This is a genomic window from Paenibacillus sp. sptzw28 (assembly GCF_019550795.1).
Classification (GTDB): domain Bacteria; phylum Bacillota; class Bacilli; order Paenibacillales; family Paenibacillaceae; genus Paenibacillus_Z.
This window is the reverse complement of the sequence record NZ_CP080545.1, coordinates 2,873,015-2,988,357: the sequence shown is the minus strand read 5'-3', so window position 1 is coordinate 2,988,357 and position 115,343 is coordinate 2,873,015. Positions and strand designations below refer to the sequence as shown.

Here is a 115,343-nt window from a genome sequence, read left to right as displayed (position 1 = left end):
AACCGTTGGCATGGAGCTTCAAGAAACGTTCTGGAGCAAATGCTACGGCAGCCTGACAGATAAATTCGGCATCGAATGGCAGTTTAATTATGACAACGGAGAAATGGGCATATAAATTTTTTGAATCATAAGTAAATAAGGTATGGGATCTTTTCTTCTGTAGAAAAGATTCCATACCTTTTTTTGTATCGAAAATGGTGAGACACTTCTGCCATTTGTCCGTATCGGCCCTATTTTTGTCAGAACACACCCTGATTCTGCTCTTTTTCTTTGTTCTATACTGTAATTAATCTTTGGCGGGAGGATGAAGCGTGAATGGTAGATCCGAATAAGGCAATGAGTGGCGAATCGAAAGAAGCAGCCCAAGAAATAACGGACTGGCAAGCATCCTGGATTTGGGGAGCCGGTGAGGAAAGCCCGAGAAACGAGTGGCGGTGCTTTCGGAAAGTATTTTCTCTGCCCGCAAAAATGAGCGAACGGGCTGCGGTCAAAATAACGGGCGACTCCCGCTATGTCTTATATGTCAACGGCCATCATGTAGGGCGCGGTCCCGTGCGCTCGTGGCCGTTCGAGCTTGCATACGATGAATATGAAATCGGTCACTTGCTGAGGCGCGGAGCCGAGAATGTCATCGCCGTTCTGGTCATGCATTTCGGCGTCTCGACGTTTCAATATTTGCGCGGACGTGGCGGCCTGATCGCACAGATCGAGTCGGGCGACAGCCGGGAACCACTGCTGGCCACCGATGAAACGTGGAAAACAATGATACACGCCGGTCACGATACCTACTCCTCCCGGATGTCGTGCCAGCTGCCCTTTACTGAAATTACCGACTCACGCGCCTGGAATGAATCGTGGCATCTGCTTGAATACGATGAGAGCGGCTGGGAATCTGCCGTTGTAATTGGGCCGGCGGGTATGGAGCCATGGGTGCGTTTAGTGGAAAAGACGATACCTCATTTGACCGAGGAACCGGTATACCCCGTCCGGGTCGAAAGCCTGCATAGCGTGAAGCCGGTACCGTGGGCGGCTGTGATCGACCTGCGCAATCTATTTGCTCCGGAAAGCGCCGATCACGCGAATAATGTTCAATTTTCCGGTCTCGTAGCGACCGTTATCCGTGTGGCAAAGGCGACAAAATTCATTATCGGAAACGTCGATAGCGGACGCATTATGAGCCTCTACGGGGTCAATGGCGTGTGGCATGGCATCGAGGCTTTTACCGGCAAGTCTCCGGAACGGTTTCTTGAGGTCAATCTTCGTCAAGGCGATAATTTGATCATGTTGGACGTAAACGGGCAAAGCCACGGTCATGGCTTCCATATCGGATTCGATTGCGAAGAACCGTTCGAAGTGCTCGCCCCTCCCCTTCCCGGTAAACCTTCGTCTCAAGCTGTCGTTACATCCGGCAATAATGAGACCCCGGTACCGCTCACTAGTCCTAATAAGGTGTCTCCACACTTTATTGCGATCGGTCCCTTCGATACAGTTGAAGTGATCGACCATCGGGATACCCGCCCATTGCTGCGCGATCATCCTGACTTTGAGCGCGCCAAGCGGTCGTCGGCTGCCGGCGAACTCGCCGAATTGGCGGACTGGATTAAGCCGGTCCCGGCACAGATGGTTAATCTGAGCGATGTATTCACCGCCTGCGTGTGGAAGAAGTCGCGCCGGGCTCAGCCGGTTCCGCATACGCTGCAGAACGCCGTCATCGCGGGAGCTAATGCCGCTTTTCTGCCGATGGTTCCGGACATGGATACAGAGCTTGTGATCGACTTCGGAAGGGAGCTCTCCGGCTATATCGCTTTTGATATTGATGCATCAGCAGGAACAGTCGTCGACCTGTACGGCTTCGAGTTTATGCATGACGGGTGGATTCAGCATACGTATACGTTGGATAATACGCTCCGCTATATTTGCCGCGAAGGCAGACAAACGTACACATCCAACGTGCGCAGAGGACTTCGCTTCTTGATGGTTACAGTGCGCGGTTCAACCGCGCCGGTAAAGCTGTATGAAGTGAAAATGCTGCAGAGCAATTATCCGGTCGCAGACGTCGGGAGGTTCCACTGCTCTGACCCGCTGCTGAATGACATCTGGCAGATCAGCCGCAATACGACGATTCTGTGCATGGAGGATACGTTCGTCGATTGTCCTGCTTTCGAGCAGGCGTTTTGGGTCGGCGACGCACGCAATGAAGCGTTGATTAACTACTACTTATTCGGCGCCAGTGATATCGTCGAGCGCTGTCTTAGGCTGGTGCCGGGCTCGTCGTTCCAAACTCCCTTGTACGCCGATCAGGTGCCGAGCGGGTGGAACAGCGTCATTCCGAACTGGACGTTCTTCTGGGTTACCGCCTGCCTGGAATATCATCGCTTCAGCGGAGACCGCGCTTTTGCGGAAGACATGTGGCCTCATGTCCGGTTTACGCTGGACCATTTCTTGCAAAGACTGGATGATAAAGGACTGCTGCGGATGAAAGGCTGGAATTTCCTCGATTGGGCAGCATTCGAGCAGCCGATGGACGGAGTTGTCACGCCGCAGAATATGTTCCTCGTTAAAGGTCTGCGCGACGCGGCCCGGCTTGCGGAAGCCGCAGGGGAACGGGAAGCGGCTCAGCGGTACCTCGAAAGTGCCCGCCAGCTGCGCGCTGCTATCGACGAACAGCTGTGGGACGACAACCGTCAGGCGTATCTCGATTGTATCCACGCTGACGGCAGCCCATCGGTGACGATCAGCATGCAGACTCAGGTGGTGGCTTTCCTGTGCGGCATTGCGGAGGGAGAGCGGGCACGGGTGTTGGAACAGTATATCGCTGTGCCGCCTGCCTCGTTCGTGCAGATCGGTACTCCCTTCATGTCCTTCTTCTATCATGAAGCGCTCGCTGAATTGAACCGCATTGAGCTGCTGCTTGAAGATATACGCACCCAATACGGTGTCATGGTCGAATACGAAGCGTCTAGCTGCTGGGAGAAATACCCTTCGAGCGGAGCCCGCAGCAATCCGAAGCTGCTGACCCGCAGCCACTGTCACGCATGGTCCGCAGGACCCGCCTATTTCCTCAGCGCGTATGTGCTTGGGGTGCGCGGGGTAACGCCCGGCTGGTCGAAGGTTGTCGTTGCGCCTCAGCCGGCAGGTTTGGCCTGGGCCAAAGGCGCCGTCCCCTTACCGGACGGCGGCCGTATCGACGTCTCGTGGCGGGTTAACGAATCCGGACGCCGGTTAACCGTGAGGATTACGGCGCCGCATGACCTGGAAATCGAAACCTTAACCCCTGAAGGTTATGAGATGAAGGTTGAACGTATCGACATCGGATGATATCTCGAAATTCAGAATTAAAAACGCATCCGCCGACATACTCGTGTCGGCGGATACGGTATCGTAAAATCGCCAATAAACATCCTCTAAATGCATCGGTGGGGACCCATCCACAAATAACTGGCGATAAACGTTACCATAAATGTAGAGCCGCCGTAATTATTTCTTAGATCAATGATCAACCCGTCTGTATCCGCCAAAAAGCTCATCGCATGAGCTGCCGTTTCACCTGCATGCTTCGGATAAACGAATTCATTAATAACGAGATATCCTATATTGCCTGGTAATCTCTCTACCCTTTCGAAGCCGTAGTTATTCAGCTTTTGGCGCAATTTGATGCTTTCATCATCAATCGGATCGGGAAGTTGAACAGGTAACGGAGTTTCACTGAAGCCAAAAACCAAGTGTTTGTCATTACTGCTTTCTTGCATATAATCGTTAATCATCTGCGATAAGGCTGCGCCGCTCTCCGCCTTGAAAAATTCACCTTCAGAAAGCGTTTCAAGCAGAACCGTCTTCATGATTTCAGCAGTGTCTGGGAAAACATAATAATCAAGCAGCAGGGCTGCCAGAGATTCGACCGTATTTTTAATAAACACATCATCCAGTTTAACAGTCACCTCGTATTTTCCTTTCCGCCGCAGCAGTTTATGAAGTTCTAATTCTCGTTAGTTTCTCCTTTTACACCCTCCTAAAAGTGCCAGTATCTACCTTGTTGTTGATTATATAATACAGACATATCTAAAATCTATAACAGAATAATAAAATAGGCTTACATACTGAAATTATATTGATCCCGTTTAACAAAACAGCGCCAAAACTTTTGTATAACAGATAGGATACAGAATGATAGAATTCATTCTGTTCCCCAGTCATCGTTTGTATACATCTTGACGCAGGTGAGCTATCTCGCCGATCTGGAGCTGCTCAATGAGCTACTTTTTCGTGCGGTCAAGCCGATCCAGTTTCCATAAACTGCTTCCCGAAGCGCATTCTGTTGTAAATCCAATGATTGCTCTTCAGTGGATACCTGTGCATATCCGATTTTCGCCATGTCCATAAACTTTCCTTAGTCTAGAAAACGTTTCTATTTAACATTTTTTGTACTTTGAATAATGGACGTGTTTTTATACCTGTTCAAGCTCTTTTCCCTTGTTTTCGTTGTCATGCTAACGTCCATTAAACGATCGTTATCTAGACAGTCCTCAGATTAGATCATTGCAGAATATAAACAAACCCAACACCATGTTAATGATTTGGTGTTACATAAATGTTCAGGATGACATAATGCTTATATACAGTTTACATAACCATTTAACCGTCGAATAATTGTTATGATTGGCGGAAACATTTTACTATACCAAGTGAAACTAGAATGATAAGGTCGACACCATCCTCATTAAAAGGTAAATTATTCTTATAATATATGCTATAGTTCTTTTAGTTCTTTACATAAGAATAACTTACGGATGGTGATCTGAATGGCCTCCGCCTGTACAGCGGCTCCGAAGGGCCCGCCTTCATCTTTTGTTCAGCATTGCTTTGGCTTTCTTACGCGCCATGCATTCGTGGCGCACAGTCGTCTGCATACCGGGTAAGTTCCCCAATGCAGCTCCCGTGCCTTTCCCACATAATGTCAAAGTAGTTCAGGTAGATATTCGCCAGAAGTGGCGAAATGACGCCGCCCTGCGGTGTGCCCAGATCCGAGCGCCTTACCGTTCCTTCTTCCATGACTCCGGCACTCAACCACTTTCGCACCAGTTTTAGAATTCTCCTGTCACTGATGCGCATGTCCACCAGCTTCATGAGCTCCTCCTGATTGATGTTGTCGAAGTACCCTTGGATGTCGACGTCGACAACATGAGTTTACGTCTACGTAAATGTTTACGTTTACGTAGACGTAAACTCAAACTGGAAATAAGCCTTATTTTCCGCAAAGAGATTTGTTGTAATGAAGATAAGTTGTCCGTAAACTGTTCAGTTTCATGAATATGAAAAGGAAGGTGCTACTGAATGGGAAAAGTAATCTGTTTTGGAATATCGAAAGGAGGATGTTGAGGGTAACCCCGAGCTGGCCGCAGCGATCGAAGGCTATAAACCTTTTGTTAAGGAGTTGAAAGAACGTGTCAAAACCAGCTGATATCTTAAACAGAATGAAAAACAATAAGAAGAATGGCGCTCAAACGTTTATTGAAACGATGAATGAACAAATTACTGAACATCAATTGGAATCTAAACAAGAACATGAACCGATTACGGAAAATAAAACTGTTCATGAGGTTGAACATAATTCTGAACCTGAATCTGAATCTATTCATGAACAAATAAATGAACAGTTTTCTGAGCAATCTCATGAACATAGTGCTGAAAATGTTGTTGAATATAAAAATATTCTTGAAAAGTATTCGGTTAAGAAAACCAAAGAAGAGTTGTTCACGCGGAGACGTATCTCATCCGAAATGACTTGATCGAGAGATTCGACAAAGCTGCAAATACTCGTCGAAAAGGTTTCAAAACGGAAGTCATGAATGAATTGTTGGAGAGCTTTCTAAATGAAAATGGCTTGTAACTTAATACAATCCGCGACGCGAGCGGAACCGAATGATTCGAGAAGTTATGGGCAGAACTCACAGGTCGGGCGACCGATAGTCGCCCAATCCGGATCTTTTTATTACTCGTGAAGGAGTAGTTGCATACCGCTTGTCGAACTCTATCCAAAATTGTTATTTTTACTCTATTAGGTCACCGTCACAGTAGAAAATAGCTTTTAGAGAGGTGTTAGTTTTTGGCCAAGGGATTCTTTTTCTTTAATAGATTAAGAAAAAAAAATGAACAAGAACAACAAGATGAACAATCTGAGCGTATTTTATTCGAAATGTTTTATCATCGGATATATAGTACAGCCTATTTTATCACGCAGGATCGAGATTTAGCTCAAGATATTGTTCAAGAAACGTTTATAAAAGCATTTAAGCACATGCACACCCTTGAAGATGGAAAGAAAATAGGGGCCTGGTTGAGTTCCATTGCATCAAGACTAGCCCTAGATTATCTTAGAAAAATAAAAAGATGGAATGACGTAGCTACCGAAGATCTCATTATAGATGAGGAGATAAATAAGAAACAAAATCAAACCTCTTCTATAGAAACCATCATGGAAGAAAGATTTTTAAAGACCGTATTACGACAGGAAATCAATGCGTTGGGACCTGACTACAGACAGGTTATCATTTTAAAGTATGAATATGATATGAAGGATGAGGAAATTGCAAAAGCTTTAGAGATAAGTGTTGGTACTGTTAAATCTCGTCTTCATCGTGCAAAACAAAAATTGAAGGATTCATTAGAAAAACAACCTGACATTTGGGAAGGTGGTGCCTAATGAGAGGAGAAAAGTACGATTTTGATCATTTAATACGTAATGCGATTCATGATGAAATAAAAGATAGTCCTCTACCCGATCTATCTACGTCAGATGCATGGCAACAATTAAATCAAAGTTTATATAGAAGTAAAAAGTTGGGAAATAAAACTGATTTCCCAAAAAAAATTATGTATGCAGCTTGTTTACTCTTTTTGTTTGTAGCTCTGGTAACAGAGATTCCACAAAACGGATATGCCTTTGGTAAAATAACAGAGATTTTTCACAAAATAAAAGGATCAACAGTGCAATTGTTTATTAAAGTAGGAAATCCAGAGATAAAAGACAAAGATGCACCTTCAAATGATTTTTCGATTGTTCAAGGATCGGAGGTTACATCTGAACAGATGAGTTTAGAAGAAGCACAAAAAGATACTGCTTTTTCGATCATTGTTCCAGAAGGCATTTCTTCCGAATTTGTTTTAAAACACGTTACCGTAGTGAAAAAACAAAATGAAAAAAAGAGTAAAGAAATTTACTTGAATTATGAAGGGCAGGATCAGAGAGTATTTACTGTTACGGAAAAGGAGATAGATAATCAATTTGGTTCAGGGGAAATAGCTGATCAAGATGATACAAAAATAGAAGAAATAAATTTAAATGGCCAAACAGCAACCTTATTCTTGTTCAAGGACGGAAAAACACGTTTAATTTGGACGATACCGAGTCATTATTTCTCAATCGAAGGACAAATTACAAAAGAAGAGATTATCCAAATTGCTAAATCCATGTAAATGTTAAAGGGGTGCTTAAAAAGCACCCCTTTAACATTAGTTTTAACTTTAATTAACGTAAATGTAAGACGAGTAACTATGATTTTGTTCAACCGTTCCCCCTTCACTTACCCAGTGATACGAGTGAGTTCGATAATAATAACCGCTTACGACATTTACATCCATGGACCCAGAGACAACTGATGAATTGTTGTTTTTAAATTCCCCAACATAGAGTACGTCCACCCACTGGCCTTTGGAAGCGTCCCACCTTTGAAGATAGAGGTCAACTGCAATGCTATCGACGGGAAAATAAGCTTTTGTGTTGCCACTAACCGTTACTCTAGTTCCTGAAACAAAGCTAATAAAACTTTCTCCACTCATCAAATATTGAGTTGATTCAATACTACTAGCATCCATCGGTGAACTTGTACCATATGTTGGATTATTAGCTGATGTTCCTTCTGTTGGTGCAGGAGGAAGTTGATTCTCTGAGGCAGCCAAACTTACTCCTGAAAATAAAACTGTTCCCATTAAGGAGATGACGAGAAATAAGTGCCCTACTTTTTTGATTAGTTGCATAATGATCAAACCCAACCCTTCTCAAATGATTTTCCATGAAGAAAGACGTACGGGTAATCAAAAACGTTCCCGAGATATCTATATAAATTTGAACTTACAATCGGTACCACATCGACAGTGATGAAAAAAGCCAATTTTATTTTTAAAATGTTGGAACGATTTTTTCAAATCTAGCGTCCAAGTAGTAGAGTCTAAATACCAATGGTTGAACTGCTGGCCAGCATTCAATATATACTATTAAAAAGCGAAGAGGAGGACTTTAACGTGATAAGATTCAGATTCAAACCCGCTGCAGCGATCGCGCTGGCGGTCAGTATTTCCCTCATGACAGTTGGGCTGGCCTACGCTGCGTCAAACAATGCCATTAGCGGCACCGTCTACGCAGGCTGCTCGGGCAATGGGCCTTGGTACGTGTCTTCGATTGCACGGACGAAGGCTGGAACCGGCGAGATCAAGGCACAGTTCTCCGCGATCAACGACGGAGGACTGACGTTCAAGCTACAAGATGCGTCCAACGTTCAGATCGGAAACGTTCAGAGTTGGGGTAAGAATGAAACAGGTATCTGGCGCGTCTTCTCGAGCTCGGTTTCGAGCGGCAAGGTCTTCTACAACGCGTTCCGGGACACGACCTACGCGTGCCCAGACAACCAGACGAACTACAACTTCACAGGCACTGAGTACTACTAAGCCGTTAGGTAAATCGAGAGATCAGCCGGGCGTCGCCGACGCCCGGCTGATCTCGTAGTATTGGATCCGTGAAAGGGGGATGCAAACATTTTAAAGAGTTCACGTCTTTTCCTAGTTTGGTCATGTGTCCTGATCGTCGCGATCCCGATCGCGTACTTCGCGATGAAGTACGACGGTAGTCTCACCAATTTTTTGACACCAAAGCAGACCAACGATAGGCCCGCCAATTTTTTGACACCAAAGCAGATCATGGTTGAGTATCGGACGGAGGCGGCGTCGCTGACGCTTGCTCCGGGATGGAAGTGGCCGGACTCTCCCGTCTCATCGCATGCTCCGGACGGACGCGATTTCATGTATCAAAAGGGTTGGGGAAAGCAGGCGGCGGATTTATACTGGTTCTGCTCGTGGGCAAGCCGGGCCGTTAATCCACAGCTGCCAGAAGCCGGGCGACAACAGGCGCTCGAACACGTGCTCTCGATTCGAACCAAGTACTTCTACACGACTGCGCTCGCCGCCGATTCGAAACCGGGCTTCGATCAAATGCTCCGAAATGCTGCAGATGGCAAGATGGACGATCTGAGGGGGTACTATGAATCCAACTTTCCGAAAGCAGGTTCCTGAGATGACCGCCATACTTCATTCAAGCGCTCACCGGTGGGTCTATGTCTCCCTCACCGGGGCGATCTTGGGCATCTTGGCACAGTTCCTCAGACAAGTTCCAGGAGCTCTCATGTATCTAGGGGCTTCAACCGCTCCGTGGGTCATGGTCGGCTTCTTATTTGCCGTCTCTGCGTCGCGCGGAGTCCCTACACCACGCAAGGCAATTCTCGTCGCGACCGGGACCATAGCCGCCTACCTCCTTGCGTGGCTCGTGTCGTACCACCTTCTGTTCGTGCTACGCGAGTCCGTGAGCCTGGCTGCTGGATGGCGCCAAGCCGCACCTTGGATCGTTGCCGCTGTACCCGCGAGCCCGATCCTTGGTACAATAGCTGCTCTGTCGCACAAACGCGGGATCCTCGGGGACGTGTGCCTCGCCGTACCGATCGCTTGGTCACTACCGGAATCCCTCAAGAGTCTGACAGAAGGATGGTTGGTTGGTACCGCTGTTATAACCCCTGTAGCTTTATTTGCCGCAATGTTGATTCATATGGCAATAAACGAACGCCGGGTGCGTGCGATCACGCTGCTAGCGACTGTTGTGACGCTAGGAGCATTGGGTATTGCCCTGTTTCCGGTCGTCTGGTATCTGTTTTTGGGCCGTTTTTAAAACTCTTTGATTTTGGGTGCGCTACAACAATGAGTGAAAATACAGGAGATTGCGAGAACGAGCACGGCCATTTCGCATCCAAAATACAGAAGCCGGAACTCCTTAGCGTACGGAAATTCCGGCTATTTTCCTCTTTTAACGTACGTTTTCGTTTTGTTGGCGGGACCCCCTGTAATGAATTTCTTAGCGTAAGATTTTTTCCGTTTTTTGATGCCCCCCTTTCACCCCTACAGACGTGACTGCAATGAGATTTTTTGCCGTAACAGCCCGTTACTTATGCAAAAGGAAAAAGGGAACGTGGCGTACATATGTATCTAAGTCCTTATTTTGTGCAGAAGTGTGAAAGATCCGCCACCGCGGATCTTTCTGCTGTTTATTCAACTGCATAAAGTCAATGTCGAGTGATGTACTTCCACTCCGCTATAATCCCGTCATAGTCTCGTCCTAACCGATCCAGCGCATCGATATAAATAAGGTCCCCCTGCCGGATCATCATCCGCATAGCTTGATAGCGCGGCCGCTGAAAATTCCTACCGCTCTGTTTATCAACAAAGATGTAACGTTCATCAATGCCTAACTCCCGAAACTTAACGAGCTGCCGTTCCGGATTTTGATCTTTGGCTGATACCCGGGCGTAACCCATTTCCACCTCACTCACTCTCCCCTGCCGTGCCAAAATACCACCAAAAAACATGGCATATGTCTAAAATAATTTTTGTGCATTTTGACACAGAAAAACAAGATAGATTTGATTATGCCTAAAGGTATGCTTTATGACACTCCATCCTTTGAGAGGCCACCTCACGAAACGAAAAAAACCGTACGTGCTGAGCAACGCGTTGCATGAAAAAAACCGGACTCCTTTACTCAACAAGGGAATCCGGTTATCGTAATAGCTAGCGAAGCATCGCCGCCGCTGCTTCATCAATTCAATATTTTTTTGATATCGGCCATTAACCTCTCTCGCCCTGGTTCCGGATTCTCGTTAAAGTGCTGCAAAAGCTGTTGGAGGATCATATGATAGGCCTTCTCATAAGCTTCGTCACTGCTACTCTCGATATCCGGTAAAACTCCTATGCCATCCCAGCTAGCTTTGGTTATCGGGTTTTTCGGACATCCATTGGGGATAAAGGCCTGAAAATGGTCATTTATGCGATGGACGCTGCCTCCATTTGCTTTTCCGCCCGTCTTTTCGCCAACAATCTTAACTCTTTTGATGGCTTGTAAGATGTAGGCGAATTGTTCAGCGCCGGACCCCGTTATTCGACTGGTCAGAATATAAACAGGCTTACTCGCGCCGAATCTTCGCCCTGGCACAAAGGGCAAACTCCAAAATGATTATGCGCTTGTTTACGGCGGCCGGGTCATTCTACCGTAAAGGTCTATCTGCTGGTTCATTGGCTGGTCTTCATGGTTGGCTTATTTAGTGCCGCGCCATTTGGCCAACCAATTGTTCAGCCTGGACTTGATGCAGTTGTCTTTCGGTCTAATGTTGTTTACCTTAGCGGTGGCAGTACCGGAATTCCCGGCATCATCCGTAAACTCGAATGTAAAGCTGCCGTTGGAGTAGAACGTGTAGCTTAGCGATCCTCCATTATTAGTAACCGTCACGTTCTCACTTGGCGTTATGGTGGCAACGACACTCCTACCGGTCGGTTTTGTACGGCTGTATGCGACAGTAGCGGTTGGCGGGGTCATATCAATGCGGATGACCGCGGTCTTCTGCAGCTCCACATTCCCTGCGTTATCGGTTGACCGGTAGGTCAAGACGTGCTCTCCGTCAGTACCGATGCTGAATGGAGTGGTATAGTTCAGCCAGCTGGCGCCATTGTCCAGACTATAAACTGTCGATGCCGGGCCGCTCTGGCTGTCTGACGCATCAAAAGCGATCGTCGGCGCCGAAATGTACCAGCCGTTGTTACCGTCCGGCGGATCGGGAATCAGCAGGAGGCTCGTGACCGGCGGCTCCTTGTCGGTTCCAACCAATACAACGATCGGATAGTCCCTTATGATCATCTCGGGAAGCACAATGGTCCCTGCTTCCTCCGTATAATGTACAGTCTGCTTCGTTCCGGTGAGCATATCGACCGCTTCTATTTGCACCGCGTAAGTGTTGTTTAACCGGATCTCAACCGTTTTCCCCGTATTGGCATCGCTCATCGGCACCGCACACCAATAAGGAATGTATAGATCCCCTGCGGAATTTTCGAAAGCGCCGTAAGTTAATTTGGGGACGTCCCCGCTTATTACGAGGTTATTTCCCGGATCTAACCTTGTCAGAGAGTAATCGAAGTAACCGGATATATTTCTAAGGGCAAACCACGCAGGCTTGCGTTGTCCGTTCAAGTCGATAAGTCCCCATTCGGTTATTCCGGTTTTAACCGCATCGAGCGACCACCAATTGGTTGTGCCGACTCCGATCATATAATGGTACAAGTAGAGCCTCGCAAGAAATTTGGCTTGCGACAGCAAAGTGACATCATACGCCCCATCCCCGGTATTGACCGAGGTTTCCGTTATCCACAGCTTCAAATCAGGATTATGGCTGTTCAGCAGCTGTTTATAAGCCTCGACTTCGCCCGCATAATCGGCATACGGCTGTTCATTCGGAAAATGGCGCACTCCCTCCTGTATGAAAGTTCCTACTGCCTCGGGAGTCACCTCGGCCCTGACCCGCTCCTTATAAACGTGCACTGCCATAATATCCACGACATCCGCCAAGCCTTCGGCAAAAATATCCTCTGTCCACCCGAAATCGAATAATGCGGTTTCGATTTCAATGGGCGTTCCGGGATCCGCCGATTTGATTTGCGCAGCTGCCGCTTTAACCAGGCGAGAATATACTGCAGGGAACGTCTCGATTCCATACCTTCTCCGGTCTCCAAAATTCTGCTCGTTCGCAATCGCCCACACATTCACTTTTCCTTTAAGCCGTGCCGCGGTCCAGCCGCAGAATTCCGCATACTGCGTAATATAATACGTCTCGTCTTCCTTCAGTTCGTCAATGGAAGGCATCTGCTGAAAGCGGAAAATAAGCTGGATGCCGTTGTCGCGGATATATTGCACATTATCTAGAAGGGACTCCGGCAGCTCTGTTAATTTCCCTTCTCTATACTTGCCATAGAATATACCGTCTGCTACCAGAAGCCATTTCGCCCCGGCACCGAACATATTGTCATAGAAGGTAGTATAGTCAAAGACATCGCCGCCCAGAGGATTCGCGGCTTTCGCTTCTCCGCCATTACCGTAATAAGCATAGTTGATGCTGTTATCCAGGTAGATTTCCATTTCCTGCAGCTGAAAATAGTAGGCGCCGCCCTCGCTTTTCAGTTTTGTTGCATTCACCCGAACATACAGAGCCTCGGTTACAGGAAACTGGAAGATCTGAGGAGTGCCGTCATCAACAGGCCCATAGCCTGATTCGCTGACGACAGTCGACCAGACCTCGCCATCCAAACTTGTTTGAATTTGAAAATCGATCGGAAACCCCAGGCCCAGCCTTATTCTCGGTTTAAGCACGACTTTGTTGACCGGGCGAACCGCATTCATTTCAACCTGAACCCATTCATTGGCATCCGCTGTAGTATGCAGCATTGATGAGAAGGCTGTATTCATCAGTTCATTATTAAAATCACCGTCGATCAGCCAGAAGCTCCCCCACTCGGGGCTCTTGACGTCCGGAGTGTTGAAGAAGAAATTGTTACTCTTGGTTAATGCCAGTCCGTTTAAGCTGTCCGTAATGTCGGCAGATCTGCGGACGGCGATCGGAGTTAACTCATTTTCATTATTTAGCTGACTGGGCTGGGGCGCATCCATTCGGGGAGCCGGCAAAGATACCGTTGTCAATACCGGGACCGCCGGCGGTGAGTAATCCCCGCCGTTTCCAATACCTCCTGCAATGTCGTCGTCATTGCTGCTGGCGTTGAAAATAAGCTGTATGTCGTCAAAATAGATCGCGCCCTGCTTGTTTGCGGCAGCATTTTTGGCGAAAAGGATCTGGAAGAAGTAAATCGGGCGTTCTTGCACATGATTTCCATCGCCGCCATAATGACCCGTTGGCTTATCGATGGCAAATTGCAAGTATTTCCATCCGCTCCAATCGATTTTCACAACATTTTTCCCATACGAATATACTTCCTTGCCGGAATCCTTCAGATTCAGTTCCAGCGAATAACCGCTGGCATCTCCATATACCCATACTCCGATCTTGTCCGGATCTCCCGGAAGGCGTAATCCGGTATTCCAATTCGCAGCTATGAATCCGGTAAGCTCTTGCGCAGGTTGATTGAAATCATAACTGATCTTCAAAGACCTCGTACCTGTGTTGGCTTGTTCGGATGTGATCGTTAAAGACGATTTACCGGCCCCTTGCGGAAGCAAAATCCACTTAGTCAATTCATCCGGATCCTCGAAAGACTGGTATATCACCTTCTGATCGTTTGCGCCGGTAACCTGAACGGCATTTACCTTCGCAGAGGCTTCAAAGTGCTCGAAAGATACATTAATTATCGCCGCTCCATCCCCAACCGCCGTCACCTTTCCGGAAGCATCCACTGTCGCAACCGCTGGATCCGAGGATGAATAAGATGCTTGCGCGGTAATGTCGAGTGGCGGCGACCCGTCCGTATATTGGACCGTCACTTGAGTATCGAACGTTTCCCCTGCAGCCAGCCAGTACCGGTTAGCGTTTAATTTGATGCCGGACATACCTGCTGTAACATCGTTATATATCAATTCAATATCGTCAAAATAGATCGCGCTTTGCTTATTCTCCATCGTGGAGGCCTTGGTTACAAATATTTGAAAAAAATTCATCGGCTTATCCTGCACGCCGTCTCCGCCATATTTACCGGAAGGACTTGCAATGACAAACCGCACAAATTTCCATCCTGTCCAGTTGATAGTTACCGCGTTTCTACCATATTGGTATACTTCATTGCTTGCATCTTTCAAATCGAGCTCCAAAGAATAGCCGCTGTTGTCGCCATACACCCAAATACCGATCGTATCGGGATTTCCGGGAAAACGTATGCCTGTACTCCAGTTGGCTGCAGTAAATCCGGCCAGTTCAGCGCTGCCTGATTGGCTGAAATTATAATCCAGTTTCAAGGACTTCGTGCCGCCGTGAGACTGCTCCGGAGAAATCGACAATGATGATTTGCCGACTCCTTGGGAAAGCAGTATCCATTTACTGGTGTTCAGCTCCTCAAAGGATTGAAAAACAACGGTCTGATTCTCTTCTCCTGTAATCTGCGCTACGTTAACTTTGGCTGACGCATGATAATTTCCGGAGGAAACATTAATTGTTGCTTCTCCCTCGGCCAATGCCTGAACAATACCTGATGAATCCACTGACGCGACTGTTGGATTCGAGGATGAATAAGTTGCTTGTGCTGTAATATCAGTCTGCGGAGTCCCATCATTGTAGGTGCCGGTCACTTTGGTAGCAAACGATTCTCCCGCAGCCAACCAATAATGGCTTGAATTCAACTTGATTCCGGTGAGCATAGTCCCATCCCTCCTTTTAAGTTAATGATCACTTAAGAATCTATCTATCATATTTGTATTCCCGCTCCTCTATAGTTGTGAGTGTTTGAGTATCTCAAATCGGGTATTGGCGTAATAAAATAAAAGACGCATTCGCCCATACTTATCGTATGGTGCAAATGCGCCTTATTATTCCAATGCTACCGGACAACCACTGTAATCTGCCCAATCATTCTACCATAAGAGGCAATAACAACACAGGTTCCTTTTTTGAGGGCCGTAATTTTGCCTTTCGAAACGGAAACCACATTCGGGTTGCTGGAATACCAAGCTGCCGCTTTCGTCACGTCCTCTGTGGTGTTATCCGAATAGGTTGCGGTCACTGTTGCTTGCCGGTTACCTCCCGGGCTAAGCGTAACATTTTTGAAGGAAGGTTCGATGGATTTAAGGGTCCGGTTAGCCACCGTTACGTTGAATTGCGTCTGCCTTCCCTCATAGCCGACAGTAACTACAGCCTTCCCCTCTATTTTGCCGGCAGTAATCGTCTGTCCTGTAATTCGCACAATGCTGGAATTGCTGCTGGTATATGTAGTCGAGAGATTATTCGTAATTTCTCTTTTCTGCCCGTCATCATAAACGGCAATGACATTTATGTTTATTGCTTTGCCCGGCTGAACGATCAAGTTGTCCGCTCCCCAAACGGTCAACCCTGTAACTGCCGGCGGTTTCTTTGTTATGGTTATGGAAATCGCCGCACTATTGGAGTCGCCTTTGCCATCGTTCACTTTATATGTGAACGAATCATCTCCGGTCTCACCGTCCCGGGGGACGTATGTGAAAGCTCCTGTTTCGGATGAAATATCCACGGTCCCTTTGCCCGGGGAATCGACGAGCTTATACTGAAGAGGGTCATTATCCGCATCGGACGCCTTGAGAGTTCCGTTCACCGGTTGTTTTTCCATTGTCGTTACCGTCTGATCTGTCGCATTCGGAAGTTGATTCGGGGGTACCGGCTTATTTGCAGCTTTGAAAATAACCGATTTGGCCCATTCTGTCATGCCGGCCGAGTCGATCGAACGGTAACCGACAATATATTCGCCAGGCTCGAAGTGGACTCCGTCAGCAGGAGCTTCCTTCCATTCCGCGCTCTGATCGACAATCCGGTACTCCGTCCTGACGATTGAACGGCCGCTTCCTGCGGAAGCCCGGAACTCAAGACGATCAGGTTCTGCATCGTCGGTTGAGACGACTGTCGCCGGAGGGGTATCAGCCACCACCGGCCCAAGGTCGATCAGCTGTAAATCGTCGACCATATAATCGCTTGCATAATCCGACCAGAGCCATAAGGCGATTCGGGTGACACCTGCGGATGGAATAAATTCCAGTTCATTGGTTACGAATTCGCCGCCGGTATTCGGGATTACGAGCAAGGTGCCCGTTCCGGAATGGGAGGACTGCTTCGAAGCGTTGAAGTTCATGAACTTGACTTTTCCGCTATCCACCCTTATTTTTGCCCGAAACAGATAACGGTTCTTGTCCGATACAGTGAACCATGCCTGATTAATTCCCCCGCCATTTTGCGGTACCGTCACTTTCTGTACATTGGACTCGCCGATTTTCACTTGTGAGGTTGCCACCTGATCGCTTTTCGCCCAGTAATCGGCAAGCCCGTCCTTATTATAATCCGTTTCGAATCCGCCATTCTGGATGAGATTGACCGAAGGCGCCGGAGTATCACTGGAAGGTAGAAATACATTCCGGTTGAAATACGCTTTCAGAATCAGCTCCCGGTCGGTCGGCTCCGTCGCTTTCGCCGATTCGCGGTTCGCATCGCTGGTCATGACGTCGTTATATTCAACATCCCAGCCATGCCACTCCTTATAAGCATGATAACTCCAGCTCCAGCCATGCTGTTCGAAGATTTCGACTAAATCCCGTATGTACTCGGCTGCTCCCGGAGCCCATCGGATCGTACTGAATTCTCCCACATAAATCGGGACATGGTATTTGTTCTGAAAATCAATGACCGGCTGCAGCTCTTTGATCAGCCAGTTTTTATTTTCAGCGGAGCCTGAATATACGGTTTTATCGGGCCAGTCAGTAGTAACCGGAGCCTTGTTGAAGGTCGATAGTCCTTGATGCGTGTAGTTGTGGGGGCCGTACATATGAAAACTGTAAATGACCTTAGGATCTTTAATAAGTGTGAATGTAGGCTGCTTCTGCCATTTTTGGTTCTCAAGGAACCCTTTTGGGAGCGCTCCCGGGCTTGCCTCATAAATGATCGACGTTTGCGTATCGTAAACCCGTATGGCGTCGACAATTTTCTGCGCCCAAACCGGCCATTTCACCGCTCCTTCAGGCAGCTCCTGGGGATTATAAGGTTCGTTCAGCAGATCGTATCCCCAAATGTTGTCCCGATAAGGCTCGAACCGCTGGGCGATTTCCTTCCAACTGTCTATCAGGACTTGTAGGTTGGCTTCATTGTTCCAGAAGGCTTCAGAATTGGTTTTTAAACCAGGATCGGGAAGCGGAGGCTCGTGGAGATCAATAACAACGTACATCCCCTGTCTGACTGCTTCCTGCAGGGCGGCTTCCATCTTGCCGAGCTGTCTTTGCCAGCCAACGGAGATGCTGACACCTCCTCTGGCCGCCTCCGTTACAGGCGTCAATTGCAGCCGGAACACATTGGCCCCGAATACGTCCTTCGCCCTTTTCAGATCGCTGTAGGCGCTCGTGTTAAATCCTCTCACAACTGGAGGGTTGAATTCAGCATTCGCTTCAATCCTGCTGCCAATCGGCAAACTAAGCGTCGATAGGATGAACGAAACGATTAGCGGCACTGCAAACCAACTGGAAAGTTTCTTCTTTCGACTAATCATCTCGCCAACACATCCCCCAAAGTTATAGTATCTGTTCTGACCACTAATGAATCGTTCTTGAACAGCACAAGCGTATTGTACAACATAATTTGACAATCGCGTATGCGACTATTTATCGAATTTTAGCGAATATTGCGTAAATGAGTCTAATATTGGGTAATTGAATTGTTTTTGCAAATAAAAAAGCATTCACCCCATATAGTCGGGCAAATGCTCTTAGTTATTTTTATATTCGCACTTGTTATTGCATTGACGATGTAAAAAGAATCGATTTCGCTCGTTCGACAATGCCGGCCGAGTCGACCGAACGGTAGGCTACGATATATTGGCCGGGAGCAAAGAAGAGCCCCTCCTTCGGCACTTTGGACCAACCGGCGCTTTGTCCGACAATTCGGAATTCCGTTCTGACGATTGAACGGTCACCTTGGGGTGAAGCCTGGAATAGAAGATGATACGATTCCGGTATCGACACAGTCGTCAGCGGAGGCGTTTCTGTCTTAACCGGCCCAAGACTGAACAATTCCGCGTCTTTAACCATGAACTGGCTTGCGGAGTCTGCCCAGAACCAGATAGTCACCCTTGTAACGCCAACGGGTGGAACAAACTGGTACTCCTTGCCTACGTATCGCCCCCCGGTACTCGGAACGACAGCCATTGTACCGGTTCCAACTTTGGAAGATATATCTGTGCCGTCAAAGCGCATGAACTTGACTTTTCCGCTGTCTACGCGGGTTTTGGCCCTGAAGAGATAGCGATTATTGCTGGATACCGGAATCCATGCCTGGTATAAACCTCCTCCCTCTTGCGGTACCGTTACCTTCTGTACAGTGGAATCCCCAATCTTCTCGACTGAAGCAGCCGCTTGTGGGGCTTTTCTCCAATAATCGGCAACCCCATCCATATTCGAATCCAGCTGAAATTTTCCGTTCTGTACGAGATTGTATGGTGAGGAAGGAATTTTGAAAGGAGTAAGGAATCGGTTGCGGGCGAAATAGGCTTTGAGAATCAATTCCCGGTCAGTCGGATCCTTCGCTTTCTCCGACCAACGGTTGGCATCGCTGGTCATGGTCTCATTGTATTCGACATCCCAGCCTTGCCATTCGCCATAACCATGATAAGTGTAGCTCCAGCCGTGCTCCTCAAAAATAGAAATTAAATCCCGTATATAATCGGCCGCTCCCGGGGCCCAGCGGATAGCGCTGAATTCCCCCACATAGATCGGGACATTATATTTCTTCTGAAATTCGATGACCGGCTGCAGTTCTTTGACAAGCCAGCTTTTATCGAACTTTCCCGGGTACGCAGTTTTGTCGGGCCAATCCGTCGTCTCGGGTGAATTGTTGAAGGTGGATAATCCCTGATGCGTGTAATTATGAGGGGTGTACATATGAAAACTGTAAATGACTTTATCATCGTTAAGCAGTTGGAAAGTAGGCTCACGCTGCCATAGTTGGTTCTCGGTATAGGCTTTCGGGAGCCCCCCTGGACTTGCCTGGTAAATAATCGGCGTCTGCGTATCGTAAACCCTTATAGCATTCACGATTTGTTGTGCCCAGTCGGGCCATCTCTCCGCTCCTTGGGGCAGTTCCTGAGGGTTGGTGGGCTCGTTTAACAGATCATAACCCCAAATGTTGTACCGGTAAGGCGCGAACCGCTGGGCGATTTCCTTCCAGCTGTCGATCAGGATCTGCAAGTTGGCCTCATTGTTCCAGAAGCCAACCGTAGTCGGTGTCTGACTCGGATCGGCAATCGGAGGCTCATGCAGATCGATAATAACGTACATCCCACGTCTGGCGGCATCCTTCAGCGCAAACTCCATTTTGTCGAGCTGCTTTTGCCAGGCCGCCGCGATAGAGATGCCGCTTCTCGTCGCCTCCGTCACGGGTTTCAACTGAAGCCGGACCACATTTGCTCCGAAAACGTCCTTCATTCTTTTGAGCTCCGTGAAGGCGCTCGTATTGAATCCTCTCACAGTGGGCGGGTTAAACCCCGCGCTCGCTTCAAGCCGGCTTCCAATTGGAACACAAAGCGACGAAAGTATGATCGATACAGTCAGTAACACTTTCAATAAACTAAGCTTTTGATGCAGTTTGGTCATACTCCCTCTCCAATCTCTTTTTTTGTTCATTTACGGACTCGATGCGATTCCTTAAATGACATTTTAGTAATTGTACTATACAATTCGTATCAAAAAATGCGTCTAATTATCGAATATTTCAATAATAAATTAAAGAACGCATTCACCCATACGTATGTATGGAGAGAATGCGCTCTTCTCATAATGGAGTGATTAACAGTATTTCCACTGCTTTCTGCCTAGCTTATGACCTGCCGTGACCGGGCTGATTACCTAGTCAGCTCTTTGTTTTACTTCTTAACCATCTGGAAAACAACCATGGACTCGACGCCGGTATTCTGCACCTTTTCCATATAAGCGCTTCCGTAGGTCATGGAGAAAGTGTAGGAGCCGGGCAGAAGTTCCTTGCTCACCTGGCCTCCTACAGTATTCCCGATCGTCCTCCAGCCTCCCGCATAATACTTGGCTGTGCCTCCGTCCAGCGGATTGCCCTTACTGTCTTTAAGCTGTACCTCTACCCTGACAGTCTGGAAGACCACTACGGGACTTGTGCCGGTGTTCTGTACCTTCTCCTTATACGTGCCTTCATAAGTCATGGCGAAAGTATAAGAGCCCGGCAGCAATTCCTTGCCTACCTCACCGCCGGTTGCATCGCCGAACGTCCGCCAGCTTCCCGCATAATATTTCACGGTACCGCCGCTGAGCGGGGCGCCTTTCTTGTCTTTAAGCTGAACCTTTACGTTAACCGTCTGGAAGACGACTGTCGGGTCGGCAGCGGTGTTCTGTACCATCTCCTTATAAGTGCCTTCGTAAGTCATGGCGAAAGTATAAGAGCCCGGCAGCAGCTCCTTGCTCACCTGACCGCCGGACGTGTTTCCGATCGTCCGCCAGCTTCCAGCGTAATATTTGACGGTACCTGTATCCAGAGGATTGCTCAGGCTGTCTTTGAGCTGCAATTTCACCTGGACCGTCTGGAACTCGACGGTTGCATTGGAACCGGTATTCTGCACCGTCTCTTTATACGTGCCCTCGTACGTCATCGCGAACGTATAGCTTTTTTCGGGCAACCGCTTGCTTACTGTTCCGGCAGCGTCTGTTATTCCGAATTCCTTCCAGCCGCCGTCATAGTATTTTACCGTACCGCCGCTGAGAGGGTTCCCGCTGCTGTCGGTCAACCGAACCGTAATCTGTGATGTTTTCACGGTAAAACTGACGCTTTGCGCCGCTTCCGCATTGCCGGCTTTATCCGTTGACTTGTATATCATTGTGTACTGCCCCTGTTTGCTGAACGTAACCGGCGTCTGATAAGGCTGCCATGATGCCCCGTTATCGAGACTATACTCGGTCTTTTGTACGCCTGACAGACTATCGGCTGCCGACAATGTCACCGTGACCGGATTCGTATAGCCGTCCGGTCCATCAGGTTCAGCGGGTGACAGCGACGCCTTCGTGGTCGGCGCCAGCGCATCAACGAGCAGCGCTTTGCCCCACTCCGTGTTGCCGGAAGTGTCCACGGACCGATATCCGACGATATGATTTCCGGGTGGGCTTAACGTTAATCCGCCTTGAGGAACTGTCGTCCATACATTGCTCTGGCTTACAATCCGGTATTCGGTTTTGGCTACTGTCGCACCGTCATAAGCGGTGGCTGAGAACTCAAGGTGGCCCGGACCTGCGACATTCACAACCGTTTGCGGCGGGTTGACCGGAACCGCCTTGCCCAGATCGATCAATTCCACATCGTCAACAAGGAATTCGCTTGCCATATCGGCATAAAACCAGACGGCTGTCCTGCCCACGGTTGGGGACGGAACAAATTCAATCTCCTTGGTGACGAACACGCCTCCCGTATTGGTGAGTGTAGCGACATTGCCGGTTCCCACATAAGTGCCGGTGATTGTCGTATCATAGTGCAGGAACTGGATTTTCCCGCTAATAACCCGGATTTTTGCCCTTAAGAGATAGCGATTCTGGTCGGAAACCCCGAACCAAGCCTGATCGATGCCTCTTCCGTTCGAAGGTGTCACCACTCTCTGCGCTTTGGAACCGTTCATTGTCACAAGAGAAGCGACCGTGGAAGCATTTTTACCCCAATGATCGGCAAGGCCGTCGAAATTGGTATCCTTCTCGAAGCCGCCGTTCTGAACCAGGTTGAGTGGCGGCGAGGGTTCTCCATTAGGCGTAAGAAACTCATTCCGGTCGAAATAGGACTTGAGTATGAGCTCCCGATCCGTCGGTTCCGTCGCTTTCGCCGACTCGCGGTTCGCATCGCTGGTCATGACCTCGTTGTATTCGGGATCCCAGCCGTGCCATTCTCTATAAGCGTGATAGGTCCAGCTCCAGCCGTACTCCTCGAAGATTTCGATCAAATCCCGGGTATACTCGGCCGTTCCCGGTGCCCACCGGGTGGCGCTGAATTCTCCGACATAGATGGGGACATTATATTTCTTCTGAAAATCAATGACCGGCTGCAGACCTACACTTTGGTTGGTCCCTTTAATCAGCATTTCTTTATCCCAGTAAACATCGTTAATCATGCCCGGATACGCGATTTTGTCAGGCCAATCCGTAGAGACCGGCGCCTTGTTAACGGTGGATAACCCTTGGTGCGAGAAACTGAACGGGTTATACATATGAACGCTGTAAATGACTTTGGGATCGTCAATGAGCTGGAAATCCCCCTGCCATTTCACCGGATAGCCGGGTCCCGCATCGATCCATTGGTTCTCGATGAAGGCTCTCGTCAGGTCCCCCGGACTAGGCTCGTAAATAATAGCCGTCTCCGTGTCGTAGACACGAATAGCGTCTACGATCCGCTGCGCCCAGTTAGGCCAGTTCGCTGCGCCGAGCGGCAGTTCCGATTGGTTGAAGGGCTCATTGAACAAATCGTAGCCCCAAATGTTCGCCCGATAAGGCGCGAACCGCTGCGCCATCTCCGTCCAGCTGTCGATCATCACCTGTAAATTCGCCTCATTGCTCCAGAAAGCATCTGAAGTTACTTTCAGACTCGGATCGGTAAGCGGCGGTTCATGCAAATCGACAATAACGTACATCCCTTGCCTGGCGGCTTCCTGCAGGGCGTATTCCATTTTGTCGAGCTGTCTTTGCCAGGATACCGCCACGGATACGCCGCTTTTGACCGACTCCGAACGGGGCGTCAGCTGGAGCCGGAACGCATTGGCTCCGTATACTTCCTTCGCTCTTTTCAGATCACTGAAAGCACTCGTATTGAACCCCCTGATAATGGTCGGGTTAAACCCGGAGCTTGGCGTTTCCGCTCTGGCCTGCTTTTCATTTGGCAAAGCAAGCGACGAGAGCGCAAGCGCTATAATTAATACAAATGTCAACAAACCGTAATATTTGTTCCGAATGTTTCGGATCATCATCCTTTTCTCATCTCCCAATGCGTGGATTTGGATTATCGGCCGGTTCATGACTTGTCTGTCCAAGTAACTCGGATTGTTAGTCCGCCGCGGGACTGCCCGGAGGAGATCGGCACTGATAAGCTGCCGGCCCTTTACGGCTGCAATAAAATGCAGCTTTATAATTGCCGGGCCATTTAATCAGACGCGCCATTCCCGGTAAAAACGGTAATGAGAAAGAAGATCCAGCTTGGAAAAAAGCGCATTTATCCATACGTCCGGTATGGTTTAAATGCGCTTCAGTCGTGTAGTAGTTCGGCATTAGATCAGTCGATCTATATCTGAAACACGATTATTGGATTATCGGCCGTATTACCAACTATTTCTTTATACGTACTCCCATAAGTCATTCCGAATGTGTAAGACCCGGGAAGCAGCTCCTTGGTTACCTCGCCTCCTGCCGTGTTTCCGATTGTCCTCCAGAAGCCGGCATAGTATCTGGCAGTGCCGGTGTCGAGCGGATTGCCCTGACTGTCTTTAAGCTGTACTTTCACGTTAACCGTCTGAAAAACCACAGTCGAATCGATACCGGTATTTTGCGCCTTTTGCAAATAAGTCCCCTCATAAGTCATCCCGAAGGTGTAAGAACCGGGCAACAGCTCCTTGCTCACTTGACCGCCGGTCGTGTTCCCGATCGTCCGCCAGCTTCCCGCGTAATATTTGACCGTACCGGCGGCGAGTGGATTGCCTTGGCTGTCCTTAAGCTGCACCTTCACATTAACCGTCTGGAAGACTACCCTCGCGTCCGTGCCTGTGTTCTGCACCTTTTCCGAATACGTACCCTCATAGGTCATTCCGAATGTGTAAGAACCGGGCAGCAGTTCCTTGCTTGCCTGACCTCCCCTTGTAATCCCGATCGTGCGCCAGCCGCCTGCATAATATTTGACCGTGCCGGTATCGAGCGGGTTGCCCTGGCTGTCTCTGAGCTGCACGTTAACATTGACCGTCTGGAAGTCGACAGTTCCGTCGGTTCCGGTGTTTTGCACCTTCTGCTTTGTCGTACCCTCATACGTCATTGCGAACGAATAGCTTTTATCAGGCAGCGATTTGCTCACCGTCCCGGAAGCATCGGTAATCCCGAACTCCTTCCAGCCGCCGTCGTAATATTTGATCGTACCTCCGCTAAGGGGATTCCCTCCGCTGTCACTCAGCCGCACGGTAACCATCGTTGTTTTGAGATTAAAACGAATGGTTTTCGCCGCTTCCATATTGCCTGCCTTATCCGTGGAGCGGTATCCCATCGTATATTGCCCCTCCTCCCCTACGGTGACGGGCGCAAGATACGGGTGCCAGTTCACTCCGTTATCAAGACTGTACTCGGTTTTATCTACGCCCGATTGGCTGTCGGTCGCCGTCAATGTAACCGTAACCGGATTCACATAGTAGCCGTCCGGTCCATCAGGCTCAGCAGGCGATATTGAGGCTGTTGTAGTCGGTACCATCGTGTCTACGGCGAGCGATTTACCCCACTCCGTATTGCCTGAGGTGTCTACGGAACGATATCCCACGATGTAGTCTCCGGGAACCGGTATCGTTAATCCTCCGCTTGGTACCGTAGTCCACCCGCCGCTCTGGCCGACAATCCGGTATTCGGTTCTCGCTACCGATGCTCCGTCGTAAGCAGTCGCGGTAAATTGAACATGCCCGGGAGCTGCGACATTGGCTGTCGTTTGCGGCGGGTTAACCGGAGTCGCCCTGCCCAGATCAATCAGTTCCACATCGTCGACCATGAATTCGCTCGCCATGTCCGCGTAGAACCAGACGGCGGTTCGGCCTACGCCTGCGGTCGGTACGAATGTGAGCTCCTTCGTCACAAACACCCCACCGGTATTAGTGAGTGTGGCCACATTGCCCGTCCCCACATAAGTGCCGGTGCTCGTCGTATCATAATGCAGGAACTGGATTTTCCCGCTGATTACCCGGATTTTAGCCCTGAGCAAATATTTGTTCTGATCCGATACCGAAAACCATGCCTGATCAATGCCCCTTCCCGCTGCCGGCACTTTCACCCTTTGGGCGTTAGAACCGCCGGTATTCACCAGGAAAGCTTCCACATCCGGACCTTTGCCCCAGTGATCGGCGAGTCCGTCAAAATTTGTATCCTTCTCGAAGCCGCCGTTTTGAACGAGATTGGCCGCAGGGGAAGGCATGCCATTAGGCTGAAGAAATTCATTACGGTCGAAATATGCCTTCAGAATCAGCTCGCGATCGGTCGGCTCTGTTGCTTTCGCCGACTCGCGGTTAACATCGCTGGTCATGGTCTCGTTGTATTCCGGATCCCAGCCGTGCCACTCTCTATAAGCATGATAAGTCCAGCTCCAGCCGTACTGCTCGAAGATATCGATCAGCTCTTTCGTGTACTGTGCCGCTCCCGGGGCCCAGCGGATCGCGCTGAATTCTCCGACATAGATGGGGACATCGTATTTCTTCTGAAAATCAATGACCGGCTGCAGACCTGTACTAAGATTGGTCCCTTGCAGCAGCATGTTTTTATCCCAATAAACTCCGTCAATCATGCCCGGATATGCATATTTGTCAGGCCAATCCGTCGTAACCGGGGCCTGGTTGAAGGTCGATAAACCCTGATGCGAGTAACTGAACGGATTATACACATGAACACTGTAAATGACTTTATCATCGTCAATGAGCTGAAAATCTCCCTGCCATTTAACGGGATAGCCCGGTCCCGCATCTATCCATTCATTCTCGACAAAAGCCCTCGTCAGGTCCCCTGGGCTGGGCTCGTAAATAATCGCGGTCTCCGTATCGTATACCCGGATGGCGTCGACAATTTGCTGTGCCCAATTAGGCCAGTTCGCCGCGCCCAGCGGCAGTTCAGATTGGTTAAACGGCTCATTGAACAGGTCGTAACCCCAAATGTTAGCCCGGTAAGGCGCAAACCGCTGCGTCATCTCCGTCCAACTGTCGATTAGAATTTGCAAATTCGCGTTGTTGTTCCAGAAAGCATCCGAATTTACTTTCAGACCTGGATCCGCAAGCGGAGGTTCATGCAAATCGACAATAACGTACATCCCCTGCCTTCCGGCTTCCTGGAGAGCAGATTCCATTTTGTCGAGCTGCCTTTGCCATGCGATGGCGATGGAGACACCGCTTCTGGCCGCTTCCGTCCGGGGCGTCAGCTGCAGTCGGAACGCATTGGCCCCATATACGTCCTTCGCCCTTTTCAGATCGCCGAAAGCGCTTGTATTGAAACCCCTGATAACGGGAGGATTGAAGCCTGCACCGTCAGCCCCCGCTTTACCCTGGTTTCCGATTGGTATAACGAGCGAAGATAATGCAAGCGATATCACTATCAATACAGACAACAGACCGGAATATTTGTGCCAAATGTTTCGGACTATCATTCTTATCTCAACCCCCAATGTGAATGATTTAGTATTATCGGATCAGGACTCAAGTTGTCCGTTCGTAAACAGCATATCCATCTAATACTGAAAAGGATTTGGTTTACTGTCCGATAAGCTTGCCCATTATCATTAATCACAAAGTTTTTCGTGACTGCGCCTTTCAACTGTTTAGAGTAATTCTTCATAGCCCTGCTCCTTCAGTCAGTTTTTCATGATGTAAACGCTATCAATTCAATCCATCCGCATATTTCAGCTTTGGTTGTTTCTTTTTAAAGGCGTAAGTTGAATCTGGTTATATTCTACATTAAAACATTATTGTTATTTTTTTACATTAAATAGCACACGTTGATTCCGACCGGACCATGTCTGTCGTTTGAATTGGACAGACTTATCCCGTGTTTTGTTTGCTTTTCTTTAAAAACAGCTTTTGCCTGCTTCCTGTAACCCGCTGCTGTGATACAACTGCTTCACTGGGTCCCGAGACGGATAGCAGCCCTGTCGTATTGGAACTTGATCAGTAGGAGCGGATCCGCGGAAATCGCCTTGCGGAACCTGACGGTGTAGACTTCCTGTCCGAAGCCATTAAACACGAGGGGCTGAAAATTCTTCTCGGCTTACCGGCTTGCCTTCCGGCGAGGTGACCGGCTCATTCGTGATGTCCGACTTCCATTCGTTATTTTCAGTGAAAAGACACCTTGCTTAGATGGTTTAATGGCGGATTTTGACTCATCCATTAACCATCTAAGCATCGGTGCAGTGTTGTTTTTATATAATTTATCCGAACCAGCTTTTGGAGCGTAGCCTACTTTTGAAGCGGGGTGAAATCGGGCTTAACGTACTTGCTTAAATCCACTTTGCCCGCCTTGACATTGGCATCGACGATTTCGTTGAATACACCCGACAGGTCCTTCAGCTGCTTATCGATATCGGCTTCCTTGCCGCTTAAGAAGGCCTGATTCATGACATCAAACAGCACTGAACCCTTGTTCACATCCAGATTCCCAACCTTCGGAGGCGGGTTCATCACGGAGAAATCGAGCTTTGGTTCACGCGGATAATCGGTGGCTGGCGGCGTGATGAGGAACCCGGTGACTCCTTTGCGGTCCGTAGGCTGGATCGCTTTATCCTGAGCCGCAATATTTGTAAATGTACCGAGACCTTTCTTCGCAAGCTCGACGAACATTTCATCGGAAATCAGAAACTCCCATACCTTCTTGGCTTCTTCCAAATGCTTGGTGTTTTTATTGATGTTATATCCGTTGCCCGTTTCGTAAGGGTTTCCGCCAAGGACTTTTCCTTCCCATGTCGGGAATTCAGCTACACCCCAATCGATTTTGGCCGGGAACTGATCGTTGAACACGCCGATGTCCCATGTTGCCGCGGATAGCATCCCGACATTGCCCTCGGAGAATTGAGCCCGGATCATATCGTTGTCATACGTACCTATTCCCGGGAAAATACTGCCGTCCTTGTTCACATCGACCCACCATTTGATAAATTTGGAGAAGATGCTGAAATCATATTTGCCTGTTACTGCATTCCATCCGCCGCGGCCGAGGCTTTCACCAGACCGTGCAGCAGGCAGGATAACATAGTAATTCCAGAAAACGGTCTGCTTGAGCGGCAAGCCCAAGCCGAATTTCTTGCCTTCGCCTTTTTCCGTAATGATCTTGGCATAATCACGCATTTCCTGCCAAGTTGTAGGCGGTTTCTCCGGATCAAGGCCTGACGCCTTAAACAAGTCCTTATTATAAACAAGCTTGAAATTCGTTATGTTCTCGGAAACGGCTGTAAGCTCGCCATTCTTGGCCCATGGAGCGACGAAGAAAGCGGATGGATCGAATCTTTCTTTGATCTCTGGCGTAATCAAGCTTGTCAAATCCAGATTGAAATCGGCATCAGCCATTGAACTCGGGAAATTATAGGCCAGATCCGGAAGCTTCCCGGCGTTGAGCGCAAGCTTTAACTGATCGTTATAATTGTCGGTGAAAATTTTGTAAGCGATTTCAATATTGTCGGTATTGGTTTCATTGTACTTTTTGATCATCGCTTCCCGGACATCCTTATCGTGGCGGGTATTGGACCACACCTCGATGACGACCTTTTCCTTCGGAGTATTCTCCTCTTTACTGACATCTTTGTTTGCGTTGGTATTGCCTTGTGTGCCCGGTTGGTTTTTCGTATCGGATCCGGTCGAGCAGCCGACCGAAAAGGCGATTAAGAGGGCACTCAAAACCGCTAATCCGCTTTTCCTAAACCGCATACATTCACCCCTTCAATATGTGCCTTTTGCACTACGTCCCTATTATAAAGGGGTTCGCTTGTCCGGCTAAACCCCTCAAATTCAAGATTTACTGATTAACTGAGGGAAATTGTGTTCCCGGTCCATAGTATGGAAGTTTTATATCAAAGCTGGTCCCTGAGTCTGTTTTCCTTACCGACAGCCCGTAACTATCGCCAAAATACAGCTGTATACGTTCATGCACGTTTCGTATCCCGAAGGAGGCCGGATCAGGATTCCGCTTCTCGAGTATGCGGATAACCCTTTCCAGATCAAGCGCTTGACCGTCGTCGAATACCGACAGAACGAACGTGTCCGCACTGGTTCGCTTTCCCCTAATTTCAATTCGGGTGCCGCCTGAATGACGGTTCATTGCATGCATGATCGAATTTTCCACAAGCGGCTGCAGCGAGATTTTCGTAATCTGCTGGTCCATTAATCCATCATCCACGGATACTGAAATGGTAAATTGTCCTTCATAACGAATGTTCTGCAGGGCGATATAGCTGTTCAAATGCATTAGCTCATCCCGGACGGATACGATATCGGCCTGATTCAGCCCCGATCTCAGAAAGTAGCTCAGATTTCGTATCATATCGGTTAGATCCCGGTCCCTGTGTTCGAACGCCTTCCATTGGATCGTATCGAGGCTGTTATACAGAAAATGCGGATTGATTTGGTACTGCAGCAGCCTCAGTTGATATTCCCTCTTCTGAATCTGTTCGTGCCTGATTTCCATCAGCAGCTCGCGAATCCCGTCATACAGCTCCCGAATTTCGTCCCTGCGCGCAATTTGGGGGATGTAGATGTCCGCCCCCTCGTTCTTCTTTCTCATGACGAGCGAGGCTAACCTCTGAATCGGCCGTGAAAAGTTACGCGCCAACCCTGCCGCAAGCAAGGAAGTAAGAGCGATCTGGGAAAGGATTATTCCGATGGTCCACTGATTCACTTTGTTCAACGGAGAAAGGATTTGCTTTCGCGGAATTTCTCCGATTAACATCCACTCGTCGCCGATCTTCCTCATAAAGTAGGAATTATCGGAATTGGAAGTATCATGGTAAGGGAAGCTTTCGCTTTGCCTGATTGCAGCGATAAGCCCGGGTTTGATTAACGTACCGGCTGAAGCGCCGTTAGCCGGAATGATGGTGCGGCTTTCCTTGTCGGTGGCCAAGTATTGAACCTGCCCCACCTTCAGCGGTTCGGCCATAATTTTGACGAAAGTGTTATAGGGGATCTGAATCTCAAGACAGCCGTACAGTTCATGCCTCACAACATCGCCAAAGGGCGCGAGCCAGTTGAATGTCCGGCCGCTGGAATCCTCCCGGATGACGAAGACTCGTTTGAACTCCCCGCCGCTAGGCTCCAGCGCCCTCAATAGCGCCCAGTCGCTGCGCACGGGAAGACCGTATTTAGTTAAGTAATGGGGCCGGTTCACGATGACCGACACCCGAAATCCGGAATTGATATATTGGACTTTCGTCACATACTGCTGCAATTGATTCGCGGCTTCAACCTGCTTGACGATAGGGATATCCGATGTTTCGAAAGTGGAAACAAAATCTTCATCCCGCACAAAAAGTCTTTCTGCGGTTTCGAACTCCCGGTAAATTTGTTCGATTTCCGTAGCCGTACGGGACAGGATGATATCCGAGCTTTGTTCCAGCTGCTTGGTGAATATATTGGAGGTTAAGACGATGTTGGCAGCGCCGACCACAATTAAAGGAATAAGCATAAAAAAAAAGATGAACAAAAAAATCTTCTGATGAAGACTCCTGAACTGTAATCCGGGTCTTATCATACCAAAGCCCCCCGGTATTCCGAGGGGGTCATCCCATACTGCTTTTTGAACAACTTCACAAAATGCTCCACTTTCCCGTAACCTACCTGATAGGATACTTCATATACCTTGACGGTAGGATCCTTGAGCAAACGAATCGCCTCGGCCATCCTAACCTGCAGCAGATAACTGCGGAATGTGACACCTGTTTGACTTTTAAAAAATTCACTCAAATACACCGGCGACATGCACAATTCCTCTGCAATCGTTGCCAGATGTATATCCTGGTTATAGTTTTTCTCGATGAATTGTATCGCCTTCTTGATCAGCTGGTGCGGACGTTTTCCATGGCGGCGCTTAATCATCCGGTGGATTTCCTGTCGGAAAAATTGCAGCAATTCCTTGTTCTTATATTGGCTGGCGATCCGCATGCGCAGTCCGTCCGCATCCGGTCTCGCCGTCCCCGCGCTGCCGGTATCGTTATGCTGCAGGTGCTCCCGCAGGGTAAATAACCACTCGAAACACCATCGCTGTGCGGATTCGAGATCCCAGTTGAGAAATGACGTCCCTAATTCATTCAGCCAATTAACAATCGAATCCGTCTCTCCCTCCGCGATCCAGGTGATCAGCTGATGCATTGGCTTGCTCCACTGACCGTATGCCAGTTCTTTCTGCGAAGGATGAATGCATCTTATAGGCTCGTTCGGATCTTCCCCCATATATTCCATTGTTTTCTCCGTTTCCCAGAAAAGCCTCCCCAAATCGAGCACATTCTCTCCGGTCTCGGATATCATGACATGAACCCAGTGCTTCGTGTATTGGGCAATAGTATCGCGCAGCTTACCGGAGAAGCTCATAAGCCATTCATCGGAAGCCCCTTCACCGACAGCAAGAAGCCATCTCCCGACGGAGAGGCGGACAGGACACATTGCCCGGAACCCGGAGATGACCTCGTACATGACATTCTGTACAGCAAATTGCGCGGTTTTGAAACTTTCAAGATCCTTCTGAAATCCTGCCTTCTCCATTGAAACAAGAAGCAAACGCAAATTACCCTCCAGCAGCCATTCCAATCCGACGTTGACGCAATCCTCCTCCCAGCCGTAACCCGGATGATTGCCCAAAATCAGCTCCTGGATATATTGCGAGCGGATCGATTCCAAATAAGTTTGGGTACGTTTATCCCGCTCCTTCTTCTGCCTTGACAAATCCAGCCTATCGACCAGCTTCATGAGCACCTCCAGCAGTTCATCCGGCTGGGTCGGCTTGAGCAGGTAATCGGTAACACCGAGCTGCAGTGCTTTTTTGGCAAATTCAAACTCTCCGTAAGCGCTCAGGATGATGTAATGAGCCTTCGGATGACGCAATCTCGCCTTGCCGATCATTTCAATGCCGGTCATATCCGGCATTCGTATATCGCTTATGACGATATCAGGCTCCTCCCGCTCCATAATTTGCAGCGCCTCTTCGCCGTCCTCCGCCAGACCGGTTACTTTGAGTCCGTATTCGTGCCAAGGTATCATCTCTTTGAGCCGTTCCCGGATAAAGTTCTCGTCATCAACGATCAATACTTTATACATAAGCCCTCCTCCACTTGCTGCAGGTTATCCTTTGACGGCTCCCTGGGAAAGCCCCTCTACGATCTGCCGGTTCATGATTATAAATACGAGCAGCACCGGTATAATGGAGATGGATGATCCCGCCATAAGCAGGTTCCACGCGGCGGCTCCATTCCCCATATTGCGCAGCTCGACAACTCCGACCGTAAGCGTTTTCATGTCGGGATTACCGGCGCTCATAATTAAAGGATACACGTAGTTGTTCCACTCCGCCACGAATTCCAGCAAGAAAAAGGTTGAGGTGATGGGAAGCATAAGCGGCAGAGTGATTTGGTAAAAACGTTTGAAATAACCGGCCCCGTCCATTATCGCCGCTTCATCGATTTCTTTCCCGAGGGATTTGATAAACCCTTCATATAGAAATAAGCTGGCTCCGAGACCGTACATAGCGGCAATCGGCATTGTATAGATGCTGGACGCAAGTCCCCAATCTACCGCAAGCTGGAATCTCGGATATAAGGTCATCGGTCCGAGGCTGATGAACATAACGCCAATCACGAGTATTGCAAGCAGCCGTTTCCCGGGAAAATCGGTTCTGGCATATACGTATCCCGACATAGCGCCCATAAATACGACCAGTACTGAAGTAACAGTAGCAAAGATTACGGAATTGTAGAAGTATAGCGAGAAGTCCAGTTCCTCCCAAACTTCCTTATAATTGGCGAACGTCCACACTTTCGGAAGCAAACTGCCGCCCGATATGAGCTCCTGATTGGATTTCATGGAGCTGAAGATTACATATAGGATCGGCATGATCGTGACCAAGCCGGTTAATGTCAAGAACGTATATTTTACCGCAGCAAGAAACGATTTCAATGGAAATGTCCTCCCTTTTAATGATAATCCATACGTCTTGTCATTTTAAAGTAGGCAACGGATAAAATGAGCAAAAATATTGCGGTCACAACCGCAACAGTGGCCCCGTAACCATAATTGCTGCCGCTTTCACCGCCAAAAAACTGATGGAAAATGAACAGAAACGTGACTTCCGTCGCATTATTGGGGCCGCCGTTGGTCAGGATCAGATAGGGTCCGATCGATTTCAGCGATCCGAGTATCGACAGGAACAGAATAATTTGCAGGATGCGTCCCATCATAGGCACCGAAATATAGCGTATTTTTTTCCACCCTGAGGCTCCGTCGATATCCGCGCTTTCATAGACCTCCTTGGGAATGCTGCTTAATCCAACCAGAAAGAACAGCATGTTTATACCGAAATTTTGCCATGCGTCCAGCAGCATCCCGCTAAGAAACGCCATCCATCCGCTCGACAGGAAGTCAATCGGGCGATCGATCAGGCCGAGCGCTTGAAGCAGTTGATTGATTCCACCGTTATAAGGATTGAGCAGAATATACACAACCATGGCAATCGTCGTACCCGGGAGTATAAACGGCATAACGAATACCGCACGAAAAAAATTCCTCCCCCTTAAGCGGGTGTGAAGCAGCAACGCCAGAACAAAAGCAAGCGGGAGTTCAAGCAAAATTTTCATTGCGAACAATGCCTGCTTCCACAAGCTCTGCCAATAAAGCTGGTCGTTCAGCAGCCGCTGGAAATTGATCAGTCCGGTAAACCGCTCCTGATTGAATCCGTCATAGAAGTAGAACACATACTTCAAGGCCCACATGATCGGATAGAGCGAGAAAACGGCGAAACAGCATACGGGGATGAGCAGCATGAGATAAGCGGCTCCGTATTTGGCGAAAAAACGTTTGAGGAGATTGTTACTTCCTTGCCGGGTGATTGCCGTTTCTGATTTTGTCAGGCTCGCCTGTTGTTTCATCGTAGTGTACTCCTTTACAAGCATATTCTAATTTCCACAATCAACCATAATATTAATATAATTTCCGACTTCTAAGCTTATCGTAATGAAGCATCCCCATTATATCACCCCCGTTCACCGGGAGTCCCCCCCTCAAAATCAATAAATACTGAAGGTTATTCGGTGTAAGCACTGAATAAGGCTCAGCTTATGTAGCCCTTGCGGGAGCTGATTATCTATCATCACGAAATACGGATTCGACTCAGTATTTATGAAGTTTAGGGGGATGCGCAAAAGATATGCATGCTTTATAATGAGCTGAAATTTAAGCTTAGGGGGAACGCCATGAGTATTCAAGTCCTGAATGAAAACGACTACTACCGCTGCGTTTATGGTGGTTGGCTGGGGAAAAATATCGGAGGCGCACTCGGAGCCCGTGACGAAGGCAACAAAGAACTTCTCAACCTCTCCTTCTATCCGGTTATTCCCGACGGGCCGATGGAAAACGACGATCTGGATCTGCAGCTCGTTTGGCTCCATGCTCTTGAACAATACGGGCCAATGCTGACCGCCAAGGAGCTCGGACAGGAATGGGTAGAGCACGTTTTCTTCCCTTTCGACGAATACGGCTATGCGCTCGCCAATTTAAGGAGAGGTCTTCAAGCCCCCGTATCCGGTTCATTTAACAACCCCTTCACCCACTGCATGGGTTCCCCCATCCGTTCCGAGATCTGGGCGATGGTTACTCCGGGGTGCCCGCATCTTGCCGTCCGGTACGCATACGAGGACGCGATCGTCGATCATGCCGGCGGAGAAGGCGTATACGGTGAGATGTTCTTCGCAGCAATAGAAAGCGCGATTTTCTTCGAGAAGGATCGCGATCGCTTAATATCTATCGGTCTCGGGTACATTCCCGATAATTGCAGAACGGCTCGTGCGGTCCGAGACCTGCTCGCATGGCATAGTCAAGGCATTGATTGGATGACTGCGAGGGAGATGATAATCAAGCATCATGGGAACGACAACTTTACCGACGCCCCGCAAAACATAGCTTTCACTATTCTCGGCTGGCTTTATGGCGATGATTTCGAGGATGCGATCCTGAAGGCTGTCAATTGCGGTTATGATACGGACTGCACTGCAGCCACGCTCGGCGCTATTCTCGGAATGATACTGGGCCTTACGAACCTGCCGCTAAAATGGACGGATCCGCTCGGGGACGGGATCGTGGTCAGTAAGCCCGTTAAAGGCTTCGATATACCGCGGAATTTGCATGAATTAACCGCTCGTACTATCCGCATGGGAAGAAAAGTATTGGCCGCCTGGGATGCGGATATAATCATCCATTGTGAGCTGCCGACCAATCTGGATGGAACTGCCCGAACGGCTGATGAGGAAATCCGCGATATATGGACGCGCAGCGTAAACGGGAACCGCTGGCTGCTTCCGGAAAATTCGGCCGAGGCGCTCGGCCTGGAGCTGACATTGAGCTATGGAGCCGGGGGACCCGCTATTGGCGTGTCGCATCAGAAACAACTTTCTTTTACGTTGACCAATCACTCCCCGGAAAGATGGGAGGCGCGTCTTTCTTTAGACGTACCAGGGCGCTGGAAATGCGAAGAGGCGCTTACGGCTGCGCTTGAGCCGGGGGAATCGTTTCCCTTTACCTTTCGCGTCACTTCTTCCGGCGATCTCATGCCGTCGTATGAGTGCAGCCTTCGAATCTCCCGATTGCACGATGTCCAGCAGTGGGCGGAGATAAAAGTACCATTTACGCTCATAGCGGCATCTCATTGGCTGCTGGAAGGGCCTGAGTCCCTTCAGGGAGAAGCTGCCGTTTCCGGCAATCGAATCGATTGGCATTCGACGCTCGGTACGGATCAGACAGGTTTATACCGGGCCGTCACCCGAATGGTTGTTCCAGAAGTCCGCGATATCAGACTGATCGTCGCCGCGAATTGCCGGGCTACCGTCAATCTGAACGGAAAGCAGCTCTTGTCTTTCGACGAAAATGCCGAGTTCATGCCCGCGTTTCACCGGGCTCCGGTTGAACAATACACTGAACTTAGTATGGAGTCCGGCAGCTACGAGCTGGAGGTTATCGCGGCCAAGAGCGCACACCCGCTGGAGGTTTATGTACTGCCGGTTTCTACCGGACAGACGAAACAGCCCGGCCCGTATTATTATTTTACCGACATTTTGTTTGGTCCTCCTCTATAGTGAGCGGACCCGTGGTAGAAAGGAAGAGACCGATGAAATCCGTAATAATGGAAGAACTTGAACGGAGAGAAAGGTTCGATTTTCCAAGCCGTGTGAATCATGCTTTTGTGAAGGACGCGATTGCATTCATACTCGGCAGAATCGACGCTAATTTAGATGTGTTTACATCCCGGTTTCCTGCGCCCGCTAGCCATCGGCTCGTATATTCCGCGACAGAGAACACCGATTGGACCACCGGATTCTGGACCGGGATGCTGTGGCTTGCCTATGAGGTGACCCGCGACGATAAATATCTGCGGGCGGCAGAAATTCAAGTTGACAGCTTCAAGCAGCGAATCGACAGCCGCTTTCATACGAATACGCATGATTTGGGGTTCCTCTACACTCTATCGTGTGTAGCTTCCTATAAACTGACCGCAAACCGGGAAGCGGCCGACTCCGCCTTAAAGGCAGCGGACCAACTTATGGAGCGTTACCACCCCCGTGCCGGCATTATCCAGGCTTGGGGCGACTTGAACGATCCGAATGAAAGAGGCAGAATGATTATTGATTGCTGCATGAATTTGCCCTTGCTGTATTGGGCATCGGGAGAGACGGGAAACTCCCGCTACAGTTCTGCCGCATCCGAACACGTCAGTAAAGCGGCCTCGCTAATCGTAAGGGAGGATGCTTCTACCTATCACACTTTTTTCATGGATATCGATACCGGGCTGCCGAAGCACGGAGAAACGCACCAGGGCTACGCAGACGATTCTTGCTGGTCACGAGGGCAGGCTTGGGGCTTATATGGTTTTGCTCTCAGTTATATTTATACAGGTGAACAGGAACTGCTGGAATTGGCCAAGAAGCTGACAAACTTTTTTCTGAACCGTCTCCCCGAAGACTTGGTCTGTTACTGGGATTTGATCTTTACCCGGGGTGACCAGGAAAGGGACAGTTCCGCCGCCGCAATTGCAGCTTGCGGCATGCTTGAGCTCGCCAGGCATCTGCCGCTGACGGATCAATCCAAACGAATCTATGAGAATGCGGCAGCATGCATTATTGAATCGCTGACCGATAACTATTCTACCGTCCTTAATTCCAGCTCCAATGGAATCCTGAAGCATGCCGTTTATAATAAGCCCCGGGGGATGGGAATCGACGAATGCACAATCTGGGGAGACTACTTTTATTTTGAAGCCTTAGTCAGGCTGCTCAAGGACTGGAGATCGTATTGGTAACATCAAAGCGAGGCCGTCTCAAAACGGTAGAATCAAATCGGTTTAACCCAACGTAACGCTTCTTTATACAAGTAAAATGGCTATGCTGGTACTTAAAACAGCGCAGCCATTTTTCTTTTTTGGTCCTCCGCCACCCCGAGTTCGGGCAAGCCTCTCTTTTGTTTGGGTTTTAGGGTGGTTCCAACATTTTAACAAGGAATGGCTTCTTTTTGTGTTCTATTTTGAGAATGAGGTTAAACCAAAACGGAGCAGGTCGAATGATTCTGGAGAAGCGTCAGCGGTCGCCTTTGTTCGAGGATTCCCAAGTTAGCTCATCCATTCAAGGAATCCCCGAACAACATCGATCGTAAAAACATTCGACCCGCGCAGTTCCCTGTGTTTAACCCAAATTAAAAACGAGGGGCCGTCTCATCGTTATCTTTGATGACTTATGGGACAGCCCCGTTTTTTTATGCTGCCCCCCGGTTTTTATTACGTTTTGTTTCAGTTTAAATAGAGAGGGTAACAAAAAGAAACGGCTTTTTGCTTTGATATATTTCAAGAGTCGATGCTGAAAGAATGGCATTTTATCATATGTTGGGGAGATGTGAACTTCATTATGCCAAGTTTGCAAATAAATCATCAATCCTTATTTGAATGCCTTTTTACCAATTCATTCAATGGGATTGCACTGATCAAGTCTGACGGGAATTGGATTAAGGCGAATGAGGCTTTGAATCGAATTTGCGGTTATTCAAGCGAGGAGCTGACTAAGCTCACCATTTATGACCTGATACACCCGGAGGACCGGTTTGATAAGGTTCAACATCTTCTGCAGCGGCAGCATTCGGCAGTCGAGGTTCGTCTTATTCATAAAAATACAAACATCATATGGTCTTCAATTATAATCTCAATAGTCGAGGAGGAGGCAGTTGACGAGGAATCGTATTTTATTATTCAAGTGACTGATATTTCCGGAACGAAAGAGGCTGAAAAGAAATTCAATAGAATAGAGCAGCTGTATAGCCTTATTTCCGAACATTCACAGGATGTTCTCTTTACGACTGCAACCGATGGCAGCATTCTTGATTCCTCCCCTTCCTTCCGGAAGCTATTGGGTTATTGGCCAGAAAATATAACCGGCATGCAGGAAAGTTCATTTTACCATGCCGAAGATTTACATAGGCTGCAGGAAAACAAAGGAACAAGAGAGTATGCTCAGCAATTCAGACTGCGGCACAAAAATGGAAAATACTTATGGTTTGATATAAAAAGAATGAAGCTGAACGATGAAATGTATTTGAATATGGGAAGCAATATTTCCCAGCACAAGAAGAACGAGAATATCATCTCGGAAGCCCACCGTACCGCCTTGATCGGAAGTTGGGAATGGGACATCCTTCACAAGGAGGCGATCTTCTCCGACTATTTGTATGAAATCGCAAATATACCCAGAGATAATGAAGGGTTTAATCATATCACGGGTTTGGTCCCCCTCGAAATTAAGCAGCAGTTTCTAAAGGAAATCGAAAAAGCGCTTAAAACTAACGATTTGAATTTTGAGTACCGTATCATACACACGGATGGCACATACAAATACCTGCACATTCGCGGAGTTGTTTCCCGCGCGGTAACAGGTGATCCTCTTAAGATTCAAGGAACTGTTCAGGATATTACGGAACGCAAAAATATCGAGTTAAAGCTGCAGGAAACAGTCGAACGATACACGTCACTCAAAAAATATAACCACGATGCCGTAATTTCGTTAGATTTGGATGGATGCGTTATTAATGCAAACAAGATGGCCCAGGTATTAACAGGATATTCGATCCAGGAAATGCAGGGTGCAAGCTTCTCCCGTTTTGTCCCGAATAGTAATGTCAAAGAGCTTTTAATAACTTCTTTAAAAGATGCCTCGGTAGAAAAAAGCATCGATAGGATTATTAATAAGGACGGTCATGCGGTTGAAGTATTGACGACCATCGCCCCTATATTTATCAATAACGGAAACGTCGGCTATTATATTATTGCAAAGGATATAACAGATCAGAAAAGGCTGATCATTGATAAGGAAGCTGCAGAATCGAGAAACAAAGCTAAAAGTGAATTTCTGGCGATGATGAGTCATGAGATTCGCACTCCAATGAACGGCGTGATCGGTATGACGGATCTTCTCATGGAGACTACGTCCCTGAACGCGCAGCAAAGAGAATATCTGGAAATTATTCGTAAAAGCGGAGAAACGCTCCTTCGCATCATTAACGATATTCTGGACTTTTCCAAAATTGATTCGGGACAAACGGAGCTGGTCGAGGAAACGATCGATATCAGAAACTGCATCTTTGAAGCGGTCGACCTCCTCATGCCCAAAGCGCATGAAAAAAAGCTTGAAATTTCATTCTCCTTGGGCCAAGAGGTGCCGCCACGCCTTCTTGGCGACGAAAAAAGGCTGAAGCAGGTACTGATTAATTTGGTGGGAAATGCAATAAAATTCACAAATTCAGGCGGTGTTTCAGTCTCTGTCAAAAAACTGTCGCAGAACGGTCATTCGGTAAAATTAATCTTTAAGGTAAAAGACACGGGTATCGGCATACCCCGTGAAAAGAGCGACCAACTTTTTCAGCCGTTTTTTCAGCTGGATAACTTTATGACACGAACATCGGAAGGAACGGGCCTTGGTCTTGCGATCAGCAAGAAGCTTGTGAACCTGATGGACGGAGATATATGGATTGAGCACTCGGACGATCCAGGAGCTACCTTTCTATTCAGCGTTTCTCTGAAATTAGTAAAGAAACCTGCCAGTGCTGCCGTTCAGCTGAATTATGAGGAGATGAAGCCTCTACGGCCACTCAATATTTTAATCGCCGAAGATAACAAAATCAACCAGCTGGTCCTGATCAAAATGCTTGATAACCAGGGGCACCGCCTCACTATCGCGGAGAATGGCAGCAGAGCGATTGAAGAGGCTTTGTCGGAATCCTATGATATTATATTTATGGATGTGCACATGCCTCTTATCAATGGATTCGAAGCGACATCAATTATTAAAAACGCGCTCACACCTGAAAAATGTCCCGTCATTGTCGCCGTTACGTCAAATGCACTCAAGGGTGACCGAGAGAAATGCCTCGCTGCCGGGATGGACGAATATATAAGCAAACCGATCAACAATAAGACGGTTAGTAATATGATTCGAAAGTTTTTTGCTTAATGCCACGCCATTATAAGGAGGAGAATTTATATATGGTAGTTTGCTTGTAGGTCTGTCCCGGACTGAGTTCCGTACTTGGGAAATTCGGGTGATTCGGCGAATCCGGAAAGTGCTGCGTCTCCAGAGCGAGACCGGCATATTGATTGTAAACCTTCCCGTCTTTCCCGATATCTCCATCGATCCTTTGTCCGGTATAGAATTGAACGCCAGGCTCAGATGTATAAACCTCCATTAAACGGCCGGATTGCGGTTCATAAACTCCTGCGGCGAACACTATGGGACGCCCGTCTTGTTCCAGTACATAGTTGAAATCGTAGCCGTTCGATGCAAATTGCATTTGCGGATGGTTCGAATGGATCCTTGACCCGACAGATACCGGTTTACGAAAGTCAAGCGGCGTTCCTGCGACACTTTGCAATTGACCCGTCGGTATAACGTCAGCATTCACAGTCGTAAACCGCTCGGCATTAATGGTCACAATGTGTCCGAGGATATTACCGTTCCCTGCTCCCGCCAGATTGTAATAGTTATGCTGGGTCAGGTTTACTACTGTTTTCTTATCGGTTACGGCGGTATAGTCGATCCTGAGCTCATTGTTGTTAGTCAGCGTATAGATCACTTTTACCGCCAGATTCCCCGGAAACCCCTCTTCGCCGTCTTTACTTGGATAACTAAGAGCAAGACCGACCTCTCCATCCTTGTATACTTCCTCGGCTTCCCAAACTCTCTTGTCAAATCCCCTTATACCGCCGTGCAGCATGTTGGTTACGTTATTTACCGGAAGTTGATAGGTTACTCCGTCAAGGGTGAACCGGCCACCTGCAATTCGATTCGCATAGCGGCCTATTATCGCACCATAGTAATACTTGTTGCCAGTTCTCACGTACTGGTCCAGTGTGGGATAGCCCAGCACGACATCTTCTAGGATTCCGTTGCGATCGGGGACTTTCAGGCTGACCATTATACCGCCGTAATTCGTAATGGCGGCTTGCATACCGTTGATATTACTCAAGATATATAGAAATACACTCTGACCATCAGGGGTTTGGCCGAAATATTGTTTGACGATTTTAGAGGGCATTTGCTCTATCGGAGCCGTATTGCCGTACACCGGTTCCGCCCCATGCGGTGAAGCGGCCCAACGTATCGCATTCGATATAACCCGTAATACCTCCTTGTTATAATATGTTGGATATTCCTGATCTCCCGGCCGAAAGTAAAAGATTTTCCCAAGTCCTCTTTGGTAGCCGCATCCGCTGCGGAATACTTCCCCTCCCTGGAACCAGCTAATAAACACTAGCTCTTCCGGAGCCGGGATATCAAAGAACTCTCCGTACATCTCCTCCTTCTCCAGCTCGATGTATTCGCCGATTCCTTCGGTTATCGGATGGGACGGGTCTACGACCCACAATCTTTCGCGCTCGAAATCCGATCTCCACTTCAGATCGCAAGTAGTACCCATCAATTTCCGGAATATTTTCGATCGGTGTCCGGAATGCAGGACGATCAGCCCCATTCCCTGCAGAACCCTGGCTTGAATTCTATCTACAACCGCATCGCTTACCTGTTCGTGAGCCAAATGCCCCCACCAGATCAATACATCCGTACGGTTCAGGACCTCTTCCGAGAGTCCATGCTCCGGCTGTTCCAATGTAGCGGTTTGGATACGAAATCCGCTGGCTCCGATTCCAGCCGCAATCGCTTCATGAATGCCCCATGGATAAATGGCGGCAATCTTAGGTTCCGTTCTTTCATGTATAAATTCATTCCAGATGGTCACATTTATCGTTTTCATCTGCATAACGCCCCGTTTCCAACTGATTTCCATGCGCGCGATCACCATCTTCTTTTTAAGGATATATATGTTTCTCCCTTATGAAAAACCACTTAGGCAATATTTTATCGTATAGAATATGCGTCACTCACATAAATATGGGAAGCGTACTTTTTTTCAAACCCAAGTAAGGAAGTGAAATTTTTGAAGGTCTATGTCGCCGGGAATGGAGATACTCTCTTTAATATTTCAAATAAATATCAAATCGGACTGGATCAATTGATGGCGGTAAACCCGCAAATCTCCAGCCCCTATTTGATGATCTCTGGCCTTCGGGTTAATATACCTTCTGAATCAAGGCCAACCGCGGCCGCGGAGCACAGAGTCGTTGCTCCTTTCTGTCCGCCTGTGCCCCAGGAGCAATTTCTTCACAGCTGGATGCCGGTTACATCCGCCGAACAAATGGCTGAGAATGAATACGACGTCCTCATTGTCGGATCGGGCGCGGGTGGCGGAGCAGCGCTTTGGAGGTTATGCGAACAGTGGGGGAACAATGAAAAACGGATCGGAATCGTGGAGCGGGGTGAGCTTTACGTCCCCACTCATGTCGCCAATATAGCTACCATAGACGGTGAAAGCTTCCGTCTGTTTGCACCGCCTGAAATAACCGATCTGATCGGGAACAGACTTCCCGAATATTCGGGCGCGAAGCTGATTTATGCTTTAGGCGGAAGGACGATACTTTGGGGAGCCATCACTCCGCGTATGGTAGATTTTGAAATCGCGCAATGGCCGGTTTCGATTAGTGAAATGGATCTTTATTACAATATCGCCGAAGAAATCATGAATGTGACTACAGACTATGCGAGAGACTCGTCGATTACGTCAATCCTTCTGAAGCGACTTAGAGAAAATGGATTTTACAACGCGGACTATATTCCGACTGCCACCAACCTTGCCCAGACACGATACGGCAAGCTGAATTCCAATGTCTTTTACAGCACAATACTGTTATTCGCAAGAGCTTTAAGCATGCGTACCTTTGATCTGGCCGTTAACACTTATGCGGCGGAGGTAATTACGGAGGACGGTAAAGCGGCAGGCGTCCGGGTAATGACCCGGGATAAGAAATCCCACATCATAAGGGCCAAGAACGTGGTACTGGCGGCAAGCGCATTACAAACCCCGCGCATCCTGCTTAACTCTAATATTCCGGGGAAAGCGATCGGCAGGTACCTCATGAACCATTCCTATTTGGTCGCTACGGCAAGCGTAAATACGACGAATTTCCCTGAGCCATTGGGAGTATTGGGGATTATGATACCGGAGACTCAAGACCGCCCCTATCAGCTGCAGCTTCAAGGACCGGAGCAATATTTTGATTACCACTACGAGAAAAAGCCGATTAAGAATGAATGGAGGATCAGCTTTTTCGGCGCTTCCGGAAAGGTTGAACCGCGTTACGAAAACAGGGTCTTTGTTGAACCTGACAGACGGGATGAATACGGGGTCCCCGAATTGCAAGTGAATTTCTCATACAGTGCACGGGATGAAGCGGTTTTGGAGCAAATGTCGGCGGGATTGGTGCGCGCTTCCTCGGCGATGCAATTAAACTTCGCCACAATGAACGGCGTTCCCGCCATATGTCTGATGCCGCCTGGTACGGATAACCACGAAGCCGGAACATGCCGTATGGGGAATGATCCGGAGACCTCGGCAACGAATCCTTACGGACAAATTCACGGCGTTCCGGGTCTTTATATAGCCGATGCCAGCATTCTGCCCTCAATGGGAGCTTCCAATCCAACCTTGACAATCACAGCTATGGCGATCCGAACGGCAGATAACATAGTCAGACAGATGCTCGAATAATAAGCAGATGCCTCACTCAATACATTACTCGTAACCTCGGCTTCAGAAATGAGGTGATTTCTTTGCTTGAGCGAGTGAATTCCGGAATCGGCGAACTCGTGGACCGTTTATTAAATATCCAGTCTCGCGATGGGAGCTGGCGACTTGGATTTATCGAGAGCGGAATGATGTCCGACGCTGCAACCATAATGCTCATTACAACGCTTGGCCTGAGCAAAGGGAAATTAATCTCGTCCCTAGCAGAGCGTATTCTCGCCGGTCAACGCGATGATGGAGCATGGCGGGTCTATCCGGATGAGCCGTACGCCAATATATCGGCGAGCTTGGAATGCTACTTCGCACTGTTACATGCAGGCATTCATGCATCGGAGCCGTTTATGGCAGAAGCGAGAAGCGCCATCGAAGAGCTTGGCGGGCTATCCCGTATCGACAGCCTGATGACCAAATTTTTGCTTGCCGTCATCGGACAATATCCATGGCCGAAATGGTTTCCGGTCCCCCTTTCCATAATGATGCTTCCCCGCTCATCACCTCTGCATTTCTATCAATTTTCCGGTTATGCCCGCGTCCACATGGCGCCGATGCTGCTGCTCGGACACCGGAAGCCGGTATTCAAGCCGCCGTCGGTATCACCGCTACCAGGGCTTCGCATGCTTCAGCTGCCCGCAGGCAGCGAATTATTCGACTGGGACAAACATTTTAGTGTTCGTAAGCACCCGGATGATTACAACTGGTTCAAGCAGATGAAACAGTCGCTCAACTCCGTGAATATTCAGCGGCAGGCCGCGCGGCGGGCAGAACAATATATGCTCAGCCGGCTTGAAGCGGACGGTACGCTGTACAGTTACTCGAGCTCCACGATACTGATGGTGCATGCCCTGCGGTCGATCGGTTACCGGCGTGACCATCCGGTAATCGCGAGAGCCATTCAAGGTCTTGAATCCTTTCTCTGGCCCGATCACGGCCGGCTTACCATGCAGAATGCAACATCCACCGTGTGGGACACGGCGTTGATCAGTCATTCGCTTCAGCAGGCCGGATTATCCCCCTTACATCCGTCGATTAAGCACGCCGGCCGCTTCCTGCTCTCGCGGCAGCATACGAAGACCGCCGATTGGCAATTGAACGTGAAACATCCGATTCCCGGTGGTTGGGGCTTCTCCAACATTAATACGATAAATCCTGATGTCGATGATACGACAGCTTCATTGCGGGCTATTAATAAACTGGGGGCCGCCGCGGACTATAGGAAGGCGAGCAACCTCGGCTTGCAATGGTTATTGGCTATGCAAAATAAAGACGGAGGCTGGGCCGCATTTGAGCGCAATATTGATAACCCGCTCATCTCCTGGCTGCCGCTGGACGGGGCCGCAGACGCGGCTACAGATCCTTCCTCTGCGGATTTAACGGGACGGACTCTCGAATATTTGGGCCGGACAGCCGGACTCTCGAATGAACACCGATTTATTCGGAATGCCGTGAACTGGCTCTACAAGCATCAGGAATCGGACGGCTCCTGGTACGGCAGATGGGGCGTTTGCTACATCTATGGAACGTGGGCGGCATTGACGGGACTGGCCGCAGTCGGCGAGCCGCCCGATCATCCGAAAATTCGCAAGGCGGCGGACTGGCTGCTTGCTGTCCAGAATAGCGACGGAGGCTTCGGCGAATCATGCGGAAGCGACCGCGTAAAGCGTTTTATTCCCCTATCGTCTTCAACATTATCACAGACAGCCTGGGCATTAGACGCGCTAACAGCGGTGAACGACGAGCCGCTCGAACCGGTGAAGCGTTCAGCTGACTTTATTTTGCGCAGCCTCCGCTCGGACGGACTTGCCTCCTCCTATCCGACCGGCGCAGGCTTGCCGGGACATTTCTATACGCGGTATGAGAGCTATCCGCTAGTATGGCCGCTGCTTGCCCTCTCCAATTATCGTCTTAAATACAATGCTAAAGCATAGTTCCATCATCTTTGCCGAGGCGAGACTCAAGTTCTTTTTGAATGAGCAGTTGATTGTTCTTATGGAACTTTCTCATATTTCTGGGAAAGCGGCAATTTGCGATAAGCCCGTCTATCCGTATTTGATCACCGGCTAATATATAGCTGCGCATTGCGCGAATATATTCCAAAGAATCCGATTGCCTCCGCTTCATTTCGGCTCTCTGGTCCGTAGAATCGCCATGCCCGGTAATCAACAGCCGGATATCGTGCCGAGCTATGATGTCGTCCAACTTCAATATGCTCCTCTCATACAAAGCGCTGTCGAAATAAATGTACGGGAACTCCACATTCGAGAAATAGTCACCTGCAATAAGCAGTCCAAGCGGCTCAATAACCGTAAACATCCCGTCGTCATTATGACCCGGCGCCGGGTAAAACACCAAGCGGGTACTGCCGAGAACAAATGCATCTCCATCTTTCGCCGCGCATACATCGACAACGGGAAAAGCAATTTCGTAGCCGCGAATAATGTAATACTCGTCGTCAAACGCTTTGATCTGTTCCACAACCGCCACTTTCCCTTCTTCGCTTTTGGTTTTTAAAGCTTCGCTGGCGTTCGCGATGGCCTCCGGAAAAGCCTTGTAACCGATAATATGATCATAGTCGGAATGCGTGAACAGGATGTACAGCGGGCGTCCGTTCAAAATCGTATATGTATAATTCCGAATTTCCTCCACCTCGTGCGGCAGCCATGCCGGATCGACGACCACGACCAAATCTTCCGTTTGAATGACAGCCGATACCGTCATATAAAGATTACTTTGAAATAATGTCACAGAGTTATTTTGCAGGGTAATCATTCTTTCAGCCTCCATTCTCACTTCTGATTAAAGAGTAGATGCTTTAATTATAAAGCAAACTGTCTCTAAGTAATTAACGGGTAATGAGCTGCAGCCCCGCCCCCATGCAGTTTCATGCCCGTTTCTGACCGTTATTCATAGTTCTCTAGTCTGTCCGGCATTGCGGGACAGAAAGAAAAAATCTAAAAACCGGCCTCTTCTGATGTATAAAAGATCCAAACTAGCCCTAGAATAGTGCAAGGAAAGAAGAACCAGCTGTCGCGGGTCCGAGCTTTGGCGCGCTATCTTCGCCATGCCGGTTCTTGTCGAGTCAGACCGCGTAGTTTGTTTCTTCCCTGGAACCGCAGCGAAAGTAAATGTAATACCGGTACTTTGCTGCGGTTTAAACTGTTCTCAGACAAAACTTTTAGGAGGCAAACATGCTTAACCAAAACAATCTTTCCCAGCAAGTAGCTCAGTGTGAGCAAATCATCCAGCAGATGATGAGCCAAACCCAGCAAGCATCTCAGATGTATCAGCAAATGGCACAGCAGGAGCACCAAAATGCGCTGCAGCTTGAAGAACTTGCTAAACGCGAGCAGCAAGCTGTTCAAAACATTCAATCCGCTCTTCACGGACATCAAATCGCTATGCATCAAATGCAGCAAATTTTGCAAATTTGCAGACAACTGGAACAATCGGTTCATGCAGAACAAGCGAATTTCAACGCATACAATCAAAACCAGTTTCTCACGCAGCAGCAGCGGAACCTTCAACAACAATAGAACCGTGTTATAAGACAACCGGCTTCGCCGCTCTGAAGAGAGGCGAAGCCGGTTTTATTCTCTGCGGTTATTCTACTCTCGGCTTTGTCGGGTCACACCCGGGCATTGGCACGAGTCCGGAGGCAGCCAGCTTAATCAGATAATAGCACTCTTCTCGCGCCATATGATCGGGAATCAGCGGCGTAATCCGGTCCAGCATCTCGGCATTAAGATCCATTTCGAGCAGCTCCGCAAGGAACTTCCGGAAAAGCTTCATTTCCAGATTGATTTGTTTATGAAAAAACCGGAACGCCGGAAAATCCGCTAATTGGGTTCTCATATACCCCGCCATCTCCACCGCTTTCAAATAAAGCGCCTGGAACTGCTTTTCAAATTGCTCGTTTGCCTTGATCAGCGGCTGTTCCACCCGATCCAGCCCGAGTATAATCGCACCCGCGTGACCGGAAGCATCAAGCAGCCAGAGCAGGTCATGATGCAGAGGATTGAAGACGGGCACCGGCTGTCCTGCAAGAAGCGCCTCCAACACTCTGCAGTACTCCTCAAGCTCATCTACCATATGATTGATGAAAGTAGGCGTCAGCCCCACCGTAACCGTTCCAAGCAGCATTCTTCTGAGCAAATCCAGCTTGAAGGTCCTAAGCTCAGTTGTTAATTGATAGGCTTGTCGGTTAAGCGTATCAAGATTGCCCCCCGCGTCGGCCATTCGCGCAACTGAGAGGAGCTGGTCGAATTGGCGAATGAAATGCTCTGCAACCCGGATATCCCCCTGCTCCTTCGGTGGCAGCGAATCATTGATAAACCGGGCGTGATCACCCAAAATTTGCAGCCAAAATCGATGCTCAAACAGGGCATCCTGCAATGGTTCTCTTGTCATCATCGGAATACACACCTCTCCGTTGTCACCTGGATAGTAGCAATTTATGTGCTCTCGCCCAATTAGGTGCATCCGACTGTACGTTCACTGGACCGAATTTTATCAGAACAAAAAAAAGACGTCCCGCGAAGGGGACGCCGTCAAGTAGCCAGTGCGATAAAAAGATGTTAACGAAGTTTCCAGTACAAATCATTGAGACGCAGCTCATTGCGGAAAGCCAGCGTACTCGTCGAGTTGTCGATAATCACACACTCGATGCCTGTCATTTCCGCCCAGTCAACCAATTGCTCAGCCGTTACGACATACGAGAATACAGTATGGTGCGCGCCTCCGGCATGAATCCACGCCTCTGCGGAATCCTTAAGGGACGGCTGCGGCTTCCACAATACGCGCGCCACCGGCAGCTTAGGCATTTCGCGCTGCGGTTGAACGGCATCGACGATGTTAATGATGAGGCGGAACCTTTTGCCAAGATCAATCAAAGAAGCATTTACCGCTTGCCCGCTGCGTCCGTCGAAAATCATGCGCGCCGGGTCCGCTTTGCCTCCGATCCCGAGCGGATGCACCTCCAGGCGTGGACGGTTAGCTGCAATCGTCGGACAAATTTCAAGCATGTGAGCGCCGAGAATCATCTCGTTACCAGGCTCGAAATGGTACGTATAATCTTCCATAAACGACGTACCTTGGTTGTTTGCAATCATTTTCATCATACGGGTTAGTGCGGAGGTCTTCCAATCGCCTTCCCCGCCGAAGCCGTAGCCGGCTTCCATGAGCCGTTGAACCGCCAGACCCGGCAGCTGCTTCATGCCGTGAAGGTCTTCGAACGTCGTGGTGAACGCGGAGAATCCCCCTTCTTCCAGGAAGGCTTTCATGCCAAGCTCGATCCGGGCTTGTTCCCGTATCGCTTCCCAAAGCGCAGGCGTATTGCGAGTCGTGGATGAAATGTCGTACAACGACTGGTATTCGTCTGTCAGCGCATTCACCTGCGCTTCCGAAATATCCGAGATTCTGGCAACGAGATCGCCCACGCCGTAGCCATTTATCGACCAGCCAAATTTGATCTGCGCTTCGACTTTGTCGCCTTCCGTAACAGCGACCTGACGCATATTATCACCGAAGCGGGCGATTTTAAGCGAACGGCCTTCCGTGAACGCAGCAGCGGTCCGCATCCAGCCGGCAATACGGCTCCGCGCTTCCGGATCTTCCCAATAACCTACGACAACCTTGCGGGCGATGCCCATGCGCGCTCCGATGAACCCGTACTCCCTGTCGCCGTGCGCCGACTGGTTCGTGTTCATGAAGTCCATGTCGATGGAATCCCACGGAATGTCGCGATTAAATTGCGTGTGCAGATGAAGCAGCGGTTTGCGAAGCTCGGAGAGCCCTGCAATCCACATCTTCGCCGGCGAGAACGTATGCATCCACGTGATGATGCCTGCGCAGCGCTCGTCGGTGTTCGCTTCCGAGCAAAGCTTGTAAATCTCCTCCGGGGTAGTCAGAACCGGCTTGAACACGACTTCGAACGGAATCGACTCATCGCGGTCAAGCCCTTCGGTGATAATGCGGGAATGTTCTGCAACTTCCAGCAGTGTTTCCGGGCCGTACAAATGCTGGCTGCCGGTAACGAACCAAAATTGATAAGGTTTGACGGTAAGCATAATATCCTCCTTTATACTGCAACCGTTAGCTGCGGGTTATTAACGCAGCTCGGTTGTCAGTGAAAATTGCAACCGTTAGCTGCGGGTTATTAACGCAGCTCGGTTGTCAGTGAAAATTGCAACCGTTAGCTGCGGAATTACCAAGCAGCTCGGTTGCCAGTAATAATTGCAATCGTTCATTCGATAACCCGAATGACGATTGTAATGCCCTTCACAACTTGTACGAACAAATTCGGAGAGGAAATATGTCGATTAATCCGCATAATATCAATAAATTGTTAATTACGCAAAATCTCAACCTTTCTCGGCCCTCAACTTGTACGTACAACTTAAACTGAGTCTATTGTACGCTTTCACCGTTTCTTTTTCAATAGGTAATTCTGCATTCACTCCAAAATGTAAAGCTTTTCTCATTTTCTTTACATTGTCCAATGGTATCCTTAAAATGGAAATGTAAGTGGTTGCCGAAACTTATTAAAAATACATAAAATTACGTGTTTTGCCCTGCTTTGTTGGAGTTTTTTCCAATCGTGCACTTGACAATGATACACTTTGTATCATAAATTACTAGTAGTAGAGTATTACGGTACCCGTTCGTACTAGGACTAGTTCTTCGGTACGAGCGTAAGGAGCAGAACAATGACTATGACTATGGGAGACCGATTGAGAGAACTTCGACTAAAGAAAAATATTTCTCAGGAAGAAGTAGCCAGGCAGATTGGAATTACCCGTTCCGCTTACAGTCATTATGAAATCAACAACCGCCAACCGGTATACGAAACTTTGAAGAAGCTTGCCGTTTTATTCAATGTCTCGCTCGATTATATTATTGGCGGCGAACCGGTCAAACACGATCCTCCGGTATCACCGGAAGCGATTGAAATTATCCGAATTCTAAACAGCATGGACCAGGATAAGCGGAAGCAATCGATCGATCGAATGATGGCTGTCATCAGACAAGCTGAGTAGACAAGAACGTATCAGGCAAGGGAAGCAGGAAGCGCAATCCATAGAACAGTGCCGGTACCCGGTACGCTATCCGCACCGATAATGCCGCCGTGAGCCTCGACAATCTCTTTGGCAATTGCCAAGCCGAGTCCGCTGCCCCCATCTGCGGAGTTTCTGGAAATCTCTATCTTATAAAAGCGGTCGAAAATGTACGGCAGATGTTCGGCTCCAACGCCGATGCCCGTATCGGACACACTTGCAACGACTCGTCCGTCCCCGTGAATATAAGTGAAAGAAAGCGCTATCTTGCCTCCCGCTTCAGTATGTTTAATTGCATTGTAGATAAGGTTGGCCATAACTTGATCCATTCTCGGCAAATCGAGATTAAGCAAAATGCGGTCGGGCTCCACTTGTTTCCCGTGAACGTCGGTACCGGTGCTATATTCGCAAGCAAAGACATGACCTCCACTGCGGACATCGATTTCATACTGATCGCGCAGCTGCTCCATCCACGTTGACAGCTTGACCTCCGACAAATCAAACCGCAGCTGACCCGCTTCCAGCTTTGCAAGCTCAAACAAATCTCCTATAAGCCGGTTAAGCCCGACTACCTTGCCGAGCATCATCCGGATGTATTTCTGCTGCTGTTCCCCCGATTTTACCACTCCGTCTTGTATCGCTTCCAAATATCCCTGTAAAAGGGTAATCGGCGTTCGCAAATCGTGGGATATATTGGTCATCAGATGACGTCTGGACCTCTCCAATCTGCCGAGCTCCCTGTTTCTCTGCTCCAATGTTTCATTCGTCCGGCGAAGCGCCTCCGTCCGTTCTTCGATTCGTTCCTCCAAATGCACGTTCAATTCGCGCAGTTCGCTCGACACCTGCTCCACCCTGCGCAGAGCGCTTGAGAATCTTGTGGAAATAATAAACGACTGCATGAGAATAAAGAAGAAGAGCCCAACCGGAACGAGCTGCATATAGACGAACCATTCGTTATAAAACAGCATGTCGTTAAGAATCGTCGCTACAAAGACCGCCAGACCGATCAGAACAAATGCCGAGCCTTCCCGCTTTCTAAGACGGGCAATAATGAGTACCGCTAAGGAGTAGAGACTGACGGTAAGAACAAAGAGCTGAAACAGCGGCAGCGTTCTCGTAAAGACGATAACCGGGCTGACAATAACGAATAAAGTCAGTGCCACACCGATGCCGACGACGCCCTTCATGAACTTCCTTGAAGCATCGAGCGGAAACAGCCGGTAGATATATAAGTAGCCGCTCACTGCGCTTAAGGAAAAAGAAATATATTCTATCTTCATCCCCATTTCCCAGCCGACTGGAAACAACTGCACCAAATAAGAATCTCCGGTTACGGTTGCCCGCAATGCGACAAACAAACAAAGCAGCCCAAAATGTATCGTAAACCGTTCCTGCTTGCGCAAAGCATATAACCCGATATGATAAATGCCTATTATGAACAAACTACCGAATAAGACCATATCCTGAGCAGATGCTTGCGTTTGCGACCGAATAAGACGGCTGTTCTCGCCAAGTTTCAAATCAACCCAGATGCCGCCTTTACGATGCTGAAAATTGGACACCTGCACGACGATATCAAGCCGGTCTGTATTTCCGTCAAACGCAACGATCTGCGGAAATTGCTCGGCGCGGGACGTTTCGCGGTTTGTGCCTACCATCCCTTCGGCCGCAAGCGGCTTTCCGTTAACCCAGAGCTTGTACGCGCTAAAAATATTCGGCACGCGAAGCCCCAGAATTTGCTCGGTCGGCTTGATCAAGACGGACAGACGGTACGTTCCATAGCCTTGACCGTCTGCAATGCCGTAACTGCGCGGGTAGCTGTTCCACGACTTGGGGACGGTTACAAACCGGGCGTCCTTGGCTGCCGCGGCTTCATCCGGCGGCAACAGCCGCCGCTCATAGAACGCCCACTGGCCGGTTAACGGCAGGTCGCCGTCCTTCTCAAAGGACCAATTGCGCAGATCCAGCTCGCCTTGGACGGCTGAAGGATTGGCATATTCCGACTCCGCACTGCAGCCGGCAGCGATGAAAGCTATGAAAAGTGTTGCGATGAATAAAAACAAAAAGCGGCGAAGAATGGCGGACCCCTCCTGCAAAAACGCGGATTGCCCATAGGTCCCTCCATTGGATATAATAAGTCGAGGTAAAGGAGGGCGCGCAATGAACGGGAATAAAATTTTGGTGGTTGATGATGAAACGGAAATCACCGAACTTATTACGTTATATATGGAGCAGGATGGCTTTGTCGTTCATTCGACGGATAACGGAGAAGATGCTATCATGCTTGCTCATGAGCTGAACCCGGATTTAATCATCCTTGACATCTCGCTGAAAGGCCTGGACGGGTTTGAAGTGTGCACGCGCATTCGGACCGTTTCCAGCGTTCCCATTTTGTTCATAAGCTGTAAAAGCGACGATACCGATATTATACACGGTCTTACGGTCGGCGGCGACGATTATATGACCAAGCCCTTCAGTCCGAGCCAGCTTGTCGCCCGTGTCAAAGCCCATCTTCGCAGACAGTCGGTGTTCGAGCAGAGGAGGACGGAGCGGGAGCTCGAGGAGGTCATGAATTTCGACGGACTCGTTATTGATTTGCCGGCCAGAACCGTCCACGTGATGGATAAAGAAGTATTTCTGTCCGCCAAAGAATTCGACCTGCTTGTGCAACTTGCCAGATCTCCGAACCGCGCTTTTGCATTGGACGATCTGTATACGATTGTATGGGGCCATGACAGTATGGGTGATACTCGTACTCTGATGGTTCATATCAGCAACCTGCGCAAGAAAATCGAGCCCGATCCGGCTAATCCGATATTTATCGTAACTGTCCGCGGGGTAGGCTACAAATTCAACATTAAGGAAGGAAGCTCAAGCACATATGTACAAGGCTGATCAATGGAAAGATTACGAACTGCTGGACACAGGCGGAGGCGAGAAGCTGGAGCGCTGGGGCTCGTACGTGCTGAGACGCCCGGACCCGCAAATCATATGGCCGATTGCAGACGAGACGGGACGCTGGAAAACGGCTGACGGTCATTATCACCGGAGCTCCTCCGGCGGCGGCGAATGGGATTTCCGCACGAAAATGCCCGACAGGTGGACGATCTCTTACGGCGATTTGAAATTTCACATCAAGCCGACCAGCTTCAAGCATACCGGACTTTTTCCCGAGCAGGCGGTCAACTGGAGCTGGATGATGGACAAGATCCGCAGCGCGAAGCGGCCGATCCGGGTCTTGAATCTTTTTGCCTATACAGGCGGAGCTACGATAGCGGCCGCTTCTGCCGGAGCGGAGGTGTGCCATGTGGACGCCGCCAAGGGAATGGTCCAGTGGGCCAAAGAAAACGCTCAGCTGTCAGGACTCGAGAACAGCCGGGTCCGCTACATAACCGACGATGTGTTCAAATTCGTACAGCGCGAGCAGCGGCGAGGGCGCCAGTATGACGCCATCATCATGGATCCGCCTTCGTACGGGCGCGGTCCAAACGGCGAGATGTGGAAGCTTGAGGAGAACCTGTACCCTTTCCTGGAATCCTGTACGACCATTTTGTCACCGGATCCGTTATTCGTGCTTGTTAATTCGTACACGACAGGCTTATCCCCGTCGGTACTGCACAACCTGCTTCACATGACAATGGGACGCAAGAGCGGCGGGACGATTCATTGCGGTGAAATCGGACTGCCCATAACCGCTTCCGGCTTGACTCTGCCATGTGGAATACTGGGCCGCTGGGAGGCCGAGTAGCATGTTTCGCGATCATCAGCCGGCGGCTTCCCGGAAGCTGCCGATTTTGTATGAGGATAATCATTTGCTTGCCGTGGTCAAGCCGCCGGGCATTTTATCTCAAGCGGACGACACCGGCGAACCCGATATGGTTAACCTGCTCAAGGAAGATCTGAAAGAACGCTATGCCAAGCCCGGCAATGTCTATGTAGGGCTTGTTCACCGCCTGGACCGTCCCGTCGGCGGAGCCATGCTTTTCGCGAAGACCTCCAAAGCGGCTTCACGGCTATCCGATGCGGTCCGCCGCCGTTCGTTCGAGAAAATCTACGTAGCTGTAGCCCACGGCTCTCCTGCGGCTCCTTCCGGCCGTCTAAGGCATTATCTACGCAAGGATGCGAGCCGCAATCTGGTATCGGTCCATAACGCTCCGTCTCACGAAACCAAAGAAGCGCTGCTCGATTATGCTGTAGTCGCCAAACGGCCGGACTGCTCGCTCATTGCCGTGAGACTTCTCACCGGGAGGCCTCATCAAATACGGGCGCAAATGGCGGCGATCGGCTGCCCCCTGCTCCAGGACCGTAAATACGGCGCGCCAGCACAGGATGGCGAGCAAGACATCGCGCTTTGGTCTGCATTAATTGGTGTCACCCATCCCGTAACGAAGGAATGGATGACATTTCGCTCCATCCCGCCGAGAACGGAACCGTGGACCCGTTTCGACGAATCCGATTTTATAGGTATCCGTGATCTATTACCTGCAGAAGGATCAAACGGGTGAGCGTTATGCGATTGATATCGACATTACTGATCGCCATTATACTGCTGACAGGTTGTCTGAATGGGCCGTCCCTCGACAAACCAATAGCCGGCGCAGGTACAGGAAATGAACAAATTAGCAGTGAACCGCAGGCTGAAGCGAAGCCGGAAGACACCTCATTCCACACAGATGGTGAACAGCCGGGTTATGTTCAGCCGCCGGAAAATAAACGGAATGACGCCGATTATCCCGAGGCTGACGGGGACACCGAAGCGGTGTGGATGGCGGTCGGCGACATCATGATGCATATGCCGCAGCTTCCGGCCGCTTACGATAAACAACGGAAGCGTTATAACTTTAATCCGTTCTTCGAACAAGTGAAACCCATTCTTGAAGAAGGCGACTGGACACTTGCCAACCTGGAGACGCCTATAGCCGGCAAATCGCTCGGATATTCGGGATTTCCGCGATTCAATGCTCCGTCCGAGCTTGCTGAAGCGCTTAAGTACGCAGGCTTCAATATAATTACAACCGCCAATAATCACGCGCTTGACCGCGGTGCCGAAGGCTTAAGACTGACCTTGAACAATCTGCTCGCGCAGGGGTTTACCGTGAAAGGAACGGCCCGTTCCAAGGCTGAGGCCGATAAGCTGACAATAGTCAAGCATAAGGGCATTCGAATGGGCTTGCTTGCATATACGTACGGCACCAACGGTATTGCACTGCCGAAGAATAAACCGTATGCGGTTTCTATTATCGAAGAAGCGACGATTATTCGGGATATCGGCCGTCTCCGCGAGGCAGGCGCCGATTTTATCACGGTGGCCCTCCATTTCGGGACGGAATATCAAGCCCAGCCAAACGATAGGCAGAAAGCGCTCGCCCGTAAGCTGATAGCTGCAGGCGCGGATATTATTGCAGGGTCCCACCCTCATGTCGTTCAGCCCTACGAAACGGTAGAGACGACTGCCGGGGATGGTTCTCCAAGACGGGGGCTGATTATCTATTCCATGGGTAACTTCCTCTCCAATCAGCGGGGCGACATGAAGGATTTCGGAGTAATATACAAGGTTCGCATCCATAAAGATAAGTCAGGAATGACAACGATCGGCGATGTCCAGCCGATTCCGACGTGGGTATACCGCAGCGGCCTCAAAGGCTCTTATCGCTATATGATCCTTCCGCTGGAGCGAGCGGTCGATTCACGGCAAATCAAGGAGCTTACCGATGCGGATTATGAATCGTTAATCCGCAGCTTGGATGTAATGGTTCAAAGGATTACGTCAATGGCTGCTGCATCGAATACTAAAAAATGATTATCCATAAATAAAAAACCGCCCTTATGCATAAGCATAAGGGCGGCGCCATTTACGAGTTAGCGACCTTGCCAAGTAAATAGACCAGCAATTGTTGATTGTGCGAAGAAATGCGATCCAATGCTTCCCCGATATAAGCATCCCGTAACGCGATTCCACGTTTCGCTTCCGCTTCTCCTTTCTCCGTGACGGTTACCCATACGATCCGTCTATCGTTCTCATCACGGTTGCGTTCAACTAAGCCGCCGCGCTCCATCCTGTCAAGCAGAGTCGTAATTGCAGCCGGCGTTGTCGTGAGAAATGCCAGCAAGTCCGACGGTTTCATCGGCTGAAGCTGTATAAGCAGTTCCAAAACCACCAGTTGACCTTCCGTCAAACCCGGGGCCAGAGCATCCTCCAGGTGCATTTTCCAATCCTTCGTCAGCTTCATCCACAATCGGGCAAATTCGGCAGTTACGATAACGATCACCCGCTTTCTTTCCAGTTTTCTACTTATCCATATTATAGCATTGCGATTTGTCGAATAAAAGATTAATGCAGTTAATATTTTGAGTCATTAATCGATTGAATAGAGAACCATTTGACAGAGTTAGACATACAATACCGATATGGGCTGTTGAACATGCTCGAAAATGAGAACGGGAGCGTGACAATAATGGACGACCGTAAGCTCGAACTGGTGCAAAAGCTGAAAGATTCGGGAATTATAAAAGACCCACAGTGGCTGGACCGGCTGGATGAACCGGCGCCATTGTGGGTCGTGCTCGACATTATGGTAAAGCTCATGGAGCGCGTCGATCCGCCCCATCAGCCTTTTGATTAGACGGTTTCTACACATCCGCCTTTGGGAAGAAGGTAGTAAGGACATCCTTTTTGTCGACGGGTGCGAGGAGTTTTCCGATTGATTTCCGGTCCTCGATCGGCGCTTTCTCGGTTGAAGCCGTGAGCTGCGCGCCTGAGGAAGTCAAAAGCAGAAGCTCGCGTTCTTCTTTGCAAAGCAGCGCGCCGATAAGCCGCTCACCGTTGGAGCGTACCCGCTTGCCTTCTTTGAATTCAAAGGTAGCAACGCCCTTGCCGCCCCGGCCTTGTACCGGATAGTCCAGCAGAAGCGACCGTTTGCCGTAGCCGAGCTCAGTCAGGACAAGCACTTCACCCTCATCGCCCGACACCCATTCGGCAGCCACGATTTCATCCTCTTCCTTAAGCTGAATGCCGCGTACACCCGCAGCAACGCGTCCCATTGCGTTGACCTCGCTCTCCATGAAACGAATACTCATGCCGAGCTTGCTCACAAGCAGCAAATCCTGACCTCCGTCACTGAGGGATACGCGAAGCACATCGTCACCTTCCCCGAGCTTGACGGCCGCTATAGCGGTTGAACGCGTCGAGCGGTACTCCTTCAGCTCCGTACGCTTTACCTGCCCCCGCTTGGTAACAAACACAAGCGAGCGGTCCGCTTCTTCAAAGTCTTTCACCGGAATGACGCTTACGATCGAATCGTCCTTCGGCAGCGGTACGACATTCACAACCGCCGTGCCGGTATCTTTCCATTTAAATTCCGGGATCAGATGCACCGGCAGCTGATAGTATTGGCCTTTACGCGTGAACAGCAGGAGCTGGTCTATGGTACTAACGTCAAGCAATGTACGGACGACGTCGCCTTCCTTCACTCCTGCGCTGCCAAGCTCGCCACCGGACCTTGTAAATGACAGCTTGGAGGTTCGTTTGATATAACCGTTCTGGCTGAGTGTGACAAGCACATCCTCGGCCGGTACGATAACCTCCAAGTTCACTTTGAGCTCCTCTACTTCACCCTGAATATCGGAACGTCGGTCAATGCCGTATTTCTCGCGAATCTCAAGCAGTTCGTCCTTGATCACGCCGATCAGCTTCTTCTCGGATGCGAGAATGGAACGAAAATAGGCGATCCTTTTCTGAATCTCCTTCAGTTCCTTTTCGAGTGAGGTAATTTCAAGATTGGTCAACCGGTAAAGCTGGAGCGTCAGTATCGCATCGGCTTGACGTTCGGTGAAACCGAACTTCTCAACGAGGTTGTTCTGTGCATCCTGCCGGTTTTTTGACGCTTTAATCGCAGCAATGATCTCATCGAGCAAATTAAGCGCTTTTACGAGACCTTCCAGAACGTGGGCACGGTCTTCCGCTTTCTCAAGCTCATACCTGGTGCGGTGTGTAACGACTTCTCTCTGGTGAGCGATGTACGCCGTCATCATGTCCTTCAAGCCGAGCTGCTTGGGCGTTTTATTCACAATGGCGACCATATTGAAGTTATAGGTCACCTGGAGGTCCGTTTTCTTCAGCAAATAAGCGAGAATTCCCTGAGCGTCGGCGTCCTTCTTCAGCTCAACGACGATGCGAAGCCCGTTGCGGCCGCTTTCGTCGCGGACTTCTGCGATACCTTCAACCTTTTTCTCGATCCGGATGTTTTCCATTGCCGTAACAAGGCGTGACTTTACGACCTGGTATGGTATTTCCGTAATTACGATTTGCTCGCGTCCGCCCTTCATGTCTTCGATAGACGTTTTTGAACGGACATGGATCCGGCCTTTTCCGGTTTCGTACGCTTCCCGAATGCCTTCCTCGCCCATTATAAGTCCGCCGGTCGGGAAATCAGGTCCTTTTACGATAGCCATTAATTGCTCGAGCGCAAGCTGCGGGTTCTCCATTACCGCAACACAGGCGTCGATCACTTCGCGCAGGTTGTGCGGAGGAATTTCGGTAGCGAACCCGGAGGAAATACCGCTGACCCCATTAACAAGCAGATTCGGATAGCGGGAAGGCAGTACGACCGGTTCTTTCGTCGTATTATCGAAATTGTCTTTGAATAAGACCGTCCGTTTCTCAATATCCCGAAGGAGCTCCATCGCGATAGCGGACAGCCGGGCTTCCGTGTAACGCATCGCCGCCGCCGGATCATCGTCAAGGGAACCCCAGTTGCCATGGCCGTCAACGAGCGTATGCCCCATCTTCCAAGGCTGAGCCATACGGACCATACCTTCGTATATCGAGGAGTCGCCGTGCGGGTGATAGTTACCCATAACGTCGCCCACTGTTTTGGCCGACTTGCGGTAGGGCTTGTCAGGCGTGTTCCCTGCATCATACATCGCGTATAAAATACGCCTCTGGACAGGCTTCAGTCCGTCGCGCACATCAGGAATGGCACGGTCTTGAATGATGTATTTGGAATAGCGTCCGAAGCGGTCGCCTACGACCTCCTCCAGAAACGCCGGCAAAAACTGTTCTAAGATGCTCATGGCGCTATTTTCTCCTATTCCTCATATTCGGTAAAATCTACGTTCTCGACGATCCATCGTTTTCGCGGATCGACTTTATCGCCCATCAGCGTCGATACGCGGCGTTCGGCTTTTGCTGCATCTTCGATTTGAACCTGAAGCAGCGTCCGCGATTCCGGATTCATCGTCGTCTCCCACAGCTGGTCGGGGTTCATTTCGCCAAGCCCCTTATATCGCTGCAGCTCGAACTGTTTGCCGAACTCTTTCAAATAGTTTTGCAGCTGCTCGTCGGTCCATGCATAACGGACCGTATTCAGCTTGCCGGTTTTACGGGAAATCTTATACAGAGGCGGTTGGGCGATAAAGACACGGCCCGAATCAATAAGCGGCTTCATATAGCGGTAGAAGAACGTTAGAAGCAGCACTTGAATGTGAGCGCCGTCCGTATCGGCATCCGTCATGATAATGATTTTGTTATAGTTGCACGATTCCGCGTCAAACTCGGGTCCGATACCGGAGCCGATCGCAGCGATAATCGCCTTGTATTCGTCGTTCTTGAGAATATCGATCAGCTTGGCTTTCTCCGGGTTCATCGGTTTTCCCTTTAGCGGGAGAATTGCTTGGTGTTTCGAGTCCCGGCCCTGTTTCGCGGAACCGCCGGCGGAATCACCTTCGACAATAAACAGCTCATTGCGCGTGAAATCCTTCGATTGAGCCGGAGTAAGCTTGCCGCCAAGATTGGAGCTTTCGCTCTTTTTCTTGCCGCTGCGGATTTCCTCGCGCGCCTTGCGCGCCGCTTCGCGGGCTCTTGACGCTTGGATCGATTTCTTAAGAAGCATCTGCGCAACCTGCGGATTTTCTTCGAGGAACACCTGCATTTTATCCGATACGATAGCGTCTACCGCACTTCTGGCCGATGCACTGCCGAGCTGGTCCTTCGTCTGTCCGACGAATTCCACCTCCGACATCTTGATGTTGATGACAGCCATCATGCCTTCCCGCAGGTCGTTGCCTTCAAGGTTCTTGTCCTTTTCCTTGATAAGCGAATTTTTACGCGCATAATCGTTCATGACCCGTGTATAAGCGGTTTTAAATCCCGTCTCATGAGTACCGCCGCCGCGCGTCGGGATGGAGTTGACGAATGAAGCCATCGTCTCCGTATAGCCGTCGTTATACTGCAGCGCCACTTCAACTTCAATATCATCTCGTTCCGCCGCAAAATGAATCACGTCGTGAAGTACGGTCTTGTCTTCGTTCAGGTACTGCACGAATTGTCGCGCGCCGCCTTCATAATGAAAAACATCCTGCTTGCCGCTTCGCTCGTCTTTGACGGTCACTTTGAGGCCCGAGTTCAGAAATGCGATTTCCTGCAGACGTTCGGACAAAGTGTCGTAATTGATGGACGTGTTTCCATGGAAAACGCGCGCATCCGGCTTGAACGTAACCTTGGTGCCGGTCCGGTTCGTGTTTCCTATTATTTCAAGCCCTTTGACCGGCTCACCGACATGCTCTTTGCCGTCTTTATCGATCCAATACTCGAAACGCTGTTTATGTATTTTTCCATCCCGAGATATTTCGACCTCAAGCCATTCCGAAAGCGCGTTCGTAACGGATGCACCCACACCGTGAAGGCCGCCGGACTTCTTATAGCCCCCGCCGCCGAACTTTCCGCCGGCATGCAGAATCGTGAAGACGACCTGCGGCGTCGGGATTCCGGTCTTGTGCATTCCCGTCGGAATACCCCGGCCATTGTCGCGAACCATAATGGAGCCGTCTGAGTGAATAACGACCTCGATCGCGGAACAAAATTTGGCCAAATGCTCATCAACCGCATTATCGACGATTTCCCAAACGAGATGGTGCAATCCCGAGCTCGTGGTGCTCCCGATATACATCCCGGGCCGTTTGCGGACAGCGGTTAACCCCTCCAGCACTTGTATGTCGTCGGCCTCATAATTGCGATTAGCAGCCGAAGAAGTTTCGCCCGCAAACAGATCCAACTGCTCAGTCATACTTGTCCCCCTAAAAGTTTTCTGCGAATACAACCCTGATATACTTCTTCGCGAGCAGAAAACTTACTTCGTAAGCGTAGGCTAAGTTTTCTGCGAATACAACCCTGATATACTTCTTCGCGAGCAGAAAACTTACTTCGTAAGCGTAGGCTAAGTTTTCTGCGAATACAACCTGACATACTTCTTCGCGAGCAGAAAACTTACTTCGTAAGCGTAGGCTAAGTTTTCTGCGAATACAACCCTGATATACTTCTTCGCGAGCAGAAAACTTACTTCGTAAGCGTAGGCTAAGTTTTCTGCGAATAGCGCGTTAATATTCTTTCATGCGAGAAATCTCGCATCGTAAGCATAAACCAAATATTTACGGAAGCGCAAGTTATATCATTATTACTCAAAGAAGATCTCTCCGTAAAGATCATCACTTAAGCCGGATTTTCCTGCTTAGAGTCGGCCCACCGGCACGTAACCGCTGCTATAAGCCGGTTTTAACCGTTTATCACATATCCTCCGTCTGCGGAACGGCTTACAATCCCGAAGCAGACATGTGAAGCGAGCGCTCACGGCATCATAATTCCTACAGATCGGAGGCCGAGCCATAGATCGGCGAACGCGGCCTCCGCTGCCAAATTATTTTCATATCAAGACAACGCTTCAAGCTATTCTAATTCAAGATGTCCTGTTTCGTAAAGACGCCGAACGAAACGATCAGACCGCCAATCGCCCAAGCCGCCAATGTTATGAGTGAAAATGAGAGCGTCATCCCGTTGATCGGGGGCGGCGAACCGGACAAATAATTGGTCAAATCGAGGTTCACGGCAAACAAGTATTTTGCGCTTTCCCAAGACGAGGACATACTGGAGAGAATCGTTCCGGCGATAACCGCCGCCATCATGGTCACAATGCTTGCCGCCGAGCTTCTGATGAGAACCGATACCATAAGCGCCAATATGGCCACTGTCATGGAGGAGACCCAGATAAGACCGGATTGCATCAGAATGTATAGCCATTGAGGAACCGCGTGTACGTAAGCGTCGTCGACCGTCGAGCCGTGAATGACGAAACCGGTGAATACCGGCATATCCCAACCAGTATATCCAAAAAAAGCGCCAGAAATGAGATAACTGAGGATGCCGCTCGTCACGACGATTAGTGAAACGTAGAGCGTCAGCGCCACCAGCTTGCTGAATAAGATTTTCCACCTGCGGACGGGTCTGGTCAACAGCATCTTGATGGTACCGGTCGAGCGTTCTCCCGAAACAAGATCGGATGCGATCGCAAGCACGAGCAGCGGGTAAAACAATGAAACGGAATTTTCCATAAAGCCGCGTGTGAAGGTAACGCCGTCAGGCGAATTGGGATTAACGTCATGATCGAGATAATACTGAAGCTGCTGAACCGCAATTTTACGGTATCGTTTCCAATCTTCCGGGATTCTCTCGCTGGAAAGCGCATTCTGGTAATCGTTAATTTGCTGAACCAGCTGATTCCGCCAATCTTTAAAGTTTTTCTTGTTGTTTTCGGCGATTTTCACCTGAGCGTAAGTAAATATCGGGATAAGTACGAGCAGTACGAGAATGACAACGTAAAAGCGTTTTTTTTTCCAAATTTTCAGCGTCTCATTCTGAATAAGCGGCAGCATTCTATCCAATTCTCTCCCCCTCCGTCATTTGCAGAAATAACTCCTCAAGGGTAGGGGCAATTCGCTGTACGGACATGACCCCAATGCCGGCGCGCACCGCTTTCTCAACTACAAACGGTATCCGATCGACGCGCATCGTGGTGATAATCGCATGCTTCAAGCCTGCAATGATGCCTTCGTCGATCCGGTGCTCGTCGTCGCCGATAAACTGCAGCTCCTGTTCGGACGCCAGCAGCCGCCTGCCCGCTTCCGGTTGGTCAAACTGCCACACCACGTAAGTGCCGGCTTGCTCGACAAGCTCATCCACCGTTCCCACCGCAAGGACGCGGCCCTGACTGATAATCGCGACGCGGTCGCACATGAGCTGAATTTCGCTGAGCAAATGACTCGAAATAAACAGGCTCATCCCTTGGCCGGCGAGCATACGGATAAACTCTCTCAATTCCTTGATCCCCTTCGGGTCAAGCCCGTTCGTCGGCTCGTCCAGAATGAGCAGCTTCGGACGCCCGAGCAGCGCTTGCGCTATTCCAAGCCGCTGCCGCATGCCGAGTGAATAAGTCTTTACTTTATCTTGTATCCGCTGATCAAGACCTACGACCTCCACAACCTCTTGAATGCGGGCCGCGTCGATCCCCGGCTGCATACGCGCAAAATGCTCAAGGTTCTCCCAGCCCGTCATGAAAGTATAGACCTCCGGGTTCTCGACAATACAGCCGATATGGCGAAGCGCTTCCTCGGGATCCCTGTGAACATTGTGCCCGCAGATAAAGATTTCGCCCGCTGTCGGTTTGATAAGATCGACCAGCATCCGGATAGTCGTTGTTTTACCGGAACCGTTCGGTCCGAGAAACCCGAATATTTCGCCTGCCCGCACATCGAAAGAAACATCATGGATAATCATTTTTCCACCGATTTTCTTTTTAACGCCTTTGACGGACAAGACGGTCTCAAATTGATCCGCAGTTGACACTTTAACCGCCGTTTCATGTCGTTGATCGGACTTTTTAACAGAACTGGTTGAGCGCATCGGGCTGAAGCCTCCTATTCCAAAGACTGGACGATCCGTATGGCGATTTGGGTGTAGCCGTCATGATTCGGATGAAAATGATCGGAAGAAATATAACGGGACAAGGTGCGCTCGAACAGGTCGTACGTCGGAACCATTGTCATATTGGGATAAGAATGTATATGTGCGTAGGCCTTCTCGTTCCATTCCTGGACCTCCAGGCTGCCTTCCCTTAAATCCTTCACATCGAAGAATGGGTTATACAATCCCGTATATATAACTTGGGCATTTGGGTTGATCTCATTTATTTGCTGCAGCACAAGCTTTAATCGTTCAATTCCTAAGGGAAGCTCCGCCTTGAGCTTGGCCAGATTCAGCTCGCCGGACGATTCACTGGCAGACTCCCCTGAAGCGATTTGGAACAAATCGTTACCGCCGATCGTAAGCAAAATCAAGTTAGCCTGCGATAACGAGTAACGATACCCTTTATCATTCTTTAACAGCTGAACCAACTGGTCCGCACGGAGCCCATTGAGAGCCAGATTATTGATTAGTTTTACAGGTACAGGATACTTTTCCTTCAGCATAGCGACAACCTGCTTGACATATCCGTCACCTGTCGCATCGCCCGTCCCTTTCGTCAAGGAATCTCCAATAGCGGTAATGCGGATTTCCTTGCTCCCGGCAAGGCTGTTCGTCTCAGCCGGTGCCGGAGTCACGGGTTCGCCTGTGTACGCTTCCCCTCTAGGCCAGAGCATATCCTTGACCGAGTATCCGAATCCGACCATTAACAGAAGCGTACAGGCAAGTGCGATAATGCTGATAATTCTCCATAGTCCGCTTGACTGAAAGCCTCTCATTCGTGTCTCTCCTCTCCCTCCGCTAAGAATATAATGCTGCCTGATTAAAACTTTGTAATCTTTTGTCTAAAAGCAAGTCCTTATGTTCTAAAATAATGCTTTCGTAATTAATTTGCAAATTGCCGCGATAGCGGCGAAACGGGTAAAAACCCGGGCTGCCGGCTTACGGTTCCCCCTGATTCCAGGCTTCATCCGCAACCTCCGGCTTGCACGGGTTTACTCCGCGTTATTGTCGGTTGGTTTGACAGTGCTATCACCACTAATCTTAACATCCCGGCAGAGTGTGTACCAATCTCTAAAGAGCGTCCGGTTGAATATTTATAAATAAACGGACACTCAAAGCGCTTAGAAAGGGGGTGAGTCTATGAGCCATAATAAGAACCCTCATTGTCGGTGTGAAAGCTGACGGTGCGGTCCTAATTGTCAAAGCGATGACCGCGCTTTCCCTTACCCGACCTCATATCCTGTTCCATATGTCCCTTATTACAGGGATCCGTTATACTACCCTGTTTACCCACAAGCAAATTATAGTTAGAACAAAAAACAACCCTCCCGGGATAGGTATTACTAAACCTATTTCTAGGAGGGATTTACCTGAATCAACAGCCGTTTCTTAACGCGCCCATTTGGACGCAGTTAATGAACAGCGGATTCGTTCCGGATCGTGAAGCTCTTATCGCTGCTTTAGAGGAAATGCGGGTATGGACAATACTTATGACTGAACATGCCAAATTTATACGTCTTGGTCTGGATCCGAATCCGCAGCAGGAAGAACTGTTCAGGATGGCCGATCAATTTGCTATTGAACTCGATAAGCTCTACAGTCGTACCATAGCGACGCCTCCGACAGCTCCCGACGAAACCCTATATAACCTGAGAGAAGAAACAATTGTCCTGGTGACCAAGCTGATTATATTCAAGAATGAACTTTTCAATGCTCTCGAAGCTTGTATGGGACTCGGCATTCTACCCGCTATTCTTGTAGATCATGTCCGCCGGGAAGCCGACCGTTTTGTGGGTACATTGGAACATTCGAAAAGCAATCAGCAAACCCGCACACGAGAACGCTTAGGGCTAATGGACGGAGAACGCTTTGCGCAAACCGTTCCACGTTTGCTGTATCATCGTCTGCCTCCGGAACAACTCTTTACCGTAGCCATCGAAGAAAGCATGTTCTTCTCCCGCATCCACTCCGAACATGCCGAACACCTCTCGATGAGTTTTCGGCCTGAAGTTCAAGAGAGCTACCGGGAAACAGCCATTCGTTTTAAAAATGATTACCAAAACCTTATGCTCCAAACCAAAGAAGTAGAAAATACCGGTACTCGGCTGCGCCCGCTGCTTGAAGAAAATAAAAGACTCTCCTTTGCATTTCGGGATTATTTGACCAGACTATTAGACGAAATCTCCCTGGCTAGTTGTATTCGATCGTCAGCGATTCTGCCGCTTGCCTCGCGACGTCTCGCGCTTGTTCTATGCTGTCCGATGTGCTGAGAGCAACCGCCATTCGCCGCCCGGGCTTCGTAACCGGCTTTCCAAATACACGCACCTGCGTGTTCGGGAGCGCCAATGCCTGGTCGATGCCTCCGATACGGAACGACTCCGAGTCACGGTCGGCTTTAAGAGTGTGGGAAGCGCCTGGGGTAAGCAGACGAATCGTCGGAATCGGAAAACCGAGAATCGCGCGCGCATGAAGCGCAAACTCCGATAAATCCTGGGTCGCCATCGTAACCATGCCGGTATCGTGCGGCCTCGGCGAAACTTCGCTGAATAAAACGCCGCCCTTTGTCAGGAACAGCTCGACGCCGTAAAGGCCATAGCCGCCAAGCTCGTCGGTCACCGCATGGGCAATCGCCTCAGCTTCCGCTATCTGCTTGTCCGACATGGCGTGCGGCTGCCACGACTCGATATAATCCCCGTCCTTCTGAACATGTCCGATCGGAGCGCAGAAGGACGTGCCTGAGACTGAACGGACGGTCAGAAGAGTGATTTCCGATTCAAAATGAATGAAGCCCTCGACAATGACACGCTGCTTCTTGGCGCGCCCTCCATCCATCGCATACTGCCAGCACGATTCGATCTCCGCTTCGCTGCGGCAAACGCTTTGCCCTTTGCCCGAGGAGCTCATTATCGGTTTAATGACGCACGGGGTCCCGAGCTCCGATACCGCAGCCTGCAGCTCCTCCAGCGAATCGGCAAACCGGTACGGCGCTGTCGGCACTCCGAGCGTTTCGGCAGCAAGCCGGCGAATCCCTTCGCGATCCATCGTAAGCAGAGCGGCACGGGCAGTCGGGATCACGTTAAATCCTTCTTTCTCCAGATCGACAAGCGCGCTAGTTGCAATGGCCTCGATTTCCGGTACGATAAGATCCGGCTTCTCCAGAACAATAACATCGCGAAGTGCGGCCGCATCCAGCATGTCAATAACATGGGAGCGGTGCGCCACCTGCATCGCAGGAGCATTCTCATAGCGATCCACGGCGATTGTTTCAACTCCGAGCCGCTGCGCCTCAAGGATTACTTCCTTGCCGAGCTCCCCTGAGCCGAGCAGCATCATTTTGCGTGCGTTTGAGGAAAGCGGTGATCCATACGACATATAAGAAAAAAACCTCCTGGAAGTAAACGATGTCCGGCCGGATTGCCTCAAAGAAGCATGCCTGCCGGTCATAGTTATCGTTTTCTTCCATTGTGGAGGTTCAAGTTCGAAAAATCAAGAACTATGCCGATAAAAATCGGTACTGTGCTTCTATCAGCCCGTTATACGTGCCGCCATGACGAATCAGTTCATCATGAGTACCCTGTTCGACGATAACACCATGATCCAGCACCACGATACGGTCCGCATTCCTGATGGTTGAGAGACGATGTGCTACGATAAACGATGTCCGGCCGGCAAGAAGCTTCTTGAGCGCTTCCTGGATTTTCAGCTCTGTCTCCGTATCGATGCTTGCAGTCGCCTCGTCGAGAATGAGAACCCTCGGATCCGCGAGAAGCGCGCGGGCGAACGAGAGAAGCTGCCTCTGACCCATTGAAAGGATGTTGCCTCGCTCCTGCACCTGCGTATCATATCCGTCAGGCAGGTTCATGATGAAATCATGCGCGTCAACCGCCGTTGCTGCTTTCACTACTTCATCGTCTGTCGCATCGAGGCGGCCGAACCGGATATTATCCCGGATGCTGCCCGAGAAAATAAACGTATCCTGAAGGACGATTCCGACTTGCGAGCGGAGGCTCTCGATGCTTACATTCCGGATATCGATACCGTCGATAAGGACAGCCCCCTCGACCGGATCATAGAACCGGCACAGCAGGTTCATGATCGTGCTTTTACCGGAGCCGGTATGACCGACAAGCGCTATTGTCTGGCCCGCTTGAACGTCAAGGCTGATGCCCCGCAGTGCCGGCCGCCCTTTCTCGTATTCGAACACGATATTGTCGAATTTAACGTCTCCCCGGATGGCCGGGAGCCTGCCCGCTTCGTGAAGCTCGGCAACAGTTGGCTTCTCGTCGATAAATTCGAATATCCGCTCGGATGACGCCATGGCAATGAGCAGCTGTGCGTACATTTGCCCAAGCCTGTTGATCGGGTCCCAGAAGTTGCCGACGTAGTTGGCAAAACCGACAAGTACGCCGACAGTAATAACTTCTTGTTGAATGAGGTGAGATCCGTACCAGAACAGAATCAGGGTACCGACCGCAGACGTTACTTCGATTATCGGTCCGAACGCCTGGTTCATAGCCGATGCCTTGTTCCAGGCGTTGATGTTGATATTATTGATGTGGTTGAAGAAGCTGAAATTTGCCTTCTCCTGGGTATAAGACTGAGTGACTCGCATCCCTTGAATCGATTCGTTCAAGTGTGAGTTGATGCGGGATTGCTTCATCCGCACATCCTGCCAGGCGAAGCGGATCTTTCTGCGGAGCGCGCCCGAAACGATGAACATGAGTGGGACTGTAATCATAACTGCGAGCCCAAGCTTGAAGTTCCATAAGAGCAGAATGATGATTATACCTACAAGCTGGACGCAGTCCATCAGCAGGTTTACGACACCGTTCGTGAACAAATCCTGCAGCGCATTGACGTCATTCGTAACGCGGACCAATACGGAGCCTGCAGGCCGCTTGTCGAAGAAACGGAACGAAAGCTTCTGAATATGCCGGAACAAATCGTGACGCAGATCGTAAATGACCCGCTGCCCGATGACATTCGTGAATTTAATCCGGTACGTGTTGGATGCCCACTGAATAATATAAAGAATCAACATAAAAGCGGCGTACATATAAAGCTTGGATAAATTCGTTTCGCCGTTTTGCGGAGCGATCGCTTCGTCGATCGCCATCATAACGAGAGTCGGAATGGCAAGTCTGGTTGCCGTTCCAAGAACCATCATGACGATGACGATTGGGAGTATCTGTTTCCGGTATGGCTTCATATAGGTGAAAAGTCTTCTGATTTGCGACCAGTTAAACGGTTTTTCGATCGCGTCGTCGTCTTTATAAATAAATCGTTCGCGGTTATCGCCGCGAGCCGTCTGTTGATCACTCACTGGGCGACCCCACTTTCCGCCGTCATCGGCTTCGTGCCGGATGCTGCCGGCCGATCGGCATATTGAATATTGTATGTGTCCTGGTATGGACCCGGGATCCGGACCAATTCTTCATGCTTGCCGCGCTGGACGATGTGCCCCTTATCCAGCACGATAATCTCATCGGCGTGCCGCAGGGATGAAATCCGGTGGGCAATTATGAACGTCGTCCTGCCGGCCATAACCTCCTTGAAGCCTGCCTGGATCTCATGCTCGGTTTCCATATCGACCGCGCTCGTCGCATCGTCGAGAATAAGTACCCGCGGGTTTATGATCAAGGCGCGCGCGATCGCAATCCGCTGTTTCTGTCCGCCCGAGAGCCCCATTCCTCGTTCCCCGACAATCGTATCGTAGCCTTCGGGAAGCTCCATGATGAAATCATGGGCCTTCGCCAGCTTTGCCGCCTGAATGATTTGCTCCATTGTCACGTCTTTCGCCCCGTAGGCAAAGTTATCCTTAATAGAGCAGGAGAACAGGAATGTCTCCTGAAAGACGGTAGCGATCTGCGAGCGCAGCGATTGGAGCGGCATTTGTTTGATATCTATGCCGTCTATCGTAATGACGCCCTTCTTAATATTGTAAGCCCGCATTAACAGCTGGATGATGGTCGATTTACCGGAGCCGGTGCCGCCCAGCAGGCCGATTACCGTTCCCGGAGGCGCATCGATGTTCAGATCCGTTACAGCCGGAGGTTTATCGGGATAGTTGAACGTTACATCCTCGAAACGGACGTGGCCTTCAATGAGACTGTGTGCAGCCGCATGCGGCTCGTCGGAATTTTTGACGTGCACATATTGGCTGAGGAGCTCGATCAGACGTTCGCCGGAAGCTTTGGACTGCGTGTAGTTATTGATCTGGAAACCGATGCTCCACATCGGACCGATGATATACCAGACCATGCTGAAGAATGCAACAAGCGAGCCTAGCGATAACGTTCCATTAATGACGAGCCTTCCGCCTACTACAAGCAGAATAACGGCGCATATGTTGGCAAGCAGCTCCATAACCGGGAAATATTTTGCCCAGAGGTTAGAGGCGCCCACCTGGTTTGATTTATATTCCTCGCTGCGCGCGGAGAATTTGTCGATCTCGTAAGGCTCTCGGGCGAACGATTTCACCGTTCTTACGCCTGTAATATTCTCCTGTACCGCCGTTGTCAGATTGCTCATTGCCTGCCGCATTTCACGAAAGGCCGGATGAATCCGCTTCTCGAAACGGAATGCCGTGAACACCAGAAGCGGCATCGTTATGAGAGTTACAAGCGTCAGCTGCCAATGAATGGATAACATCATCGAAGCTCCGAATATAATCATCAGCACCATATTCAAAATTTGAGCGAAGCCGAAGCCGATAAAGTTGCGGACCGCCTCAAGATCTGCAGTCAAGCGAGACATCAGGTCTCCTGTCTTGGCCGTATCGTAGTACTGAAACGATAACGTTTGCAGCTTCTCGTAGCATGCGTTCCGCAGCCGGTACGCGACCCGGTTTCCAAGTCTTCCGCCAAAATAGCCGTGCAGGAACTGCAGGCAGCCTTTCAATGTGACGACACCTACAACCGTGAGCGATATCGCAGGCACGAGCTCAAAGTTGCGAGGTTTAATTACATCGTCAATCAGGATCCGCAGCAGGTTGGGGTACACAAGCCCCAGCGCGGTTGCGCATATCAGACAAGCTATCGATGTAAATAACGTTTTTCTTTCGACCCAATAATACTCTTTGAGTTGCCTGAAGACATCCAATGGGTTTCCCTCTCCTTGTTTCCCGCCTTATTATGAGCATTTTTTAATGAGCATGAATGAATATTAACAGCATCATTCCCAGTCGGCAAACAGGGCAGAACCGCATATAGATGGTAAAATCCGCTTTCTCTTCCATCCTGGCGAATAGTTGGGGTGTATTCTCCGATATGGTCTTAAATCATGAGAATAAGCACATAATGCTCCATTTTTGCATATTTGATTTTTGTTTTTGCATGATTGTTTTCAAAAAAAAATAGAAGCTATTACAGACGGCTTTCGCGGGCCGCTGCAATAGCTTCTTTTTTGTGCATGAGATTCAAATAGCTTTCAACGTGCTGTACAACTGTTGAAGCTCTGCAAGCCCTGTGCTGCCGCTCAGGGAGGACAGTTTGCCTGCGGCGAAGGAATCGATGTCTTTGCGCAGGGCAGCTGCCGATGCGCGCATCGCCTCTTCCCAGTAGCGGCTGTATTCGGCGCTCCAAGCGGACTCAGCGGCGGAGATCCAGCTGCTCAGCGGTTCCGCCAGCTCCGATTCGAGCGCGCCGCGCAGCGCCGCCTTCCCTTCGCCCTCGAAGAAATGGCGCGGAGACTTGAATCGGCTCCACAGCCACTTGGACTCTATTGCCCGGGCCTGCCAATTCGGCTGCTCCTCAGGCGTCCGAAGCTCAAGCGGCTTGTATGGGGAGGGAGCAAAGCCTTGAAGCACATTTGCCGCCTCTGCCGCTGCATCGCTGAATTTCTTCGCTGCCAGCCGGTTCAGTGCATGCTCTAGGCGCAGCGACGTTGCCTGCAGCTCTTGCGCCAGCTCAATCTGCAGCAGGCGCTGAAGCTCCAACCAAGATGTCCAGAGCGCCTTGCGAAGGTCACGTCCATCGTCCTGAATCGATGCGGGATTAAAGGCGAAATTAAAGTGATCGCCGAACCGGAGCTGCACCCGCTGCTGAACATAGAAGAGCAGCTCCCGGATTTCCTGCTCCAGCTGCGGATTCGAGCCGGCCTGCCGGTGTTCGAGCTCCTCGGCCAGTATGCTTGCTGCGGCCGCATCAGCAGAGAGTTGCTGCTGAGCGCGCTCGCGCGAAGCGGCATCGCCGGAAGCGGCCTGCACCCATTCCGCGATCGTGAGACGCGCTCTATCGAGCTCCTGTTCGGCAGAAGCAACGGCAAGATTGCCAAGATCGCCCCTGGTAAAGGCGAGAAACGATTGCTCGAACGCTTGAATGCCGGAACCCACGAGTTGTTCATGATCGCTGGCCAGCTTGGCGTCCAGTGCCTGCAGACTGGATACCGGAAACATGCGCGGAAACCGGATGCCGTGCTGCTGCAGATTGCGCTCGACGTGCGCCATCACGCCTTCTAGCTCTTCCCCGTCTGCGGCCAGGTCGGCGGCGTTGACCAGAAAAAACATCTTATCCAGCTCGAACTGGTCTTTCACGCGGCCGAGCTGCAGCAGAAACTGGCGGTCGGCCTGCGAGAAAGCGTGGTTATAATACGTCACGAAGAGAATGGCGTCCGCATTCTTGATATAATTGAAAGCTACGCCTGTGTGGCGGGCATTCACCGAATCGGCTCCCGGCGTGTCGACGAGAACGATGCCCTGCTCCGTAAGAGGGTTGCTGTGGTACAGCTCAATCTCGCTGACGAAGCATGAGCGCGATTCTTCCGCGACGTACCGGCGATAGTCCCCTCCGTCTACAATTAACTGCCTGCCAAGAAGCGGCTCCTGCTCCTGCCACCCCTTGGCGGCCGCTTTCAAGAAGCTGTAATGGGGCCTTCCGCCTGCATGAATGGCGTCCGGCGACAGCTTGCCGATCTTCTGCAGCAGCTCTTCCGCCGATAGCGATGCTGCTTCTTCGCCGAGCAGCGAGAGCGAGTAGCGCAGATCTTCCAGCACCGCCTCGCGCGTCTTCAATATGACGCTCGCGGTGCCATGTTCGTATTCAGCGGTTGGCGGCACGATCCGGTTGACTGCCGCCGTCGTCGGGTTAGGCGATACAGGCAGCACAGGTTCGCCGAGCAGTGCGTTCGCAAGAGATGATTTGCCAGCGCTGAATGCGCCGAACAGCGCGATTGTAAATCGGCTGCTCTGCAGCCTGTCGGCTTTATCGAGCATTGCCTGGACCGCCGATGCAAGGGCATCGTGCGGCGACAGCAGGGCGGCAGCCCGGCGCAGCCGATCGGAAGCCCTCCGCTGCGGCGCAAGCGCGCCGGCATCAGCTGCCGCTTCCTCCACCTCTCCCACGAGCGGTGAAGCGGTGGCAGCATCCGTATACACAAATCCGGGAGCTTGCGCTTCCTCTTGGTTCGAACGAGCCTCACGGTCTCCGTCATTCCCGTACAGCCCTGTTGGCGCATCCGGGTTGTTCTCCGGCACCGACAAGCTTGAGCTGTCTAAATCCGCCTCGAAAGTCTCTCTGCCGCGGGGCGCGCTCGGCTTCGGCAGTGCCATGCGCGAAGGCGCCGGGGGCAGCAGTGCTTCAAGCCGAGTCAAATGCGCGGCTGCTCCTGCTGCGAGCGCGGCTAGCTGTGCAAGCGCTCCCGCCTGCACTGCAAGCTCATTCAGCCGGGCGCGCAGCGGAGCGGCGGCAGCTTCTCCGGCCAACGCCATTCGATCCGCGATCGTATCGATCATCGCCATCGCCCGTCTGCGGTATTCCGATTTAATATCCGCGGCAAGCTCACGGCAGTAATTCATCGTATATTCGCTGCCCGCAACGGCGCCGGCTTTCACATGGTCCAAGAGCCATTGCGGCTCGATCGTCCCTTGGACGGTCGTCGCTAAATGCTGCTCCATTTGCTCTCCGCGCCAGCCGGCGGCATCCGCCGCTTTACGGAGAAGATCGCTCAGGTGCCATTCGATCCCGGCCTTTACCTGAGCGTCAAAGTCATCGCGGAACGCGTGAAGACGGCGTTCCTGCTCGGCTGCAGTCTTAGAGCCGGCAAACAGCAGACCGGTCTTGAAGCCGGGCTTGCGGCTTTCCAGAAAAGACTGAGCCAGCTCGCGTGTGGGTGCCGGCGTTACGTTCGCATTATCAAGAAGGCTTTGCATCTCCAGCCGAAGACGCGTCCGAAGCCCGGCGGACTCGGCCTCAATTGCAGACAGCTCACTTTCGAACGCGGCGATTTCCGAGCGCACTCTTTCCGATTGGCCTTCACCGCCCGTTGCGGCCAGAAGCCGTTCGCGTTCAGGCTCCGCGTTCTCTTCCATATATTCTCCATGCATCCGTATCAAATGCCGGGCGGAAGCATCAACACTGCACAGTGAAAGCGGCACCCGAGCCTCCGACAATTCGATAAGGAGATCTTCAAGCTCCTCCCACTGCGAGTGCGGATGATCAGGCTCGCGCAGCGACAAATAGATGGTTCCGCCCGGCTCAAGATGCCAGCCCGCAAACGCATCGTCAACGCTCTGCTTATAGGCTTCAAAGCTAAGCTCACGGTCGCGGTGCTTATCAATCTGGTTCACGATAAGATACAGCGGCTTGCCCCAATCCTTCAGCTGCTTCGCAAACGTAAAGTTGATCTCCGATTGTACATGGTTATAGTCCATAACGTAAAAAACGACGTCCGCCAAATGGAGCGCCGATTCGGTCGCCATCCGGTGCGCGTCGTCCGTTGAATCGATACCTGGAGTATCGAGCAGCAGCGTATGGTCGCCGAGCCGCGGTATCGGGTACGACAAAGAAACGGACTGAACCGTTTCCCCATCCACGCAATAGTCGTTCACCCGATCGACCGGCACTATTATTGTTTCTTCGTGTCCCCGCACAAGTCTAGTGATCGTCGCCTTCGGTTTACCGTTAGCGATTGTGACCACATTCGCGCTGGTCGGTATCGGACTTGAAGGCAGCAGTTCAGTGCCGCACAGCCGATTGACCAGCGTCGATTTACCTGCGGAGAAGTGGCCGCAGAATGCGACCGTAAGCCGCCCTGCAGATAGCTTGCTGCGCAGCTCACTCAGCCGCTCCGCATTGCGCCGGTCCCCCGCATCCGCCATAAGCGGCGCTACTTCTTTAAGAGCGGTATCAAGCGGATGTGCTGAAGTTGCAATCGTATGGTTCATTTCTCTCTCTCCCTATTCCAAGCCGTGCAAAAACCGGTAGAAAGCGCCGAATCCTTAACTCGAAATTTAAGCGCTTTGAGCGGATGGCATACAAATCTCAAACACTTCGCCGTGCTGAAGGATCGTAACGTTACGCTCCTTCTCTTTCATTACGACCACTTCCGGCTTTACGCGCATGCGTTCAATGTATTGATCGGGCACTTCTCCCGCATCGCTGACGGTAACTCCTTCAATGATCAGTTCTTCATTGTCCGCCGGAGGAGCATCCATAATCTGCTCGTAAATATCTGAGAACAATGCGAAATCCTTCGTATAAACCGAAATGCATTTCATCGTTGAAATCATCCTTTTCATCTAAATTATATTCATTTAGCCTTAGCCTTTCGGTTTACGGCAGGTTTCATACGTTGTTTTCCTTCTTTGCAAATTTCCAGCAGCGGACATACGTGGCACTGCGGGTTTTGGGCTTTACAGTGATACCTTCCAAAAAAAATAAGCCGATGGTGAGTATCCGTCCACTGATCGCGCGGAACAAGCTTCATCAGCTTCTTCTCAACTTCCAACACGCTATCATCGGGCTTTGCAGCACCAAGCCGTTTTGAGACTCGTTCTACATGAGTGTCTACAGCGATCGCTGGAACGCCAAAAGCATTTGAAACGACTACATTCGCCGTTTTCCGGCCGACACCCGGCAGCTTCGTCAGTTCCTCGTGCTTTTCCGGCACTTCGCCGCCATATTCATCAATGAGAATGCGGCACAGCTTCTGAATGTTGGCCGCCTTGTTGCGGAATAAGCCGATCCGGCGAATATCCTGCTCAAGCTCACTTTGCGGGACCGCCAAATAATCGGCAGGCGACTGATATTTTTGGAACAAATCGGCCGTGACTTTATTCACAGTTTCATCGGTACACTGAGCCGAAAGCAATACGGCTATCGTCAGTTCAAACGGATTGCGGTGATTGAGCTCACAGTGAGCGTCCGGGAACATTTCACCAATGACCCGCAGAATGTAAGCCATTTTGTCCTTCGCGTTCAATGCTCTCTCTCCCCTGTTTGGGCTACTCGAATCAAAGTGTAGCGAAAAATGTCACAATAAGCAACCGTCAAATGCCTTATGCAAGCGGTTTTTCATTAACTTTTTATCATCATTTCATTAACTTTTCATCTTTTACGCAAAAAACCGCCCCGGCATAAGCCGGAGCAGTGAAAACAAACGAACGTCTAAGGCTGCTTTGCAATTTCCACCAGTACGCCCTGCGAGAGGTAGAGTACAATGCTGTCTCCATCTTTCAAATGTGTAATAGGTATTGCCGTATTGCCTTGAGACACTATTGTTTTGGCTGTTACCTGATACGTATAGTTTGAATCCGACAAGCTGGAACGCTTTACTGAAAGAACGTTAGCGGAACTGTCGAACTTCCAGAACGTCTTGGTTATGCCGCTGTTGACCGTAATAAGAATCTGCTCTTTCGCATCCTTGCGCACTTCAACGCGGTCGCCAGCCTGCAGAACCGATGCCGAAGACCCGCTCGCGCCATTCTTGACAACGGTGTAGGTGCTGCCCAAAGGAACTTCGATCGATGCTCCGTTGTAGTCCGTCAAGACGACTTTATCTGCGGCTACGGAAGTGATCCGCCCGTTTGTTACCGCGATTGTCTTGAAGGAAACAGCAGTCGTGCCCATAAACGTGAGATTGCCCACTTGTCCGGCCGTCAAGCCGGATAGAGCGATCTTGTCGCCGCGTTCATTGAACAGATCCCAGGTGCCCGCAGCCCACTCCGTTGTTACCTGATCCGGGCTTTTCAACTTTACCTTCTTGGCGGTGAGGTCCACCGATACAATCTCGAGCTGTTTGGCCGTTTGGACCTGTATAGCAACTGCCTTGTCCTGGTTCGCGTTCAATAGTGCCGTAACCGTATCGCCTGTTTTTACGTCCGAAAGCGTGGCTGGAGATTTACCGTAGATTTCAACGCCAGGCGCATCCATTGCGATGGTAAACGGTGAACCGTTCGATAGCATCAACGTTATTTGGTTGGTTGATGAATTGATTGATACTACAGTACCGGTATATTTGTATACGAATTGTAAAATAACCGCTTTGTCGTCCGTATAGCCGATCGTAACCTTCCGGTTCTTCGTCAGCATGGCGCCAGCCGCGTTCAATGTCATTGCTGTCCCGTTATAATCGATTTTGGTCTTATCGGACAGGTAAACAGGAATCAACTTCCCTGCGGTGCTTTTAACGACCAAGGCTTTTAAATCCGGATCATAGCTGACGATTACTGCCCCGTTCACCATTTCAACCTTACGGTCAAGCACTTTAACGGCAGTAACCTGGTCGTTCTGGTTCAAGGTGAGCTCGAGATTATCGCCCTTCACGAGATCGGACATGCTTGCTCCGGTGAGACCCTCTATCGTGACAACAACGGAATCCGCCACGAATTTGGCTTCAAGCTGAGTCCCGCCTTGGCGCACATACTGGATTGTCTTACTATCGTCGCTCGCCGAATAGAATTCGCCTTGAACCGTCTTTGAAGTAGTTTGCTGAACTGAAATTTTGGTAACGATACTATCCTTCACTTCATAGGTAACGGTATCGCCAGCGCGAACCTGAGAGATGCCGCCCTGCAGAATGGTCCCCTGCCAAACTACGTCCGCCTGCGGAGACACGCTGTATGTTTCCTCCGCATTCGAAACCGAATTCACTACAGTAAGCACCGGCGGTGTTTGCTGTATCGCTTTGACAACGCCTTGGCCGGATTTGTTAACGGGCGCCGACTGCACCGTAATGGACAGAACCAGAGGCTTGTCCCGGTAGGTGTCGCGCGTAATCTCTACCTTGCTGTCCTTGATCAATGAAGTAACCGGGATGACTGCGCCGGATGCGTCTTTAATGACGGCTGTGCTGTCATATACGACTGACACCGGCTCGTCCCCCACCCAAAGCCACAATTTATTATCGGCTGCGATCACTCGGTCAAAGGTACCCGCGATTTTCTCAATATGCTGTTCGCCGTCCAATTGCTCGATATAAAGCGCCTTATCGCCGTCAGCGATAACCATTACCTTCGTGTATGGGTTTAACTGGTCAAGGGATGATGTTTTCTCCGAGTCGAACCGGTAAATATTCGTCTCCGGTGTTAATTGGTAATTCGTTTCACCTTGCGGCCCGTATACACGGATCGAAGAACTGTCTGAGCCGGAAAGTATCCCGGTTTGTTGTCCCGCATATGCGACAGGAAATAACCTCTCCGCCCGGCTGAGCATAGTTGCCAGTGCGGCTCGGGTAATAGCGCCGTTCGGTTCGAACTTGTCCGCCGTGACGCCGTTAACGAGCTTTAGCGAGACCGCTGCATTGACATAACCGGCAAAGCCTGCGCTTACGCTCTTGCCGTCAGAGAAGGACACCGGAGAGGAAGCAAGGTTGTCCGCAATGCTCTGCTGCCCGATCGATTTAATGATAAGCTTCGTAATCCATTCGCGGGTAGCTATCCGGGAGCCCCATGCATCTGCCGGGCTAGCCTCAGCCTGCTTGAATTCATCTGTCCTGTCGAGGAGTCCTTGCTCGAAAGCAAGCACAATGTATGGCTTAAAGTACTCGTTCATTTTGAATGTCGGCGGGAAAACAACCGCTGGATCCTGCTTAATTTCATTCTCCTTGCCTATGAAACGGACGGCCATCGTTACTGCTTCCTGCTGCGTAACATTGTCGCTTGGGTGAAACGCGCCTGCAGTCCCCTTGACGATGCCCTGTAGCGCCAGCTTGGAAATATGCTTAGCCGCCCAATGGCCGGAAGGAACGTCACTGAACTTCGTGATGGCGGACGTTTCCGCTAATACAGGGCTTGCTGCTATCAAGTAACTGGAAAGCAATGAAAACATAACGATCGAAGAGACCACTTTTCGCCATTTATTTCGCTGCGGCATTCAGGATTTCCCCCTTATTGTCTCATAATCGGATGGTCTAGCGATTCATGTCCCATCAAGCTGTCGGCCTTCTCGCCATCAACGAGGAGGTCGATCGATTTGATATCGTCAAACTGGAACATCGTTTTCTGGATGGATTCCAGCGCATACTCTTCGCCGGGCGCTCCGAAACGTGCATTTTCGGGTATATGTATATCGAAGGTAACTGCTCCGCCCTCTTCTTTGACGCTTAAGAGCTGGACGTTTTTCCACAACGACATCGTTCCGTTTACTCCGTCCTTCTGAAGCTGCTTGAATGCTTCTTCCGCTTTTTGCTTCGTGTTGTTATATTGGATTTGCGCTTTTTGCTCGTGAAGTCCGGTAAGTTCCTTGTCCGAATAGTAGACGTTGATTTGTTCCGTTTTAACTGCAGGCGCAGTCGTAGTCTGCTGTTCACCTGTTACGGCGGTTGCCGGCTGCTTGTCTGTCGAACCGGAGCCTTGCTTCATTTCAGTCTGCGCTCCGCAGGCACTAACGGTAAATACAATCGAAACGGCAAGCATGACGAGCAATAAACGGATGGTCGCTTGATGTTTCATCGTCATCCCCCTAGCTTATTTTCAGGTATTCTTTAATGCCTGCTACGATTTCGGCTGCGATCCGGTTCTGGCGAGCATCATCAAAGAGGGCCGCGGTATCGCTCTTGTTGGATAAATAGCCGGCTTCCATCAGCACCGCAGGCATGGTTGTTTTCTTGATGACGGCGAAGTTCGCCTGCCGTACCTTGCGGTCGGCGAATCCGGTTCCGGCAACGAGATGCTTTTGCATAACATTGGCGAAGGCGCGGCTGTCATCGCGGCTGTAATAGGTTTCTGCACCGTTCACGCTAGAGCTGTCCGTCCGGTTTGCATGAAATGAAATAAACAAATCCGCTTTCAAATCATTGGCGATTTTAGCCCGTTCGTTCAGTTCCACGAATGTATCGTCGGACCTTGTCAAATACGGTTTAATTTTCGTTTCTTTGTCCAGCAGCGCTTTCACTTTGAGTACAATCGCAAGATTATATTCCTTCTCGTAACGTCCGTTTACCGCTTGCGCGCCTGGGTCTTTCCCGCCATGGCCTGCATCGAGGACGACCTTATATACGCCTTGCACCGGTCCTTGAGGCACTGCCGGAGCAGCCGGTGCTGTCGGTTGAAGGACCTCGATTCGGATAAGCTTGTCCTCGCGGACGATGTTAATTGGCGTTGGCGCCGTCAAATCAAGCACGACTCGAACGGTAGAAGGCTTGTCATTGTAGAGCGAATACCTGATCCCGACCAGTGATGGATGCGTATCCGTCAAAATCTGGCCGGTTGAGCCGCTAATAAATCCTGGAGTGAAGTCGGATGCGAATTTGGTGTCCGGTAAATCAATCGCGATCTTCTGCTTTACGGTTCCTTCACCGGCTATCGTTTCTTGAACCAAATGGCCGATTTCTCCATCATACGCTAAGGAAACAGTGCCAAGTCCATCATACTCTATCGATTTCAATGTTCCTTTTACTTCCGCGGGCGCTGAACCGTTTGCACCGGTGCCATCGGCAGATCCTCCCGGTACCGTATTTCCTCCCGTTCCGTTTCCGCCCGTGCCTGTTCCGGTACCTTGTTCCGTGCCGGAATTCCCATTCGTGCCTCCCCCATTGTCGGTACCAGGGAGTACAACCGGGGGCTTCTCGGCCTTCTCATTAAGATAGACAGACTTTGTCTGCTTGTCCCAAAAAACATCAAGACCAAACTGTTCACTTACAAAACGAAGAGGGACGAGAGTGACGCCGCTCGAGATGATTGCAGGCGATTCGAGCTTTATCTCCCGATCGTTGACGATCGCGGTTGAGCTTCCGATCGTCAGTACCATGCTTGTTTCCCCATTGGAAATGTTCACATTGGGTGGAGACCAATCGACGTCAAAGCCGAGCCCTTCCGTCACCGTCCGTACCGGCACAAGCGTAGACTGGCCTACGAGCTGGGCCTGTGCGGTCGTTTGCAGCTGCTTTCCGTTCAAATAAAGTTTCGGCGCGGTAGCGGCTGCAGCTCCTACAAGAGCAGGGAACACCGTAATCATTAACGACAACAGCAATACAGCGGTTACAAACTTCTTCATCTTTCACCTCGATGACTGATTTTTCGCCTCCGAGCAGATCGAACATGCCGATGCCTACAGACGATATTTAGACGCAAGCTGTCAGAAAAAGTTGCGTATTCAGGAAAAATGTTACTCTAAAAATGTTCCGGTATTCTCCGCTTCCTTGCACCCAGGCAAAAGCGTAAAGTGGCTGAACAGGGTTCTGTACCCCTGTTCAGCCACTTTTCATTTAATGCACGAGTTTTCACTTGTATGATCCATTCCTCAACGCAGTTCCGGTTTACTTAATCAGAATGCGGTACGAGCTGCTTCATATGCCGAGATTTTATCTTCGTGCTGCAGGGTAAGACCGATATCGTCAAGCCCCTGCAGAAGAAATTGGCGGCGGTGCTCATCAAGCTCGAAGGCGATTTCAAGGCCGGCATTATCGGTGATCTTGTTGTTTTCGAGGTCCACCGTCAGCTCGTAGCCTTCCTGTTTGTTCGTCCGCTGGAACAAGTCTTCAACCTGTTCTTCGCTCAGACGGATCGGCAGAATGCCGTTTTTGAAGCAGTTATTGTAGAAGATATCGGCGAACGATGGTGCGATTACGACCTTGAAGCCGTAATCGAGTATCGCCCATGGCGCATGCTCGCGGGAGGACCCGCAGCCGAAGTTGGCCCGGGAAATCAGAACCGAAGCGCCTTTATAGCGCGGCTGATTAAGGCTGAATTCGGGAATAACCTCACCCTTCTCGTCCCAGCGCCATTCGAAGAACAGAAACTGGCCGAAGCCGCTCCGTTCGATGCGTTTGAGAAACTGTTTCGGAATAATAGCGTCCGTGTCCACGTTTACACGGTCTACCGGGGCAACAAGACCCGTCAGCTTTTTGAATGCTTCCATATATCGTAACTCCTCTCGAATCTTTCAGTTCTCGAATGATAAGTCCGGTTTGGACATACGTACTTAGTTCAACACTTCGGACTTGATTTTCCAGTCGCGAACGTCTGTGAATTTGCCCATGATGGCAGCTGCCGCCGCCATAGCCGGCGAAACAAGGTGCGTGCGTCCGCCGCGGCCCTGACGGCCTTCGAAGTTCCGGTTGGAGGTCGATGCGCAGCGCTGGCCCGGCTGAAGCACGTCGGGGTTCATCGCCAGACACATCGAGCAGCCCGCGTCGCGCCATTCGAATCCGGCTTCCGTGAAGATTTTGTCAAGCCCTTCCTTCTCGGCCTGAATCTTCACGCGTCCCGAACCCGGTACGACGATCGCCGTTACCCGTTCGCTTACTTTGTAGCCCTTGGCTATTTCGGCCGCGGCGCGAAGGTCTTCGATACGTCCGTTGGTGCAGGAACCGATAAAGACATAATCTATCGGAATTTCACTCATTGGAGTACCGGGCGTGAGGCCCATATATTCGAGAGCGGCTTCAGCCGCTTTTCGTTCGTTCTCGGTAGGAAGCTCAGACGGAACCGGTACATTGGAAGTAATGTCGGTACCCATGCCAGGGCTTGTTCCCCATGTAACTTGGGGGATAAGCGAATCCACGTCGAAATGGACTACCTTATCGTACGTTGCGCCTTCATCGGTAGCCAGCTCTTTCCATACTGCTACCGCACGGTCGTAAGCTTCGCCTTGTGGAGCGTATTCCCGTCCGCGCAGGTAGTTGAACGTAGTTTCATCCGGTGCGATGAGACCTGCGCGAGCGCCTGCTTCAATCGACATGTTGCAGACCGTCATCCGTTCTTCCATCGACAGTGAGCGGATCGCTTCGCCTGTGAATTCCAATACGTAGCCGGTCGCAAAGTCGGTGCCGTATTTCGCAATAACGCCTAGGATCATATCTTTCGCCGTTACGCCCGGCTTGCGGCTGCCACTGAAGCGGATTTCCATCGTTTTCGCCTTCGATTGCTGCAGGCATTGCGTTGCCAGGACGTGTTCAACCTCGGAAGTGCCGATGCCGAACGCCAGAGCGCCGAAAGCGCCGTGTGTGGATGTGTGGCTGTCGCCGCAAACGATCGTTTTGCCAGGATGCGTCAGACCAAGCTCAGGTCCCATAACGTGCACGACGCCTTGGTCGATGCTGTCCAGGTCAAACAGGGTCACGCCGAAATCCTTACAGTTCTGTGTCAGGGTGTCGATTTGCTGCTTCGAAATCGGATCCGTAATATTGAAGCGGTCTTTCGTAGGGACGTTATGGTCCATGGTCGCAAACGTCAGGTCCGGACGGCGCACCTTGCGGCCGGTTAACCGAAGTCCTTCGAACGCTTGCGGAGAAGTCACTTCATGCACCAGCTGCAAATCGATATACAAAATGCTCGGTTTGCCGGCCTCGGAGTGAATGACGTGGTTGTCCCAGATCTTTTCAAACATTGTTCTTTTAGCCATTAATATCACCTCATAATTTCAATAATTCCTTAATATTTATCGATGTTACCATCATAGCATTTCTTTCTTCATTGATCCAAGATATAATATCTATAAAAGCAATAGGTAGGGCCTATAACAACCAATTGAGGAAAATTATCGTAGAAAAAGGAGTTTACCGCCTTGGAATTTCGCCAGCTGCAGTACGTCATACAGATCGCCAAAGAAAAAAACTTTTCCCGCGCGGCGGAAAAGCTTCATATCGCCCAGCCATCGCTCAGCCAGCAGCTCTCGAAACTTGAGAAGGAAATCGGGGTTCTGCTGTTTCGCCGCACCACCAATTCCGTCGAGCTTACTCATGCAGGCTCGGTGTTCGTCAATAAGGCGCAAAATATCCTAGACAGCATCGAGCAGCTCAAGCAGGAGCTCGACGATTTAGCGCATATGCGCAAAGGTAAGCTGGTCGTCGGCAGCCTGCCAATAACGGGCTCGCATGTGCTGCCGTTGGTGCTGCCGGTATTCGGCAAGCGTTACCCTGAAATCGAGGTTGTGCTCGTCGAGGACAGCTCCTCCCGGCTTGAGCAGTTGACCGCGAGCGGCCAGACCGACCTCAGCCTCCTGTCGCTCCCGCTGCAGGAGCCATCCCTTGCTTATGAACCGATAATTGACGAAGAAATTTGTCTGGCGGTCCCCCAGGAACATCCGCTTGCCCTCAGAGGGAACCAGGTACAAATCGCCGAGCTTGCAAGCGAGCCGTTCGTTATATTGAAGAAAGGCCAAGGTTTCCGCCAAATCGCGATTGAATTATGTGAAAAAGCGGGCTTTCAGCCGCGGATCGTGTTCGAAAGCGGAAATATCGAGACCGTGCAATCGCTTGTCGCGGCCGGCATGGGAATCGCCTTTGTGCCGAAGATGGTGACTCGGGCCCAGTGGAATGAGTTTGCTCCCGTTTATTTGCAGTTCGCGGCGCCAACCCCTTCCAGGACGCTGGTCGTCGCAAGCCGCAAAGGCCGTTATCTGTCGAAAGCGGCGGAAGCTTTTATAGATACGATGAAGTCCACCGTGGAAAGCCATTTCAACGGATAACAGCGCAAGTGACGGCTGGTTAATACAAGCTTGGACGGCGGTCTTCAAATACCGGAATCTTCGCGCGCACCGCATCGACGATGGATAGATCGATTTCAGCCCGGAGGATTGTTTCCTCCTCTCCCGCTTCGGCGATAATTTCTCCCCAAGGGTCGATAACAAGGGAATGCCCGAAGAATGAGCTTTCGCCGCTCGTGCCGCAGCGGTTGCAGGCAATAACGAACATCTGATTTTCGATCGCGCGCGCCATAAGCAGAGTCCGCCAGTGATGAAGCCGCGGATTCGGCCACTGCGCAGGGACAAACAGGAGCTTCGCCCCTTCCAGAGCCAGCTTGCGGGAGAGCTCCGGAAATCTGATGTCATAGCAGATCATCATCCCCGCATCAGCCCCGGAGACTTTTAAGCGCCCGATTTTATCCCCTGCCTGCAAATGCTTTTCTTCATCCATAAGACGGAACAGATGAATTTTCGAGTAATCCGCTTCTACATTCCCCTGCTCGTTAAAAACGTAAATCGTATTATAAACGCCGCTCTGGCGCTGTTCCGCAATCGACCCTGCAATCAGCTGAACCCCGTGTTTGCGGCTGAACGCTGAGATGAACTCCTTGGTTCGCTTGCCGTCCGCATCTGCGAGTGCGTTGATTTGCTCCAGCGCATACCCGGTATTCCACATCTCCGGAAGCATAATCAGGCCGGGCTTCTCCTTGCCACGTACCGCCTCTTCAAGCTTCTCTTCCAGCCTGCCGAAGTTCGCCTCGGGATCACCGGCTTCAACATGCATCTGCACCAGCGCGATCCTCAGTTTATCTGTCATCCTAAATCCTCCTCCAAGCATTCCACCGAAATGAAGCTTTTCCCTTATGATAACGTCTCATGGTTCACTGTCAAGATGGGTACCGTAACAGGGTAACCATTTTGCATGAATTGAAGGAGAATGAAAATGAGAGCGAAAATAATCGCCATACTGATGATTGCGTTCTGCTTGCTTCTTCCCGCAGCCGCCGGCGCGCAGGCGCATGACGAAGGAGCCGGGCTGCAGAGGCCTGTTCAAGTGTTTGACGTTACTGCGGGCAAGGTGGTCAAGAGCGTTGCCAACACTAAGGAATATCAAGCTTTTGCCAAAAAGTGGCTGGGCTCCGTTACCGGTCTTGCTCCACAGCTTACTACGGATGACAAATGCGGTTACGTGTTTCGAATTCCTCTGGATCAGCCCGCTACCGTCAGAACCGCCGGACTTAACGTGCAGACTTCAGATGTTTTCCTGTTTTATTGCCCGGACAAACCGCAGCTGCTCCTGATTTTTGATGAAAACAGAAGGCCTTATTTGCTGCAGTTTACTGCAGACATTAAACCATTTCTGAGGACGATCGGCATCTCCTGATGCCGGTTAGCGGCCGCCGGTTGTGTGCAGTTCTGTTCTCCATGCGATGCTCGACACCTATTCAAACAATATGCTACATTATTGCATAGGTTAATAAGCAATCAAGTGGAGTGATGGAATTGGAACATACGAACCCTATACAAATAAGTCCTGCCGATAGAATGGCCGGTTTGCCTGCACAATTTTTTGCCGGACTGGTAAGTAAAGCGAACGCTCAAGCCGCCAAAGGCCGCGACGTCATAAATCTGGGGCAGGGGAATCCCGATCGGCCGACCCCGCCTCATATTGTTGCCGCCCTCCAAGAGGCGGCTCTTAACCCGTTGTATCATCGGTATTCCCCATTCAGGGGTTACCCGTTTCTGAAAAAAGCGATTGTACAGCGCTACAAGGAGGATTACGGTGTCAACCTTGATCCCGAAACCGAAGTAGCGATACTGTTCGGGGGTAAAACCGGACTTATCGAAATCAGTCAATGCCTGCTTAATCCAGGCGATGTCTGCCTCGTACCGGATCCCGGCTATCCGGACTACTGGTCCGGGGTGGCGCTCGCCGGCGGCCGGATGGAATATATGCCGCTTACTGCGGACAACCGGTTTCTGCCTGACTACGACGCTGTTCCGATTGAGGCAGCGGACAAAGCGAAGCTGATGTTCATTAATTATCCCAACAATCCGACCGGAGCCGTTGCCGATGCCGACTTCTATTCGCGCACTGTGGAATTCTCCGCTCGTCACGGAATTGTCGTGGCCAGCGATTTCGCTTACGGGGCTCTCGGCTTCGACGGCGCTAAGCCGATCAGCTTCCTGCAGACACCTGGCGCCAACGAAGTCGGCATTGAGTTTTATACACTGTCGAAAACATACAACATGGCCGGTTGGCGCGTCGGCTTCGCTCTTGGCAATCCTGAAATTATTTCTCTTATCAATTTAATGCAGGACCATTATTACTGCAGCTTGTTCGGCGGCATACAGGCAGCAGCGGCAGCAGCGCTTACGGGACCGCAGGCATGCGTGGCAGAGCTCACCAGCGTGTATGAGAGCAGGCGCAATGCGCTGTTCGGCGCCCTGGCCGGCATTGGCTGGCAGGCGGATAAACCCGGCGGCTCCTTCTTCTGCTGGCTTCCCGTCCCGAAAGGCTTCAGCTCGGCCGAATTTGCCGACATCCTTCTGGAGCGTGCCGACGTCGTTGTCGCCCCAGGCATTGGATTCGGCGAATTTGGAGAGCATTATGTCCGGCTTGGCCTGCTGGCGCCGGAGGCTCGGCTCGAGGAAGCCATTAACCGGATCGGCGGGCTTGGGCTGTTCGGATAGCTTTTCCCATCGCCTTCTGCGAGCGAATGCGGCGATCGGTTTCTTTACACGATGCACCTCTGCATGATATGCTTGAAGCAATTAAACACCAACGTTTTGACGGGGAACAAGTACGCATTGCCCAAGTCGCGACCAGAGAGTAAATTCATCCGCTGTGAGAATTTACCGCGACCGCTGCGGAATCCCGCCCCTGAACGGCCGGCGATGAGCCGGACAGCGCCTGCTGTTATCAGGCTTATGAGCCGAACGGCGTCTCTTTCCTACTGTAATGAGGGCCGTTAACAAAGGTGGTACCGCGGAAGTTATACTTTCGTCCTTTCTATATACTAGAGGACGGAAGTTTTTTTATTTTTTACCTGGGAAAGGGAATCGTGAAATGATGAAAGAACGAATAGTGGTGAAAATCGGCAGCAGCTCGCTTACCTCCGATGAAGGCGGACTTAATCGCGACAGAATCGCCTTCTTCTCGCGCGAGCTCGCTTCGCTCCATGAAAACGGTTATGAAGTAATGCTTGTAACCTCCGGTGCGGTAGCTGCAGGCTTTCGAAGAATAGGATATGAATCGCGGCCAAAACTTACTCATGAGAAACAAGCTGCAGCGGCTGTCGGTCAGGCGCTGCTTATGCAGGCTTATCAGGAGGCTTTTGCCAGATACGGTGCTAACGGCGGCATCTGTGCAGCTCAAATTCTGCTTACGCGCGCCGATTTTTCGAACCGTAAAAGGATTCAAAATGCGCTTATGACCATTAATGAGCTTCTAAGGCTGCGAACTGTACCGATTATCAATGAGAACGATACGGTCGCGACGGATGAATTAAGCTTGAAATTCGGCGATAACGATACCCTTTCGGCTCTGGTTGCCAATATGGTCAAAGCCAAGCGGCTGCTTATCCTGACTGATACGGACGGTTTATACACGGGAGACCCGCGTATAAATCCAGAAGCGGTGAAAATCGACCGCGTCGAACAAATTTCCGCGGAGCTTATGCAGCTCGCTGGCGGCTCCGGCTCATCCGTCGGAACGGGAGGCATGCGTTCAAAGATCGAAGCGGCCCGCATTGCGATGCGCGGCGGAATCCCGGCCTTCGTCGGGCGAGTTGCGGAACCCGGAGATATGCAGCTCGCAGTGCGGGGAGAAGGAAAAGGCACCTATTTCGATACCCGTTTCAACAATCTGCCGATGAAGAAGCAGTGGGTCGGCTTCCACTCGCTTCCTCAAGGACGAATTATAGTGGATGACGGCGCGGAAGCCGCTCTCCTGCAGGGCGGCAAAAGCCTGCTTCCAGCCGGTATCCGAACGATAGTCGGCGACTTCCACCCCGGTGATGTCGTGGAAGTGGCGAATTTACAGCACCAGACCATCGGACGCGGTGTCGTAAATTACGCCGCATGGCAAATTCAAGCGGTGGCCGGGCTCAGCACCGAAGAAGTCAAACGGCGCGTTGAAGTAAGCCGCATCGAAGTGATCCACCGGGACGAATGGGTCACATTGTAAATATACTTTCCAGGCGGTTTTAATACTGGCGAGGAAGTATATACAAGGCAGTATGCCGCAGACAACATCGCAGAAAACTAAGCGTATGCTTTCGAAGCGAGTTTTCTGCTCGCGAAGACGTTTATCAAGGGAGTATCGCAGAAAACTAAGCGTATGCTTTCGAAGCGAGTTTTCTGCTCGCGAAGACGTTTATCAAGGGAGTATCGCAGAAAACTAAGCGTATGCTTTCGGAGCGAGTTTTCTGCTCGCGAAGACGTTTATCAAGGGAGTATCGCAGAAAACTAAGCGTATGCTTTCGAAGCGAGTTTTCTGCTCGCGAAGACGTTTATCAAGGGAGTATCGCAGAAAACTAAGCGTATGCTTTCGAAGCGAGTTTTCTGCTCGCGAAGACGTTTATCAAGGGAGTATCGCAGAAAACTAAGCGTATGCTTTCGAAGCGAGTTTTCTGCTCGTGAAGACGTTTATCAAGGGAGTATCGCAGAAAACTTTTAGGAGGGCAAAAAAATGAGTGAAGTACGAGAGAAAGCGGCGCTGGCCAAGGAAGCGGCGGCGGCTATGATCAGGCTCACAACGGAACAAAAGAACAGCGCCCTGCTGCTCATGGCGGACGCGCTGGTGCGGGAGCAATCATCGATCATTTTATCCAATGAGGTTGATATCAAACGCGGCCGCGACAACGGGACCAGCGAATCGCTGCTTGACCGGCTCTCATTGAACGAGACCCGCATATCCGGTATAGCGGACGGACTGCGCCAAGTGGCGGAGTTACCCGACCCGGTCGGGCTTACGCTGGAGTCCTTTGACCGTCCGAACGGTATGCGCGTTGAGAAAATATCGGTTCCGCTCGGCGTTATCGGAATGATATATGAAGCGAGGCCTAACGTCACGGTCGATGCTGCAGGCTTATGTCTCAAGACCGGCAATACCGTTGTCCTTCGCGGCGGTTCGGCCGCACTCGAAACGAACCGGCGCATCGTCGAGGTGCTGCGCGGTGCGCTTGAACATACCGATTTGCCCATAGATGCGCTTCAGCTTATCGAAGACCCCAGCCGCTCCTCAGTGGACGAAATGCTCAGGCTGAACGGCTTGCTTGATGTCGTCATACCGCGAGGGGGCGCATCTCTTATACGCAACGTTGTGGAGAACGCGACCGTTCCGGTTATTGAAACCGGAGCCGGCATTTGCCATACGTTTATTGATGACAGCGCCGCGCCAAACATGGCCTCGGATATTGCTTTCAATGCGAAGGTGCAGCGCCCGTCGGTCTGCAATTCCATGGAAACGCTGCTTGTCCACGAGTCTTTCGCAGCCTCCGGTCATCTCAAAACGATCGCGGAACGCATGTTGGCTGCAAACGTGGAAATTCGGGGCTGCGGCCGCACGCTTGAACTTCTTCCCGAAGCCAAAGCTGCTGTACAAAGCGATTATTCAACTGAATATAACGACTATATCTTGAATATTCGTATCGTTGAGAGTCTTGACGAAGCCCTTGCCCATATCCGGCAGTACGGTACAATGCACTCCGAGTGTATCGTAACTGAGAACTCGGGGAATGCAGCGAGATTTCTGCAGGAAGTCGACGCGGCGGCAGTTTACCATAATGCGTCGACACGCTTCACCGACGGCTTCGAATTCGGCTTCGGGGCCGAAATCGGGATCAGCACGCAAAAGCTGCATGCGCGGGGTCCAATGGGCCTGCCTGCCCTCACTTCAACGAAATACCGCATTTACGGGAGCGGTCAAATTAGAGGTTAGTACGCAGCACGGAACAACATAATAGGAGGTTTTATTCAAAAATGACGCTACTTTCTTCTTCCGGCGTAATACCGGAAATCGCCTCGCTTCGCCTCTGCTTCTACGGAGCGGGTTCTATGGCCGAAGCGATTGTGCGCGGCCTTCTCGACCGCGGGCTTACTTCACCGGAGCGAATCAGCATAATGAACCGGAAGAATGCGGTGCGGCTTCACGATTTGTCCGCCCGGTACGGAGTTCAAGCCGCAGCCGACGACGAAAGAAAGACGGCAATGCTGCGCGAAGCGGATATTGTGTTTCTGATGATGAAGCCAAAGGATGCGGCTGCAGCGCTCAAGCAGCTTCGCGGCGTTCTGACGTCTAACCAGCTTATTGTATCCGTTATAGCAGGCCTGTCGATCCGCACGATCGAAGCGCTGCTCGGCCAGCCGATGAATATTGTCCGGACAATGCCCAATACTTCAAGCACGATCGGCCTGGGCGCGACGGGCATCAGCTTCTCCCCAACCGTATCGAATGGACAGAGGCTGCTTGCCGAAACCATGTTTCAATCCATCGGCTTGACTGCTGTCGTCGATGAACCGCTGCTGGATGCCGTGACCGGCGTTTCTGGCAGCGGACCTGCGTATGTATATTATTTGATGGAAGCGATGATTGAGGCCGGCCGCTCTCTTGGACTGACCGAAGAGGCAGCCCTGGACTTGACGGTGCAGACAGTACTTGGTGCCGCCCATATGGTGAAGGCGACCAACGAAAATCCCGCAGATTTGCGGCGCAAGGTAACCTCCCCGAACGGTACGACTCAAGCGGCGATTCATACGCTTGATGCCCACAGCTTCTCGCAAGGGGTTGTCCGCGCAATTGGACGCGCCGCGGAGCGCGCAGGCGAGATGGGGGCTGAAATTGAAAGGAGTGCGAATTCATGACAGGCTCAGCATGTATCGCCACTTACCGGTGCTACGACGACAAAGCCGATTTTCATAAAAAAGCGCAAGGCATAGCCGTAGGGTTAACCGTCGGGAGCTGGACGGACCTGCCGGAAGCCCGGAAAGCGGAGATGGAAAAGCATCTCGGACGGGTCGTCTCCGTAACGGTGCACGAGCCGGAAAACGCAGCGCCCGGCGAACGCTATGCGGATCTGCAAATCGCCTATCCGGATGTCAACTTCAGCCGCGATATCCCCGCCCTGCTCGTAACCGTCTTCGGCAAATTGTCGATGGACGGACGAATCAAGCTGCTTGACATCGATTTCTCGTCTTCGTTTGCTTCGGCGTTTCCCGGTCCGAAATTCGGTATCGCCGGCGTGCGCAAGCAACTGGGAATCGAGCGTCGGCCGCTGCTTATGAGTATCTTCAAATCTGTAATCGGTCACGATCTCGCGAACCTGCGCGAACAGTTTTATCGGCAGGCTCTAGGCGGGGTTGACCTGGTTAAGGACGACGAGATATTGTTCGAGAACCCGCTGACTCCGCTGGAGAGACGGGTTGAGATCTGTATGGAAGCCGCGCGGCTGGCGGAAGCCGAAACAGGTCAGAAGCTTCTCTACGCTGTAAATTTGTCCGGCCCTACCTCCCAGCTTGCACACAATGCGAAGAAGGCCATCAACGCCGGCGCAAACGCGCTGCTGTTCAATGTGCTCGCTTACGGCTACGATGTGCTGCACGAGCTGAGCAGCGACCCGGATATCTCTGTACCGATCGCGGCTCATCCGGCAATGGCGGGAGCATTTTATCCGTCACCGCATTACGGCATCGCCGCACCTTTACTGCTCGGCAAGCTGATGCGTCTCTCCGGAGCTGACCTTGTTCTCTTCCCGTCGCCTTACGGCTCCGTCGTCATGCCCAAGGAAGAGAATCTGGCGGTACAGGCAGCCCTGATAGATCCGGCGCTTCCGGTACATACAAGCTTTCCGGTGCCGTCCGCCGGCATACACCCCGGGCTTGTTCCGCTTATTATCCGTGACTTCGGTCAGGATGTGGTTGTGAATGCCGGAGGCGGGATTCACGGTCACCCTCTTGGAACCGCAGCCGGCGGCCAAGCCTTCCGCCAAGCGATCGAAGCAGCCCTCGCAGGCATTTCACTGCCTGATGCAGCTGCACAGCCGGGCAGCGAAGCGCTCAAAGCGGCCCTTGACAGCTGGGGGTATAAGGAATGAGTGAAGCACAACCGCATAGTGGGACAGCAGGTACGAAACGGCGCGTCATTTTTTGCGATTTTGACGGCACTATTACGGAGAACGACAATATCGTCGCAATCATTCGCCACTTCGATCCGCCGGGCTGGGAAACGATTGTGGACGATATCGTAAGCCAGCGCAAGGCGATCAGGGAAGGTGTCGGGGAGCTGTTCCGGCTTCTTCCGACTTCGAGGAAAACGGAAGTGATCGATTATGCGATCGGGAACGCCCGTATCCGAAGCGGCTTTGCAGAGCTGCTCGACTACGCCCGGGCGAACGACATCGATTTCTATGTAACAAGCGGTGGGATCGACTTTTTCGTCTATCCACTACTTGCGCCTTTCAGCATTCCGGAGAGCCATATATACTGCAACGGCAGCGATTTCACCGGCGAGCGAATTGAAATCAAGTGGCCGCATCCCTGCGACGACAATTGCAGTAACGATTGCGGGATGTGCAAGACGACCATCATCCGGCGCTTCCCCGCTGAAGCTTATACGCGAATTCTGATCGGGGACAGTGTGACAGATTTCGAAGGCGCGAAGCTCGCCGATCTTGTGTTCGCCCGATCTCATTTGATCCGCAAATGCGAAGAGCTCGGACTTCCCTATTACGAATACGAGACGTTTCATGACGTCCTAACGATCTTGAAGCAAGAGGAGGAATCGATTCCGTCATGAGGTTTGCAGGCATCGCTTTAGAAGATAAACAACGTGTCCTGGCCGAGCTTAGCGAGGTCAAGAGCCTCTTTGCCTCCCGCGGGTGGTTTCCGGGTACCAGCGGAAATCTGTCGATACGGGTCGGCGAATTTGAGCCGGATAATTTCGATTTTGCAATTACGGCAAGCGGCAAAGATAAATCATTATCGACGCCGGAGGACTTCCTGTTCGTCAATCAGGGAGGCCAACCAAGCGAACCGACCAAGCTGAAGCCTTCCGCCGAGACGCTGATTCACTGTGAGATCTATCGGATGACAGGCTGCGGCGCTATATTTCATGTCCATACTGTGTTTAATAATGTTGTCTCGGAGCTGTTCTGGAATCGCAAATCGATTCCGGTTGAAGGCGTCGAGCTTATTAAGGCATTCAACATATGGGACGAAGAGGCGCATATCGATATTCCGGTGGTTTCCAACTACGCCCATATTCCAAGTATCGTCCCTGAAGTAACCCAAAGGCTTGATCCGCGTATTCCCGGCATTGTGCTCCGCAAGCACGGCATTTACGCCTGGGGGGCAAATGCATTTGAGGCCAAACGTCATCTGGAAGCGTTCGAGTTTTTGTTCGAATATGTTTATCGCTCAGAGCTGCTCAAACAGCGCTCAGGCGTTTAGGAATCATCCTTGAAATAGTGAACGGTTGACATTGACGTAACGTTAACGTTTACGATTATTAGCACAAGGAGATGACTCTATTGCCGCTATTCATTCATGAAGCTGCGAAATGGCTTGGGACGACACCCCGGGCCATTCGTTTTTACGAGGAGAAAGGATTGCTGGCGCCGTCCAAATCGCCTGATAACGGCTATCGCTTTTATAACGCGGATGATCTGAAGCAGCTTCGCTTCATTATTGCGCTGCGGGAGCTCGGGCTGCCGATTTCCGCAGTTCGCGATTTAATCGGTGAAGCAGATGCATTCTTGGGTTCAGATTCGAATCATGCGACGACGGGCAGCGGCAACCGGGTGCTGGGCAAGCTCGATGAGGCGCGGCAATCGATTTACCGCGATTGGACGAGATTGTCGCAAGCATTGAAAGCACTTGATACGGTAATGGCAGGCTGGTTCGAGAAACAACAGCCCACGCTGGACGAATTAGAGGAAGCGGCGGGACATGTCCGCGAATCGGCAGCGCTTCTTGAATCGTGGCGCGACCGCTGGGACTATGACCTTCTCGCCTCCAACTACCGCGAGCAAGCCGTCCTTCATGCGCTTTATCCAGTCGTCAGCGAACGGTTGTATGAAATCGTGCATGAGACCATTCTGGAGTGGATCGATCCGCAAACCGGTGAACGGGGTCTGGACCTCGGAGCTGGAACCGGACGCTTGACCGCAAAGCTGGCGGGCTCGGGTGCGGCTTTGGCTGCCGTTGAACAATCAGCGGAAATGCTGTGCATGCTGCGCGGACAGCTTTCCCATGTCGAAGCCAAGCAGGGCAATCTTCTGGCCCTCCCCTTCCAGGAAGCCGTATTTCATTTCGCTTCATGCGCATTCGCTTTCCACTGCCTCGATGAGCGTCAGCAGCAGCTGGCGATCAAGGAAATCGACCGTATTTTGCTGCCGGAAGGCAGAATATGTCTGGCGGGAGCGGTATTTTCCGAGGAAGCAAACGAAGAAGATACAGGGTTTTCTGTCGCCGCACCAGGGTATCCAATTGATACCCGTAAGCTGGTTGCATTTCTTGAATCACAAGGCTATGAGGCTTTTGTCCCTGAGCTTGCTCCCTCCCTTTGGATTGTTTTCGCCCGTAAAAAGTCCGCCTAGAAAGCCGTCTATGCGGCAAAACCCGCTTCTACTTCTTATCCGCAATTCCTTCGGCCGCCAAGACGGCCAGTTCAATCTTGTTTATACCGAGACAATACTCGTTTGTTATTTCAAACACCGGTGGAAGTGGAAGATCCCGGAAAAAGTGCTGCACGTCATCCGCCCAATCAACCCAATCACCGGGTTCGGCGGGCTCGAACAGAACATCCGACCATGCTTCGGCAAGCTTTGGACTGTAGAGGGGCCTGGCCCCCCCTATCAAGCTGCAGCCCCTAAGCCTCTGCTTGTAGCTCTTGCGCCGACGATTATCGCCGGGCTTGCGCTCAGCCGTGAACAGATGCGGAGCGTAATCGGCTCGCGAGCCTGAATGCTGAACGGCGCGCACGAATGCCAGCACACCTTCATAAACCTCAGGCACACCGTACAATAGCGCATATAACCGCTTCCCAAACTCGATGCGCTCCTCCAGGCTGCTGAAATCCTCCAAAACGAGCCCCGCCAGCTTCATCTCTCCGGTAACCGTGGCACTGTAAGGCATAAATACCGCATTGGTCTGGAGTATTGCCTGAAGCTGAAATTCGGGCTGATCCAGCACATTCCGTTTATAATGGGAGTTTCGCACAATACGGGCTTCGATGAAATGCTGCTCGTTCACGATCAGAGCGGTCGTGAGCAGAGGTGATTCCTTCTTCCGCCAGAATTGAGCCCATACCTGAACCATAAACCGTGAAACGCCAAACTGCGGCAGCAGATGCGAGTAGTCCCGCCCCGCTTTTTTTCCCGCTTCATAGAGCAGAAGCTGCGGGTAAGCATCGGAGAAAATAAGTGCATTCGCTCTTTCCAGCAGCTCAAAGTTAGCTTCAATCTGCTTCGGAGATAATATGCGCGGCAGCAGCTCCCCCTGCAGATCGGTCATATTCCAGCCGCCATTTCGGGAGATGACATGGGCAAAGAGCGCCCAATGCAGCTCAGGACAGCGAAAATAAACGGCACGGTACGCCTCGGTCCGTGTCACATTATTGCGATTTGCATGCTCGGTTTCAATTTTGATTCGATAAAACAGGTTGCGTTGCGTTTCATCGCCAATCACCTTCTCATCTGTAAGTCCGCCCCCTGCTGTTACTTGCTCCTTCAGCCTGGGCCATGCTTCAAATATGCAGTGAACCGATTCCGCTTTCAGCTGCGGAGCATGGGCGGTACGGGCAAACCGTGCCGAAGCCGTCCGGGCTTCTCTTTTCGCAGAAATCAGTTGAATGGTCTGCGCCGGAAGCTTGAAGAGTTTGATTACGCCCGCAACCAGCTTGTCGACAAAATGCTGTCTCCCGTTTCCCGATTGGTTCAAATCCATTTGCACCCTCCTTCCAATACCATTATTAACCAGTATAGTCAAGGTGCAGTTTCATTAGCCGTCACTGCACGATTGGCGTAAGCGGAGATAATCGTTATTCGTATTTTATGATTGCCAGACAATGGAATGTGTCGTAAGATAGGAAAATCTTTATTTTTCCAATTGATGTTATCGTTCATGCCGAGGGGGACCGAAATGGAGAAAAGGAAACAGAAAGCAGATTCCAACGGAAGGGACAGCAGCCCGCCAAGCGGCAATTCCTCCTGGGCTTCCTACCGTTGGGTTCTGTCTTTTTTGAAGCCCTATAAGGGTAAGATATCGCTGTTGTTTTTGACCGGGGCAGTCGCAGTAGCCGGCGAAACCGCCGCACCCAAGATGATTCAATTCATCATCGATGAGATTATGCCAAACCGCAATATGCATTTATTTATGCTAATGCTGATCGTTCTCCTAGGTATGAATATCATCATGATGGCAGCTAAAATGGCGCGAAACCTCCTGCAGCGGATACTGGGGGAGAGCGCTTCGCGAGACGTACAGCATGCGATCTTCACTCATTTGCGCCGGCTTGGCTTCGCTTATTATGAACGGCATCCGGCTGGCGAAAGTTTATCTATGATGAATACCGAGCTCCTCAGCGTGATGCAAATTTACCGAATGTATTTGCCCGGCGTCATTGACAACCTGCTGTTCGTTTCCGTTTCCGTCGCCTTCATGATCGGCATCAGTCCGCAGTTAACGCTCGTCATGATTCCCTGCTTCGCGCTTTATTACTTATTCGGACCTTATTTCGAACGAAAGGCATCCCGTTACGGGAAACAAAACGCGCAGCGTCGAATGGTCTATCAGCAGCGGGTTTACGAGAGCATCTCCGGTCTGCGCGAGTTTCGCGCCTTCGGCTCCCAGGACTGGGATATGGAGAGAACAATCGGATCACATCGCGAATGGTCGAAAATCTATCTGCTTGCCGGCACGTTCGGCTTCGCCCGCGGGAGCTTCCGCCGCATTACGTTCTATGCAGGGGCAATCGGTACGTTCGTTCTTGGCTATTATATACTTCAGTGGGGCTTGATCAGCATCGGAGGCTTCGTCGCCTTCACTTTGTTGTACTTGAACGCCATGTTCCGCCTGACGGTACTGGTTACTCAGCTGACGGAACAGCGAATGCTCGTTTATCAAATTCAGCCGATTTACAATTTCATCCGGGAGCCTATACTCATTGACGAGCCTGCAGACCCGGTCACGCTGCCCTCAGTGAACGGATCGCTGTCATTTCGGAACGTCCACTTCGGGTATCCCGACCTTCCTCCTGTCATCCGCGGTTTTACACTTGATATACAGGCAGGCGAGCGCGTCGCGTTCATCGGCACAAGCGGAGGCGGCAAATCGACGATGTTTAAACTCATCGGCCGGTTCTATGACCCGACGGACGGCGAGATACGGCTCGATGGCGTTCCAATCCGGAATTTATCACTGTCGCAGCTTCGGGAATCGGTCGGCTATGTGTTTCAGGAGACCTACTTGTTCGGTGCAAGCGTTAAAGAAAACATCAGGTTCGGCAAACCGGACGCAACCGATGAAGAAATTATCGAAGCCGCCAAGGCCGCCTACGCTCATGACTTTATTGTTCAGCTGCCGGGCGGCTACGACACACTTGTGGGCGAGCGCGGTCTTAAGCTTTCCGGCGGCCAAAAGCAGCGCGTTGCCATCGCCCGAATGTTCATTAAACAGCCCGCTATCGTCCTGCTTGATGAAGCCACCTCCTCCCTTGACAATGTCAGTGAAGGTGAAGTACAGAAAGCGCTTGACACCACACTGCTGGGAAGAACGACGATCGCAATCGCCCACCGGCTGTCCACGGTGAAGCATTTCGATCGAATTGTCGTTATTCATGAAGGTCAAGTCGCGGAAACGGGTAGTTACGATGAGCTTTTCTCAAGAAAAGGGCTTCTCTATGATCTTGTCATGGGTGAAACGGCCGGCCGGGAAAAAGAGGTGCTGAATGAAATATATTAAATTTCTCGCTTTTTGGACGTGGCGAATACGTAAGCTCTATTTCCTGGTCTTGCTGCTCCTGCTCTTGGAATCTGTATCGAACTACGCGGTCATCTACTTGCAGAAAGTTATTATCGACGACATTTTCGTGGCCGGCCGGTACGAGAAGCTTGTGCTTGTCGCCTGCTTATTCGGAGCCGCAGGCCTTGTTTACTCACTTATGTTTACGGCAACCAGCCACGTGCTCATCCGAAACGAGTTTACGGTCAGCCGTGAGCTGTTGACCGCAATGCTGGAGCGGATGCGCCGGGTTCCCCTATCCGTATTTAACAGGGAACGGACAGCCAAGCTCGTCTATACGATGACGACGGATTTGTTTAATACGGCAAGCGTAATCGGCTGGCAAATACCGCGCGGCCTGCAGACCCTGGTAAACCTTGTTATTCTGCTGACTCTGGTCGGATATGCAAGCTCTGTCATCATGTGGGTCGTGCTCGGTATGTCCATAGCTTATTTTGCCGTCTGGTACAGGTTTGCGCCTAAACTTAAGGCTGCGTCAAAGGAAGTACAGGAGCGCCGCTCCAATCTTCTCGTACATATTGAGGAAGGAATATCGGCCACGCGGGAGGTCATCGCCTTCCATCGTTTAAAGTGGGAAGGCGCTATTTACAACAAGCTGTTCAAACGCTACTTCGACCAAGTCGTTTCCGAAGGCAAATTAGCTAACAAGCAAATCGCATTCAGCGACCCCATCAGGTGGGGTATCGGACTATTCGTGCTTGCTTTTGGGGGCTGGCAGCTAATTCAGAATCGGATGTCGGTTGGGACCTTCGTGGTCGTCTTTCAATTCTCCATCCAGCTCGCGGACTCGTTTAGCAACCTTTTCCAATTCATAATGGGGTTATCCGGACAATCAGCTTATGTGGACCGTGTACAGCGTATCCTCGAAATGGAACAAACGAAGGATGGAACAAAGCAGCTGCCGCAACCGGTAAGTTCCATCAGATTCCATGATACTTCATTCCGTTATGACGCCGACCTGCCGTATGTGCTGAACAACTTATCAACAGAGCTTCCGGCCAGAGGCAAAATCGCATTCGTCGGTTCTAGCGGGGGCGGCAAATCAACGGTTGCCCAGCTTCTCAAACGGTTCTACGACCCGTCGGCGGGTCATGTGACGGTCAATGGCATTCCGCTTTATGAACTGTCGCAATCGGAATGGTCCAGAAAGGCCGCCATCGTTTTTCAAGACCCTTACCTGTTCTCCGACAGCATCCGCAGCAACCTGCTGCTCGGCCGTGATTTGACTGAGGAAACGATGATCCAGTCATGCCGCATCGCACAAATTCATGAATTTATAATGAGTCTTCCGGATGGATACGACACTGAAGTCGGTGAACGCGGCATTAAACTCTCAGGCGGTCAGCGGCAGCGGCTTGCTATAGCAAGAGCGATTATGGGTAATCCCGAGGTGTTAATCTTGGACGAAGCGACATCCGCGCTTGATCTGGAAACGGAGCGTCAGCTGTTCCAGACGCTCGACGAGCTGCGCGCCGGACAGACGACCGTCGTCATCGCCCACCGGTTGTCCACCGTTGAGAATGCAGACATCATATACGTTATGCGTCAGGGAGCCGTAGCGGAAACAGGTACGCATCGCGAGCTCCTGGAGAATGGTATGGCGTACCGTGAGCTGCTGCTGGCACAGAATTAGTACAAACATGCGAGATAAAGTACAATGCATGAACATCGTCCGGCTGGCTCTTCAACGTCAATATTGGCGGAGAAAGGCCGGTCTTTTTTCTTTTTCAGAGAGTAACCATCGTAGTATAATGGGCAAATAAGGAGAGGAGCCGTGATATTCCATGTGCGGACGATACACGATAACCGTTTCACTCGAGGAGTTAATGCTGCGGTATTGGATCGGCGATACTGCCGTCCCATTCCATAGGCCCAAATATAACGTCGCTCCGGGTCAAATGGTGCTCGCCGTTGTAGGCGACGGAACGCGCAACCGCCTCGGTGAACTCAAATGGGGGCTTGTTCCCTCATGGGCGGATGATCCGAAGATCGGCAATAAAATGCTTAACGCGCGCTCTGAGACCGTTTGGGACAAGCCTGCCTTCAAGCAGTTGATTCGCCGCAAGCGCTGTATAATCCCTGCCGACGGCTTCTATGAATGGCAGAAAAACAGTTCAGGCTCGAAACAGCCGATGCGAATTGTTATGCGCAGCCGGAGCCTGTTCAGCATGGCGGGGCTTTATGATACATGGGTCGCACCCGATGGCCGGAAAGTGAGTACCTGCACCATTCTTACGACGGCGCCTAACGAGCTGATGGCGCCGATTCACGACCGGATGCCGGTTATTTTAGAGAGGGAAGACGAGGCGCTCTGGCTTGATCGCGCTTTTAACGATCAGCGGCGGCTTAATCAGCTGCTGCGGCCTTTCCCGGCGGAAGAGCTTGAAGCATACCCGGTATCTGCAGCGGTCGGAAGTGTTGCCAACGATGAGCCTTCCTGTATCGAACCGATTAAGGCTGCAGGTACGGATAACCTTTAGCAAAGCGTGCCTTAAGATCCCCCGAGATAACGGCGAAACAAAAGAAGTACGTCTAATCGAAAAAAAACCGCCGGCTCGTGAGAGTCAGCGGAACATTGCCCATAATTTGATTAAATGAATCGTATTATTCGGATCGATCTTCTGGCCGATTACAAAGGCTGTCAGCTGCTCTTCCTGGACCTCCGTCAGCTGCTCCTGCAGTATTCCGGCCGATGTCCTGATAAGCCTCCGCACTTTAAGCCGGTCCTGCAAATCATATTTAGTCACACCATGCAGAGCCTGCTTGACCCGTTCTTTAACAACGGGATTTTTCATCTTGACCTTCACGCGTTCGACCAATTCCGGCCGAATGCCGTAATTCGTATAGTTCATATGCGGCTATAGCACCTCCGTTCGACTGACGATAAGCCGTTCGTTGTACTATATGCCGGGTTGGGGATGAAAAAAACTAGTCCAGCAAATCGCCTTGAAAAAGTTGCTCCTTCTTAAGCAGCTCACGCAGCCGGGCATATGCCGCAGCGGTCCAAAAATCCGCTCTTCCGGTAAGCTCTGCCGCATCGTCGCGAGCCTCTTCCAATATGGCGAAATCCGCCGCCATATCCGCAAGCTTAAAGTCGGGAACACCGCTTTGCTTGGTACCGAAGAAATCGCCGGGACCGCGTAAATCAAGGTCCCGCCTTGCCACCTCGAAGCCGTCGTCCGTTTCCGTCATCACCTTCATCCGCTCGCGTCCGGCTTCCGACTTCGGATCCGCGATCAGCACGCAGTAAGATTGATGGCCGCCCCGACCGACCCTGCCGCGAAGCTGATGCAGCTGGGATAAACCGAACCGCTCCGCATCCATTACGATCATAAGCGTCGCATTAGGCACATCTACGCCTACTTCGACGACAGTGGTCGCTACGAGCACATGAACCTCGTTCTCGCTGAATGCGCGCATGACCTCGTCTTTCTCGGATGCTGACAAACGCCCGTGGAGAAGCCCGACCCGAAGGCCGGGAAAAGCCTGCTGCAGCTGTACATGCATATCGATCGCATTCTGCACGTCAAGCTTGTCCGACTCTTCAATCAGCGGACAAATGAAATACGATTGACGGCCCGCATCGACCTCGCGGCTGATGAAGCCGAGTACCCGTTCCATCATCCCGTGCTTGACCCAATAGGTCTGAATCGGCTTACGACCCTGCGGCCTTTCTCGAAGCGTCGACACATCCATATCACCGAACGCCGTAATTGCAAGGGTTCGCGGTATCGGCGTGGCAGTCATCGTCAGTACATCCGGATTCAGCCCTTTCCGCCGCAGCACGCTCCGCTGGTTAACACCGAACCTGTGCTGTTCATCCGTCACGACAAGGCCAAGACTGCGGAAATTCACGCCTTCCTGGATAATGGCATGAGTACCGACGACAATGTCGGTCAGCCCCATCTGAAGACCTGCGACCGCGTCGCGTTTCTTCCTCTCGGTCATGCTGCCCGTCAGCAGGCCGACCTCTATCCCTGTCCCGTCGAACAGCTTTTGCAGCGAACGGATATGCTGCTCGGCCAATATTTCGGTCGGCACCATCAGAGCGCCCTGATGACCGGCCTTAACCGCAGCGTACAGTGCAATGGCAGCTACGACCGTCTTTCCAGACCCGACGTCGCCCTGCAGCAGCCTGTTCATGCAAGAGGGCTGGCGCATATCGGTCAATATCTCGTTGACTACCTTCTTCTGCGAATCGGTTAATTCAAAGGGGAGCGTATGCGCGAACGTCCGGATCGAATCAGCATCGACGACATGAGCCACACCGTCCATACGCTTCCTGTTCAGCGACCTGTAAGCCTGAAGCTTCAGCTGGAAGAGAAACAGCTCCTCGAACACCAGCCTGCGGCGGGCTTCCTGCCCTTCCGCCGTATCGTCAGGCTGATGGATTCGCACTACCGCTTCTCGGCGCGGCATGAGACGGTGCTTATCCACGAGTTCGGAAGGCAGCGCTTCCTCTATCATTGCGCCGTATTGAAGCAGCGCCTGTTTGATGGTTTTCCGCATCCATGGCTGCGTAATGCTGCCCCCGACCGAATACACCGGCTGCAGCGTCCCTGACCTGGCCGTACCCTTATCGGGAAATTCGGATTCGGACACGGTGAGCTGCAATCTCCGCTGCTCCCACTTGCCCGTCAATACAATCTCACGGCCGGGAATAAGCTGATCCTGCAGAAAATGTCGGTTGAACCAGACTGCCGTCACCAGTACGCCGTCAATGGCCACTTTGCAGGTCAGCCGGGTTTTAGCCCGGCCGTAACGCTGCAGCGACGGGTTCCCCATGATTTTCCCCTCAACCGTCGCCTTCTCTCCGTCCTTTGTCTCCGACAAACCCCGGATCCGGTAATCCTCGTAACGAAATGGAAAATAGTCCAGCAGATCGGCGACCGTATGAATGCCAAAGGCGTGAAGCTCTTGTTCCTTCTGAGCGCTCACGCCTTTCGTCTGCCGGACCGGTATTTGTTCAAGCTTCATCATGATACCCTCACACCCGGTTAATAAATAGCGCTGCCGTGCCGGGACCGACATGCGTCCCGATAACTGGCCCGATCTCAGTCTGATTGACATTGCGGACGTCCAGCTGCGATTGTGCAAGCGAAGCCAGCTCAAGCGCAATATCGCTGTTATACGTCCAGCCTACCGTTATTTCGACAGGATCGCTGCCGAAATCCTTCTTGAATAAATCAATGATTCGCTGCATTGCTTTGCGCTGACCGCGGACCTTATCAATCGCGGTCACTTCGCCATCCGAATCCAACGACAGAATGGGCTTGATGTTCAGAATGGAACCGAATAAAGCGGCCGCTTTGCCAATCCTTCCGCCCTTCTGCAAATACTCGAGCGTATCCACCAGGAAATACAGCTTCCTGTCACTGTTCAGCCGGTCGATTTCGGCCAGAATGCTCTCTTTCGATTCCCCGGCCGCCGCCATCTCCGCCGCCTTGACGGCAAGCATTCCGAAGCCGTAAGAAGCTGATTTCGTATCGATAACGGTGACGTCTCCGTTGCCTTCAAGCAGCGAAGAACCGAGAACCGCGGACTGATAAGTGCCGCTTACGGCAGATGACAGATGAAGGGAAATGATCGAAACGTCCGGTTGTTGTTTTAGAATTCGATCGTAAGCTTCCATGAACTCGATCGGTGAAGGCTGTGAAGTTGTCGGCAGAACGGAAGAGGCCGTCAGCTTCTCGAAAAACTGCTGCGTGCTGATCGTAACGGTATCGAGGAACGACTCCTCGCCGAATATTACCTTAAGCGGCACAATTTCAATGCCGAGCTGCTTGCGAACATGAACCGGGATATCCGAAGTGCTGTCTGTAATTATTTTAACCGTCCTCACCAGAGCGCCCCCCTATTCTACTGCAAAAAGGTATGGATACATCGGCTGCCCGCCTGCGTGCACTTCAAGCTCGGCGTCAGGGTATGTCTCTTTGACCCATTCCGAGAGAGCTGACGTCTCCGCTTCATCAGCCTGTTCGCCTGTCAGAACCGTCACCAGCTCGCCGCCTTCCTGCATCATATGCACAAGCAGCTCGCGGCAGGTCTGCTGCACGTTCGCGGACGCGGTTACGATCGACTTCTCCATAATTCCGATATAATCGCCTTCACGAATTTCGATACCGTCTATTGCCGTGTTACGAACCGCATGCGTAACTTGTCCGGATCTTACCTGCAAGGCCGCTTCTCCCATCGCTTCGCCATTCGCCTCTGCGGACTGTTCATCACGGAAGGCAAGAACAGCGGCAAGACCTTGAAGAATGGTTTTCGTCGGAATGACGGTCACGTTTCGTCCGCATAATTCGGCCGCTTGCTGCGCCGCCAAAATAATATTGCCGTTGTTCGGAAGCAAGTAAATATGCTCGGCAGGCAAAGATTCTATCGCTTTGATGAAATCTTCCGTTGACGGGTTCATCGTTTGTCCGCCGGAGAGAACGATATCCACATTATTGTCCAGAAAAATCGACCCGATTCCTTCGCCCATTGCTACCGCAATAATGCCAAACGGCGCCCACTCATGCGCCTGCCCGACCGGTACGGAATCCGCCGGAGTTCCAGTGAGCACCTCGGGAACGGCAAGTCTATGCGCAGCTTCGTCCATTCCGGAGACAGATGCAGAGTAAGTCTCGGCGTCACCGCTTCTCCCCGCCAATTCTCCCTCTTGAAGCAAACCGCGATGCTGGTCGCGCATATTGAGAATATGAATTTCGGATAGTTCCCCATACGGCAAAGCGTAATTAAGCACATCGCCGGGCTTGCGGGAGTGTACATGAACCTTGATTATATGGTCGTCCTCTATAACAAGAATCGAATCGCCGTCTCTGGCCAGCACACGTTTGAAATAAGCTTCGTCGAAGCGGCGCGCAGGGCGGACAGCCGGTTTCGTGTTAATGAAAAATTCCATGTCGTATAAGAATTCGATTGCTTCCGTCGACAGCTGCGACTGCGCGCCGCCAAGCGGACGAACCGGCTGCTGCGGACGAGCTTGAACCGGTATTTGTTCCGGAAGCGCCGCTTCGGTCGGTCGGTCATTGGTGCCACTTGATTGCTCAGTCAGAGCCCGGACGAACCCTTCATAAATAAGGACAAGCCCTTGACCGCCCGAATCGACAACGCCGACCTGCTTCAGCACCGGTAGCAAATCAGGCGTCCTCTGAAGGGCTTCATTAGCCTTCGTATGAACTTCCCGTACCAGTTCTACGATATCGGTAGTGCGCCTTGCATAGGCTACTGCGTGTTTGGCTGATTCTTTGGCAACGGTTAAGATCGTTCCCTCGACGGGCCTTACGACCGCTTTGTATGCCATATCCACACCGCTTTGGAGTGCCGCGGCGAATTGAGCGGTATCGGCCTGCCCGAGACCTGTCAGGCTTTTGGCAAAGCCCCGAAAAAGCTGCGAAAGAATAACACCCGAATTGCCGCGTGCTCCCATAAGCAGGCCTTTAGAAAGCGCTTCCGCAACTTTGCCCACGTCTGCGGACAGTTTGCTTTGCAGTTCCTGGGTGCCTGATGTCATCGTTAAATTCATATTGGTTCCGGTGTCGCCGTCGGGAACCGGAAAAACATTCAACGCATTAACGCGTTCTACGTTACGCCGCAAACATTCCGCTCCGCTCAGCACCATATCCGTCAGGTCTGATCCGTTAATAAAGCGTTTAATCAAGCGCCATTCCCCTTCCTACCGAGATACACGTACGCCTTGGACAAAAATATGCACATAGTCAACCTTAAGGCCGACTACTTCATTAAGCACATACTTCACTTTTGACTGAATGTTATGCGCTACCTCGGATATTTTTGTACCGTAGCTCACGATGATGTAAAGATCGATGTGTGTGCGTTCGTTCTCTCGGCGGACTTCGACGCCGCGGGACAGATTATCCCGGCCGAGCATCTCGGTAATGCCGTCCTTGAGTTGTTTGCGTGAAGCCATACCAACCAGTCCATAACATTCCAAAGCCGCTGAGCCGGCAAGTACGGAGATAACATGGTCTGTAATATATATACTTCCTAGTTCCGAATTAAGCTGCAGAGGCATGGAAAATCACTCCTTCACTATAACTATTATGGACTAATCAACATTGTACTATAAATAATGACGATATAGAAGTCCAGTCGCCATTTTACGTCTATTTTCTGCATTTTGCTCCTCCTGGCATCCTACCGTAATTCCTGATAAACGCTTGATGGAAGCCTTATGATATGGTATCATATCTAAGTGTGTTTATTTTTTAAGCCGAAGCTTTAAATGCTGTGTTTTCTCTTGCGGGAAAACTTCTGAGGGAGGTGTATTCCATGTCTCGCAAATGTTTTATTACGGGCAAAGGTCCTGGTACAGGTAACCACGTCTCGCACGCAAACAACAAAAACCGCCGCACCTGGGGCGTTAACGTTCAGAAGGTTCGCATCCTCGTTGACGGCAAGCCTAAACGCGTTTTTGTCAGCACTCGTGCTCTGAAAGCCGGCAAAGTAACCCGCGTATAAAAAGGCATAACGCCGTTTACCAAAAAGCACCCGATTCCGATCAGGTGCTTTTTTGCTTGTTTATGCACACAAAACAGCCGTCCGCGACACGGCCCGGCTTTCTGCGCTTTAGGTACAATTGGCCGATAGCATGAGACGGCTTCCACTCATTGGAGCTAGTTTTTCTGGAACGTATTTAAAATCGCTTTGACGAATCCGCCCAAAAATTTCGGCAGCTTGATTGTATAAAATTTCATGCTCCACCCCTCCTCAAATGTTTACAACGATATCATCCCTGCTATCCGTTGTTAAACATACCCGTCGTCATCCGTTCCTTCAATTATGCCAGCGAAGAAAGCATTATCCAAGATCCTGCATCCGAGACAGTCCCTTTCACCTTCTTTAAGACAACAAAAAAAGGCTACAAGAACGTTCGTTCATGTAACCATCCTATGCAGCACCGGACTGTCCTATTCCATTCACTGGGGGCATTTCAACCGTTTGGCTACACCACCGGAGAGCCGCCCGGGTGCCTCTTCAAATAGATTATCATTGTGATAATGATGACAATCAGCAGGAAAAATAATATCGCAAGAAGTATGAAAATAATTCTTGTGCTGATCTTAGGAAATTTACGAAAGAACAGTACGCCAATTATGAGCGCAAGGAGTGAGAACACAATATTGATTCCACCCCTGAGTGAAGAAAATATTGCAAGCATGAGGCCCGCACCCATACTGTATAGAAGTATGATAAGGCCGTTCTTCAGACGTTCGCCCATCGTATCTCCCCCTACCGCAGCGCAGCTATTGCCGCGGTACGATCCTTCTCGGTGAATACGGCATTGCCGGCCACGAGCACATTGGCACCGGCATCGCGAACCAGTGGAGCGGTTACGGCGTTTATCCCGCCGTCAACCTGAACATGCATACCGTTTAAGCCTCTCTTGTCAAGCATCGTCCGGAGCTCACGCAGCTTTGGAAGCGAATGCGGAATGAATTGTTGGCCGCCGAAGCCCGGATTCACCGTCATGATAAGTACGAGGTCCAGGTCATCCAGTATATTCTCCAATACTTGCAGCGGCGTAGCCGGATTCAGCGCGACACCGGCAGGAAGTCCTGCTTCCTTGATCATATGGATAACCCTGTGCAGGTGGATGCAGGCTTCCGCATGGACTGTAATACGGTCGGCGCCTGCGGCAGCGAATGCCGAGATATACTGCTCGGGATTATCGATCATCAGGTGGACGTCGAACGTAAGCTTCGTATAAGGGCGAATCGCACTTACAACCACTGGCCCGAACGTCAGGTTCGGTACATAATGGCCGTCCATGACGTCAATATGGATCCAATCGGCTCCTGCCCGTTCGACGTCTTTAATATCTTCTCCAAGCGCAGCAAAATTTGCCGATAAAATCGATGGTGCGATGAGCGACATATCAATACCTCCGCTTTCTCTCTTTCATCTCCGTTATAAATTGTACATAATGCTCATGGCGGCTTGGAGCGATCTCTCCGGCTGCCAGCGCCTGCAGAACCGCGCAGCCCGGTTCGTGCACATGCGTACAGCCGCGGAATTTGCAGGACGGCGCTAGCTCACGCATTTCCCGGAAACAGCTTCCGAGCTCCTCAACTCCGAGCTCGGCAAAGTCAAGCTGACTGAAACCGGGCGTATCCGCGACATAACCGCCGCCTGTCAATATCAATTCAACATGCCTTGTCGTATGCTTGCCGCGTCCGAGCTTGCTGCTGATTTCATTGGTTTCCAGCTTTAACCCGGGAACCATCGCATTGAGCAGAGAAGATTTACCCACCCCGGATTGTCCGGCGAAGACGGCCAAATGGCCGCGCAGCCGCTCCGACAACGCAGGAGTTCCTTCCCCTTTCCTGGAGCTTGTCACAATAACGTCATATCCAATCGGCGTGTAGATGCGAAGAACCTCTTCCATAGCTTGTCGCGCCTCGTCCGTATCTTCGCCCACTTCAGCCAAGTCCCTTTTACTGAGGCAGAGCACCGCATCGACGCCTGCATGCTCGATGTGAACAAGAAATTTATCTAGAAGCTGCAGGTTGAGCACCGGTTCCGTAACCGAGAAAACAAGTACGGCCAAGTCCACATTAGCCACCGGAGGGCGAATGAGTTCCGAGCTTCGGGGCAGGATGGAATCGACAGTCCCTTCGCCGTTCTCTGTCCTCTCGAACAGAACAAGATCGCCGACCAGCGGCGATTCACCGCGCTTCTTGAATATACCGCGCGCACGGCATTGAATCGGCCTCTCTTCCGGCCCGGCATCATTCGGAAGCACATAATAATAACCGCTGAGCGCTTTGACGATTCTTCCGATCTGACCGTCCGTTTTATTGTGTTGTTGTCGTGTTCGTGCTTGCATCTCCATTGCCGTTTGTCTCCTCAGTTTGCGCCTGTTGGTCAGCCGGAGCCGCCGCTCCCGGCACGGTCTCAGGCGTCGTATCGGTGCCCGATTTAACCTCGTCGTACGTTCTGGAGAATGTATCCGTGTATTGGTTGTCCCTGAATATCGACACTTTCGCTTCCGTATTCGGATCAAGGACTACTTTTACCGAAAAGGACTGAGTATCATTAATTTTTTTCTTGCCCCATTCAATATCTTCACCGCGGGCGTCCGAATAGGTGATGCGGATTTCGCTTGTCTTGCCTGCAACCGCCGGTGATATAACGATATTGAACGTATATTCGAGCGCATCTTTAGGCAGACCGGAGCTGACCGTCAGGGTCACTTCGGCACCTTTATACACCGGTGCTTCGGGCTCATAAGGATATTGGGAGGTAACCGTTCCTTCGTCATTATAGCTTGGCTGCCGGACAATGTCCGCCTCATTGACGACAAGACCCTTGGATTCCAGAAGTGCGATCGCATCTTTTTCCTTCATCCCGGTCAGGTCAGGCATAGGAAACGTTTCTTTCCCCTTGCTCACAATGAAGGAGAAGGAGGCCGTCTTGGGATCGAATTCACTGTCGGCCGCCGGGGTCTGCTTGATGACCGTTCCCGGTGCTTCATCACTGAATTCATCATCTTTCTTAATGTTATTCTTGTCAACGCCGAGTGCCGTGAGAGCATCGACGACATCGTCATAAGCCATTCCGGAGTAATCGGACATGCTTTCCATTCTAGGTCCGCTGCTTACATAAAGTTTTATCGACGCGCCTACCTTGACGCGTTGATTGGCTTTGGTCTGGTCGTAAACCACGCCCTTCGCTACGCCTTCCTTTTCTGTATAAATGGTGGGCAATTCCACGGTAAGTCCTTTATCCTCGAGCATTTTTTTCGCTTCAGCTTCGGTATGATTGACGACATAAGGCACTTCAACCTCTTCGATATCGAACCACCCGAGTACCGTCTGCGCCCCCCAGTAAACAAGTACAATGATTATGAGCGTCGAAGCAACCGTAATGACGGGCTTGACCCATCTGTGTTTACGCGTTTCTTCGAGTCCGCTTGAATCCCACCGGTTTTCTTCCGTATCCGTTCCGGCTCTCTCAATCCGTGTTCCGGTTGCCGATGCCGCCTGGACATCGGCAATGCTTCCGCGTATGGCGGGCATGACACGCGTTTCATCAAAGTCCGAGCCGCCGACAAACGCAACCTTCGGTTCTCCTACCCGTTCCGGCCGTAGACATGTTTCCAAATCGCCCAGCATTTCGGCCGCGGAAGCGTACCGCTCGATCGGATTTTTTCTCATGGCGCGCAAAATCACATTTTCCACGCTTTGCGGGATATGCGGGTTAACTGCCCGCGGATCGTCGAACGTCTCCTGCAAATGCTTTAGCGCCACACTGATAGGACTCTCGCCCAGAAACGGCAGCTTCCCTGTCAGCATCTGATAAAGCACGATTCCAAGCGAATACAAGTCGGACTTCTCCCCTGTGCTCACTCCTTTGGCATGCTCAGGCGAAAAGTAATGCACGGAACCGACAACGGAGCCGGTTTGTGTAATGGTGGAGGAGGTAACGGCGCGCGCGATGCCGAAATCAGTCACCTTCACGCGCCCGTTCTTGCCGATCAATATATTATGAGGCTTAATATCGCGATGAATGATTTGATTATGATGTGCGTGTTCAAGCGCATCGCAAATCTGAATGGCGATTCTTACCGCTTCTTCCGCTTGCAGCGGGGCTCGTTCTTGTATGATTTCATTTAAATTATGGCCTTCGACGTATTCCATTACAATATAATGTGTTTCGCCTTCCTGTCCGACATCATAAATGCTTACGACATTCGGATGCGAGAGAGCAGCCGCCGACTGCGCTTCCCGGCGAAAGCGGCGAATAAATTCCTCGTCATGGACGAACTGCTGACGCAATATTTTTACCGCGACATTCCTGTTGAGCAAAATGTCGTGCGCTTTATAGACAAGCGCCATTCCTCCCCCGCCGATACGGGTTATGATTTCATATCGTCCGCCTAACTCATGTCCAATCATGTCGGTCACTCCTCTAGCCCTGTGTCGTCGGCATGATGCAGCAGGACGACGGTTATATTATCGTCCCCGCCGGCTTGCAGCGCCAGTTGAACGAGCCTGTCCGCTTTTCCTTCCAAGTCGAGTTCCACCGAGACGATCGTCTCGATTATTTCCTGTTCGGACACCATATTGGTCAAGCCGTCGCTGCAGAGCAGAAGCATATCGCCGGGCAGCCATGTAACGTCTCTGACGTCAACCTCGACCTCGGCGTCTGTTCCGAGCGCCCTGGTCATCACGTTCCGTCTCGGATGATAAGCCGCTTCCTCCAAGGTGATTTGTCCCGATTTGACAAGCTCGTTGACGAGCGTATGGTCTTCCGTCAATTGGGACAAAACCCCTTCTCTCCATTTGTACGCCCGACTGTCCCCAATATGACCGATAACGCCGTTTTGCTCATGAAGCAGCGCCGCAACGACGGTCGTGCCCATGTTATGATACTGGTCGTTGCGCGAGGCCATATCGAACACCACTTCATTCGCCTGCAAAATCGCTTGGCGGATCAACAATTTCCTTTCGTCCAACGAAAGCGCCGCAGTTGCTCCCTGCAGCGCTTCGCGGAACGTATCGACAGCGAGCTGGCTCGCCACTTCGCCGGCCTTGTGGCCGCCCATTCCGTCAGCTACAATGGCGACAGCCAGGCCGCCGTCCGTAAATTCGGCAAATCCCCGGTCCTCGTTAACGAGCCTGATTCGCCCGATATCACTGCGATAAGCTATCCTCATACGTTCACCCCGTCGCTCCATCCATATGTTTCGCACGTAGTTGTCCGCATGCAGCTGCAATATCATGACCTTGTTCTCTGCGGATCGTAGCATTGATTTTATTTCGTTCCAGTATACGATGAAATTCAAAAATCTGTTCGCGCGGCGTCCTGACGTAGTCGCGCTCAGGCACATGGTTGACAGGAATCAAATTGACATGACAGAGCATGCCCTTCAGCACATCGGCCATCTCCTGCGCGTGCTCGTTCTGGTCGTTGACCCCGCCGATGAGGGCGTATTCGAATGTTATACGACGGCCGGTTTTCGCGATGTAATACCGGCAAGCCTCCATGACTTCCTCGAACGGAAAGCGCCGGTTGACCGGCATCAGCTTTGAACGCAGCTTATCGTTCGGCGCATGAATCGAAATCGCCAGATTGATCTGGGTATTCTCCTCGGCAAACTTGTAAATGCTCGGTACGATTCCGCTTGTCGAGACGGTAATGTGCCGCTGGCCGATGTTCAGGCCCTTCTCGTGAATCATGATACGCAGAAAAGCCATCGTCGCATCGTAGTTCTCAAACGGCTCTCCGGAGCCCATAATAACGATACTGGAGACCCGTTCGTCCGTGGCATCCAGCAATTGCTGGGCCGTAACCACTTGTGCGACAATTTCGCCGGCGGTCAGATTGCGCTTCAGCCCCCCGAGCGTCGATGCGCAGAACGTACAGCCGATCCGGCATCCCACCTGGGTCGTAACGCAGATGCTGTTGCCGTAGCTGTGACGCATGATAACCGTTTCGATTCCATGATTGTCGTGGAGTCCGAATAAAAACTTGACGGTTCCGTCCTTTGACTCGAGCCTTGTAATTTCACTGAGCGTCACAAACTGAAAATGATCGTCAAGCTTCACGCGAAGCTCCTTCGACAGATTGGTCATGTCTTCGAAGCTTTTTACGCGTTTAACATACAGCCATTCGAACAGTTGACCGCCCCGGAAAGCGGGCTCGCCATTATCTTTCATCCAGTCTTGAAGCTGGTCAATCGTATAGTCGTAGATGAACGGTTTCATCGGTTTACACCTGTTTCTTTGAAATGGAATTGGCGGTTTTTGGACCGCCACCGCTTATTTTACCACAAACGCCCATGACAGGCCACAGAGCCGTCATAGGCGCATTGTTCCACAATTGTTTCCAATTTATGCTGCACGGGAGTCAGTCGAT

The 115,343-nt window shown here is 50.8% G+C and carries 84 protein-coding genes and 4 pseudogenes (2 of these 88 running past the window's edge); 35 read left to right on the top strand and 53 right to left on the bottom strand.

Translation table 11 applies throughout. The features are described 5' to 3' along the window. Positions 1 to 115, top strand: the end of a protein-coding gene (locus KZ483_RS13275) for a VOC family protein (RefSeq protein ID WP_220353118.1). Its footprint begins 314 nt before the window's first position; 115 of the gene's 429 nt are visible here — the last part of the coding sequence; the start codon falls outside the window, past its left edge; the stop codon is at positions 113 to 115. Positions 116 to 315: 200 nt separating this feature from the next. Then, on the top strand, positions 316 to 3,318 hold the full coding sequence (locus KZ483_RS13270) for a glycoside hydrolase family 78 protein (RefSeq protein ID WP_258881684.1): 3,003 nt from the start codon (positions 316 to 318) through the stop codon (positions 3,316 to 3,318). 86 nt (positions 3,319 to 3,404) lie between these two features. Here the strand turns inward: KZ483_RS13270 and KZ483_RS13265 are convergent, their stop codons facing one another. Both KZ483_RS13265 and KZ483_RS13260 read right to left on the bottom strand, forming a co-directional pair. Then, a complete protein-coding gene (locus KZ483_RS13265; protein WP_220353117.1) occupies positions 3,405 to 3,938 on the bottom strand; it encodes a S41 family peptidase in 534 nt (177 codons plus the stop codon). 931 nt (positions 3,939 to 4,869) lie between these two features. Continuing rightward, positions 4,870 to 5,172 (bottom strand): annotated as a pseudogene (locus KZ483_RS13260) (reverse transcriptase domain-containing protein); the annotation flags it as partial. 299 nt (positions 5,173 to 5,471) lie between these two features. On the opposite strand from KZ483_RS13260, the gene KZ483_RS13255 reads away from it, so the two are divergent. The 3 genes from KZ483_RS13255 to KZ483_RS13245 all read left to right on the top strand — a co-directional run bounded on the left by KZ483_RS13255 (position 5,472) and on the right by KZ483_RS13245 (position 7,473). Continuing rightward, positions 5,472 to 5,786: a hypothetical protein gene (locus KZ483_RS13255; RefSeq protein WP_220353116.1), complete on the top strand. Its 315-nt coding sequence runs from the start codon at positions 5,472 to 5,474 to the stop codon at positions 5,784 to 5,786. A 317-nt stretch (positions 5,787 to 6,103) separates the two neighbouring features. Further along, entirely contained in the window at positions 6,104 to 6,700 is a 597-nt protein-coding gene (locus tag KZ483_RS13250) for an RNA polymerase sigma factor (RefSeq protein ID WP_258881683.1), read from the top strand. Then, entirely contained in the window at positions 6,700 to 7,473 is a 774-nt protein-coding gene (locus KZ483_RS13245; protein WP_220353115.1) for a DUF4367 domain-containing protein, read from the top strand. The genes KZ483_RS13250 and KZ483_RS13245 overlap by 1 nt, the downstream gene beginning before the upstream one ends. Positions 7,474 to 7,521: 48 nt before the next feature. Here KZ483_RS13245 and KZ483_RS13240 read toward each other — a convergent pair whose 3' ends face one another. Continuing rightward, the gene (locus KZ483_RS13240) at positions 7,522 to 8,034 is read right to left on the bottom strand and encodes a DUF6147 family protein (protein ID WP_258881735.1); all 513 of its coding nucleotides are present in this window, start codon (positions 8,032 to 8,034) and stop codon (positions 7,522 to 7,524) included. Positions 8,035 to 8,235: 201 nt separating this feature from the next. On the opposite strand from KZ483_RS13240, the gene KZ483_RS13235 reads away from it, so the two are divergent. The 3 genes from KZ483_RS13235 to KZ483_RS13225 all read left to right on the top strand — a co-directional run bounded on the left by KZ483_RS13235 (position 8,236) and on the right by KZ483_RS13225 (position 9,988). Beyond that, positions 8,236 to 8,721, top strand: a complete 486-nt coding sequence (locus tag KZ483_RS13235; protein ID WP_220353113.1) for a hypothetical protein — start codon at positions 8,236 to 8,238, stop codon at positions 8,719 to 8,721. Positions 8,722 to 8,952: 231 nt separating this feature from the next. Beyond that, positions 8,953 to 9,342 (top strand): hypothetical protein, encoded by a 390-nt coding sequence (locus tag KZ483_RS13230; RefSeq protein WP_220353112.1) that lies wholly within the window; start codon positions 8,953 to 8,955, stop codon positions 9,340 to 9,342. Then, the gene (locus KZ483_RS13225; RefSeq protein WP_220353111.1) at positions 9,311 to 9,988 is read left to right on the top strand and encodes a DUF6518 family protein; all 678 of its coding nucleotides are present in this window, start codon (positions 9,311 to 9,313) and stop codon (positions 9,986 to 9,988) included. The genes KZ483_RS13230 and KZ483_RS13225 overlap by 32 nt, the downstream gene beginning before the upstream one ends. Before the next feature lie 397 nt (positions 9,989 to 10,385). Here KZ483_RS13225 and KZ483_RS13220 read toward each other — a convergent pair. From KZ483_RS13220 to KZ483_RS13165, 12 genes and pseudogenes are all read right to left on the bottom strand, one after another. Continuing rightward, positions 10,386 to 10,631 (bottom strand): annotated as a pseudogene (locus tag KZ483_RS13220) (recombinase family protein); the annotation flags it as partial. Positions 10,632 to 10,912: 281 nt separating this feature from the next. Further along, the gene (locus KZ483_RS13215) at positions 10,913 to 11,305 is read right to left on the bottom strand and encodes a S41 family peptidase (protein ID WP_220353110.1); all 393 of its coding nucleotides are present in this window, start codon (positions 11,303 to 11,305) and stop codon (positions 10,913 to 10,915) included. 102 nt (positions 11,306 to 11,407) lie between these two features. Further along, positions 11,408 to 15,496 carry an OmpL47-type beta-barrel domain-containing protein gene (locus tag KZ483_RS13210; protein WP_220353109.1) on the bottom strand — a complete coding sequence of 1,363 codons (4,089 nt, stop codon included), beginning with the start codon at positions 15,494 to 15,496 and terminating at the stop codon, positions 11,408 to 11,410. Positions 15,497 to 15,675: 179 nt separating this feature from the next. Then, positions 15,676 to 18,354 (bottom strand): cellulase family glycosylhydrolase, encoded by a 2,679-nt coding sequence (locus tag KZ483_RS13205; RefSeq protein ID WP_220353108.1) that lies wholly within the window; start codon positions 18,352 to 18,354, stop codon positions 15,676 to 15,678. A gap of 241 nt (positions 18,355 to 18,595) precedes the next feature. Next, complete coding sequence (locus tag KZ483_RS13200; RefSeq protein WP_220353107.1) at positions 18,596 to 20,452, bottom strand: glycoside hydrolase family 5 protein; 1,857 nt, start codon at positions 20,450 to 20,452, stop codon at positions 18,596 to 18,598. Between the two features lie 269 nt (positions 20,453 to 20,721). Next, positions 20,722 to 23,817 carry an OmpL47-type beta-barrel domain-containing protein gene (locus tag KZ483_RS13195; RefSeq protein WP_220353106.1) on the bottom strand — a complete coding sequence of 1,032 codons (3,096 nt, stop codon included), beginning with the start codon at positions 23,815 to 23,817 and terminating at the stop codon, positions 20,722 to 20,724. Positions 23,818 to 24,128: 311 nt separating this feature from the next. Then, entirely contained in the window at positions 24,129 to 27,218 is a 3,090-nt protein-coding gene (locus KZ483_RS13190; protein WP_220353105.1) for an OmpL47-type beta-barrel domain-containing protein, read from the bottom strand. Positions 27,219 to 28,023: 805 nt separating this feature from the next. Further along, on the bottom strand, positions 28,024 to 29,484 hold the full coding sequence (locus KZ483_RS13185) for an ABC transporter substrate-binding protein (protein WP_220353104.1): 1,461 nt from the start codon (positions 29,482 to 29,484) through the stop codon (positions 28,024 to 28,026). Between the two features lie 88 nt (positions 29,485 to 29,572). Further along, complete coding sequence (locus tag KZ483_RS13180) at positions 29,573 to 31,234, bottom strand: sensor histidine kinase (RefSeq protein ID WP_220353103.1); 1,662 nt, start codon at positions 31,232 to 31,234, stop codon at positions 29,573 to 29,575. Positions 31,235 to 31,296: 62 nt separating this feature from the next. Then, on the bottom strand, positions 31,297 to 32,859 hold the full coding sequence (locus KZ483_RS13175) for a response regulator transcription factor (RefSeq protein WP_220353102.1): 1,563 nt from the start codon (positions 32,857 to 32,859) through the stop codon (positions 31,297 to 31,299). A 24-nt stretch (positions 32,860 to 32,883) separates the two neighbouring features. Further along, entirely contained in the window at positions 32,884 to 33,714 is an 831-nt protein-coding gene (locus KZ483_RS13170) for a carbohydrate ABC transporter permease (RefSeq protein WP_220353101.1), read from the bottom strand. A 17-nt stretch (positions 33,715 to 33,731) separates the two neighbouring features. Further along, complete coding sequence (locus tag KZ483_RS13165; protein ID WP_220353100.1) at positions 33,732 to 34,682, bottom strand: carbohydrate ABC transporter permease; 951 nt, start codon at positions 34,680 to 34,682, stop codon at positions 33,732 to 33,734. 324 nt (positions 34,683 to 35,006) lie between these two features. On the opposite strand from KZ483_RS13165, the gene KZ483_RS13160 reads away from it, so the two are divergent. From KZ483_RS13160 to KZ483_RS13150, 3 genes are all read left to right on the top strand, one after another. Next, on the top strand, positions 35,007 to 36,881 hold the full coding sequence (locus KZ483_RS13160; RefSeq protein WP_220353099.1) for an ADP-ribosylglycohydrolase family protein: 1,875 nt from the start codon (positions 35,007 to 35,009) through the stop codon (positions 36,879 to 36,881). 32 nt (positions 36,882 to 36,913) lie between these two features. Next, positions 36,914 to 38,101, top strand: a complete 1,188-nt coding sequence (locus KZ483_RS13155) for a glycoside hydrolase family 88 protein (protein ID WP_220353097.1) — start codon at positions 36,914 to 36,916, stop codon at positions 38,099 to 38,101. Between the two features lie 547 nt (positions 38,102 to 38,648). Further along, positions 38,649 to 41,291, top strand: a complete 2,643-nt coding sequence (locus KZ483_RS13150) for a PAS domain S-box protein (protein ID WP_258881682.1) — start codon at positions 38,649 to 38,651, stop codon at positions 41,289 to 41,291. 10 nt (positions 41,292 to 41,301) lie between these two features. Here KZ483_RS13150 and KZ483_RS28500 read toward each other — a convergent pair. Then, positions 41,302 to 42,330, bottom strand: a pseudogene (locus KZ483_RS28500) (aldose epimerase family protein); the annotation flags it as partial. A 30-nt stretch (positions 42,331 to 42,360) separates the two neighbouring features. After that, a pseudogene (locus KZ483_RS28495) lies at positions 42,361 to 43,086 on the bottom strand (ThuA domain-containing protein); the annotation flags it as partial. A gap of 183 nt (positions 43,087 to 43,269) precedes the next feature. On the opposite strand from KZ483_RS28495, the gene KZ483_RS13140 reads away from it, so the two are divergent. Together KZ483_RS13140 and KZ483_RS13135 are read left to right on the top strand one after the other, a co-directional pair. Next, on the top strand, positions 43,270 to 44,937 hold the full coding sequence (locus KZ483_RS13140) for a GMC oxidoreductase (RefSeq protein ID WP_220353095.1): 1,668 nt from the start codon (positions 43,270 to 43,272) through the stop codon (positions 44,935 to 44,937). A 53-nt stretch (positions 44,938 to 44,990) separates the two neighbouring features. Further along, complete coding sequence (locus KZ483_RS13135; protein ID WP_397376173.1) at positions 44,991 to 46,898, top strand: terpene cyclase/mutase family protein; 1,908 nt, start codon at positions 44,991 to 44,993, stop codon at positions 46,896 to 46,898. On the opposite strand, the gene KZ483_RS13130 is transcribed toward KZ483_RS13135, so the two are convergent. Next, entirely contained in the window at positions 46,888 to 47,715 is an 828-nt protein-coding gene (locus KZ483_RS13130) for an MBL fold metallo-hydrolase (RefSeq protein WP_258881681.1), read from the bottom strand. The genes KZ483_RS13135 and KZ483_RS13130 overlap by 11 nt on opposite strands. A 443-nt stretch (positions 47,716 to 48,158) precedes the next feature. Between KZ483_RS13130 and KZ483_RS13125 the strand changes: the two genes are divergently transcribed. Next, complete coding sequence (locus KZ483_RS13125) at positions 48,159 to 48,503, top strand: hypothetical protein (RefSeq protein ID WP_220353089.1); 345 nt, start codon at positions 48,159 to 48,161, stop codon at positions 48,501 to 48,503. 67 nt (positions 48,504 to 48,570) lie between these two features. Here KZ483_RS13125 and KZ483_RS13120 read toward each other — a convergent pair whose 3' ends face one another. Together KZ483_RS13120 and araA are read right to left on the bottom strand one after the other, a co-directional pair. After that, complete coding sequence (locus KZ483_RS13120) at positions 48,571 to 49,377, bottom strand: DUF2935 domain-containing protein (protein ID WP_220353426.1); 807 nt, start codon at positions 49,375 to 49,377, stop codon at positions 48,571 to 48,573. A 167-nt stretch (positions 49,378 to 49,544) separates the two neighbouring features. Further along, a complete protein-coding gene (gene araA, locus KZ483_RS13115) occupies positions 49,545 to 51,035 on the bottom strand; it encodes an L-arabinose isomerase (RefSeq protein ID WP_220353088.1) in 1,491 nt (496 codons plus the stop codon). 639 nt (positions 51,036 to 51,674) lie between these two features. Here araA and KZ483_RS13110 point away from each other — a divergent pair. Next, the gene (locus KZ483_RS13110) at positions 51,675 to 52,004 is read left to right on the top strand and encodes a helix-turn-helix domain-containing protein (protein WP_258881679.1); all 330 of its coding nucleotides are present in this window, start codon (positions 51,675 to 51,677) and stop codon (positions 52,002 to 52,004) included. An 11-nt stretch (positions 52,005 to 52,015) separates the two neighbouring features. On the opposite strand, the gene KZ483_RS13105 is transcribed toward KZ483_RS13110, so the two are convergent. Then, entirely contained in the window at positions 52,016 to 54,085 is a 2,070-nt protein-coding gene (locus KZ483_RS13105; RefSeq protein WP_220353086.1) for a 7TM diverse intracellular signaling domain-containing protein, read from the bottom strand. A gap of 97 nt (positions 54,086 to 54,182) precedes the next feature. On the opposite strand from KZ483_RS13105, the gene KZ483_RS13100 reads away from it, so the two are divergent. The 4 genes from KZ483_RS13100 to KZ483_RS13085 are packed head-to-tail and all read left to right on the top strand — an operon-like array spanning position 54,183 to position 57,822. Further along, on the top strand, positions 54,183 to 54,917 hold the full coding sequence (locus tag KZ483_RS13100) for a response regulator transcription factor (protein WP_220353085.1): 735 nt from the start codon (positions 54,183 to 54,185) through the stop codon (positions 54,915 to 54,917). Beyond that, positions 54,904 to 55,770, top strand: coding sequence for a class I SAM-dependent methyltransferase (locus KZ483_RS13095; RefSeq protein WP_220353084.1), 867 nt, complete (start codon positions 54,904 to 54,906; stop codon positions 55,768 to 55,770). The genes KZ483_RS13100 and KZ483_RS13095 overlap by 14 nt, the downstream gene beginning before the upstream one ends. A gap of 1 nt (position 55,771) precedes the next feature. Beyond that, complete coding sequence (locus KZ483_RS13090) at positions 55,772 to 56,527, top strand: RluA family pseudouridine synthase (protein ID WP_220353083.1); 756 nt, start codon at positions 55,772 to 55,774, stop codon at positions 56,525 to 56,527. Between the two features lie 5 nt (positions 56,528 to 56,532). Further along, positions 56,533 to 57,822 carry a CapA family protein gene (locus tag KZ483_RS13085; RefSeq protein WP_220353424.1) on the top strand — a complete coding sequence of 430 codons (1,290 nt, stop codon included), beginning with the start codon at positions 56,533 to 56,535 and terminating at the stop codon, positions 57,820 to 57,822. A 52-nt stretch (positions 57,823 to 57,874) separates the two neighbouring features. On the opposite strand, the gene KZ483_RS13080 is transcribed toward KZ483_RS13085, so the two are convergent. Then, a complete protein-coding gene (locus KZ483_RS13080) occupies positions 57,875 to 58,282 on the bottom strand; it encodes a MarR family winged helix-turn-helix transcriptional regulator (protein ID WP_220353423.1) in 408 nt (135 codons plus the stop codon). 195 nt (positions 58,283 to 58,477) lie between these two features. On the opposite strand from KZ483_RS13080, the gene KZ483_RS13075 reads away from it, so the two are divergent. Then, positions 58,478 to 58,645 carry a hypothetical protein gene (locus KZ483_RS13075; RefSeq protein WP_220353082.1) on the top strand — a complete coding sequence of 56 codons (168 nt, stop codon included), beginning with the start codon at positions 58,478 to 58,480 and terminating at the stop codon, positions 58,643 to 58,645. Positions 58,646 to 58,652: 7 nt separating this feature from the next. On the opposite strand, the gene gyrA is transcribed toward KZ483_RS13075, so the two are convergent. The 5 genes from gyrA to KZ483_RS13050 all read right to left on the bottom strand — a co-directional run bounded on the left by gyrA (position 58,653) and on the right by KZ483_RS13050 (position 66,590). Then, a complete protein-coding gene (gene gyrA, locus KZ483_RS13070) occupies positions 58,653 to 61,094 on the bottom strand; it encodes a DNA gyrase subunit A (protein WP_220353081.1) in 2,442 nt (813 codons plus the stop codon). A gap of 14 nt (positions 61,095 to 61,108) precedes the next feature. Continuing rightward, the gene (gene parE, locus KZ483_RS13065) at positions 61,109 to 63,085 is read right to left on the bottom strand and encodes a DNA topoisomerase IV subunit B (RefSeq protein ID WP_220353079.1); all 1,977 of its coding nucleotides are present in this window, start codon (positions 63,083 to 63,085) and stop codon (positions 61,109 to 61,111) included. A 661-nt stretch (positions 63,086 to 63,746) separates the two neighbouring features. Then, a complete protein-coding gene (locus KZ483_RS13060; protein WP_220353078.1) occupies positions 63,747 to 64,733 on the bottom strand; it encodes an ABC transporter permease in 987 nt (328 codons plus the stop codon). Next, on the bottom strand, positions 64,726 to 65,625 hold the full coding sequence (locus KZ483_RS13055; protein ID WP_397376199.1) for an ABC transporter ATP-binding protein: 900 nt from the start codon (positions 65,623 to 65,625) through the stop codon (positions 64,726 to 64,728). The genes KZ483_RS13060 and KZ483_RS13055 overlap by 8 nt, the downstream gene beginning before the upstream one ends. A 140-nt stretch (positions 65,626 to 65,765) precedes the next feature. Then, positions 65,766 to 66,590, bottom strand: a complete 825-nt coding sequence (locus KZ483_RS13050) for a GDSL-type esterase/lipase family protein (protein ID WP_220353075.1) — start codon at positions 66,588 to 66,590, stop codon at positions 65,766 to 65,768. Between the two features lie 639 nt (positions 66,591 to 67,229). Between KZ483_RS13050 and KZ483_RS13045 the strand changes: the two genes are divergently transcribed. Then, positions 67,230 to 68,084, top strand: a complete 855-nt coding sequence (locus KZ483_RS13045) for a DUF2935 domain-containing protein (RefSeq protein ID WP_220353074.1) — start codon at positions 67,230 to 67,232, stop codon at positions 68,082 to 68,084. Here the strand turns inward: KZ483_RS13045 and purT are convergent. From purT to leuC, 11 genes are all read right to left on the bottom strand, one after another. Next, complete coding sequence (gene purT / locus KZ483_RS13040) at positions 68,005 to 69,186, bottom strand: formate-dependent phosphoribosylglycinamide formyltransferase (RefSeq protein WP_220353073.1); 1,182 nt, start codon at positions 69,184 to 69,186, stop codon at positions 68,005 to 68,007. The genes KZ483_RS13045 and purT overlap by 80 nt on opposite strands. A 121-nt stretch (positions 69,187 to 69,307) precedes the next feature. Next, positions 69,308 to 71,137 carry an ABC transporter ATP-binding protein gene (locus KZ483_RS13035; RefSeq protein ID WP_258881678.1) on the bottom strand — a complete coding sequence of 610 codons (1,830 nt, stop codon included), beginning with the start codon at positions 71,135 to 71,137 and terminating at the stop codon, positions 69,308 to 69,310. Further along, entirely contained in the window at positions 71,134 to 72,915 is a 1,782-nt protein-coding gene (locus KZ483_RS13030; protein ID WP_220353071.1) for an ABC transporter ATP-binding protein, read from the bottom strand. Before KZ483_RS13030 ends, KZ483_RS13035 begins: the two co-directional genes overlap by 4 nt. Before the next feature lie 316 nt (positions 72,916 to 73,231). Beyond that, positions 73,232 to 76,975 carry a dynamin family protein gene (locus KZ483_RS13025; RefSeq protein ID WP_220353070.1) on the bottom strand — a complete coding sequence of 1,248 codons (3,744 nt, stop codon included), beginning with the start codon at positions 76,973 to 76,975 and terminating at the stop codon, positions 73,232 to 73,234. Positions 76,976 to 77,041: 66 nt separating this feature from the next. Further along, positions 77,042 to 77,308 (bottom strand): NAD/NADP transhydrogenase alpha subunit, encoded by a 267-nt coding sequence (locus tag KZ483_RS13020; RefSeq protein ID WP_220353068.1) that lies wholly within the window; start codon positions 77,306 to 77,308, stop codon positions 77,042 to 77,044. 32 nt (positions 77,309 to 77,340) lie between these two features. Then, complete coding sequence (gene nth / locus KZ483_RS13015) at positions 77,341 to 78,012, bottom strand: endonuclease III (RefSeq protein WP_258881677.1); 672 nt, start codon at positions 78,010 to 78,012, stop codon at positions 77,341 to 77,343. Between the two features lie 185 nt (positions 78,013 to 78,197). Further along, complete coding sequence (locus tag KZ483_RS13010) at positions 78,198 to 80,903, bottom strand: S-layer homology domain-containing protein (protein WP_220353067.1); 2,706 nt, start codon at positions 80,901 to 80,903, stop codon at positions 78,198 to 78,200. 14 nt (positions 80,904 to 80,917) lie between these two features. Next, complete coding sequence (locus KZ483_RS13005) at positions 80,918 to 81,481, bottom strand: GerMN domain-containing protein (protein ID WP_220353066.1); 564 nt, start codon at positions 81,479 to 81,481, stop codon at positions 80,918 to 80,920. Between the two features lie 10 nt (positions 81,482 to 81,491). Further along, a complete protein-coding gene (locus tag KZ483_RS13000) occupies positions 81,492 to 83,024 on the bottom strand; it encodes an N-acetylmuramoyl-L-alanine amidase (RefSeq protein ID WP_220353065.1) in 1,533 nt (510 codons plus the stop codon). 270 nt (positions 83,025 to 83,294) lie between these two features. Then, the gene (leuD, locus tag KZ483_RS12995) at positions 83,295 to 83,888 is read right to left on the bottom strand and encodes a 3-isopropylmalate dehydratase small subunit (protein WP_220353063.1); all 594 of its coding nucleotides are present in this window, start codon (positions 83,886 to 83,888) and stop codon (positions 83,295 to 83,297) included. Positions 83,889 to 83,951: 63 nt separating this feature from the next. Continuing rightward, positions 83,952 to 85,373, bottom strand: a complete 1,422-nt coding sequence (gene leuC, locus KZ483_RS12990) for a 3-isopropylmalate dehydratase large subunit (RefSeq protein WP_220353062.1) — start codon at positions 85,371 to 85,373, stop codon at positions 83,952 to 83,954. A 162-nt stretch (positions 85,374 to 85,535) separates the two neighbouring features. Here leuC and KZ483_RS12985 point away from each other — a divergent pair, with 162 nt between their 5' ends. Beyond that, positions 85,536 to 86,438, top strand: coding sequence for a LysR family transcriptional regulator (locus KZ483_RS12985; RefSeq protein WP_220353061.1), 903 nt, complete (start codon positions 85,536 to 85,538; stop codon positions 86,436 to 86,438). Between the two features lie 19 nt (positions 86,439 to 86,457). Here KZ483_RS12985 and KZ483_RS12980 read toward each other — a convergent pair whose 3' ends face one another. Continuing rightward, the gene (locus tag KZ483_RS12980; protein WP_220353060.1) at positions 86,458 to 87,252 is read right to left on the bottom strand and encodes a carbon-nitrogen family hydrolase; all 795 of its coding nucleotides are present in this window, start codon (positions 87,250 to 87,252) and stop codon (positions 86,458 to 86,460) included. A 126-nt stretch (positions 87,253 to 87,378) separates the two neighbouring features. Between KZ483_RS12980 and KZ483_RS12975 the strand changes: the two genes are divergently transcribed. From KZ483_RS12975 to KZ483_RS12935, 9 genes are all read left to right on the top strand, one after another. Then, the gene (locus KZ483_RS12975) at positions 87,379 to 87,819 is read left to right on the top strand and encodes a hypothetical protein (protein ID WP_220353058.1); all 441 of its coding nucleotides are present in this window, start codon (positions 87,379 to 87,381) and stop codon (positions 87,817 to 87,819) included. 119 nt (positions 87,820 to 87,938) lie between these two features. After that, positions 87,939 to 89,129 carry a pyridoxal phosphate-dependent aminotransferase gene (locus KZ483_RS12970; protein ID WP_397376172.1) on the top strand — a complete coding sequence of 397 codons (1,191 nt, stop codon included), beginning with the start codon at positions 87,939 to 87,941 and terminating at the stop codon, positions 89,127 to 89,129. 379 nt (positions 89,130 to 89,508) lie between these two features. Next, complete coding sequence (proB, locus tag KZ483_RS12965; RefSeq protein WP_220353420.1) at positions 89,509 to 90,624, top strand: glutamate 5-kinase; 1,116 nt, start codon at positions 89,509 to 89,511, stop codon at positions 90,622 to 90,624. Between the two features lie 504 nt (positions 90,625 to 91,128). Beyond that, a complete protein-coding gene (locus KZ483_RS12960) occupies positions 91,129 to 92,379 on the top strand; it encodes a glutamate-5-semialdehyde dehydrogenase (protein WP_220353055.1) in 1,251 nt (416 codons plus the stop codon). Positions 92,380 to 92,420: 41 nt separating this feature from the next. After that, positions 92,421 to 93,302, top strand: a complete 882-nt coding sequence (proC, locus tag KZ483_RS12955; RefSeq protein ID WP_220353053.1) for a pyrroline-5-carboxylate reductase — start codon at positions 92,421 to 92,423, stop codon at positions 93,300 to 93,302. Then, positions 93,299 to 94,531: a 2,3-diketo-5-methylthiopentyl-1-phosphate enolase gene (locus KZ483_RS12950; RefSeq protein WP_220353051.1), complete on the top strand. Its 1,233-nt coding sequence runs from the start codon at positions 93,299 to 93,301 to the stop codon at positions 94,529 to 94,531. The genes proC and KZ483_RS12950 overlap by 4 nt, the downstream gene beginning before the upstream one ends. Then, complete coding sequence (locus tag KZ483_RS12945) at positions 94,528 to 95,232, top strand: 2-hydroxy-3-keto-5-methylthiopentenyl-1-phosphate phosphatase (RefSeq protein ID WP_220353050.1); 705 nt, start codon at positions 94,528 to 94,530, stop codon at positions 95,230 to 95,232. The genes KZ483_RS12950 and KZ483_RS12945 overlap by 4 nt, the downstream gene beginning before the upstream one ends. Beyond that, positions 95,229 to 95,885 (top strand): methylthioribulose 1-phosphate dehydratase, encoded by a 657-nt coding sequence (gene mtnB, locus KZ483_RS12940; RefSeq protein ID WP_220353049.1) that lies wholly within the window; start codon positions 95,229 to 95,231, stop codon positions 95,883 to 95,885. Before KZ483_RS12945 ends, mtnB begins: the two co-directional genes overlap by 4 nt. Positions 95,886 to 95,965: 80 nt before the next feature. Then, complete coding sequence (locus KZ483_RS12935; protein ID WP_220353047.1) at positions 95,966 to 97,033, top strand: MerR family transcriptional regulator; 1,068 nt, start codon at positions 95,966 to 95,968, stop codon at positions 97,031 to 97,033. Between the two features lie 28 nt (positions 97,034 to 97,061). Here the strand turns inward: KZ483_RS12935 and KZ483_RS12930 are convergent, their stop codons facing one another. Continuing rightward, a complete protein-coding gene (locus tag KZ483_RS12930; RefSeq protein WP_220353046.1) occupies positions 97,062 to 98,381 on the bottom strand; it encodes a DUF2515 family protein in 1,320 nt (439 codons plus the stop codon). Between the two features lie 195 nt (positions 98,382 to 98,576). On the opposite strand from KZ483_RS12930, the gene KZ483_RS12925 reads away from it, so the two are divergent. The 3 genes from KZ483_RS12925 (at position 98,577) to KZ483_RS12915 (ending at position 102,937) form a co-directional block, all read left to right on the top strand. Beyond that, positions 98,577 to 100,397 carry an ABC transporter ATP-binding protein gene (locus KZ483_RS12925; RefSeq protein WP_220353044.1) on the top strand — a complete coding sequence of 607 codons (1,821 nt, stop codon included), beginning with the start codon at positions 98,577 to 98,579 and terminating at the stop codon, positions 100,395 to 100,397. Beyond that, positions 100,384 to 102,090: an ABC transporter ATP-binding protein gene (locus KZ483_RS12920; protein WP_220353043.1), complete on the top strand. Its 1,707-nt coding sequence runs from the start codon at positions 100,384 to 100,386 to the stop codon at positions 102,088 to 102,090. Before KZ483_RS12925 ends, KZ483_RS12920 begins: the two co-directional genes overlap by 14 nt. A gap of 151 nt (positions 102,091 to 102,241) precedes the next feature. Beyond that, positions 102,242 to 102,937, top strand: a complete 696-nt coding sequence (locus KZ483_RS12915; protein ID WP_220353041.1) for an SOS response-associated peptidase — start codon at positions 102,242 to 102,244, stop codon at positions 102,935 to 102,937. 84 nt (positions 102,938 to 103,021) lie between these two features. On the opposite strand, the gene KZ483_RS12910 is transcribed toward KZ483_RS12915, so the two are convergent. The 5 genes from KZ483_RS12910 to KZ483_RS12890 all read right to left on the bottom strand — a co-directional run bounded on the left by KZ483_RS12910 (position 103,022) and on the right by KZ483_RS12890 (position 108,495). After that, positions 103,022 to 103,309 carry a stage VI sporulation protein F gene (locus KZ483_RS12910; protein ID WP_220353040.1) on the bottom strand — a complete coding sequence of 96 codons (288 nt, stop codon included), beginning with the start codon at positions 103,307 to 103,309 and terminating at the stop codon, positions 103,022 to 103,024. Positions 103,310 to 103,385: 76 nt separating this feature from the next. Beyond that, positions 103,386 to 105,434, bottom strand: a complete 2,049-nt coding sequence (gene recG, locus KZ483_RS12905; protein ID WP_220353419.1) for an ATP-dependent DNA helicase RecG — start codon at positions 105,432 to 105,434, stop codon at positions 103,386 to 103,388. Positions 105,435 to 105,444: 10 nt separating this feature from the next. Next, on the bottom strand, positions 105,445 to 106,299 hold the full coding sequence (locus KZ483_RS12900; protein WP_220353039.1) for a DegV family protein: 855 nt from the start codon (positions 106,297 to 106,299) through the stop codon (positions 105,445 to 105,447). A gap of 12 nt (positions 106,300 to 106,311) precedes the next feature. After that, on the bottom strand, positions 106,312 to 108,081 hold the full coding sequence (locus tag KZ483_RS12895) for a DAK2 domain-containing protein (RefSeq protein WP_220353418.1): 1,770 nt from the start codon (positions 108,079 to 108,081) through the stop codon (positions 106,312 to 106,314). A 54-nt stretch (positions 108,082 to 108,135) separates the two neighbouring features. Then, on the bottom strand, positions 108,136 to 108,495 hold the full coding sequence (locus tag KZ483_RS12890; protein ID WP_220353038.1) for an Asp23/Gls24 family envelope stress response protein: 360 nt from the start codon (positions 108,493 to 108,495) through the stop codon (positions 108,136 to 108,138). Between the two features lie 257 nt (positions 108,496 to 108,752). On the opposite strand from KZ483_RS12890, the gene rpmB reads away from it, so the two are divergent. Then, a complete protein-coding gene (gene rpmB, locus KZ483_RS12885) occupies positions 108,753 to 108,941 on the top strand; it encodes a 50S ribosomal protein L28 (protein WP_220353037.1) in 189 nt (62 codons plus the stop codon). A gap of 155 nt (positions 108,942 to 109,096) precedes the next feature. Here rpmB and spoVM read toward each other — a convergent pair whose 3' ends face one another. The 8 genes from spoVM to rsmB all read right to left on the bottom strand — a co-directional run. Beyond that, positions 109,097 to 109,177, bottom strand: a complete 81-nt coding sequence (gene spoVM / locus KZ483_RS12880; RefSeq protein ID WP_010345573.1) for a stage V sporulation protein SpoVM — start codon at positions 109,175 to 109,177, stop codon at positions 109,097 to 109,099. A gap of 248 nt (positions 109,178 to 109,425) precedes the next feature. Next, positions 109,426 to 109,701, bottom strand: coding sequence for a hypothetical protein (locus KZ483_RS12875; RefSeq protein ID WP_220353036.1), 276 nt, complete (start codon positions 109,699 to 109,701; stop codon positions 109,426 to 109,428). A gap of 11 nt (positions 109,702 to 109,712) precedes the next feature. Beyond that, positions 109,713 to 110,357 carry a ribulose-phosphate 3-epimerase gene (gene rpe / locus KZ483_RS12870; protein WP_220353035.1) on the bottom strand — a complete coding sequence of 215 codons (645 nt, stop codon included), beginning with the start codon at positions 110,355 to 110,357 and terminating at the stop codon, positions 109,713 to 109,715. A 1-nt stretch (position 110,358) separates the two neighbouring features. Continuing rightward, positions 110,359 to 111,315 (bottom strand): ribosome small subunit-dependent GTPase A, encoded by a 957-nt coding sequence (rsgA, locus tag KZ483_RS12865; protein ID WP_258881676.1) that lies wholly within the window; start codon positions 111,313 to 111,315, stop codon positions 110,359 to 110,361. Continuing rightward, positions 111,278 to 113,380: a Stk1 family PASTA domain-containing Ser/Thr kinase gene (pknB, locus tag KZ483_RS12860; RefSeq protein ID WP_220353033.1), complete on the bottom strand. Its 2,103-nt coding sequence runs from the start codon at positions 113,378 to 113,380 to the stop codon at positions 111,278 to 111,280. Before pknB ends, rsgA begins: the two co-directional genes overlap by 38 nt. Positions 113,381 to 113,385: 5 nt before the next feature. Beyond that, a complete protein-coding gene (locus tag KZ483_RS12855) occupies positions 113,386 to 114,141 on the bottom strand; it encodes a Stp1/IreP family PP2C-type Ser/Thr phosphatase (RefSeq protein ID WP_220353032.1) in 756 nt (251 codons plus the stop codon). A 4-nt stretch (positions 114,142 to 114,145) separates the two neighbouring features. Further along, positions 114,146 to 115,192, bottom strand: coding sequence for a dual-specificity RNA methyltransferase RlmN (gene rlmN / locus KZ483_RS12850; protein ID WP_220353031.1), 1,047 nt, complete (start codon positions 115,190 to 115,192; stop codon positions 114,146 to 114,148). A gap of 142 nt (positions 115,193 to 115,334) precedes the next feature. Further along, positions 115,335 to 115,343, bottom strand: the end of a protein-coding gene (rsmB, locus tag KZ483_RS12845; RefSeq protein ID WP_220353030.1) for a 16S rRNA (cytosine(967)-C(5))-methyltransferase RsmB. Its footprint extends 1,446 nt past the window's final position; 9 of the gene's 1,455 nt are visible here — the last part of the coding sequence; its start codon lies off the right edge, out of view — the gene reads right to left on this strand; the stop codon is at positions 115,335 to 115,337.

Bases quoted from the DNA above. Each gene is read 5' to 3' on its own strand.
- KZ483_RS13050 (WP_220353075.1), bottom strand. From the start codon at position 66,590: ATGAGAGGCTTTCAGTCAAGCGGACTATGGAGAATTATCAGCATTATC.
- KZ483_RS13160 (WP_220353099.1), top strand. From the start codon at position 35,007: ATGAGTATTCAAGTCCTGAATGAAAACGACTACTACCGCTGCGTTTAT.
- KZ483_RS12920 (WP_220353043.1), top strand. From the start codon at position 100,384: ATGAAATATATTAAATTTCTCGCTTTTTGGACGTGGCGAATACGTAAG.
- rpe (WP_220353035.1), bottom strand. From the start codon at position 110,357: ATGTCGCTCATCGCACCATCGATTTTATCGGCAAATTTTGCTGCGCTT.
- KZ483_RS13025 (WP_220353070.1), bottom strand. From the start codon at position 76,975: ATGAACCATACGATTGCAACTTCAGCACATCCGCTTGATACCGCTCTT.
- leuC (WP_220353062.1), bottom strand. From the start codon at position 85,373: ATGGCTAAAAGAACAATGTTTGAAAAGATCTGGGACAACCACGTCATT.
- KZ483_RS13240 (WP_258881735.1), bottom strand. From the start codon at position 8,034: ATGCAACTAATCAAAAAAGTAGGGCACTTATTTCTCGTCATCTCCTTA.
- KZ483_RS12915 (WP_220353041.1), top strand. From the start codon at position 102,242: ATGTGCGGACGATACACGATAACCGTTTCACTCGAGGAGTTAATGCTG.
- KZ483_RS12925 (WP_220353044.1), top strand. From the start codon at position 98,577: ATGGAGAAAAGGAAACAGAAAGCAGATTCCAACGGAAGGGACAGCAGC.
- KZ483_RS13205 (WP_220353108.1), bottom strand. From the start codon at position 18,354: ATGATTAGTCGAAAGAAGAAACTTTCCAGTTGGTTTGCAGTGCCGCTA.
- KZ483_RS13185 (WP_220353104.1), bottom strand. From the start codon at position 29,484: ATGCGGTTTAGGAAAAGCGGATTAGCGGTTTTGAGTGCCCTCTTAATC.
- KZ483_RS13075 (WP_220353082.1), top strand. From the start codon at position 58,478: ATGGACGACCGTAAGCTCGAACTGGTGCAAAAGCTGAAAGATTCGGGA.
- KZ483_RS13210 (WP_220353109.1), bottom strand. From the start codon at position 15,496: ATGCTCACCGGAATCAAGTTGAATTCAAGCCATTATTGGTTGGCTGCG.
- KZ483_RS13100 (WP_220353085.1), top strand. From the start codon at position 54,183: ATGAACGGGAATAAAATTTTGGTGGTTGATGATGAAACGGAAATCACC.
- KZ483_RS13175 (WP_220353102.1), bottom strand. From the start codon at position 32,859: ATGTATAAAGTATTGATCGTTGATGACGAGAACTTTATCCGGGAACGG.
- KZ483_RS13190 (WP_220353105.1), bottom strand. From the start codon at position 27,218: ATGATAGTCCGAAACATTTGGCACAAATATTCCGGTCTGTTGTCTGTA.
- proC (WP_220353053.1), top strand. From the start codon at position 92,421: ATGACGCTACTTTCTTCTTCCGGCGTAATACCGGAAATCGCCTCGCTT.
- KZ483_RS13090 (WP_220353083.1), top strand. From the start codon at position 55,772: ATGTTTCGCGATCATCAGCCGGCGGCTTCCCGGAAGCTGCCGATTTTG.
- KZ483_RS12890 (WP_220353038.1), bottom strand. From the start codon at position 108,495: ATGCCTCTGCAGCTTAATTCGGAACTAGGAAGTATATATATTACAGAC.
- pknB (WP_220353033.1), bottom strand. From the start codon at position 113,380: ATGATTGGACATGAGTTAGGCGGACGATATGAAATCATAACCCGTATC.
- KZ483_RS13255 (WP_220353116.1), top strand. From the start codon at position 5,472: ATGAAAAACAATAAGAAGAATGGCGCTCAAACGTTTATTGAAACGATG.
- KZ483_RS13195 (WP_220353106.1), bottom strand. From the start codon at position 23,817: ATGATGATCCGAAACATTCGGAACAAATATTACGGTTTGTTGACATTT.
- leuD (WP_220353063.1), bottom strand. From the start codon at position 83,888: ATGGAAGCATTCAAAAAGCTGACGGGTCTTGTTGCCCCGGTAGACCGT.
- KZ483_RS13000 (WP_220353065.1), bottom strand. From the start codon at position 83,024: ATGAAGAAGTTTGTAACCGCTGTATTGCTGTTGTCGTTAATGATTACG.
- KZ483_RS13245 (WP_220353115.1), top strand. From the start codon at position 6,700: ATGAGAGGAGAAAAGTACGATTTTGATCATTTAATACGTAATGCGATT.
- KZ483_RS12855 (WP_220353032.1), bottom strand. From the start codon at position 114,141: ATGAGGATAGCTTATCGCAGTGATATCGGGCGAATCAGGCTCGTTAAC.
- KZ483_RS13225 (WP_220353111.1), top strand. From the start codon at position 9,311: ATGAATCCAACTTTCCGAAAGCAGGTTCCTGAGATGACCGCCATACTT.
- rsgA (WP_258881676.1), bottom strand. From the start codon at position 111,315: ATGGAGATGCAAGCACGAACACGACAACAACACAATAAAACGGACGGT.
- gyrA (WP_220353081.1), bottom strand. From the start codon at position 61,094: ATGAGCATCTTAGAACAGTTTTTGCCGGCGTTTCTGGAGGAGGTCGTA.
- KZ483_RS13020 (WP_220353068.1), bottom strand. From the start codon at position 77,308: ATGAAATGCATTTCGGTTTATACGAAGGATTTCGCATTGTTCTCAGAT.
- spoVM (WP_010345573.1), bottom strand. From the start codon at position 109,177: ATGAAATTTTATACAATCAAGCTGCCGAAATTTTTGGGCGGATTCGTC.
- KZ483_RS13150 (WP_258881682.1), top strand. From the start codon at position 38,649: ATGCTGAAAGAATGGCATTTTATCATATGTTGGGGAGATGTGAACTTC.
- KZ483_RS13005 (WP_220353066.1), bottom strand. From the start codon at position 81,481: ATGAAACATCAAGCGACCATCCGTTTATTGCTCGTCATGCTTGCCGTT.
- KZ483_RS13010 (WP_220353067.1), bottom strand. From the start codon at position 80,903: ATGCCGCAGCGAAATAAATGGCGAAAAGTGGTCTCTTCGATCGTTATG.
- KZ483_RS13235 (WP_220353113.1), top strand. From the start codon at position 8,236: ATGGTTGAACTGCTGGCCAGCATTCAATATATACTATTAAAAAGCGAA.
- KZ483_RS12975 (WP_220353058.1), top strand. From the start codon at position 87,379: ATGAGAGCGAAAATAATCGCCATACTGATGATTGCGTTCTGCTTGCTT.
- KZ483_RS13155 (WP_220353097.1), top strand. From the start codon at position 36,914: ATGAAATCCGTAATAATGGAAGAACTTGAACGGAGAGAAAGGTTCGAT.
- KZ483_RS13200 (WP_220353107.1), bottom strand. From the start codon at position 20,452: ATGACCAAACTGCATCAAAAGCTTAGTTTATTGAAAGTGTTACTGACT.
- KZ483_RS13045 (WP_220353074.1), top strand. From the start codon at position 67,230: ATGAACAGCGGATTCGTTCCGGATCGTGAAGCTCTTATCGCTGCTTTA.
- KZ483_RS13120 (WP_220353426.1), bottom strand. From the start codon at position 49,377: ATGACAAGAGAACCATTGCAGGATGCCCTGTTTGAGCATCGATTTTGG.
- mtnB (WP_220353049.1), top strand. From the start codon at position 95,229: ATGAGGTTTGCAGGCATCGCTTTAGAAGATAAACAACGTGTCCTGGCC.
- KZ483_RS13165 (WP_220353100.1), bottom strand. From the start codon at position 34,682: ATGAAACAACAGGCGAGCCTGACAAAATCAGAAACGGCAATCACCCGG.
- KZ483_RS12910 (WP_220353040.1), bottom strand. From the start codon at position 103,309: ATGAACTATACGAATTACGGCATTCGGCCGGAATTGGTCGAACGCGTG.
- recG (WP_220353419.1), bottom strand. From the start codon at position 105,434: ATGAAGCTTGAACAAATACCGGTCCGGCAGACGAAAGGCGTGAGCGCT.
- KZ483_RS13125 (WP_220353089.1), top strand. From the start codon at position 48,159: ATGCTTAACCAAAACAATCTTTCCCAGCAAGTAGCTCAGTGTGAGCAA.
- parE (WP_220353079.1), bottom strand. From the start codon at position 63,085: ATGACTGAGCAGTTGGATCTGTTTGCGGGCGAAACTTCTTCGGCTGCT.
- rpmB (WP_220353037.1), top strand. From the start codon at position 108,753: ATGTCTCGCAAATGTTTTATTACGGGCAAAGGTCCTGGTACAGGTAAC.
- KZ483_RS13110 (WP_258881679.1), top strand. From the start codon at position 51,675: ATGACTATGACTATGGGAGACCGATTGAGAGAACTTCGACTAAAGAAA.
- proB (WP_220353420.1), top strand. From the start codon at position 89,509: ATGAAAGAACGAATAGTGGTGAAAATCGGCAGCAGCTCGCTTACCTCC.
- araA (WP_220353088.1), bottom strand. From the start codon at position 51,035: ATGCTTACCGTCAAACCTTATCAATTTTGGTTCGTTACCGGCAGCCAG.
- KZ483_RS12875 (WP_220353036.1), bottom strand. From the start codon at position 109,701: ATGGGCGAACGTCTGAAGAACGGCCTTATCATACTTCTATACAGTATG.
- KZ483_RS12950 (WP_220353051.1), top strand. From the start codon at position 93,299: ATGACAGGCTCAGCATGTATCGCCACTTACCGGTGCTACGACGACAAA.
- KZ483_RS13270 (WP_258881684.1), top strand. From the start codon at position 316: ATGGTAGATCCGAATAAGGCAATGAGTGGCGAATCGAAAGAAGCAGCC.
- KZ483_RS12930 (WP_220353046.1), bottom strand. From the start codon at position 98,381: ATGGATTTGAACCAATCGGGAAACGGGAGACAGCATTTTGTCGACAAG.
- KZ483_RS12960 (WP_220353055.1), top strand. From the start codon at position 91,129: ATGAGTGAAGTACGAGAGAAAGCGGCGCTGGCCAAGGAAGCGGCGGCG.
- purT (WP_220353073.1), bottom strand. From the start codon at position 69,186: ATGTCGTATGGATCACCGCTTTCCTCAAACGCACGCAAAATGATGCTG.
- rlmN (WP_220353031.1), bottom strand. From the start codon at position 115,192: ATGAAACCGTTCATCTACGACTATACGATTGACCAGCTTCAAGACTGG.
- KZ483_RS12895 (WP_220353418.1), bottom strand. From the start codon at position 108,081: ATGGTGCTGAGCGGAGCGGAATGTTTGCGGCGTAACGTAGAACGCGTT.
- KZ483_RS13095 (WP_220353084.1), top strand. From the start codon at position 54,904: ATGTACAAGGCTGATCAATGGAAAGATTACGAACTGCTGGACACAGGC.
- KZ483_RS13055 (WP_397376199.1), bottom strand. From the start codon at position 65,625: ATGATTATCCATGATGTTTCTTTCGATGTGCGGGCAGGCGAAATATTC.
- KZ483_RS13180 (WP_220353103.1), bottom strand. From the start codon at position 31,234: ATGCTTATTCCTTTAATTGTGGTCGGCGCTGCCAACATCGTCTTAACC.
- KZ483_RS12945 (WP_220353050.1), top strand. From the start codon at position 94,528: ATGAGTGAAGCACAACCGCATAGTGGGACAGCAGGTACGAAACGGCGC.
- KZ483_RS12980 (WP_220353060.1), bottom strand. From the start codon at position 87,252: ATGACAGATAAACTGAGGATCGCGCTGGTGCAGATGCATGTTGAAGCC.
- KZ483_RS13085 (WP_220353424.1), top strand. From the start codon at position 56,533: ATGCGATTGATATCGACATTACTGATCGCCATTATACTGCTGACAGGT.